This is a genomic window from Pseudonocardia yunnanensis, from assembly GCF_039534065.1.
In the GTDB taxonomy this organism is placed as follows: Bacteria; Actinomycetota; Actinomycetes; order Mycobacteriales; family Pseudonocardiaceae; genus Pseudonocardia; species Pseudonocardia yunnanensis.
In genome coordinates, this window is sequence record NZ_BAAAUS010000002.1 from 115344 (window position 1) to 230424 (window position 115081).

Annotated in this window: 108 protein-coding genes (1 of these 108 running past the window's edge); 59 read left to right on the forward strand and 49 right to left on the reverse strand. The window is 70.7% G+C overall.

The window, feature by feature from the left end:
* Window positions 1-54 precede the first annotated feature (54 nt).
* From ABD743_RS04095 to ABD743_RS04110, 4 genes are all read right to left on the reverse strand, one after another.
* Window positions 55-639: a hypothetical protein gene (locus tag ABD743_RS04095; protein WP_344718997.1), complete on the reverse strand. Its 585-nt coding sequence runs from the start codon at window positions 637-639 to the stop codon at window positions 55-57.
* Entirely contained in the window at window positions 632-1900 is a 1269-nt protein-coding gene (locus tag ABD743_RS04100) for a DapH/DapD/GlmU-related protein (RefSeq protein WP_344719000.1), read from the reverse strand. The genes ABD743_RS04095 and ABD743_RS04100 overlap by 8 nt, the downstream gene beginning before the upstream one ends.
* A gap of 383 nt (window positions 1901-2283) precedes the next feature.
* Window positions 2284-3228: an AraC family transcriptional regulator gene (locus tag ABD743_RS04105; RefSeq protein ID WP_344719002.1), complete on the reverse strand. Its 945-nt coding sequence runs from the start codon at window positions 3226-3228 to the stop codon at window positions 2284-2286.
* A 442-nt stretch (window positions 3229-3670) separates the two neighbouring features.
* Window positions 3671-4030, reverse strand: a complete 360-nt coding sequence (locus ABD743_RS04110; protein ID WP_344719003.1) for an ArsR/SmtB family transcription factor — start codon at window positions 4028-4030, stop codon at window positions 3671-3673.
* A gap of 176 nt (window positions 4031-4206) precedes the next feature.
* Here ABD743_RS04110 and ABD743_RS04115 point away from each other — a divergent pair, with 176 nt between their 5' ends.
* Complete coding sequence (locus tag ABD743_RS04115) at window positions 4207-5526, forward strand: sodium:proton exchanger (protein WP_344719004.1); 1320 nt, start codon at window positions 4207-4209, stop codon at window positions 5524-5526.
* An 18-nt stretch (window positions 5527-5544) separates the two neighbouring features.
* On the opposite strand, the gene ABD743_RS04120 is transcribed toward ABD743_RS04115, so the two are convergent.
* Window positions 5545-5946: a GlcG/HbpS family heme-binding protein gene (locus ABD743_RS04120; protein ID WP_344719005.1), complete on the reverse strand. Its 402-nt coding sequence runs from the start codon at window positions 5944-5946 to the stop codon at window positions 5545-5547.
* Between the two features lie 330 nt (window positions 5947-6276).
* Between ABD743_RS04120 and ABD743_RS04125 the strand changes: the two genes are divergently transcribed.
* The 6 genes from ABD743_RS04125 to ABD743_RS04150 all read left to right on the forward strand — a co-directional run bounded on the left by ABD743_RS04125 (window position 6277) and on the right by ABD743_RS04150 (window position 12028).
* Window positions 6277-6708, forward strand: coding sequence for a diol dehydratase small subunit (locus ABD743_RS04125; protein WP_343962121.1), 432 nt, complete (start codon window positions 6277-6279; stop codon window positions 6706-6708).
* Between the two features lie 2 nt (window positions 6709-6710).
* Window positions 6711-8420 (forward strand): propanediol/glycerol family dehydratase large subunit, encoded by a 1710-nt coding sequence (locus tag ABD743_RS04130; RefSeq protein WP_344719007.1) that lies wholly within the window; start codon window positions 6711-6713, stop codon window positions 8418-8420.
* The gene (locus tag ABD743_RS04135; protein WP_241034488.1) at window positions 8417-9001 is read left to right on the forward strand and encodes a propanediol/glycerol family dehydratase medium subunit; all 585 of its coding nucleotides are present in this window, start codon (window positions 8417-8419) and stop codon (window positions 8999-9001) included. Before ABD743_RS04130 ends, ABD743_RS04135 begins: the two co-directional genes overlap by 4 nt.
* Before the next feature lie 29 nt (window positions 9002-9030).
* A complete protein-coding gene (locus ABD743_RS04140; protein ID WP_344719009.1) occupies window positions 9031-10896 on the forward strand; it encodes a diol dehydratase reactivase subunit alpha in 1866 nt (621 codons plus the stop codon).
* Window positions 10893-11282, forward strand: coding sequence for a glycerol dehydratase reactivase beta/small subunit family protein (locus tag ABD743_RS04145; protein WP_344719011.1), 390 nt, complete (start codon window positions 10893-10895; stop codon window positions 11280-11282). Before ABD743_RS04140 ends, ABD743_RS04145 begins: the two co-directional genes overlap by 4 nt.
* A gap of 221 nt (window positions 11283-11503) precedes the next feature.
* On the forward strand, window positions 11504-12028 hold the full coding sequence (locus ABD743_RS04150) for a sigma-70 family RNA polymerase sigma factor (RefSeq protein WP_344719014.1): 525 nt from the start codon (window positions 11504-11506) through the stop codon (window positions 12026-12028).
* Between the two features lie 31 nt (window positions 12029-12059).
* Here the strand turns inward: ABD743_RS04150 and ABD743_RS04155 are convergent, their stop codons facing one another.
* The 7 genes from ABD743_RS04155 to ABD743_RS04185 all read right to left on the reverse strand — a co-directional run bounded on the left by ABD743_RS04155 (window position 12060) and on the right by ABD743_RS04185 (window position 16567).
* The gene (locus ABD743_RS04155; RefSeq protein WP_344719015.1) at window positions 12060-12230 is read right to left on the reverse strand and encodes a hypothetical protein; all 171 of its coding nucleotides are present in this window, start codon (window positions 12228-12230) and stop codon (window positions 12060-12062) included.
* A 21-nt stretch (window positions 12231-12251) separates the two neighbouring features.
* Window positions 12252-13019, reverse strand: coding sequence for a GAF domain-containing protein (locus ABD743_RS04160; protein ID WP_344719017.1), 768 nt, complete (start codon window positions 13017-13019; stop codon window positions 12252-12254).
* A gap of 84 nt (window positions 13020-13103) precedes the next feature.
* Window positions 13104-14048: an LLM class flavin-dependent oxidoreductase gene (locus tag ABD743_RS04165; protein WP_344719020.1), complete on the reverse strand. Its 945-nt coding sequence runs from the start codon at window positions 14046-14048 to the stop codon at window positions 13104-13106.
* Window positions 14049-14147: 99 nt separating this feature from the next.
* Entirely contained in the window at window positions 14148-14381 is a 234-nt protein-coding gene (locus ABD743_RS04170) for a ferredoxin (protein ID WP_344719022.1), read from the reverse strand.
* Window positions 14378-15685, reverse strand: a complete 1308-nt coding sequence (locus ABD743_RS04175) for an NADH-ubiquinone oxidoreductase-F iron-sulfur binding region domain-containing protein (protein WP_344719024.1) — start codon at window positions 15683-15685, stop codon at window positions 14378-14380. The genes ABD743_RS04170 and ABD743_RS04175 overlap by 4 nt, the downstream gene beginning before the upstream one ends.
* Window positions 15682-16317 (reverse strand): ferric reductase-like transmembrane domain-containing protein, encoded by a 636-nt coding sequence (locus tag ABD743_RS04180; protein WP_344719026.1) that lies wholly within the window; start codon window positions 16315-16317, stop codon window positions 15682-15684. Before ABD743_RS04180 ends, ABD743_RS04175 begins: the two co-directional genes overlap by 4 nt.
* 16 nt (window positions 16318-16333) lie before the next feature.
* On the reverse strand, window positions 16334-16567 hold the full coding sequence (locus ABD743_RS04185; RefSeq protein WP_344719028.1) for a hypothetical protein: 234 nt from the start codon (window positions 16565-16567) through the stop codon (window positions 16334-16336).
* A 318-nt stretch (window positions 16568-16885) separates the two neighbouring features.
* Between ABD743_RS04185 and ABD743_RS04190 the strand changes: the two genes are divergently transcribed.
* Window positions 16886-17098, forward strand: a complete 213-nt coding sequence (locus ABD743_RS04190; RefSeq protein WP_344719030.1) for a hypothetical protein — start codon at window positions 16886-16888, stop codon at window positions 17096-17098.
* On the opposite strand, the gene ABD743_RS04195 is transcribed toward ABD743_RS04190, so the two are convergent.
* Window positions 17047-19164, reverse strand: a complete 2118-nt coding sequence (locus ABD743_RS04195) for a glycoside hydrolase family 172 protein (RefSeq protein ID WP_344719032.1) — start codon at window positions 19162-19164, stop codon at window positions 17047-17049. The two genes, ABD743_RS04190 and ABD743_RS04195, sit on opposite strands and share 52 nt — an antisense overlap.
* A 526-nt stretch (window positions 19165-19690) precedes the next feature.
* Between ABD743_RS04195 and ABD743_RS04200 the strand changes: the two genes are divergently transcribed.
* Window positions 19691-20389, forward strand: a complete 699-nt coding sequence (locus ABD743_RS04200) for a DUF998 domain-containing protein (RefSeq protein WP_344719034.1) — start codon at window positions 19691-19693, stop codon at window positions 20387-20389.
* 12 nt (window positions 20390-20401) lie between these two features.
* Here the strand turns inward: ABD743_RS04200 and ABD743_RS04205 are convergent, their stop codons facing one another.
* A complete protein-coding gene (locus ABD743_RS04205; protein ID WP_344719036.1) occupies window positions 20402-21430 on the reverse strand; it encodes a Rieske 2Fe-2S domain-containing protein in 1029 nt (342 codons plus the stop codon).
* 284 nt (window positions 21431-21714) lie between these two features.
* On the opposite strand from ABD743_RS04205, the gene ABD743_RS04210 reads away from it, so the two are divergent.
* Both ABD743_RS04210 and ABD743_RS04215 read left to right on the forward strand, forming a co-directional pair.
* A complete protein-coding gene (locus ABD743_RS04210) occupies window positions 21715-22626 on the forward strand; it encodes a universal stress protein (RefSeq protein WP_344719038.1) in 912 nt (303 codons plus the stop codon).
* Window positions 22627-22682: 56 nt separating this feature from the next.
* A complete protein-coding gene (locus ABD743_RS04215) occupies window positions 22683-23252 on the forward strand; it encodes an Rv1733c family protein (RefSeq protein WP_344719040.1) in 570 nt (189 codons plus the stop codon).
* A 44-nt stretch (window positions 23253-23296) separates the two neighbouring features.
* On the opposite strand, the gene ABD743_RS04220 is transcribed toward ABD743_RS04215, so the two are convergent.
* The 7 genes from ABD743_RS04220 to ABD743_RS04250 form a co-directional block, all read right to left on the reverse strand.
* Window positions 23297-23557, reverse strand: coding sequence for a DUF1876 domain-containing protein (locus tag ABD743_RS04220; protein ID WP_344719042.1), 261 nt, complete (start codon window positions 23555-23557; stop codon window positions 23297-23299).
* Between the two features lie 41 nt (window positions 23558-23598).
* Window positions 23599-24072 carry an Hsp20/alpha crystallin family protein gene (locus ABD743_RS04225; protein ID WP_344719043.1) on the reverse strand — a complete coding sequence of 158 codons (474 nt, stop codon included), beginning with the start codon at window positions 24070-24072 and terminating at the stop codon, window positions 23599-23601.
* Window positions 24073-24200: 128 nt separating this feature from the next.
* Window positions 24201-25184, reverse strand: a complete 984-nt coding sequence (locus ABD743_RS04230) for an Acg family FMN-binding oxidoreductase (RefSeq protein ID WP_344719045.1) — start codon at window positions 25182-25184, stop codon at window positions 24201-24203.
* 117 nt (window positions 25185-25301) lie between these two features.
* A complete protein-coding gene (locus ABD743_RS04235; protein WP_344719047.1) occupies window positions 25302-25952 on the reverse strand; it encodes a response regulator in 651 nt (216 codons plus the stop codon).
* Window positions 25953-26067: 115 nt separating this feature from the next.
* Window positions 26068-26787 carry a type 1 glutamine amidotransferase gene (locus tag ABD743_RS04240; RefSeq protein ID WP_344719048.1) on the reverse strand — a complete coding sequence of 240 codons (720 nt, stop codon included), beginning with the start codon at window positions 26785-26787 and terminating at the stop codon, window positions 26068-26070.
* A gap of 134 nt (window positions 26788-26921) precedes the next feature.
* Window positions 26922-28493: an acetyl-CoA acetyltransferase gene (locus ABD743_RS04245; RefSeq protein ID WP_344719050.1), complete on the reverse strand. Its 1572-nt coding sequence runs from the start codon at window positions 28491-28493 to the stop codon at window positions 26922-26924.
* A 98-nt stretch (window positions 28494-28591) separates the two neighbouring features.
* Window positions 28592-29197 (reverse strand): TetR/AcrR family transcriptional regulator, encoded by a 606-nt coding sequence (locus ABD743_RS04250; protein ID WP_344719052.1) that lies wholly within the window; start codon window positions 29195-29197, stop codon window positions 28592-28594.
* Between the two features lie 194 nt (window positions 29198-29391).
* Between ABD743_RS04250 and ABD743_RS04255 the strand changes: the two genes are divergently transcribed.
* The 4 genes from ABD743_RS04255 (at window position 29392) to ABD743_RS04270 (ending at window position 33045) form a co-directional block, all read left to right on the forward strand.
* On the forward strand, window positions 29392-30120 hold the full coding sequence (locus ABD743_RS04255) for an enoyl-CoA hydratase (RefSeq protein WP_344719054.1): 729 nt from the start codon (window positions 29392-29394) through the stop codon (window positions 30118-30120).
* Window positions 30121-30128: 8 nt separating this feature from the next.
* Window positions 30129-30947, forward strand: coding sequence for an FAD binding domain-containing protein (locus ABD743_RS04260; protein ID WP_344719055.1), 819 nt, complete (start codon window positions 30129-30131; stop codon window positions 30945-30947).
* A gap of 354 nt (window positions 30948-31301) precedes the next feature.
* Window positions 31302-31829, forward strand: a complete 528-nt coding sequence (locus ABD743_RS04265; protein WP_344719057.1) for a DUF308 domain-containing protein — start codon at window positions 31302-31304, stop codon at window positions 31827-31829.
* A 139-nt stretch (window positions 31830-31968) separates the two neighbouring features.
* Window positions 31969-33045: a class I SAM-dependent methyltransferase gene (locus tag ABD743_RS04270; RefSeq protein ID WP_344719059.1), complete on the forward strand. Its 1077-nt coding sequence runs from the start codon at window positions 31969-31971 to the stop codon at window positions 33043-33045.
* Here the strand turns inward: ABD743_RS04270 and ABD743_RS04275 are convergent.
* Complete coding sequence (locus ABD743_RS04275; RefSeq protein WP_344719061.1) at window positions 33021-33617, reverse strand: TetR/AcrR family transcriptional regulator; 597 nt, start codon at window positions 33615-33617, stop codon at window positions 33021-33023. The two genes, ABD743_RS04270 and ABD743_RS04275, sit on opposite strands and share 25 nt — an antisense overlap.
* Window positions 33618-33676: 59 nt before the next feature.
* On the opposite strand from ABD743_RS04275, the gene ABD743_RS04280 reads away from it, so the two are divergent.
* A complete protein-coding gene (locus tag ABD743_RS04280; RefSeq protein ID WP_379658965.1) occupies window positions 33677-35200 on the forward strand; it encodes an MFS transporter in 1524 nt (507 codons plus the stop codon).
* Window positions 35201-35297: 97 nt separating this feature from the next.
* Here ABD743_RS04280 and ABD743_RS04285 read toward each other — a convergent pair whose 3' ends face one another.
* From ABD743_RS04285 to ABD743_RS04295, 3 genes are all read right to left on the reverse strand, one after another.
* Complete coding sequence (locus ABD743_RS04285) at window positions 35298-36113, reverse strand: acetate uptake transporter (RefSeq protein ID WP_344719065.1); 816 nt, start codon at window positions 36111-36113, stop codon at window positions 35298-35300.
* A gap of 243 nt (window positions 36114-36356) precedes the next feature.
* Window positions 36357-37541, reverse strand: a complete 1185-nt coding sequence (locus tag ABD743_RS04290; RefSeq protein ID WP_344719067.1) for a cytochrome d ubiquinol oxidase subunit II — start codon at window positions 37539-37541, stop codon at window positions 36357-36359.
* Entirely contained in the window at window positions 37538-38932 is a 1395-nt protein-coding gene (locus tag ABD743_RS04295; protein WP_344719069.1) for a cytochrome ubiquinol oxidase subunit I, read from the reverse strand. The genes ABD743_RS04290 and ABD743_RS04295 overlap by 4 nt, the downstream gene beginning before the upstream one ends.
* Before the next feature lie 81 nt (window positions 38933-39013).
* On the opposite strand from ABD743_RS04295, the gene ABD743_RS04300 reads away from it, so the two are divergent.
* Together ABD743_RS04300 and ABD743_RS04305 are read left to right on the forward strand one after the other, a co-directional pair.
* Window positions 39014-39196, forward strand: a complete 183-nt coding sequence (locus ABD743_RS04300; protein ID WP_344719071.1) for a hypothetical protein — start codon at window positions 39014-39016, stop codon at window positions 39194-39196.
* A 332-nt stretch (window positions 39197-39528) separates the two neighbouring features.
* Window positions 39529-40587, forward strand: a complete 1059-nt coding sequence (locus tag ABD743_RS04305) for a glycoside hydrolase family 172 protein (RefSeq protein ID WP_344719072.1) — start codon at window positions 39529-39531, stop codon at window positions 40585-40587.
* A 19-nt stretch (window positions 40588-40606) separates the two neighbouring features.
* Here ABD743_RS04305 and ABD743_RS04310 read toward each other — a convergent pair whose 3' ends face one another.
* Entirely contained in the window at window positions 40607-41191 is a 585-nt protein-coding gene (locus tag ABD743_RS04310) for a TetR/AcrR family transcriptional regulator (protein ID WP_344719073.1), read from the reverse strand.
* A gap of 296 nt (window positions 41192-41487) precedes the next feature.
* Between ABD743_RS04310 and ABD743_RS04315 the strand changes: the two genes are divergently transcribed.
* A complete protein-coding gene (locus ABD743_RS04315) occupies window positions 41488-41949 on the forward strand; it encodes a sigma-70 family RNA polymerase sigma factor (RefSeq protein WP_379658967.1) in 462 nt (153 codons plus the stop codon).
* A 23-nt stretch (window positions 41950-41972) separates the two neighbouring features.
* On the opposite strand, the gene ABD743_RS04320 is transcribed toward ABD743_RS04315, so the two are convergent.
* Window positions 41973-42518, reverse strand: a complete 546-nt coding sequence (locus tag ABD743_RS04320) for a TetR/AcrR family transcriptional regulator (RefSeq protein ID WP_344719074.1) — start codon at window positions 42516-42518, stop codon at window positions 41973-41975.
* A gap of 134 nt (window positions 42519-42652) precedes the next feature.
* Here ABD743_RS04320 and ABD743_RS04325 point away from each other — a divergent pair, with 134 nt between their 5' ends.
* From ABD743_RS04325 to ABD743_RS04350, 6 genes are all read left to right on the forward strand, one after another.
* Window positions 42653-43492: an oxidoreductase gene (locus tag ABD743_RS04325; RefSeq protein WP_344719075.1), complete on the forward strand. Its 840-nt coding sequence runs from the start codon at window positions 42653-42655 to the stop codon at window positions 43490-43492.
* A 339-nt stretch (window positions 43493-43831) separates the two neighbouring features.
* Complete coding sequence (locus ABD743_RS04330) at window positions 43832-45349, forward strand: amidase (protein WP_344719076.1); 1518 nt, start codon at window positions 43832-43834, stop codon at window positions 45347-45349.
* 94 nt (window positions 45350-45443) lie between these two features.
* The gene (locus ABD743_RS04335; protein WP_344719078.1) at window positions 45444-46781 is read left to right on the forward strand and encodes a cytosine permease; all 1338 of its coding nucleotides are present in this window, start codon (window positions 45444-45446) and stop codon (window positions 46779-46781) included.
* Between the two features lie 39 nt (window positions 46782-46820).
* Window positions 46821-47846: a formamidase gene (locus tag ABD743_RS04340; RefSeq protein WP_344719079.1), complete on the forward strand. Its 1026-nt coding sequence runs from the start codon at window positions 46821-46823 to the stop codon at window positions 47844-47846.
* Window positions 47847-48165: 319 nt separating this feature from the next.
* Entirely contained in the window at window positions 48166-49788 is a 1623-nt protein-coding gene (locus ABD743_RS04345) for an ABC transporter substrate-binding protein (RefSeq protein WP_344719081.1), read from the forward strand.
* Window positions 49789-49804: 16 nt separating this feature from the next.
* Window positions 49805-50728: an SMP-30/gluconolactonase/LRE family protein gene (locus ABD743_RS04350; RefSeq protein WP_344719083.1), complete on the forward strand. Its 924-nt coding sequence runs from the start codon at window positions 49805-49807 to the stop codon at window positions 50726-50728.
* 33 nt (window positions 50729-50761) lie between these two features.
* Here ABD743_RS04350 and ABD743_RS04355 read toward each other — a convergent pair whose 3' ends face one another.
* From ABD743_RS04355 to ABD743_RS04365, 3 genes are all read right to left on the reverse strand, one after another.
* Window positions 50762-53194: a DUF4132 domain-containing protein gene (locus tag ABD743_RS04355; protein ID WP_344719085.1), complete on the reverse strand. Its 2433-nt coding sequence runs from the start codon at window positions 53192-53194 to the stop codon at window positions 50762-50764.
* Window position 53195: 1 nt separating this feature from the next.
* A complete protein-coding gene (locus tag ABD743_RS04360; protein WP_344719087.1) occupies window positions 53196-53588 on the reverse strand; it encodes a hypothetical protein in 393 nt (130 codons plus the stop codon).
* A gap of 100 nt (window positions 53589-53688) precedes the next feature.
* The gene (locus ABD743_RS04365) at window positions 53689-54798 is read right to left on the reverse strand and encodes a cobalamin-independent methionine synthase II family protein (RefSeq protein ID WP_344719089.1); all 1110 of its coding nucleotides are present in this window, start codon (window positions 54796-54798) and stop codon (window positions 53689-53691) included.
* 187 nt (window positions 54799-54985) lie between these two features.
* Between ABD743_RS04365 and ABD743_RS04370 the strand changes: the two genes are divergently transcribed.
* A complete protein-coding gene (locus ABD743_RS04370; protein ID WP_344719091.1) occupies window positions 54986-55591 on the forward strand; it encodes a hypothetical protein in 606 nt (201 codons plus the stop codon).
* Here the strand turns inward: ABD743_RS04370 and ABD743_RS04375 are convergent.
* The 3 genes from ABD743_RS04375 to ABD743_RS04385 all read right to left on the reverse strand — a co-directional run bounded on the left by ABD743_RS04375 (window position 55555) and on the right by ABD743_RS04385 (window position 59193).
* Window positions 55555-57174 (reverse strand): ABC transporter substrate-binding protein, encoded by a 1620-nt coding sequence (locus tag ABD743_RS04375; protein ID WP_344719094.1) that lies wholly within the window; start codon window positions 57172-57174, stop codon window positions 55555-55557. The two genes, ABD743_RS04370 and ABD743_RS04375, sit on opposite strands and share 37 nt — an antisense overlap.
* Before the next feature lie 122 nt (window positions 57175-57296).
* Window positions 57297-57821: a VOC family protein gene (locus ABD743_RS04380; protein ID WP_344719096.1), complete on the reverse strand. Its 525-nt coding sequence runs from the start codon at window positions 57819-57821 to the stop codon at window positions 57297-57299.
* A 4-nt stretch (window positions 57822-57825) separates the two neighbouring features.
* A complete protein-coding gene (locus ABD743_RS04385; RefSeq protein ID WP_344719098.1) occupies window positions 57826-59193 on the reverse strand; it encodes a Rieske 2Fe-2S domain-containing protein in 1368 nt (455 codons plus the stop codon).
* A gap of 228 nt (window positions 59194-59421) precedes the next feature.
* Here ABD743_RS04385 and ABD743_RS04390 point away from each other — a divergent pair, with 228 nt between their 5' ends.
* The 7 genes from ABD743_RS04390 (at window position 59422) to ABD743_RS04420 (ending at window position 66639) form a co-directional block, all read left to right on the forward strand.
* Window positions 59422-60468 carry a LysR family transcriptional regulator gene (locus ABD743_RS04390; protein ID WP_344719100.1) on the forward strand — a complete coding sequence of 349 codons (1047 nt, stop codon included), beginning with the start codon at window positions 59422-59424 and terminating at the stop codon, window positions 60466-60468.
* Between the two features lie 61 nt (window positions 60469-60529).
* Window positions 60530-61027, forward strand: a complete 498-nt coding sequence (locus tag ABD743_RS04395; protein ID WP_344719102.1) for a Rieske (2Fe-2S) protein — start codon at window positions 60530-60532, stop codon at window positions 61025-61027.
* On the forward strand, window positions 61024-62139 hold the full coding sequence (locus ABD743_RS04400; protein ID WP_344719104.1) for an amidohydrolase family protein: 1116 nt from the start codon (window positions 61024-61026) through the stop codon (window positions 62137-62139). Before ABD743_RS04395 ends, ABD743_RS04400 begins: the two co-directional genes overlap by 4 nt.
* Window positions 62136-63209 (forward strand): amidohydrolase family protein, encoded by a 1074-nt coding sequence (locus tag ABD743_RS04405; RefSeq protein WP_344719106.1) that lies wholly within the window; start codon window positions 62136-62138, stop codon window positions 63207-63209. Before ABD743_RS04400 ends, ABD743_RS04405 begins: the two co-directional genes overlap by 4 nt.
* A complete protein-coding gene (locus ABD743_RS04410; RefSeq protein WP_379659397.1) occupies window positions 63209-64081 on the forward strand; it encodes an alpha/beta fold hydrolase in 873 nt (290 codons plus the stop codon). The genes ABD743_RS04405 and ABD743_RS04410 overlap by 1 nt, the downstream gene beginning before the upstream one ends.
* A 69-nt stretch (window positions 64082-64150) precedes the next feature.
* Window positions 64151-65176 carry a LysR family transcriptional regulator gene (locus ABD743_RS04415; RefSeq protein WP_344719110.1) on the forward strand — a complete coding sequence of 342 codons (1026 nt, stop codon included), beginning with the start codon at window positions 64151-64153 and terminating at the stop codon, window positions 65174-65176.
* The gene (locus tag ABD743_RS04420) at window positions 65173-66639 is read left to right on the forward strand and encodes an aldehyde dehydrogenase family protein (RefSeq protein WP_344719112.1); all 1467 of its coding nucleotides are present in this window, start codon (window positions 65173-65175) and stop codon (window positions 66637-66639) included. The genes ABD743_RS04415 and ABD743_RS04420 overlap by 4 nt, the downstream gene beginning before the upstream one ends.
* 47 nt (window positions 66640-66686) lie before the next feature.
* On the opposite strand, the gene ABD743_RS04425 is transcribed toward ABD743_RS04420, so the two are convergent.
* Window positions 66687-67991, reverse strand: a complete 1305-nt coding sequence (locus tag ABD743_RS04425) for an MFS transporter (protein ID WP_344719114.1) — start codon at window positions 67989-67991, stop codon at window positions 66687-66689.
* Between the two features lie 331 nt (window positions 67992-68322).
* Here ABD743_RS04425 and ABD743_RS04430 point away from each other — a divergent pair, with 331 nt between their 5' ends.
* The 8 genes from ABD743_RS04430 to ABD743_RS04465 are packed head-to-tail and all read left to right on the forward strand — an operon-like array spanning window position 68323 to window position 76598.
* On the forward strand, window positions 68323-69432 hold the full coding sequence (locus ABD743_RS04430) for an NDMA-dependent alcohol dehydrogenase (RefSeq protein ID WP_344719116.1): 1110 nt from the start codon (window positions 68323-68325) through the stop codon (window positions 69430-69432).
* A gap of 5 nt (window positions 69433-69437) precedes the next feature.
* Window positions 69438-70427: an LLM class F420-dependent oxidoreductase gene (locus ABD743_RS04435; RefSeq protein ID WP_344719118.1), complete on the forward strand. Its 990-nt coding sequence runs from the start codon at window positions 69438-69440 to the stop codon at window positions 70425-70427.
* A complete protein-coding gene (locus ABD743_RS04440) occupies window positions 70424-71560 on the forward strand; it encodes an NDMA-dependent alcohol dehydrogenase (RefSeq protein WP_344719120.1) in 1137 nt (378 codons plus the stop codon). The genes ABD743_RS04435 and ABD743_RS04440 overlap by 4 nt, the downstream gene beginning before the upstream one ends.
* A gap of 8 nt (window positions 71561-71568) precedes the next feature.
* Window positions 71569-72858, forward strand: coding sequence for a phenylacetate--CoA ligase family protein (locus ABD743_RS04445; RefSeq protein ID WP_344719122.1), 1290 nt, complete (start codon window positions 71569-71571; stop codon window positions 72856-72858).
* Between the two features lie 14 nt (window positions 72859-72872).
* Complete coding sequence (locus ABD743_RS04450; RefSeq protein WP_344719124.1) at window positions 72873-73424, forward strand: UGSC family (seleno)protein; 552 nt, start codon at window positions 72873-72875, stop codon at window positions 73422-73424.
* Window positions 73421-74482 carry a hypothetical protein gene (locus tag ABD743_RS04455; protein WP_344719126.1) on the forward strand — a complete coding sequence of 354 codons (1062 nt, stop codon included), beginning with the start codon at window positions 73421-73423 and terminating at the stop codon, window positions 74480-74482. Before ABD743_RS04450 ends, ABD743_RS04455 begins: the two co-directional genes overlap by 4 nt.
* Window positions 74482-75588, forward strand: coding sequence for a zinc-dependent alcohol dehydrogenase (locus ABD743_RS04460; RefSeq protein WP_344719128.1), 1107 nt, complete (start codon window positions 74482-74484; stop codon window positions 75586-75588). Before ABD743_RS04455 ends, ABD743_RS04460 begins: the two co-directional genes overlap by 1 nt.
* A gap of 8 nt (window positions 75589-75596) precedes the next feature.
* Window positions 75597-76598 carry an amidohydrolase family protein gene (locus ABD743_RS04465; RefSeq protein ID WP_344719130.1) on the forward strand — a complete coding sequence of 334 codons (1002 nt, stop codon included), beginning with the start codon at window positions 75597-75599 and terminating at the stop codon, window positions 76596-76598.
* Window positions 76599-76605: 7 nt separating this feature from the next.
* On the opposite strand, the gene ABD743_RS04470 is transcribed toward ABD743_RS04465, so the two are convergent.
* Genes ABD743_RS04470 through ABD743_RS04480 form a run of 3 tightly spaced genes read right to left on the reverse strand, consistent with a single transcriptional unit; the run spans window position 76606 to window position 79407 of the window.
* Window positions 76606-77394 (reverse strand): IclR family transcriptional regulator, encoded by a 789-nt coding sequence (locus tag ABD743_RS04470; protein ID WP_344719132.1) that lies wholly within the window; start codon window positions 77392-77394, stop codon window positions 76606-76608.
* A 52-nt stretch (window positions 77395-77446) separates the two neighbouring features.
* Window positions 77447-78124: a response regulator gene (locus tag ABD743_RS04475; RefSeq protein WP_344719135.1), complete on the reverse strand. Its 678-nt coding sequence runs from the start codon at window positions 78122-78124 to the stop codon at window positions 77447-77449.
* On the reverse strand, window positions 78124-79407 hold the full coding sequence (locus tag ABD743_RS04480; protein WP_344719227.1) for a GAF domain-containing sensor histidine kinase: 1284 nt from the start codon (window positions 79405-79407) through the stop codon (window positions 78124-78126). Before ABD743_RS04480 ends, ABD743_RS04475 begins: the two co-directional genes overlap by 1 nt.
* Before the next feature lie 464 nt (window positions 79408-79871).
* Here ABD743_RS04480 and ABD743_RS04485 point away from each other — a divergent pair, with 464 nt between their 5' ends.
* From ABD743_RS04485 to ABD743_RS04530, 10 genes are all read left to right on the forward strand, one after another.
* A complete protein-coding gene (locus tag ABD743_RS04485; protein ID WP_344719138.1) occupies window positions 79872-81482 on the forward strand; it encodes an ABC transporter substrate-binding protein in 1611 nt (536 codons plus the stop codon).
* Entirely contained in the window at window positions 81479-82492 is a 1014-nt protein-coding gene (locus tag ABD743_RS04490) for an ABC transporter permease (RefSeq protein WP_344719140.1), read from the forward strand. The genes ABD743_RS04485 and ABD743_RS04490 overlap by 4 nt, the downstream gene beginning before the upstream one ends.
* The gene (locus tag ABD743_RS04495) at window positions 82479-83354 is read left to right on the forward strand and encodes an ABC transporter permease (protein ID WP_344719141.1); all 876 of its coding nucleotides are present in this window, start codon (window positions 82479-82481) and stop codon (window positions 83352-83354) included. Before ABD743_RS04490 ends, ABD743_RS04495 begins: the two co-directional genes overlap by 14 nt.
* Complete coding sequence (locus ABD743_RS04500; RefSeq protein ID WP_344719143.1) at window positions 83351-84415, forward strand: ABC transporter ATP-binding protein; 1065 nt, start codon at window positions 83351-83353, stop codon at window positions 84413-84415. The genes ABD743_RS04495 and ABD743_RS04500 overlap by 4 nt, the downstream gene beginning before the upstream one ends.
* Complete coding sequence (locus ABD743_RS04505; RefSeq protein ID WP_344719145.1) at window positions 84412-85434, forward strand: ABC transporter ATP-binding protein; 1023 nt, start codon at window positions 84412-84414, stop codon at window positions 85432-85434. Before ABD743_RS04500 ends, ABD743_RS04505 begins: the two co-directional genes overlap by 4 nt.
* Before the next feature lie 15 nt (window positions 85435-85449).
* Window positions 85450-86688: an acyl-CoA dehydrogenase family protein gene (locus tag ABD743_RS04510; protein ID WP_344719147.1), complete on the forward strand. Its 1239-nt coding sequence runs from the start codon at window positions 85450-85452 to the stop codon at window positions 86686-86688.
* 102 nt (window positions 86689-86790) lie between these two features.
* On the forward strand, window positions 86791-87813 hold the full coding sequence (locus tag ABD743_RS04515) for an alpha/beta hydrolase (protein WP_344719149.1): 1023 nt from the start codon (window positions 86791-86793) through the stop codon (window positions 87811-87813).
* Between the two features lie 213 nt (window positions 87814-88026).
* Window positions 88027-88302, forward strand: coding sequence for a muconolactone Delta-isomerase family protein (locus ABD743_RS04520; protein WP_344719151.1), 276 nt, complete (start codon window positions 88027-88029; stop codon window positions 88300-88302).
* 78 nt (window positions 88303-88380) lie between these two features.
* Complete coding sequence (locus tag ABD743_RS04525) at window positions 88381-90015, forward strand: ABC transporter substrate-binding protein (protein ID WP_344719153.1); 1635 nt, start codon at window positions 88381-88383, stop codon at window positions 90013-90015.
* A gap of 170 nt (window positions 90016-90185) precedes the next feature.
* Complete coding sequence (locus ABD743_RS04530; RefSeq protein WP_344719155.1) at window positions 90186-91829, forward strand: GMC family oxidoreductase; 1644 nt, start codon at window positions 90186-90188, stop codon at window positions 91827-91829.
* 6 nt (window positions 91830-91835) lie between these two features.
* Here the strand turns inward: ABD743_RS04530 and ABD743_RS04535 are convergent, their stop codons facing one another.
* Entirely contained in the window at window positions 91836-95525 is a 3690-nt protein-coding gene (locus tag ABD743_RS04535; RefSeq protein ID WP_344719157.1) for a SpoIIE family protein phosphatase, read from the reverse strand.
* A gap of 181 nt (window positions 95526-95706) precedes the next feature.
* Here ABD743_RS04535 and ABD743_RS04540 point away from each other — a divergent pair, with 181 nt between their 5' ends.
* Window positions 95707-96276: a hypothetical protein gene (locus ABD743_RS04540; RefSeq protein ID WP_344719159.1), complete on the forward strand. Its 570-nt coding sequence runs from the start codon at window positions 95707-95709 to the stop codon at window positions 96274-96276.
* A 151-nt stretch (window positions 96277-96427) separates the two neighbouring features.
* Complete coding sequence (locus tag ABD743_RS04545) at window positions 96428-98314, forward strand: chloride channel protein (protein ID WP_344719161.1); 1887 nt, start codon at window positions 96428-96430, stop codon at window positions 98312-98314.
* Between the two features lie 10 nt (window positions 98315-98324).
* On the opposite strand, the gene ABD743_RS04550 is transcribed toward ABD743_RS04545, so the two are convergent.
* From ABD743_RS04550 to ABD743_RS04565, 4 genes are all read right to left on the reverse strand, one after another.
* Window positions 98325-98828 (reverse strand): MarR family winged helix-turn-helix transcriptional regulator, encoded by a 504-nt coding sequence (locus tag ABD743_RS04550; protein WP_344719163.1) that lies wholly within the window; start codon window positions 98826-98828, stop codon window positions 98325-98327.
* 37 nt (window positions 98829-98865) lie between these two features.
* Window positions 98866-100341, reverse strand: a complete 1476-nt coding sequence (locus tag ABD743_RS04555) for a xylulokinase (protein ID WP_344719165.1) — start codon at window positions 100339-100341, stop codon at window positions 98866-98868.
* Between the two features lie 58 nt (window positions 100342-100399).
* On the reverse strand, window positions 100400-101185 hold the full coding sequence (trpC, locus tag ABD743_RS04560; protein WP_344719167.1) for an indole-3-glycerol phosphate synthase TrpC: 786 nt from the start codon (window positions 101183-101185) through the stop codon (window positions 100400-100402).
* 129 nt (window positions 101186-101314) lie between these two features.
* On the reverse strand, window positions 101315-101914 hold the full coding sequence (locus tag ABD743_RS04565) for a TetR/AcrR family transcriptional regulator (protein ID WP_344719169.1): 600 nt from the start codon (window positions 101912-101914) through the stop codon (window positions 101315-101317).
* Between the two features lie 48 nt (window positions 101915-101962).
* Between ABD743_RS04565 and ABD743_RS04570 the strand changes: the two genes are divergently transcribed.
* Window positions 101963-102763 carry an SDR family NAD(P)-dependent oxidoreductase gene (locus tag ABD743_RS04570; protein WP_344719171.1) on the forward strand — a complete coding sequence of 267 codons (801 nt, stop codon included), beginning with the start codon at window positions 101963-101965 and terminating at the stop codon, window positions 102761-102763.
* Between the two features lie 34 nt (window positions 102764-102797).
* On the opposite strand, the gene ABD743_RS04575 is transcribed toward ABD743_RS04570, so the two are convergent.
* The 5 genes from ABD743_RS04575 to ABD743_RS04595 form a co-directional block, all read right to left on the reverse strand.
* The gene (locus ABD743_RS04575) at window positions 102798-103640 is read right to left on the reverse strand and encodes an oxidoreductase (RefSeq protein ID WP_344719173.1); all 843 of its coding nucleotides are present in this window, start codon (window positions 103638-103640) and stop codon (window positions 102798-102800) included.
* A gap of 157 nt (window positions 103641-103797) precedes the next feature.
* Window positions 103798-105345 carry a long-chain-fatty-acid--CoA ligase gene (locus ABD743_RS04580; RefSeq protein ID WP_344719175.1) on the reverse strand — a complete coding sequence of 516 codons (1548 nt, stop codon included), beginning with the start codon at window positions 105343-105345 and terminating at the stop codon, window positions 103798-103800.
* A gap of 175 nt (window positions 105346-105520) precedes the next feature.
* A complete protein-coding gene (locus tag ABD743_RS04585) occupies window positions 105521-106723 on the reverse strand; it encodes an FAD-dependent monooxygenase (RefSeq protein ID WP_344719177.1) in 1203 nt (400 codons plus the stop codon).
* Between the two features lie 99 nt (window positions 106724-106822).
* The gene (locus ABD743_RS04590) at window positions 106823-107275 is read right to left on the reverse strand and encodes an SRPBCC family protein (protein ID WP_344719179.1); all 453 of its coding nucleotides are present in this window, start codon (window positions 107273-107275) and stop codon (window positions 106823-106825) included.
* Entirely contained in the window at window positions 107235-107657 is a 423-nt protein-coding gene (locus tag ABD743_RS04595) for an ArsR/SmtB family transcription factor (protein WP_344719181.1), read from the reverse strand. The genes ABD743_RS04590 and ABD743_RS04595 overlap by 41 nt, the downstream gene beginning before the upstream one ends.
* 64 nt (window positions 107658-107721) lie before the next feature.
* Here ABD743_RS04595 and ABD743_RS04600 point away from each other — a divergent pair, with 64 nt between their 5' ends.
* The 5 genes from ABD743_RS04600 (at window position 107722) to ABD743_RS04620 (ending at window position 113620) form a co-directional block, all read left to right on the forward strand.
* Window positions 107722-108657, forward strand: coding sequence for a LysR substrate-binding domain-containing protein (locus ABD743_RS04600; protein ID WP_344719183.1), 936 nt, complete (start codon window positions 107722-107724; stop codon window positions 108655-108657).
* 91 nt (window positions 108658-108748) lie between these two features.
* A complete protein-coding gene (locus ABD743_RS04605; RefSeq protein WP_344719185.1) occupies window positions 108749-110146 on the forward strand; it encodes an MmgE/PrpD family protein in 1398 nt (465 codons plus the stop codon).
* The gene (locus tag ABD743_RS04610; protein ID WP_344719186.1) at window positions 110143-110853 is read left to right on the forward strand and encodes an MmgE/PrpD family protein; all 711 of its coding nucleotides are present in this window, start codon (window positions 110143-110145) and stop codon (window positions 110851-110853) included. Before ABD743_RS04605 ends, ABD743_RS04610 begins: the two co-directional genes overlap by 4 nt.
* A 47-nt stretch (window positions 110854-110900) precedes the next feature.
* Entirely contained in the window at window positions 110901-112250 is a 1350-nt protein-coding gene (locus ABD743_RS04615) for a serine hydrolase domain-containing protein (protein ID WP_344719188.1), read from the forward strand.
* Entirely contained in the window at window positions 112247-113620 is a 1374-nt protein-coding gene (locus ABD743_RS04620) for an MFS transporter (RefSeq protein WP_344719190.1), read from the forward strand. Before ABD743_RS04615 ends, ABD743_RS04620 begins: the two co-directional genes overlap by 4 nt.
* A 16-nt stretch (window positions 113621-113636) precedes the next feature.
* Here the strand turns inward: ABD743_RS04620 and ABD743_RS04625 are convergent, their stop codons facing one another.
* Window positions 113637-113993: a hypothetical protein gene (locus tag ABD743_RS04625; protein ID WP_344719192.1), complete on the reverse strand. Its 357-nt coding sequence runs from the start codon at window positions 113991-113993 to the stop codon at window positions 113637-113639.
* A gap of 131 nt (window positions 113994-114124) precedes the next feature.
* A protein-coding gene (locus ABD743_RS04630) for an LLM class flavin-dependent oxidoreductase (protein ID WP_344719194.1) crosses the window boundary here: on the reverse strand, window positions 114125-115081 show its 3' portion. Its footprint extends 57 nt past the window's final position; 957 of the gene's 1014 nt are visible here — the last part of the coding sequence; the start codon falls outside the window, past its right edge; its stop codon occupies window positions 114125-114127.

A 115081-nucleotide genomic window follows, 5' to 3' on the forward strand; every position in this document is an offset into this window, starting at 1 on the left:
CACCGACGAGAGGTCCGCGCGCCCGATGGCCAGTCCTGTGCAGGTGTAGGCGAACTAGAGGAGCACGGGGTAGAACCCGGTGAGGAACAGATCGATGACCAGCCCGGACGGGCCGGTGACCAGCATCGGGAAGCTGGGGCTTCCGTCGAGATGGGGGTGGGTGTGGTCCGCGGTCCAGGTCACGATGGTCGGCGCGACGATCAGCACCCAAGCCGTGATGCGTGCAAGAAGCCATGGTCGCCGACCGAGAAAAGGGATGGTGAGCAGGCAGAGCACGCCATAGTAGGAGAGGACGACGGGCACGTCGTGGCAGAAGCCGAGGGCGAAGCCGATCATCGTCATCAGCACGGCCTGCACGGCGAGGTCTGCGCGGACAGAAGCACGGTGCTGCCCCTTCAGGGGCTGACTTCCTCCGGTGGCGAGTGCGAGGCTCATCCCCGCGACCAGTGCGAACGTCACTGCGGGGCAGTCGCCTGCACTCATCGGGCCCAGTGCCGACGGACCGTTACCGGGGGCGGCATGGAATACGTCCGCCGCCATCAAACCGAGCAGGGCGAGCGCTCTGGCCAGGTCCAGACCTGCTGCGCGGGCGGCGTGCGCCGGTGCGACGCCCGCCGCTTCGGGCGTGGGCTCAGGCACTGGCCGCTCGCTCGGTCGGCTGTCGAACCGGACGGACGAGGCCGTGGTCGTTCCGAACCTCGACGGCGGGATTGCCGCTCCAGCAGGCGCCCGGAGGGATCTCCTCTCCCTTCATGACATAGGAATGTGGCTCGATGACGACGTCGTCGCCGATCTTCGCGCCGTAGTTGACCCACGCGCCGGCACCGAGGGTGACGCGGGATCCGATGGTGATGTAGTCGGACTTGAAGGCCCCATCCTCCTGAGAATGGCCCTGGATCCCGGTCAGTTGATTGGCCGTGCAGTCGTCACCGATGCTGACGAGCGAGCGCTCCGTCATCTCGAGGCCGTCGTCGAACAAGCGGCGTCCGATGCGTACGCCGAGCATGCGCCACAGCAGATTCTTGAGCGGGGTCCCGTTGAGGAGTACGTAGTAATCCTGCCAGTTGGCCTTCCAGTACCGTTCGTGTTGTCGGAAGTATCGGTCGTAGATCGAGCAGTATTGTGGTCGCAATCTTCGGAACCGAGGAGTGACGAGGCGTTCGGTGAGCGTCCAGACCACAATTGTCCACAGCGGGTAGAACAGTCCGGACAACACGAGCGCCGCCGACGGGCTCCACTCTGTGTAGCCCTCTGAGACGGCTCCGGTGATCACCAGCGTGGAGAGGAGGAAGAACCATCGTAGGAACAGGAAGAGCACCATCGTGACGATGTTGTGTCTGTTCTTGGCGCGGAGGCGACGGCGCTGTATGCCCCGTCCGAGGCGCTGTGCCTTGTCTCGCTCCACGGTCCGCGGGATGGGGAAGGTCGGAGAGCCCAGGAGCCCGGTTCTCTCCCGCAACGGGCCCTCGATGGGGACCATGGCCTTCGACGCCAGAAGGCAGTTGTCGCCCACCCGGCTCTGAGCGGGATAGTAGATGCTGTTCCCCAGAAAGCTGTGCGCCCCGATCCTGGTCGCCGAGAGGCGGAAAGAGGTGTGGGAGAAGTCGGCGTTGAGGATCGCCAGCCCGTCAGCCACCATCGTTCCGCTCCCGATCGTGACCAGAAACGGGTTCTCGTGTTTGGTCTTCTGGCCGAAGTTGGAGCCGGTCTGCACCACGGAGGAGAGATCGTAGCCTATCCAGCGCAGATAGTGGACGATGTAGGAGCTGTCACCGAAGAGGTCCCCCATGAAGCGGTTGTTGCTCAGCCGTGCGATTGTTCTGTGTATGCTGTAGTGGAATCCATACAAAGGGTAATCGGCGTCCGGCCTGATCATGCCGTTGAGCAGTCGGGGAATCACGCCGGCGGTCAGTAGGCTCAGAACAACAGCTGCCCAGACGTCGCGTTCTACACCCGGACCCTGCCCGTCTGGGGTACTGTCGTCATCCCATCGCTCCTGTTCTCGAGATTGGCGGCCGCGTTTGCGGCGGGAGATGCAGCCTGACCCACAGCGGTCGTCGTAGCTCGAGGTAGCGACATTGCGTCCACGACCGGCTCCACGCCACGCACGGCCCGTTCCCGCTCACTCACGGGCTGGAACTCATGCGTCGACGTGCTCGGGATCCCTCAGCCTGGTTCGCGTCTGCCCGACCCCTCGTCGGCTGTGCGGACCAGTCGACCAGCACAGGGGTCTCACGGTGTAGGGAGATTCCTACTCGGCACCATGCATTATCTGTTTCCCGGTCACTGGAGCGGCCCGGAGTCAAGGTGTTCACGCCGCCAGCCGGCCGGCGTGATCCCGTACTGCCGCCGGAACGCCCGTTCGAACGTACTGAGGTCGAGGAACCCGACGGCAGCCGCGATCCTCGATATCGCGAACCTGGCGTACCTCGGCTCGGACAGCATCGCTCGTGCCGTGAGCAGTCGCTGCTGGCGAAGGTAGGCACCGGGTGTGGTCCCCATCCGTTCGAACAAGGTGTACACACGACTGACTGACACGTGGTGCCGCCGCGCCAGCTCCTCGACCCGCAGGTGCGGGTCGCTCAGGTGGTCGCGAACGTGCATCCGCATCATGTCGAGCAGCACACTCGCGGAGGCCTCCCCACCTGGCACAGAGGGTGCGACATTCCGCAGCGTCATCGCGAGCAGATCGATCGCGGCCCGCCCGGCGTCCAGCCGCTGCGACGCCGTGAGATCCTCGGCAACCTCCCACAGCCGCCCGAGATAGCCGGACAGCAGCTGCATGGCCGGCGTCGTCGGATCCACGCGGCGCGCACACGCCTCGGTGATCTCATCGGTGCGAAGCGGGAGCATCTCGCGGAAGAAGTGCATGGACAAGACCCGGCTACCGGTGGGCGTGACCAGCTCCCACGGGCTCCGTGTCTCACTCATCACTCCCGAGAAAGTCGCGACCTCGGCGAAGCGGTCGTGCTGGTGAACATGAGCGTTGCCGCCGAGGTACAGGCAGAAGAGGATCAGATGGTCCGTCGACGTCTTCGCGATCATTCGATCGGTCCGGGCCGCCTGCATCGGCCCTCCCCAGTGTGCCCTGGTGAGCAGGACGGTTTCATCCAGCTCCTGCAACTCCACCCGACCACGAAAGTCAGGATGCGTCCGCGCGATTACCGGGAAGAAACACTCCCGGACGGACTGCTCATACTCCTCGCCGGAGAACTCGTGGATTTGCACGGTCCGAGGCTAGGGAAATCGGGCCCGCACTCGCTGTTTTTCTGAGTACTTTACCGGTTGGTTACTCGGCTGGGCTGTCCGCGGGAACTCGCGTTTCTTTGGTAGCTCACCCGGGTGGTGATCGTGTTGGCAGGCCGGATTCGGCCAGGCCGACGATGATTCCTTGGCTGCGCAACGCTGTGATCGCGTTGGTCACGGTCAGCGGAGCCACGACGGACATGCGGGGACGGTGGCTGTCTATTCAGCTCGGTTCAGGTCGGGTGGGGCGACAAAGGCGCGCCCCCGATGATACGAGGGAGTGAAACATGTACCTACAGGTACGGCGGATCTCCGCCGCCGCCGGACCCGCCGTCCGTCGAGAGTCTGCGGATCGCGGCGAGGCGGCCGGCCGGGGTCAGAACGGGACCGGCCGGTGGCCCGTGTGGTTCGTCCGGGCCCGGCCTCACGGGTCGGGCGCGAGCGTCCCGTCCGCCGCGATGTGGCTGAAGATCTGCTCGATCATGGCGAGGACGTGAGGGTCGTCCACCGCGTAGTACGTGTGCCTGCCCTCGCGGCGTGCCGAGATGACCCCGGCGAGCCGCAGCTTGCCGAGGTGCTGGCTGGTGGTGGCGATGCTCAGCCCGACCCGGCCTGCCAGGGTGCCCACATCGAACGTCTCGTGCGCCATCAGCCATGCCAGGTGCAGGCGCGCCGGACTGCTGAGCAGGGCGAATGTCGCCGCGGCCGACCGCAGCTGTGGCTGGGTCGGTTCCAGGGCGTGGCTCGAAGGCCCTGGAGCGCTCGCCGCGGGCAGGTTCGCCATGGAGGAATCCTCCCGCCCCGGCGCCGTCGCCGCCAGCCGCCTCCTCATTCGTCAGTTGCGCAATCGACGAAACGTATGTAAGGGTATGCGCACTGAAGGGGAGTAGTCCGGCAGACCTGATCGTCGACATGCTGAGGACCCCGTGGTCCTCCGGCGACAGGGCCCGCGAGTAGCGGGTGGACGAGACCTTCGGCCAGTCGAGTCGTCTGGCCGGAGTGTCCCCCGAGGCCCTCCGGCACGGCGACGCGCCGTCCTGGAAGGTCGTCATGGTCTACAAGTTGGTGCGCCCCTTCGCGCTCTGCCTGCTGCTCACGCTCCCCGCCCTGGTGGTGCGCCTCGGTGGTATGGAGCTACCACCGGCGCTCGGGTTGGCGGTGTTCGGCGCCGCCGTGGTGGCGGCATCGTTCCTCCTGGCCTGGGGCGCCGAAGCCGCGCGTATGGACATCTCGGGTGCCCTGGCGATCGCGGTGCTGGCCGTGATCGCCGTGCTGCCGGAGTACGCAGTGGATCTCTACTTCGCCTATACCGCCGGCAGCGACCCGAGCTACGTGGCATACGCGGCCGCGAACATGACCGGATCGAACCGCCTGTTGCTCGGGTTGGGCTGGTCGGTCGTGGTGGTCATCGCTCTGTTCGTGGCCTCGCGCCGCTCGGGTCGTAAGGTCCGCGAGCTCGTCCTGGCGCCCGGGCACCGCGTCGAGCTGGGCTTTCTCGCCATCGCGTCGGTCGTGGCGTTCATCGTCCCGCTCTCCGGGCAGATCCACCTCGTCATGGGCTTCGCGCTGCTCGGGCTGTTCGCGTTCTACCTCTGGAAGGTCTCCCGGGCGGAGGCCGAGGAGCCGGAGCTCGTCGGGCCGGCCGCCAGGGTCGGGGCGCTGCCGACGCGGGTGCGGCGGCCGCTGGTGCTCGGGTTGTTCCTCTTCGCCGCCACGGTCATCCTCGCCTCGGCCGAACCGTTCGCGCACTCACTGATCGGGACCGGCGCCGAGTTCGGTGTCGATGAGTTCCTGCTGGTGCAGTGGCTGGCCCCGCTGGCGTCCGAGGCGCCGGAGTTCATCGTGGCGATCCTCTTCGCGGTGCACGGCCGAGGCACCGACGCGATCGGCACGCTGATCTCGAGCAAGATCAACCAGTGGACGCTCCTCGTCGGGAGCCTGCCCATCGCCTACCTGCTCGGCGGCGGTCCCACCGCACTCGTACTGGACAGCCGCCAGATCGAGGAGTTCCTGCTCACCGCGACGCAGACGCTGCTCGGCGTCGCCGCGTTGCTGGCGCTGCGGTTCCCCCGCTGGCTGGCCTTCACGCTGCTCGGCCTGTTCGCGTTGCAGTTCGTCTTTCCGGGTCAGCAGGCGCGCTACGTCCTCTGCGCCGTCTACGCGGTGCTGGCGGCGGCCGCACTCGTCCGCAACCGGCGCCACATCCTGTCCACGCTCGCCGCGCCCTTCCGGAGAGGCGAAACGACAGCGGCGCGCGACGTCGAGCAGCTCACGCGGTGACCTGACGGTGGAGGCGGGTCAGCTGAAGGCGCCGGCCGCCGCGGACGCCACCGTCACGTCCTCGTCCACGGTGCCGGCGCTCACGCCCACTGCGCCGACGAGCTCGCCACCGCGGTACAGGGGGATGCCGCCGCCGAACGTCACCATGCCGCCCGCTGTCTGCTCCAGCCCGTAGAGCTCGGCCCCCGGTTGCACCAAGGGGGTCAGCTCATCGGTCGGGCGGTTCATCAGAATGGCGGTGAGCGCCTTGCGCTGTGAGATGTCGATGCTCGCACGGATGGCGCCGTCCTGGCGTCCGAATGCCAGCAGGTGGCCGCCTCCATCCACCACCGCGACATTCATCGGTTGTCCGATTTCGTCGGCCTTCTTGAGTCCGGCTTCGAGGACTTTCTGGGCGTCGGCGAACGTCAGCACACTCATGATCGGTTCGTCCTTTCATGGTCGTTCCCGGTATCGAACCCGGCTGGGTGCGGGAGCCTGGGATTCGAACCCAACCTCAATCGCGTCCGAAGCGATAGGCCCGCGATCAGCGAGCCCTGTCCCGTCCTCACCCAGAGGTGAGGTGCAGCCGGGTGTTTCGCGGTCATCCGTTCTTGCTCGGCACGCCGCCGACCGCATGCTTGCAGGTCGTCGTCGGCGGGTTGTAAGCCTGCCGCACTTGACCTGCGAGACAACGAAGGCGCAACGTGTTTCCCGGTGACGGTCGGGGCATCGGGGCCGCCGCTCCGGCCAGTGATGAGAGGTGATCGCGTGGAAATCCCCGCGAAACTCCAGAAAAGCGACTATCCGCTGTCGATGAACCGCCCGGAGCTGATCCGGACGCCGACCGGCAAGCCGCTTGCCGAGGTGACGATGGCGGCGGTCGTCGCGGGCGATCTCACCAATGAGGATCTCCGGATCAGCGCGGAGACGCTACAGCTCCAAGGTGAGATCTCCGACGCCGCCGGCCGGCCGCAGCTGGCGAACAACATGCGCCGGGCCGCCGAGATGACGGCGATTCCGGACGCCGAGGTTCTGGAGATCTACAACGCGCTGCGTCCGCGCGCATCGAGCCGGGAGCGGCTCGATGCGATCGCCGACCGGCTCGAGTCGCACTATTCGGCGCCCGTCAACGCGGCGCTGGTCCGCGAGGCGGCGCAGGTCTACGCGGCGCGCAACCTGCTCGCCCGTGAGGAGGACTGACGATGACGGCCACCGCTCCGAAGCCCACGGCCACGAAGGTCTCCAAGCGGACCGAGATGCTGGAGAGCCGTCCGGTCAACCTGGACGGGTTCGTCGAGGAATGGCCCGAGAAGGGCCTCGTGGCGATGGAGAGCGAGTTCGACCCGGAGCCGAGCATCCGGGTCGAGGACGGCGTCATCGTCGAGCTCGACGGCAAGGCCCGCGCCGACTTCGACTTCATGGACACCTTCATCGCGAACCACTCGATCGACGTGGCCTCGGCGGTCGAGGCCAACGCCATCCCGTCCGACGAGATCGCCCGGATGCTGCTCGACCCCAGGGTGAGCCGGGCGGCCGTGCTCGAGGTGACGCGTGGCCTGACCCCGGCGAAGCTGCTCGAGGTCGTCAAGCTGATGAACGTCGTCGAGATCATGATGGCGATGCAGAAGATGCGCTCCCGGCGCACGCCCGCGAACCAGGCGCACTCCACCAGCGCGCGGGACAACCCGATCCAGGTCGCCGCGGATGCCGCCGAGGCCGCGCTGCGCGGCTTCGCCGAGCTGGAGACCACCCTCGGCGTGGTGCGCTACGCGCCGCTGGTCGCGATCGCGCTGCAGATCGGGGCCCAGACCGGGCGCGGTGGCGTGATCACCCAGTGCGCGCTGGAGGAGGCCACCGAGCTGGAGCTGGGGATGCGCGGCATCACCGGCTACGCCGAGACGATCTCCGTGTACGGCACCGAGTCGGTGTTCGTCGACGGTGACGACACGCCGTGGTCGAAGGCGTTCCTCGCCTCGGCGTACGCCTCGCGCGGGATCAAGATGCGCTTCACCTCGGGCACCGGCTCCGAGGTGCAGATGGGCAACGCCGAGGGCAAGTCCATGCTGTACCTGGAGATCCGCTGCATCCTGATGGCCAAGGGCGCGGGCGTGCAGGGCCTGCAGAACGGCTCGATCAGCTGCATCGGAGTGCCGGGCGCGGTGCCCGGCGGCATCCGTGCGGTGGCGGCCGAGAATCTGATCGCCTGCATGGTCGACCTGGAGTGCGCGGCAGGCAACGACCAGTCGTTCTCGCACTCGGCGATGCGCCGTACCAGCCGGCTGATGCCACAGATGATGGCCGGCCAGGATCTGATCTGCTCGGGCTTCTCCGGGGTGCCGAACTCGGACAACATGTTCGCCGGGTCGAACCTCGACGTCGAGGACTACGACGACTGGAACACCATCCAGCGCGACCTGCAGATCGACGGCGGCCTCCGCCACGTCCGCGAGGACGAGATCCTGCAGGTCCGCAACAAGGCGGCCAGGGCCCTTCAGGCCGTGTTCGCCGAGCTCGACCTGCCCCGGATCACCGACGACGAGGTGGAGGCCGGGACCTACGCGAACTCCAGCGCCGACTACCCGTTCCGGGACGTCCTGGAGGACCTCAAGGGCGCCCAGTCGGTGATGGACCGCGGGATCACGGGTCTGGACCTGGTGCGGATCCTCGAACGCACCGGTTTCGCGGACGTGGCCGACAGCTACCTGCAGGTGCTGCGCCAGCGCGTCTCGGGGGATCTGCTGCAGACCGCCGCGATCCTGACCCCGGACTTCGTGCCGCTCTCGGCGATCAATGACGCGAACGACTATGCCGGCCCGGGCACGGGATACCGGCTCGGCGGGCAACGGTGGGAAGAGTTGAAGAGGTTGCGCCACGTCACCAGCGCGAGCAACCCGGAGACGGAGGTCTCGTGAGTACCCCCTCGGCCACTCGTACCTTGTCCCTTCGTGAGATCGGGCAGGCCCAGCGTGGCACCCGGGAGGACGAGGTCGTGATCGCGGTGTCACCGGCCTTCGCCTCGACGTTCACCAAGACCATCGTCGACGTCCCGCACGCGGAAGTGCTGCGCCAGCTGCTGGCTGGCGTCGAGGAGCAGGGCATGCACGCCCGGGTCATCCGGGTGTGGGACACCGCGGACCTCGCCGCGATCTCGCACCTCGGAGCGCGGTTGTCCGGTTCTGGTATCGCGGTGGGCATCCTGTCCCGCGGCACGACCATGATCCATCAGAAGGATCTGGCGCGCCTGTCCAACCTCGAGCTGTTCCCGCAGTCCCCGCTGCTCGACGCCGAGGTGTTCCGGCGGATCGGCAGCAATGCGGCGCAGTACGCCAAGGGTGAGTCGCCGGAGCCGGTGCCGACGCGCAACGACCAGATGGCCCGCCCCCGGTGGCAGGCCAAGGCGGCTTTGCTGCACCTGAAGGAGTTCGACTGCATCGTGCCCGACCGCAAACCGGTCGAGGTCGAGCCGGCGTTCGAGCTGAGCAACACAGGTTGAGCCGCGCTGACCAGGAAGGGAGTGGGGCGGTGCGGCTCGTCGTCGGCGTGGACATCGGCAACTCCACCACCGAGGCGTGCGTCGCGGACGTCGACGAGGCCGGTGACGTGACGTACCTCGGCACCGCTCTGACCCACACCACCGGGGTCAAGGGCACGCCGGACAACACCGACGGAGCCGTGTCTGCGGTACGCCGGGCCCTGGAGCGGGCGCGCCGCGACCCCGCGGACCTCGACACCGTGCTGCTCAACGAGGCCACTCCCGTGATCAGCGGACTCGCCACGGAGACGATCACCGAAACGATCATCACCGAGTCCACGATGATCGGGCACAACCCGACGACCCCGGGCGGGGAGGGTCTCGGGGTCGGGACCACGGTTGCGATCAGCGAGCTGAGCGGTGCCGCCCACGACGGGCCACTGGTCGTCGTGGTGCCGTTCGGGTGGGACTTCGACGACATCGCCGCCACGCTCAACACCGCGATCAGCTCCGGTGCCGAGATCGTGGCAGCGGTCCTCGGCCACGACGACGCGGTGCTCGTGGCCAACCGGCTGGAACGACGGATCCCGATCGTCGACGAGGTGGCCGCGGTGGACCGGGTCCCGCTCGGGATGCTCGCCGCAGTCGAGGTGGCCGCGCCCGGCCAGACCATCCGCACGCTGTCGAACTCCTACGGGCTCGCCACCGTCTTCGAGCTCGACCCGGACCAGACGCGCAAGGTCGCGCCGGTGGCACGCGCGTTGACCGGCAACCGGTCGGCCGTGGTGGTGCGCACACCCAGCGGTGACGTCACCGACCGGCGGATCCCGGTCGGGCTGCTCGAGCTGACCGGAGCGGGCAAGACCCTGCGGGTGGACCTCGACGCCGGTGCCGAGCAGATCATGGCCGAGTTGGCGCGCGTGCAGCCGCTCGAGGATGCGACGGGCGAGCCCGGCACGCATGTCGGCGGGATGCTCGCGCAGGTCCGCGACACGATGACCGACGTGACCGGGCAGCCGGCGTCCGAGGTCCGGATCGGGGACGTCCTCGCCGTCGACACCTTCGTGCCCGCCGAGGTGCGGGGCGGGCTGGCCGGTGAGATCGCGCTGGAGAACGCCGTCGCCCTTGCGGCGATGGTGAGCACCAGCGGTAGCCGCATGCAGGTGGTCGCCGACGACGTGGCTGCCGCGCTGGGCTGCGCGGCCCGCATCGGAGGAGTCGAGGGCGAGATGGCGGTGCGCGGTGCCCTCACCACGCCCGGGGTCGACAAGCCTGTCGTGGTGCTCGACATGGGCGGCGGCTCCACGGACGCGGCCCTGCTCACGCGCGATGGAACGGTCGGCGCGGTCCACGTCGCAGGGGCGGGGGAGCTGGTCACCAGGCTGATCGACTCCGAGCTGGCATTGGACAACCGGGAGGTCGCGGAGTCGGTCAAGTGGTTCCCGCTCGGGAAGGTGGAGAGCTTCTTCCACATCCGCCACGAGGACGGCACGGTGCAGTTCTTCACCACGCCGCTGCCCCCGACGGTGTTCGCCCGGGTCGTGGCGATGACGCCCGAAGGCCCCGTGCCGATCGCCACCCGGCACTCGGTGGATCACGTGCGGCGGGTGCGGCGCGAGGCCAAACGGCGTGTGTTCGTGGTGAACGCGTTGCGGGCGCTGCGGCAGATCGCCCCGCAGGGGAACCTGCGGATGCTCGAGTTCGTGGTGCTGCTCGGCGGCTCGGCGCTGGACTTCGAGATCCCGGACATGATCGCCGACGCGCTCGCCGGGCACGGGATCGTCTGCGGCACGGGCAACGTGCACGGGACGGAAGGCCCCCGCAACGCCGTGGCGTCGGGGCTCGTCGACGCGTTCGCGACCGAGGTCACCGGTGCCTCCTCGGCGGGCGCGGTGAGGGAGAGCAGGGCGTCATGAAGTGCAGCGGGCCCCCGTCAGGCGTCACGGAGAACGTGGAGATCCCTGCGGTCATCGTGCTCCGGCCGACCGAGGCCGGGGCGCAGGTGCTGCGCGAGGTGTGTGCGGGCATCGAGGAGGAAGGCGTGCCGACGCGGGTGGTCGTGCCCTCCGGCGACAGCGACACCGACAGCGAGACCGTGGTGCTGGCGCACGAGGCCGCTCAGGCGTCGCGGCTGGATGTCGGCGTCGCGCTCGGCGTGGAGGCTGTGGTGGTGCACCACGCGAAGCTGCCGGAGCGCTCACCGGCACAGGTGGTGCCTGCCGAGGCCGGCACCACGGGCTGGCGCGGCGCGGGACGCTCGGCGGCGAGAATTGTGAAGGGTCTGCCCTACGGCGAGGCCTGAACGTCGGAACCGTGAATCGGGCGCCGGGACGGCGTCGCCGATCCGCTCTTGTATATCCCTGGTGTACATCCCCAGGGATACGGCCAGGGACCGTACACGGACGCGATCGGAGCGCTGCCCCACAACGATGGGTACGTGCTCTCGAGACGGAGGATGCCCCGTGGCTGTGGGGCGGACCTCGGGCGATGCTCCGTTGCCGCACCTGGCGACGAGCGCTGGTGGTGACCACTCTGCCCGACTGTCAGGAATCGACAGAGGCGTTCGTCCGGGGCCTCTACGACGACGCGTTCCGCCCACTCCTCCGCTTCGTGTTGCTGTTGACCGGTAACCGCGAGCGGGCCGAAGAGGTCGTTCAGGAGACAATCGTACGGGCCTGGCGACAACACGCCACGGGGTTCGAAACCGATAGACCGCACGGCTGGCTGTACACCGTCGCCCGCAACCTCGTGACCGACCTGCGCCGCCACGACGCAGTACGCCCCGTGATCGTGCACGACGAGGTCGCTCTGAAAAGGGCACCCGAATCCGACCATTTCGACAAGGCGGTGCACCGCCGGGTCGTCGCCGACGCCCTCAACCAGCTGAGGCCCAAACATCGTGACGTCCTGATCGCGATCTACTACCAGGACTGCTCCCTGGCCGAAGCCGCCGACCGGCTCGACATCCCGATCGGGACCGTGAAATCACGCAGCTACCACGCTCTGCGGGAGTTGCGGGTGATACTCGAGAAATCAGGAGCGCTGTGACTCGGGTGGCTCCGACGTATAGCCCTCTGGGCTAGACGCGGCGGGCTCGGAGTCGGGCGGCGAGGAAGCGCCTGGCATGTGCGTGGGCTTCCCTGCGGGCATCCGCGTAGTACGCCGTGGGGTCGCGCAGGATGCGGGCGAGCCGCCGCCGTTGCGTCTCGTCGCCGTTTCCGTTGCCGTTGCAGCTGATCCCCTCGTCCACGTACCCAGGATAGCCCTGCAATCAGGCGGCGAGGGCGATCGCGAGCAGCCGGGCGAAGACCCGGACCGCGGCGACGTCGGCCTCGGTGAGATCGCCGACGTGGAGTCCGTCGATCGTGAGGACACCGAACTCGCGTTCCTCCGTGGCGACAGGCACCGCGATGAACGTGCGGTAGTCGTGGCCCCCGGGTTGCCAGCCCGAGGGCGGACGCGCCCTGGCGTCCTGGCAGAACAGGTCCTCGCGCTGCCTGAGCAGCTGGAATGCCTGGTCGCCGAGCGGAGTGCCCGCGACGAACGTGGTGCGCGGAGCCGAGGCGCGGCCGTGGAACCCGGCCGGAACGAGCCGGGGCGGGTGGTCCTCGACGAGGGCGAAGTAGCAGGCACGCAGGCGGTCACTGCCGAGCACCTCGGCGGCCGCCGCGAGGACGACCGCCTTCGCCTGGCCCTGCAGCTCGAGCAACTCGCGGCCGCGGGTCCAGCGTGGGCGGTCGGTGATCCTGCCGATGAGGTAGGTGAGGGGGTCGAGGGCATCGTCCAGGACCAGCTGCATCCGCGCGGCGGCGTCCTCGGCGATCTGTACGGCTGTGGCGGCGCGGACGCGGGCCCGCCGCTCCGCCCACAGCGGCAGGCCGACGGCCAGCGCGGTGAGGGCGGCCCCAGCTCCGGCGGTGACTCCGAACGACCAGCCGGAGAGGCCGTTGAGCACGGCACCGATCACCCACGCTGCCGTCGCCGCGCTGACGGCCAGGGGCCGGGCCACCTTGCCGACCCGTTCGGAGATCACGCCCATCGTGATCGCAGCGTATCCAGCAGGACCGACCGTGAGCGGAGAACCGTGGCCGAGCGCACCGCCCGGCTTACCGTGATCGGTCGATCAGGCTTGCTCGGTCGTCGGGGTGGTCGACAGCTCGGGCATCACCTCGGCGGCCAGGCGTTCCATCTGCTCCGCGTCGTCGAAGAGCGGGTTCAGGTGGATCAGCTCGGCGCCGGCCTCGGCCACCTCGCGCAGACCCCGGACGCAGTCGGCCGGTGGCCCCCACACGGCCGTGGAGACGAGGTCGTTGCGTCCGGCGTGGGAATAGAGCTGGCCCAGCGCATCGGAGAGACGTGCCTGGGCGCGGGCCGCGTCGTCGTCGACCGCGATGTACACGCGTTTGGCGATCGGGAAACCGGCGCTGTCGCGACCCATGTCGGTCAACGCCCCGCGTACGACCTTCACCTGGTCGGCGAACTGTGCCGTAGTGGACGAGCCGGCGCCGAAGAAGCCGTCACCGAGCCGGACCGCCCGGCGCAGCGCGTCCGGATGCGCGGCTCCGAACCAGATCGGCGGATGCGGCTTCTGGAGCGGTTTGGGCTCCATCGTGGCGCCATCCGCCTGGTAGAAGCGCCCGGAGAAGCTGACGCGGGGCTCGGTCCACAGCTCCTTCATCAGGCGCAGGCCCTCGGTGAACCGGGTGACCAGCCCCTCCGGATCCACGCCGAACGTGGCGAAGCTCCGGTGGCGCCCACCGGTGCCGACGCCCACCTCGATGCGCCCGCCGCTGAGCTGGTCGAGCGAACTCAGGCTCTTGGCCAGCTGAACCGGGTTGTGCAGCGGCGTGACGAACACCGCGCACCCCAGCCGGAGCCGCTGCGTGCACGCGGCCGCGTAGGTCATCGTCTCGATGGCGCTCAGGCGGGGCGCGGACCCCAGGACCTGCTCCTGCGTCCAGGCGCTGTCGAACCCGAGCTCCTCCACCCGCGCGAGGTGGGCCTGCAGCGCACCCGTGTCGTATTTTCCGCCGTGAACGGTCTGTGGGATGGATATCGCGAATCGCACCTCTGCAGCGTAGTTACCGGACGAGCCACGGTTCGGAATCGGGCGAATGCCCTGAGGGAGGAAATGGACTCGCGTGACATATGGCTGCCTCTGCCCGGCTCAGGAGCTGCGGTTCTCTCCTTCGAGGCGACGTAGCCGGAGCGCGAGCGTGGGGCACGCGCTCGCCGCGGCCCGCGCCTGCGCCCGGAGCGTTGGAGGCACCTCGCGCGATGCGAGATGCGGGTAGCCCCATTCGTCGAGCAGGACCTGCTCGGGGAGGAGCTCGGCGCAGAGTCCGTGGCCGCGGCACATGATGGGATCCACCTCGAGGCCGAGCCGCGTGTCGTCCCTCATCGCTCTCCCTCGGAACGACCGGCCGGATCGGGCACGGGCATCCACGGTGCGGCGTCCACCCACGGGCACGTGCGGCCGGCGACGTGGTCGGCGATGTCGTCGGCGAAAACGCGCAGAGCCGCGGCGGCGAACCGGGTGGTGGCGTCAGGATGCGCGCACGCGCCGCGGCCCTCGATCATCCCCAGCCGGTTGTGCAGGCGGTCGAGCGCGGCCCCCGACGGATCGGCACCTCGAACGAGGTCGTCCATGTCGTCGGCGATCGCCGGCAGTCCGAACATGCACGGCCCGCACTGCCCGGCCGACTCCACCGCGAGGTAACGCAGGGTGCGGGCGGTCTCGGCGATGCCACAGGCGTGTTGCGGCAGAGCGACGAGCGCCGCTGTGCCCATCACCGTTCCTGCTGCCCGGCAGTCCTCGTGCGCGAGCGGCAGCGCTCGTGCCTGCCGGATCGACACCCAGCTGCCGCCCAGGCCGCCGATCTGCACCGCCTGCAACGGCTCGGACTCACCTCCGGCCTCTGCCAGCACCGCGCCGACGGGCGTGCCGAGCTCGACCTCGTACACACCGGGTCTGCGCACGGCGCCTCCCAGCGTGACGAGGGTGGTGCCCGGAGACTGCGCCGTACCCGCCGCCCGGAACCAGCGCGCGCCGAAGCGGGTGATCAGTGCCAGGTGAGCCAGTGTCTCGACGTTGTCGACCAGCGTCGGACGACCACCGACCCCGCGCTCCGCCGGACGGGGCGGGGTGACGGTGGGCCGGGCGTCGCCGCTGTTCAGGAAGTTGACCAGGGCGGACTCCTCGCCGGCCACGTAGCGGCGCGGCACCTCCACCGCGCGGATCGTGACGTTCTCGTCGCGCCGTGCGTCGAGGGCCGCGTGCATCGAGCGGGCGTGTGCGTGTCCTTCGCCCACACAGATGGCCGCCTCATCCGCGCCGACGGCGTGGCAGGCGAGCAGGACACCGTCGATGACCAGGTGGGGGGCGAACTCGAGCAGCTTCGCGTCCTTTGCGGTGGCAGGGTCGCCGTCGCAGCCGTTCGCGACCACGATCGGCCTGCCCCGGCCGGCCGCGACCGTCCTCAGCTTGCGGCTCATCGGGAAGCCCGCCCCGCCTCGGCCGCGCAGCCCGGATCGGTCGACCGCATCGATCAGCTCCGCCGGCCCATCGGTGCGGACCGGGAGCGGGCCGTAGCGGGCGAGATGGTCGGCCAACGCGGCAGGGGAGCCGCTCCCGGCCGAGCCGGCCAGCAGCCGCACGCTCCCGCTCGGCGGATCCGGGAGGGGCACGGACGTAGGTGCGGTCACCGCTGACCTGCCTTTGCGGCCCGCCGCGCGTCACGGTCGGCATCGACGGTCAGGCATCGCCGCGTGATCGCCGCCGCGACCGCCACCGCACACCCGAGGTAGACGGCCATCACCCAGCCGAGCCTCCTGTCGGTCGCGCCGAGACCCAGCCCGTGCGCGAGCGCGAGCGGCCAGCTCGCGTACGCCACCACGTGCACGGCGCGCCACGAGCGGAAGCCGATCCTGAGCCGCAGCATGCTGGTGACGATCGCGGCGAGCAGCAGTTCGAGTGCCACGGTTCCCATCCCGAGCCAGATCGGATGGGGGGCGGTGGAGTAGGGCACCACGGCGACGGGCCAGGAGAGCCCGGAGCGGGGTTTGCCGATGGCGACGACGATGTGCACGACGAGGAAGGCGACCGCCAGCAGCGACACGTTGCGGTGCACGGCGTGCACCGCGAACCGGGGCCAGTTCGCACTCGACACTCGTCCGGAATGCAGGGTGCCGAGCACCACCGTGGCCGTCAGCAGGAGCATCGCGACGAGCCCCATGGCGTGACCGGCGGCCGTGAACCCGTCCTCGACGGCGTCCGCGACCGTCGGGCGTGTGCCGGTGGCGCCGGACCAGGGGGGAGCCGAGATGTCCACGTTCATCGGGGAGAAGTCCTCGTCATGATCGAGCCGCTGCGCCCGGGCCCACTGCCGCGGACGAGGGGTCGTCGATCTGCACCTCGCCCCGCCGGGGCACGGGTGTCGGCATACCGGACGCGTGCGTCTGCGTGAGCACGACCCAGAACAGGGTGGCCAGCACTGCGCCGGCGACCACGCTCGCGGCTGTGACGATGGCGATCAACGTCCGGGCCCGCGCGCGACGGAGGGTGCGACCGCGCAGGGACGGATCCACAGGTGGTGGGCCCTCGTGGCGGCGGCTTGCTCTCGATTTCGGGGAGCTCAGTTCGGTGCCGTCATATATGAGACCGGCCGGACGGGAGTTGGCACCACTCGATCTGGATCCGGGGAGCGTTCGTGCTGCTACGCATATCTCGAAGCTCCTTTCGTGTATTCAGCACAACGCCCGCGAGGTTAGCAACGAGTGGCCGGTGTCGAAAGGCTCTGGTGGACTTGATCATTCAAGTCGACAATGTTTGCAGATTCGGAGGTAAAGTATCCATGATTTGGGGCGGAAGCGGACTTCGCGGCAGCGCGGGCCGATTCGCCCGAAGTGGGCGTCGCAGTCGAATCGATCAGCCGGTTCTCGCTCAACATGCTCTCCGCGGTCAGCCCCCAGGGCGCGCTGCGGTTCAGCGTGCAGGAGGGCACCGTCAACGCCACCGTGTTCATCGGGTTCTGTCAGCGCCTGCTGTACGACGCCGACAGTCCCGTCTACCTGGCGGTGGCCTGGGTCCGGCCGTACCAGTACGCGGTGCTGGAGTAGTCGGCCGACACGTCGTCCACCGGTCCGTGCTCGATGCCGAAGGTGATGGTGTTGTGGAACGGCACCGCCTCGGCCAGCCACAGCCGGAAAGCCGAGGTGCAGTCGGTGCTCGCGGCGCAGCCGGTGGACGGCGTGAGGTGCGCGGTGTTGCCGTGCAACGGGGTGTTGTACGTGCCGCGGTTGAAGAACCAGCCGCTTTCGTAGTAGTCCTCGGTGCCGGTGCCGTGGATCTGCGGCGACTGCGAGCCGTCGGTGTAGACCCGCTCGTCACCTTCGAGGTGGTCGCGGGCAACCGGACCCTGCATGTCCACGGTGTCCCCGACGAACTTGCCGGTTCCGGTAGCCGTCAGATACGGCCAGTCCCGCTTCGGCGTGGTGGAACCGGCGTGAGAGCTGGTCCGGAAGTAACCGATGCGGCCGGCGGCCAGCTCCGCGGCCAGCCGGGCATCGGGTGCCTGGCTCACCTGCGCTTGCGCCCCGGACACCGCGATCGAGGATCCGTTGTAGAGCGTGACGGTGGCGCCGCGCAGGTAGGGCATCGGCCACCAGGCCGAATACCAGCCGCCCGGTCGGACGTCCATGCCGAACATCAACGAGGCCACCGGCTGCACCCCGAAACCGCTGCCGAAGAACTCGCCGACCGGCGAGTCGACCAGGGTCTGCCCGTCGACGCGGATCCGCAGCCGCACGCCCTGCAACAGCTGCTGCGCGGTGTGCAGGTCGGCCAGTTGCGCGGCGCTAAGCGGCTCCTGGTAGGTGCGTACGCCCGACCAGGTCTGGCCGGCGATCAGGTAGGCGTGCGCGGTCTCGTCGGCCGCGTTGCCGACGTCGACCTCGTCGGTGGGCCGCGATGTCCCGTTGACCACGCTGTCCACCCAGTAGTGAAACTCTGTGAAGCCCCGGTCGGAGGGCGCGAATGTGTTCTTGATGGTGATCTGCGACCTGCCGGCGGTCACGGTCGCCGGTAAGCTGACCGACTGCTCGACCCAGTCGCCGGTGACCCGAGCGGCCGGGGCGCCCGCATAAGGCCAGTGCGTCGCGCCGGCGCGCCGTGCCAGCTCGGCCGCGGAAACCCCGTTGGCTGCCCAACTGGCCACCACGGTCGAGTCCACCGACACGGTGGCCGCCTGGTTGGCGATGCCCGGGTCGAGTCGCCTGGTGAGCACGACCCCGTTGTTGTTCGGGTCGATCTTGATGGTGAACGTGCTGGAACCGCCCTTGCCGAAGGTGCGGCCGGCATCAGTCACCGCCCTCGGCACGACGTAATGTGCCTGCGGCAGTCGCAGCCGGACCGCGGTCAGCTCGCCCGGACCGCGTGCGGTGCCGATGGTCTGGGTGGCGCCGGGCGCCAGCCCGACCGCGGTCGTGCTGGTGGTCGCGGCGGGCAGCGGTGGTTTCGGGTCGCGGGTACCGGCCGCGCGCAGCAGCGCCAGCACGTCGGTCGCCCGGTCGCTCGGGTCGAATGTGGACACTGCGCTCGCGTCCGCGAACGTCCGGTAGGTGACGTGGTAGTAGAACGACGAGCTGTCCGTTGTGATCAACATGTGAGACGTGAACGGCATCGGCACCGCGATGTAGACCCCACCCGAGCTCTGGTCGGCGTTGGCCACCAGCGGGTACACGAACGGCGCGCCCAGCTTGCCGTTCACCACATCCTGCAGCGGTGCGTGCATGATCTGCCGGCCGTCCAGGGTGATCGTGATGTTGCCGACGCCGGCCACGTTGCCGCCGGCCCAGGTGAACCAGATCGCATCCACCTCCCCCGGGCCGGAGTGCTCCGCGACGACGCATTGGGTAGCCCGGGTGCGCAGCCTGGGCGACGCGGTGCTGTCGAATCGCGCCGGCTCGGCGCCGGTGCCGTTCAGCCGCAGGCACTGGTTGGGGTTGGACCACCAGTCGGTGTTGCCGCCGGTGCGGTCGGAACTGGAGAACTGGCTGGTGCGCACGCCGGTGGTCAGTTCCGGTAGCCGGTCCAATCGCCGGTAGGTGTCCCAGCCGACCGGACCCTTGTCCGGCGCCGCCGTCGGGTGCGACGACGGCTGGGCGGCGACAGGCTGGGCCGCCATGGTTCCGGTGACGATCGCGATGACTAGCGCTAACAGTACGATCAGGTCCCGGTGGACGCGAAGCATGAGCCGCTCCATGCGGTGGGGATAGCCATGGCGAGTTTCCCACCGATGGCCATGGGACGCCAGTAATGGCGAGCTGTCGCGCCGTCGTGGTCGACGCCCAGCAACCCGCAGATCCACGTGCCTTTACATGCGAGTAGGACCATTCTCCCAACCAGTAACCGGGGAACTATAGCCATTGCCTCGTATAAACGCGGCAACATGACCTGTGCCTGCCACGCTCGAAACCTGGTCGCCGGACCGCTGCCGCGTCGGCAGCTGATTCCCTGACGGAAAGCCGGGCCGATCCGGAGATTCCCATGATCTGCACGGCCGGACTCCCGGGTCCATGGGCGGCCGGCTGTTGTCGGTCCGCATTCGGAACGGGGTGTCCGGTCGGCGGGGGACGGGTACCGGAGGCACGGCGCCGGCGGAATGATGTTGCCGGACCGGTGTCCCGGCGAGCCCCCAAGAGGAGCGTGACATGGACCCGTCGTGGTTCACACCCAACCGGAACGCCGTGCTGTCGTACACGAGCCTGCGCAGGAGCGTGGGCGCGATCGGTGTGGCCCTGCCACCCGTCCTGGCCATCGGTGCGGCGGTCCTGTTCGACGTGGGCCTGCTGTCGTCGGTGAGCGCCTACTACTACACGGGGATGCGCGGCGTGCTCGTCGGGAGCCTTTGCGCGATCGGGGTCTTCCTGCTGTCCTACCGCTTCGGCAAGGCGGACGACCTGCTCGGCGATGGCGCCGGCATCGCGGCCATCGGTCTCGCCCTGTTCCCGACCGCGCCGGAGGGGGGCGGGACGGGCTGGGTGCGGGTCGTCGGCGTGGTGCACCTCGTGTTCGCCGCGGTGTTCTTCATCGCGCTGGCGATCTTCTCGCTGTTCCTGTTCACGAGGACCGACGGCGACATGACCCCGCGGAAGCTCGTGCGCAACGTCGTCTACCGCGTCTGCGGGTGGGTGATCGTCGCCTGCCTGGTGCTCGCGGTGTTCACCGACCTCGTCGTCGGTGACGCCGTGAAGGCCGAGTACCGGCCGCTGTTCTGGCTGGAGACGGTGGCCGTCCTCGCGTTCGGGGTGTCCTGGCTGGTCAAGGGGGAGGCGCTGCTCGGTGACCGGCCACCGGAGGACGGCCGGGGTCGGCGGGAAGTCGCCCAGGTGCACGAGGGCCCGGCCTGAGCGGCCTGCCCGTTACGCGCGGACGTCCACGGGCTCCGCCGACCTGGCCTTGCGGATCTCCTGGACGACGTGCTTGGTGGCGCTGCGGTAGTTCAGCGTGTAGACGTCCGCGGTGCATGAGACCTCCTGCACCTGGTTCGCCAGCGGCACCTCCTTGGGGTCGAGCCCCTCCAGGATCGGTGTGTCCTCGTCGAAGACCTTCGTCTCGATCGCGAGGACCTCCTCCACCGTGCCGCCGGTGAAGTCCTTGTCGGTGGCGACGGCCCAGAAGATCACGCACTCGTCGTGGCTGACGGGCGAGGGGAAGTCGACGAGGTAGCGCTTGCCGATGCCGGGACCGAAGTCGTAGAGGATCGTGGCGATGCCGGGGGCGTAGGTGTGGTAGTGCATCCACGCGTCGCCGGTGTCGGAGAACTCCGATCCGGCGACCTGCTCGTAGAAGAACGAGGCGCGCACCTCCCTGCCGTCGCGCTGCACGTCGAGATCGGGGACCACCGGGTTCACCTCGCCCATCGACTCCGCGTGCACGAACGGGAAATGCGCCATGTCCCGGAAGTTCTCCACGGCTGCCATGAAGCCGCACTTGGCGGGGATCGGGGTCGCCGCGCGCCAGTCGAGGGTGAGATCGGCGATCTCCGGAGGGTCCGGCAGGTCGAAGACCGGATTGCCCAGGCACGTCCACACATGTCCGAAGCGCTCGATGACGGGGTACCTGCCCACCCTGGCCTTCGGCGGGATGCGTGCGCCGTCCCGGAGTGCGGGAATGTGTGAGCAGACGCCGGTGGCGCCGTCGAACTCCCAGCCGTGGTAGGGGCATTGCAGGCCGTCGCGGCGGACCGTGCCCGCCGCCAGGTCGGCGCCGCGGTGGATACAGCGGCGATCGAGAACCCGGGCCTGGCCGTCTGAATCGCGGAAGACGACGAGCCGCCTGCCGAGCAGTTGGGCCGGCTGGGGGACGTCGATGTCCTGCGAGCGGGCGACCACGAACCAGAGGTGCTGGTAGGCCTCGTGCAGGGCTTCCGGGGAGTAAGAGTCGTTCATGTGATCTCCGGTCGATGGCAGTCGTCGACCGCTGATCCAACCAGGATGTTGATCATCGTGCGTGGTTCGGGCGAAATGAGCAGGTCGGACCCGAGGGTCTGGCGACCCCGCCCCGCACCTGATCGCTGGGCCGTCCGGGGTCGGAGGGTCGGGTGGGGATTTTGGCGGTATGGCCGGTTTGTACGTTCTCCTGAGGTCCGAAGACCCTCCGGTCAGGGCCGGGAGCCACTGCCCGAAGCCCGTCGGCCGGGACACGCTCGGGGACGACCGATCGAGGAGGGGACATGGCGGATGGGCGGCACCATGGCCGGACGGTGGTCGTCGGGGTCGACGGGTCGGAGAACGCGCTGGAGGCGGTGCGGTGGGGCGCTGCCGAGGCGGCCCGTCGGAACGTGACGTTGCGGCTGGTCACGGCGATGGCCTGGAACCAGGACCATGTGATCGGGCGGATCGGGCTCGGGGGCGACTACCGCGACATCATGCTCGGGGCGGCACGACGCCAGTTGGCCGAGGCTGCGGCGGTGGCGGAGGAGGTCGCCGCGGGGAGGCCGGTGGAGCAGCAGCTCGTCGTGGGGTTCCCGGTTCCGGTGTTGCGGGAGGAGTCGCGGCGGGCCCAGATGCTCGTTCTCGGCGACCGTGGCCACGGGGGCGTGAGTTGTCTGCTGGTCGGTTCGGTCGCCGTCGCCATGGCCGCGCAGGCGGAGTGTCCGGTGATCCTGGCGCGCCGGGAGGAGGAGCCCCCGGCGGCGGAGGACGGGCCGCGACCGGTCGTCGTCGGCGTGGACGGGTCGCAGATCAGCGAGGCGGCGCTGGCCTTCGCATTCGGGGCGGCGAGCGCGCGGGGTGTCCCGCTGGTGGCGGTGCATGCGTGGTGGGACCTGGTGATGGACCCGGGGATTTCGGCGCTGCTGTACGACTGGGAAGCCGTCGAGACCGATGAGCACGAGGTGCTGGCGGAGCGACTGGCCGGGTGGAGCGAGAAATACCCGGACGTGCGGGTGTATCGGGTGGTCACGCACGACCGCCCGGCACACGCTCTGATCGAGGAGTCGCAGCAGGCGCAACTGGTCGTGGTCGGTTCCCGTGGCCGGGGTGCCGCGGCGGGTCTGCTGCTCGGCTCGGTCAGCCACGCCGTGTTGCACCGGGCGCCCTGCTCCGTTGCAGTGGTTCGGCCCCTCGACGAGGACGAGAGCTGATCAGCGCGGTCGTGACGCCAAGGAGCTGAGACGGAGAAGGGGGCGAGGTGGTCGCGGTGCCCGGTGAGCAGGAAGACCACCGCGCGGCGGTCGGGAGGCTGCCACGCCGGGCGACCGACCTCGTCGAGGACGTGGTGGTGTGGGTGCTGCTCTCCGCGTCGCTGCTGCTCGTCGCGGTCGCCTTGATCGCCGGCGTCGGCGCGCACGGCCGGGTGAACGAGCGCATACGCACCCAGTCGATGGACCGGACCATGGTGCCCGCCACCGTGCTCGCGCAGGCGCCGCTGGTGCCCCTCGACCCGGGGAGCCGGATCGCTGTCGAGGTGGAGTGGGTAGGTCTCGACGGTGTCCGGCGGACCGGCCTCGTGCCCGTGACGGCCGCGACGCCCGCCGGCTCCGAGGTGGCGGTGTGGTTGGACCGCAGCGGCGCGGCCGTGGATCCGCCCCCGGCGGGTGTGGACGCGGTGGCGGCAGGAGTATTCACCGGCATCGCCGTGCTGGCCGTCGGGGCGTCCGTGCTCGGTGTGGTGTGGTTGCTGGTGCGGCGCGGGATCGACGCGGTCAACTCCCGGCGATGGGCGCGCGAGTGGGCCGACATCGGACCGGAGTGGACAGGTCACCGGTAGCAGGCCACGTGCGCGTGCAGGCGGCCTGAGATCGCGATGAGGGGTCAGACCCGCAGGTCGCGCCCCATGTTCCTGCTGATGTCGAGGGTGGCGTCCCTGAGCAGACGGTCGCTGAGGTCGGCGAGCGCGCGTGCGACGGCGAGCTCGTCGCCGATCTCGGGCACGTCGTGGTCGGTCGGGTTTAGCCGAGCCAGCCCGGTGCCGACCAGCCGATCGCTCTCCGGGGTGTGCAGCCGGGCCGTCGCGCGGGTGTTCCCGTCCTGCTCGTCGATCGTGATGTCGATGTTCCAGCGCTTCTCGATCATGTCGTGTCCTGGGTGTGTGCCCGGCGAGACGTGCCCGATCGTCAGCTCTTGCTGATCTCGATCTTCTTGCGTTCGCTGGTGGTGGTCTGCGGGATCGGGATGCGGATCTCGAGGATCCCGTCCTTGTAGGTGGCGGTGATGTCGGAATCGGTCACACCTTCGGGAAGTGGCAACGTGCGGGCGAACCGGCCGTAGCGCAGCTCGTGGCGCAGATACCCCGTGTCCTCGGTCTTCTCCTCGACGCGCCGTTCGGCGTTGATCCGCAGCACCCCGCCGCCGACGGTGAGGTCGACGTCCTTCTCCGGGTCGATCCCGGGCAGTTCAGCGCGGATGACCTCGGTGTCGCCCTCACGGAACTGGTCGACGCGGATCGCGTCCTCGCCGAGCCAGTCCACGCCCAGGCCGAAGGGGCGACGGCCCGGCAGTGCACGCATCCACTCGTCCAGGAACCGGTCCATCCGGTTGAGGCGGTTGGCGACATCGCCGCCTCGGTCGCGCCGCATCAAGCTGCTCATCTGCGGCTCCTCTCCGTGCTGACGGTCATGGTCCGGGTGCCGGTCAACCCTGCTCGCCCGCCGAACCCCCGGGCAGAGTCCTTCGGCCCGTTGCCGGGGGACTCGCGAACTTGTCGAGTGCGCGAACCTCAGGCGGGGAGAAGGACCGAGCGGAGCGCGCGGCGTGGCGTCACCGGCAGCTCGTCGGCACCGGCGGCCGGCAGGCCGACCCGGACCACGAGCTGCGGGTACTCGGGCATGCGCAGCACTTCGGTGCGTATCCGGTGCCGGCAGGAGTCGATCTCGAGTGCCTGGCTGAGCGGGGTGCTGGCCAACCCCATCCGGGTCGCCGCGAGCAGCACCGCGCTCGTGGCCTCCCCGGCGCGGAGGTGGTCCAGCACGGTGTCGGACTGGGTGACCACGACCAGGAACTCCGCGGCGTCGTCCGGGGTATGCCCCGGCGACAGCGGCGGCTGGGCGAGGGTGGCGGGTCCGAAGCGCCGCAGCCCGGTCGGTCGCGCGCCGCAGACGGGAGCAGCTACCGCGTCGGCGGGGATGCCGTCGTGGCTGCCGGGAAGTCGGTGGGTCCACAGCCGCAGCTCGGACGCGTAGCCGGGTTCGTGGCGCTGTTGTTCGTTCGCCTCGGTGAGTGTGGCGACCAGTTGCTCTCGGGCGTGCGGCTCGGTCACCGACACGAGCAGGCCACCGGCGTGCCCGGCGTGCTCCTGCAAGGCTTCCATCTGGTCGGGAGACACCGGGTCGTCGCTCATGCGGCGCCGGTCGGTCCGCCGAGTGGCGATGGCGGGGTAGAGCGAGGCGGTGAGTGGGTCGGGCGCCGAAGCGGGGTTCACGGCGATCGTGGCGAGGTGGTCGCAGTCCTCGGGGTCGGGCAGGCGCGTCACGTCGGCCCCGACGGCGCGGGCGGCGAGGGCGACGAGGAGGTGGTGCAGGGCGGCGCCGCAGCTCAGGACGAGGTCGCGCTGCTCGGGATCGGTCACGTAGAGGTGGCGGTCCTCGTCCGCGTACAGCTGCACCGAGTCGTGGAAAATGCGCCACTTCCAGGGCTGGGTGTTCTGAACCGAAGGTGCCCGCAGGGCGTCGGATACCGCCCCGGCCAGGTCGAGTTCGCTCATCACTGCTCGCTCGTCATCGCATTTCCCCGGTGCACGGGGCTTTCCCCGAGCCTGCGCCTCGGTACCCGCTCGGACGAGTGCCACTCGTTCCCAGGATGCGGGCCGTTGGTCCTGTCGTCAGGTTCCGCTGCCCCGGCGGTGTTCCGCGGCATAGACGGCGGCTTCGGTACGGCGTGAGAAGCCGAGCTTGTGCAGCAATGAGGAGACGTAGTTCTTGACCGTCTTCTCGGCGAGGTACATCTCGGCGCCGATCTGGCGGTTGGTGAGGCCGTCGGCGATGTAACCGAGGATTCGTCGCTCCTGGGGGCTGAGTGACTCGTAGCGGGGATCGGGGGGTTCCTCGCCCTTGCGCAGGCGCTCCAGGACGACGGCGGTGGCCTTCGGGTCGAGGAGGGAGCCGCCCGAGGCGATGGTGCGCACGGCGCCGATGAGGTCGATCCCGGTGACCTGTTTCAGCAGGTAGCCGGAGGCTCCGGCCATGATGGCCCCGAAGAGGGCCTCGTCGTCGGAGTACGAGGTGAGCATCAGGCAGGCCGGAGGCGGCGACACGGTGGAGCGGATCTCGCGGCAGACGGTGACGCCCTCGCCGTCGGGGAGCCGGACGTCGAGGATCGCCACGTCGGGTCGCAGGGCGGGAATCCGGGCCATGGCCTGGGCGGCGCTGCCGGCCTCGCCGACGACCTGGATGTCGTCCTCGGATTCGAGCAGTTGAGCGATGCCACGCCGGACGATCTCGTGGTCGTCGAGCAGGAACACGGTGATGCTCACGGCAACCGGCCTCTCGTCGGCCTCTCTCCTCGCGGATTCGCACCGAACGTACCGGCGCTCCGCTGGTTCTGCCGCCCGCGAACGACCCCGGACCGCGGGCCCTTCGCCTCTGCCGTCAGGACGTGGATTCGCCGAAGAACGACGCGTACAGGCGGAAGGCGGCGTCGCGGGCTGCGGTGCTGCGCCGTTCGGACTCATCGAGCATGCGGCGGGCGTCCTCGGCGTTCATCGCCGGCCGATCCTGCCGCAACGTCTTGTCCAGCCACACCTTGATGTGCGCGGGTGAGACCTCGGGGTGGAACTGCAGAGCCAGGTGGCGCCCGTGGCGGAACGCGTGCACGCAGTTGCTCGTCGCGGCGAGCACCGTGCTGCCGGGCGGCGGCTGGAACTCGTCGTAGTGCCACGCGAACCACACGCCGGGCACGACGGCGCCGGCCGGATCCGCAGCGGCACCGTTATGGGCGGAATTCGGCAGGGCTGCGACGTCGACCCAGCCGATCTCGGTGACGTCGGCCTTCGTGACCTGACCGCCCAGCACGTCGGCGATCAGTTGCCCGCCGAAGCAGAGCCCGAGAACCGGTGTGCCGAGCGCCATGGCCTGCGCCACGAAGGCCTTCTCGGCGGGGAGCCAGGCCACCGTGGGGTCGTACGCGGCCTCCTCGCTGCCCAGCACCACGATCGCCCGGTGCGGCGTGACCGGTGGCAGGGAACCGGCGGAGACCTCGACGAGCTCCCACGGGATTCCCTGCTCGTCGAGCCACGTCACGAGGTTGCCCGGGCCACCGTCGTCCTGGTGCTGGAGGAGGAGGACGGTCTGCGGGTCGGGCTCAGGCATCGTTGCTCCGGGGCGGGCGGCGCGGCGGCGGGTGTCGACGTTCAAGGTCGCGGCCTCGCTGCCGCAGCGCGAGACATATCGACCGTGATGTGCCTCTCTCATCCTCGCGCCACTGCGCTGGGCGCGAGGTCCCGTTACCGCTGTCTCCGGAATGCGTCGCTCGTGCTGAACCGGTTGCCGACGTCGAACGACCGGACGTGGATGGGCGCGCCGACCGGTTCGCCGACGGTCAGTAGCTCGATTGCGGTGTCGTCGCCGTCGGCGTTCCTGGCGAGGAAACGGGCGCCACCGTCGTCGAGCCGTCCGACGACGATGCCCGTGCGGGCGCCCTCGCGGGTGTGGGTGACCGTGCAGGTCTCGATCGTCGCCCGGCCGGCCGCACGCACCACATGTTCGGGCGCGGGCCACGAATCGATCTCGGCCTGGATCTCGGCGCTGCGGTCCGGCCGCCACTCCACCGGAGCCGTGGAGTAGATCCCGGCCGAGTACTTGGTCATCGTGCCGCCGTTGGCGCCGACGAACCCGAAAGCTCCCGGCAGGGCACGCATCCGCTGCACCGTCTCGGCGATCGCGTGCATCGAGTAGTTGTTGCCCGCACCTCCGAAGAAGGGCAGGCCACCGGTGACGGTGAGACCTCGCGGGTCGACGGGGTCGATGCCCAGGCCGTCGCAGATGTTCGACACCGCAACCGGGAAACAGCTGTAGAGGTCGAACGTCGTGATCCGGTCGGGGCCGATCCCGGCGACGTCGAGCGCATGCTGTGCCGCGAGCACCGATGCCGGTGACACGCTCAGGTCGGCGCGGTCGAACAGATCACGTTCGCGCAGGTCGGCGTGGCCGTGCAGGAACACCCACCGCTCCCGGGGCACGCCGAGCCGCCGCGCCGAGGCCACCGACATCAGCAGCACCGCCGCGCCCTGGTTCACCTGGTCACGCGCCACGAGGTAGCGGGTGTAGGGGTCGGCGATCGGCCGGTTGGCGGCGGAGGGCGTGGCGAGCTCCTCGGCGGTACGCACGGTGGGGGCAGCGGCGTGCGGATTCGCCGCGGCGACCGTGGTGAACGGGGCGAAGAGTCGCCCCATCCCGAGTGCGTACTCCTCGCGGGTCTGCCCCAGCCGTGCCCGGCGGGCGGTCTCGACCAGCGCGAATCGACTCGGCATGCCCACCAACCCGTGGTCGGTCTGGTAGCGGGACAGGATGCCCCGGAGGCCGAATCCGCGGTCCTCGAGATCGCCGTCGACGTGCTCGGTGAAGTCCGGCCGGTCCTCGGCGGTGCGCAGGTGGCGGGCGGTCGAGATCGCCTCCGAACCGAACAGGAGCGCCACCTCCGACCGGCCCGCGGCGATCGTTGCCGCCAGCTCGGTGACCAGGTGCTGGGGAGCCTGACCTCCCACGACCTCGAGGATCGCGCGCGCAGGCGAGGCGCCGATCCGGGAGGCGACCGATCGCGGGTAGTTGTCGGACCTGCCCAGGGGAGCGTGGGCACCGGGGATCGAGATCTCGATCTGCCGCACCCCGGCGACCGTGTCGACCGCGGCCGCCACCGCGACAGGATCCGACGTCGTGTCGGTGAGGGCCTCGGTCGCCGCCGCGGCGGCCAGTTCCACGGCGGAACGCCGTCGGTAGCCGGGGTCGTCGAGGCGTTCGGAGGCCTGTCCGACCCCGACCAGGACGGGCGTGCGGGGGTCGAGCTCGAGCGTGGTCATGAGAGGGCGGCTCCGGCCGACGGGACCCTTTCTAGACGCATCGCGTCTGAATTGGCGGTGACCATAGCCGTGCTGCCGGATCGACGGCGACGCGGGTGTCAGGATCCGGCGTCGACGCTGCGCAGGAGGAAGTCCACGAGGCTCTCGGCGTATCGCGGGGCGTCGGAGAGGAGACGGTGGCGCAGGTGCGGCGGTGTGGCGACCACGTGCATCACGACCCCGCCGCACAGGGCGTCGAGCAGCAGGGTGACGGAGGTGTCGTCGCTGACCTCCCCGCGCCGGATGGCACGGCGGACCATGGCGCGAGCGGCGAGGACCTGTGACTCCTGCAGCGTCGCCCAGCGGTTCGCCACGCCGGGGATCTCCGAGGCCTCCACGCTCATCCGCAGCACGGCCTGGCGGCATTCGCCCAGGTAGAGGTCGAGTAGCTGCCGGGCCAGGTGGAGGAGGTCCCCGCGCAGGGTGCCGGTGTCGGCGTCGGTGAGGTCGATGACCTGCGTCTCGAGGGCGTCGGAGAGCAGGCGTTCCTTCGTGGGCCACCGCAGGTAGATCGACGCCTTTCCGGCACCGGCCTGCCGGGCCACGGCCTCCACGCTGAAGCCCGCCCAGCCCGCCCGGCCGAACAGCTCCACCGCGGCGAGCGCGATCCGTCGGTCGAGCGCGGGATCGCGCGGCCTGCCGACCGAGGGGCCCGATGTCGGCATACTGCGGCTCCACTGTGGACGAGGTGGCTGGGGACACCTTCTGGACGGTGGCCGTCACCATAACGCCGCGGACGGGGCGGGGCCCGCCTCACGCGGGTGGGCGGGGCGTGAGGCAGGGTGGGCGGGGGACCGGGTGGGCGGGGGAGTCACCTCGACCCCTCCGATCACCCCGACGCCGTGCGGAAGGCGCTCCATTGATCGTCCGGACAGACCATGGGCGGGTCGCGGTGCTGACCCTCGACCGCCCGCAGAAACGCAACGCGCTGACCGCCGAGCTGTGCGACCTGCTCCGCGACTCGGTCCGCGGCGCCGTCGCCGACGGGGCGAGGGCGCTCGTGCTCACCGGCAGCGGCACGAGCTTCTGCTCGGGTGCCGACCTCGACGACGTCTACACCGCCGACTTCCGCGACGCGCACTACGCGATGCTGCACGCGGTGGTCGACGCGCCGGTCCCGGTGGTCGCCGCCGTGAACGGACCGGCGATCGGCGCGGGCACGCAGCTCGCGATCGCCGCGGACCTGCGGGTCGTCGCGCCGGCAGCGCTCTTCGGTGTCCCGACCGCGAAGATCGGCCTTGCGGTGGACCCGTGGACCATCAGGCGGCTGTCGGTGCTGGCAGGCAACGGCACGGCCCGGGCACTCCTGCTCGGCTGCGCGCAGCTCGACGCCGACGCCGCGCGGGCCTGCGGGCTGGCCGAGCGTGCGGGGTCGGGTGCCGATGCGATCGCCTGGGCGACGGAGATCGCCGAGCTCGCCCCGCTCACCCTCGCGTACTCCAAGCGCGTGCTCAACGACATCGTCGAGCCGGCGAGCGACGCTGCGGAGCTCGAGGCCGCGTTCGCGGCCTGTTGGGAGAGCGAAGACCGCGGCGAGGGTCGCCGGGCCCGGCAGGAGAAGCGCCGTCCCGAGTTCCGCGGAAGATAGGCGCCCGGATGCGGGGCGCCTCGTCCGACTACGTCCGAGTCGGCAGTGTCGAGGAGGCTGTGCAGACCCTCGACCAGGCGAACGGGGCAGGCAAGATCCTTGCGGGCGGGCAGAGCCTCGCCTCGGTGCTCGCGCTGCGGAAGGCGCGGCCCGCGGTGCTCGTCGACGTCAACCGGATCCCGGGTCTCGCGATGATCCGGCCCGGCGCCGACGCGTCCGGCTCCGTCGAGGTCGGGGCTCTCGTCCGGCACAGCATGCTCGTCGGGCAGACCGACCACCCGCTGCTAGCGGAAGCGGCCCGCTGGATCGGGCACGCGGCGATCCGCTCCCGGGGAACCACCGGCGGCAGCATCGCGCATGCCGACCCGACCGCCGAACTACCCGTCGTCGCGCTGGCGACCGGGGCGACCGTGCACGTCGCCGGTCCCCGCGGGGTCCGCACGGTCGCGGCGTCGAAGCTCTTCGTCGACGCTCTGACCACCTCGCTCGCGGATGACGAGATGGTCACCGCCGTCCGGTTTCCGCTGCCCTCGCGCTGGGGTTTCGCCGAGTTCGCTCGCCGGCACGGCGACTTCGCACTGGTCACGGCCGTGGTGGCGGAGGTGGGCGGTGCTGTGCGCGTCGCGCTCGGTGGCGTCGCCGGGGTGCCCGTACGTGCCGCGGCGGCGGAACGGGTGATCGCGCGCGGTCGCACGGCGCGCGAGGCGTCGCAGGCGGCGGCCGAGGAGATCGAGCCCAGGACCGACCTGCACGGCTCCGCTCCGTTCCGGCGGGCGATCAGCGCCGAGCTGGTCCGGCGTGCCCTCGTGCAAGCCGGGATCGCCTGATCCGCCACGGTGACGTACGCCGTCGGCGTCACCCGACGGTCGCCGAGACGGTCAGCGGGTACATACGGTCACTGCTGTGCCGGCCGGAGCAACGAGGCACGGACCAGACACCGTGCACCAGCGAGCCGCCTTCATCTCCCCAGGGGCGGACACGCTGACTGGCTCACGACGACCCGCGCACCGGGCTCGCACTGACAGTTCTGGCAAAACCCGGGCGGAGAGATGCCGGGCCGGCTCCGCAGACGCAGACCGTCGACGCCGGTGCGCGGCACATTCTCACTCTCCATGGAAGGCATCGTGGTGAATTCGCATCTCCGCACCTCCTCGTCCGCGACGGCTCGCGGGAGGGGTGGTGTGTCCTCCTTGCTCCGGCTGTACGTGATCCGCGGCCTGATCGCCATCTTGTGGGCCGTCGGGTTCGCGGCCGTCCTCGACTCTCTCGCAGTCGGCACGATCATCCTGCTGGTCGTCTATCCGCTTATCGATGCGGTCGCCTTGTTTATTGATTTTCGCGATCGGTCCGGCATGCCCGGACGAGGTCTGCAGCTGTTCAACATCGCAGTCAGCACTCTCGCTGCGATCGCTCTGGCGATAGCCGCGAACATCGACGTGGCCCCCGTGCTGCTGGTGTTCGGCGGCTGGGCCATCGTCTCCGGTGTGGCGCAGCTGGTCGCGGCGCTGCACCGGCACCGCCCCGAGATGGGCAGGCAGTGGTCGCTGCTGCTCGCCGGAGCGCTGTCCGTCATCGCAGGTGGCGGCTTCGGCGTCACCGCGCTCGGCGACGATCCGCGGCTGGACGCCATCGTGATGTACGCAGTAGCCGGCGGAGCGTTCTTCGTCATCCAGGCCGGTCTGTTGTACTGGCGCCTTCGTAAGCGGTGAGTACCGAGAACCGCGAGCAATGGTGCATTCCACGTGGTGGAGGGGAATGTCCTCGCCCGTGCTGAACGGCCTGATCAGGATCGCTGATGTGGTGCAGGTAACCCAATGGTCACGATTTCCGGAGTGTAGAAAATCAAGTATGACCAAGAGTCTCGACCTGGACCGTGAACGGCAGACCGAGTTCGCTCAGCACCTCTTCGGCGTATACACCAACGGGTTGCTCACCTACATGATCGACCTCGGGTACCGCACCGGCCTGTTCGAGGCCGCGGCGCAGGGCCCGGCGACGACGCAGCAGCTGGCCGATCGGGCAGGCCTGCAGGAGCGCTATGTGCGTGAATGGCTCGGATCGATCGTGGCAAACGGAATCATGACCTACGACGCGGCGACGCGCGAATACACCATTTCGGCCGAACACGCAGCGTGCCTCACCGGCAAGGGCTCCGCGAACATGGCGCCACTCGCGGGAATGGTCACGAGCCTGGGCAAGCACCTCGGCGAGCTCGAGCACGTGTTCCGGGTGGGCGGCGGCGTCCCGTACTCGGTGTTCCGCCCGGAGTTCACCGACAAGATGGACCAGCTCAGCCGTAGGCCGGTCGACGAGATGCTGCTCGACAGGTGGCTGCCGGCGGCGCCCGGGTTGAGGGAGCGGCTCGCCGCGGGCGTCCGGGTCGCCGACATCGGCACCGGCACCGGGCATGCGCTGGTGGTGCTGGGGAAGGCGTTCCCCGCCTCGACGTTCGTCGGCTACGACATCGCCGAGGACGCCCTCGACCGGGGCCGGGCCGAAGCCGCGGAGGCGAAGCTCTCCAACGTCACGTTCGAGGTGGCCGACGTCGCCGAGCTGAAACCGGCGCAGCCGTTCGACGTGATCTTCGCCTTCGACTCCGTGCACGATCAGGCCGCTCCGGCGGCGGTGCTGCGCGGCGCCCACGACGCGCTCGTCCCCGGCGGCACCTTCTTCATGCTGGACCTGGCCCTGTCGAGCAATCTGGAGGACAACGTCGGCAATCCGCACGCGCGGTGGATCTACTCGACCAGCACCCTGCACTGCATGACCGTCTCGCTCGCGGTGGGTGGGGCAGGGCTCGGTGGTGCATGGGGTGAGCAGACGGCCCGACAGATGCTCGGCGAGGCCGGGTTCGGCGAGGTCGTCACCCACCCGGCGCCGGGTAACGAGCGGAACATGATCTACGTGACGCACCGGCCTGCCTGAGGCTCATCAGGTTGGGCGAGGGCGCGGAGGGCGGCGGCGAGGTCGCGGCCCGACGGTGCGCGTTCCGGGTCGAGCAGTGTCTGCAGCACCAGCCCGTTGACCAGGGCGAGAGCGAGGGAGCCGAGCTGTAGCGCCGTCTGTTCCTCGACCTCGTCCTCGGCGACGTCGAGGATCAGTGCGGCGACAGAGCGGCGGCCGCGTTCGTAGGCACCGGCGATCTGGTCGCGTAGCTCCGGTGTGTGTTCCGCGCGCGCGTAGGCCTGCACGCTCGCGACCGCCGTGGCCCGGTCCCTGGTCAGCGCGCTCACCACCCCGTCGAGGAATCCCTCCAGGCGGTCGACGGGGCAGCTGCGCGTGCCGGATCGGAGGGCGTGCGCGATCTCGTCGTCCCAGTCGTCGAACGAGTCGATGATCGCCGCGTTGAGCAGGGCGTCCTTCGACCCGAAGTGGTAGCCGATCGACGCCAGGTTGGTGCCGGACGCGGCGACGATGTCGCGTGCCGTGGTAGCGGCGAAGCCCTTCTCGGCGAGGCAGCGCTTCGCACCGGCGAGCAGGTCCTCGCGGTGTCCCATGGCGCGATCCTAAGGTCCTGGACGGACGTGCGTTCTATACAAATGTATTAGACGTACGTATGATCGGCCCCGTGAACGACGCCCGCCGGGCCTGGCTCGGGCTCGCCGTCCTGGTGCTGCCCGCCCTGCTCGCCTCGATGGACCTGTCCGTGCTGTTCATGGCGGCGCCCTGGCTCAGTGCCGACCTCGCCCCGAGCGGCACCCAACTGCTGTGGATCATGGATGTCTACGGGTTCCTCATCGCCGGGCTCCTGATCACGATGGGCTCGCTGGGCGATCGGATCGGGCGCCGCCGGCTGTTGCTGCTCGGCGCGGGGGCGTTCGGCGGTGCGTCCGTCCTCGCCGCGTACGCGTCCACGCCCGAGATGCTGATTGCGGCACGTGCGCTGCTGGGTGTCGGTGGCGCGGTGCTCGCCCCGTCGACTCTGGCGCTGATCCGCTCGATGTTCCCCGATGACCGGAGCCGTCGTACCGCGATCGGCATCTGGACCGGAGCGTTCACCGGTGGCGTCGCCATCGGCCCGATCGTGGGCGGGCTGCTGCTCGAACAGTTCTGGTGGGGCTCGGTGTTCCTGATCAACGTGCCCGTCATGCTGCTGCTTCTCGTGGTGGGGCCGATGCTGTTGCCGGAGTCGCGTGACCCGCGTCCGGGCCGGTTCGACGTGCTCTCCGCACTGCTCTCGCTGGCAGCCGTGCTCCCGGTGGTCTACGGGGTGAAGGAGGTGGCGGCGCACGCGCTCGGGGTGGTCCCGGCGCTGGCCGTGCTCGGCGGCTGCGTGTTCGCTGTGCTGTTCGTCCGCAGGCAGCTCCGGCTGGCCGATCCGATGATCGACATCCGGCTCCTGCGCAGCCGCGGATTCGGTGCCGCTCTCGGTGCCCAGACGGTGATCGTCCTCGCCAGCGCCGGGATGGGTTACCTCGCCGTGCAGTTCCTGCAGCTCGTGCTGGGGCTTCGTCCGTTCGTCGCCGCGCTGTGGATGCTGCCGACGATCGCCGGCACCGTGATCGGCATCGGGCTGGCCACCGCCCTCGTGCGCACGGTGCGTCCCGCGCTCGTCGTCGGCGCGGGAACCGCGGTGGCGGCCGCCGGGTTCGCGCTGGTCGGCATGGTCGGCACCGAGTCGTCGGTGCTCGCGGTGATGTCCGCGTACACGGTGCTCACCTTCGGCACCGGGATGGTCGCGCCACTGGCCATCGACCTGATCGTGACGACCGCACCGCCCGAGCGGGCCGGTGCGGCAGCCGCCGTCGGCGAGACGGGAGCGGAGTTCGGCGGAGCGGTGGGCATCGCCGTGCTCGGCACGGTCGCCACTGCCGTCTACCGCGACGAGATCACGGGCGCTCTCCCTGCTGCGCTCCCGCCGGACGTGGCGGAGGCGGCGACCGGAACCCTCGGCGGCGCGGTGGCTGCGGCGAGGCAGTTGCCGGACCCCGCGCCTGTGCTGACGATCGCGGGCGACGCGTTCGTCTCCGGTTTCACCACCGCGGCGATGCTGGCCGCAACGCTGCTGACCGTCGCGGCCGTCGTGGTCACCGCCCGGCTCTGGGGTGTTCGTCAGGGCGAGACGCCGGCGCCCGTCTGACGGGCTCCATCCGGTCGGCCGGTCCAGGATCGTTCCCGTTCCGGCGGCCTCGTCCGATCATCGAGGCCGCCGGACCGGGCCGTGCGTGCAGGGCTTCTTACTGTCCGACCTTGGCTCCGGGCATCCCTGCGGGATAGCCGATCGGATCCATCGTCCTGCTGCCCACCGGTGCCTGGGGCGCGGTGCGCTTGCCCACCGGCAGGATGCTGCGGCCGTTGAACGCCCCGGTCAGCATCATCGCCCCCGCCGTGTAGAACGCTGCCACCGCCGAGAACACCAGCACCCAGCCGCCGGCCGTCACCAGCGCGGCGAACGGTGCGACGAAGCCGATCGCCAGCAGGATCGACCCGACCGTCAGCAGTCCCAGCACCGCGACCAGCGCCAGGTTGTCCGCCAGGGCGGCCAGGGTGCCGAACAGCGTCACGACCGCCAGCACGATGAACCAGAAGCCCAATGCCCGCGACGCGAGGACGGACGCCGGGAGCACACCGCCCGCGGTGAGCAGCACCAGCAGCCCCCAGGCCATCCAGTACGCCCCCCACGTGCCGTGCATCGCGGTGCCGATACCGTCGCGCGCCCGGTAGGACCACATGCCGGCGAGGAACTGTGCGAGCCCGCCGAAGAACAGCGCGAACGGCGCGATCACCGGGGCAGCGGTCTCCGGTGAGCCCCACCATCCGGCGAGCAGGGAAGCGACCATGAACGTCGCCCCGGCGAAACCGAACAAGCCCAGGATCGAGGGCGCCGCCACGGGCGTCAGCACGATCCGGCTCCGCTCGGTCCACGCTTCCCGGCTGTCCTGGCCCGGTTCGCGTCCGGGCGGCCGCTGGTACATGTCGTGATCTCCCTTGCGTGGGGCCGGTATCGCGCTCGCCGCGAGATTGTCGTGAATGGCCTGATCCTCATGTCTCATAAGGTGCCTCCTGTGTTTTCCACCTCTTTCCAGGAAACTCCGAAAGGAAGGTCAAAAACACCCCGTCGGCCGACGAATTTGTGGCGCCGGTCTCAGCTGATATCCCTTCGCCATGGTGCGTTTCCGAGCAGTCGGACAAAAAATTGCCGGTAATGGAATTATCAGCCGGAGAGCAACGATCGGACAATTGCGGACAACGGAACATGGCCCCGGTCGGCCGAGCCGGCGAGGCTGCCGCGCACCTCACCCACGGCGCCTGCGCTGCAGTAGCTGCCGGACGAACTCCGTGGCCACGGTCGCGATGAGCACCGTTGCCACGACCTTGTTGTGCTCACGGTGCACGGGGGCGGGGCTGGCCGGCACCGCCGGCGGCTCGCCGCCATCGGCGGTGGCCAGGCGGAGGGTTTCGGACGTCTCGCTGTGCCGGAGATGTCCGTGCTGCTGGAGCCAGTAGAGCCAGGCGAAGGCGGGGAACACGAGCAGCACGGCCAGGCCGGTGACCGCGAGCTCTGCCCACAGGCTCGCGGACGGTGCGGCGCCCTGCTGCAGGGTCATCGACTCGGGGAGCAGCCAGGGGTACTGCGCCCATCCCCACCCGGCCACGACCGCGGCGACCGCCAAGCTGGCGGTGATGCGCAGGATGTGGGGGCTGCGCCGCAGGGCCACCAGCACGAGCGCGGCGATTCCTGCCACCACCGACACGACGAGAAGTGGGAGCGCCGGTCCGACGAGCCGGCTGTAGACGTAGGGCGCGCTGGTCTGCATGAGCAGCAGGTTGACCGCCGCGAGCACGCCGGTGACCACGCCGGCCGCGAGCGCCCGGTGGGAGAAGTAGCGCGCCATCGCGGGATCGCCGCGACGCTCGGAGTCCACGACGAGGTAGATCGCCCCGATGTAGGCGCACGTGGTGACGAAGAGGCCGCCGGTCACCAGAGCCGTGGTGCTGGTCCAGGCACCGAGGATCTCCCCGGTCGGGGCGGCGGGCACCGCAGCCGTCGCGACCGCGCCGATGACGGTGCCGAGGAAGAACGGTGCCATCAGCGAGGAGATCGCGAACAAGGCACCGTTGAGCCGCTGCATGTGCAGCCGCTGCGCCTCCTGGCGGAAGGCGAAGCCGATGCCGCGGCAGAAGATCCCGAGCAGGGCCAGGGCGATCGGGACGAACAGCGCCGTCATGATCGCGGCAAACGCCGGTGGGAAGGCCGTCCACAGGATCACGAGCACGAAGATGCTCCAGACGTGGTTGCCCTCCCAGACCGGCGTCACGGAGATCTCGATGGCCTCCCGCGGGGCCGCTCCGCGTTTGTCGCCGCCGGCCAGCAGGTCCCAGATGCCACCACCGAAGTCGGCCCCTCCGAACAGGGCGTAGGCGGCGATCCCCACGAAGAGCAGGACCGCGACGGCGAACAGTTCCGGTGACGGAGTCACGACCGGACCTCCTCCTCGTGCTCGGCGGGTGGTCCGTAGGGCGTGGCCTGGTCCTCCACGAGCCGCGGGTCCCCGGCGCCGCGCCAGCGGCGGCCCATCTCCCACGGCACCACGATGCACACCGCGGTGAGCACCAGATAGATCACGATCGTGACGGCGAGAGTGATCGGCACGCCACTCGCCGGGGTCACGGCGTCACGCGTCAGCAGCACGCCGTAGACGGTCCAGGGTTGGCGGCCGACCTCGGTGACGATCCACCCCAACTCCATCGCGAGCACCGCCCCGATCCCCGCCAGGGCGGCGGGGACGAGGAACCAGCGGGTGCGGGGAACGCGGCGGTGGAACCACCAGACCCAGCCCTGCCATGCCCCCAACACCACGAGCAGCGTCCCGATCGCGACCATGCCGGTGAAGGACAGATGGATCAGGTTGGGCAACGGCGCGCGTAGCTCGGGGGGAAAGTCCTCCCAGCCGATCACCCGCGTGTTCGGGGAGAAGCCGACGAGGATCGAGTCCAGCGACGGGATCCCCACGCCGAAGTAGACCTGCCCGTTCCAGTAGATCCCGCCCAGCCACTCGGTGACGTGGGTGCCGGTTCGGTCCACCAGTTCCATCGCCGCGAACTTCGCCGGCTGATGCTGGGCCACCATCCGGGCCGCGATGTCCCCGACGACCACCTGGATGGGCGCGGCGATCGCGCCCACGGAGAAGGGGATCAGGAACCCGAGCCGGTGGTAGCGGTCCCACCGCCCGCGCAACATCCCCACCGCGTACACCCCGGCCACGAGGAAGCCCGTGACCATGTAGGCGGCAAGGATCATGTGCGGCACCTCGTACGGGGTGGCGCGGTTGAAGATGACCGCCCACGGGTCGACCGAGGTGATCCGCCCGTCCGTCAGGACGAAGCCGCTGGGCTGGTTCATCCAGGAGTTCGCGGCCACCACCGACAACGCCCCGAAGAGGCCCGCCACCACCATCGGCATCCCGCTCCACCAGTGCACCCACGGGGACAGGCCGCGCCAGCCGTAGAGGTAGATCGCGGTGAAGATGGCCTCGACGAAGAAGAAGATGCCCTCGATGCTGAACGGGATCCCGAACGCGGCACCGAATCGCCCCATGAGCCCCGGCCACAGCAGCCCCAGCTCGTAGGACAGCACGGTGCCCGACACCGCACCGACCGCGAAGATCACGGCCATCACCTTCGACCACCGTCGTGCCAGCACCAGGGCCACCGCGTCACCCCGCCGCAGCCCGAGCCAGTGGGCGATCAGGACGACAGCCGGGAAGGCGACCCCGAAGCAGGCGAAGATGATGTGGAAACCCAGCGACGCCCCCATCTGGCTGCGCGCCGGAATGTCACCGTCGGCCAGCACGAGGGCGTAGGAGGTCACGACGGCCCTCCTGTCAGGGGCGTTTCGGCGCGCATACTGCGAGAGGGGGAGGGCAACGCAGGAACCGGAGGTGCGGACCTGATGGTCGCAGCGGGGTTGGTCTTCTTGTTCGGTGTCGGCATCGGGGCCCTCGGTCTCGTCGAAGACGACCTGTACGTGATCGGTCTCGTGATCATGCTGATCGGCGCGATCGGCGTGCTGGTGCGCATCACCGACTGGCTCAGCAGCGGTGCCTCCGGCCTCGGCAGACGCGCTCCGAGATAGGACGTCGAACGCGTACCGCCGCGGCGGCGATCAGCCGGCAAGGCGGGACGGGAGGTCGCCTGCGCGCTGCGCCGCCACGCTGCCGCCGCAGCCACTGATCGCCGTCCGGTCCTCGTTCGCACCGTTGCTCCGGTCCCGAGTCATCGCATTCACCCTCCTGTCCCGTCCGTCGTGCCGGCGCCCGTGCCGGCCCGCCTCCAGCTTTAGCCACTGTGAGGCGGTATGGCTCCCTCTCGCGGCGGGACGTTCGGCAGATTCGGAACAATTCGAACAAATCGCCGCACCCCGCACGGTGATGGCGTGCCCGATAGCCGATCGGGGAGTGTGTCCTCATGCCTGATCACGACGTCGCCCGACTCCGTGCGGTCTCCACCCGCTCGATCAGCCCGGAGAACCCCACGGGAGCACCCGGACAGGGTGGTCGAGCCACAGAGGGCACCGGAGCGGTGCCGGCCCGCGAGCTCGGTCAGGGCTGGAAGATCTCGCCGAGCATCGAGATCGCAGCCCACTCCACGATCGACCTCGCCGCCATCGAGGGGCCCGGCCGCATCACCCACATCTGGATGACGACCCACCCGGACAACTGGAGGAGCCTGCTCCTGCGCGCCTACTGGGACGGTGCCGCGAGGCCGGCCGTCGAGGTGCCGGTGGGTGACTTCTTCGGCCAGGGCTGGGGACGGTTCGCGCAGCTCAGCTCGTCGATGATCGCGGTGAACCCGCACGGCGGCCTCAACAGCTACTGGCCCATGCCCTTCCGCTCGGCGGCCCGGCTGACCATCGAGAACCTGGCCGCCGCACCCGCCGTCGTCTACTACCAGGTCACCTTCGACGCCGGGACCGACGAGGACCACAGCGGATACCTGCACGCACAGTGGCGCCGTTCCAACCCGCTGTCGTCAGGTTCGGTCCACCCGCTGCTGAGCGGTGTGCGCGGCTCCGGTCAGTACGTCGGCACCTATCTCGCCTGGGGTGTCAACTCGCGGGGATGGTGGGGGGAGGGCGAGATCAAGTACTACCTCGACGACGACCGTGACTTCCCGACCATCTGCGGTACCGGAACCGAGGACTACTTCGGCGGCGCGTGGAACTTCGACGTCCCCGGCCAGGGGTACACGAGCTACACCACCCCGTACCTGGGCCTGCACCAGATCATCCGGCCCGACGGGCTGTACGAGAGCCAGCAGCGCTTCGGGATGTACCGCTGGCACGTGGCCGACCCGATCCGCTTCGCGTCGGCGATACGGGTAGACATCCAGGCGCTGGGATGGCGAGCCGGCCACCGTTACCTGCCTCTGCACGACGACATCGCGTCGACGGCTCTGTTCTACCTCGACGCGCCGGGCGGAACGCGGCGGCCGACCCCTACGCTCGACGATCTCGAGACGCTCTGACCGGACGGTCCTCTCGGAGTCATCCGGTGCTGGGAGCGGGCGAGGCGCCCAGGATCCGCAGACTGAACGCCGTGTATCGGTCGATGATCTGGTCGAGGGACAGTGGGCCGCTTCGCCGGAACCATTCGCGCACACCGTTGAGCATGTCGAGCAGAGCCATTGTGGTGAGTGGGATATCGACGATGTCGAATTCCTTGGCCGCGTTTCCCTGGCTGATCACGTCTCGAACGGCGTCGTGGTATTCGGTCTGCAGTCTGATCGCGTCGCGCCGCTGCGCCTGATCGAGGCCGTAGCGGATGGGATTGCCGACGACCAGCTCGGGTCGCCGGTCGTCGCTGATCGTGAGGTGTAGCCGCACCGTCTCGCGGATTCGCTCGGTCGGTGTGCGGGATGTGTCCCGGAGCACCACTGTGGTCTCGGCCACGAAGTCCCTCATGAAGTTCACAGCTATCGCGTGCAGCACTTCTTGTTTGTTGGTGAAGTGGTGGTAGAGCGTTGAGGAAGAGATACCGACCGCGTCGGCGATGTCACGGATCGAGGTCGCGGCGAAGCCACGTTCGTAGAAAAGCACGCCTGCCCGCTCCATGATCTTGCCGCGCAGCACCGGACCCTCGTCGAGGCTGCGCTTCCTGGCCATGTCCAACTCCTCTGGGTCGTGATCTCTGCGTGGTACGCCCGATTTGCCTTGGTTGACGCTTCAACGAGGCAGGGCCTAGCGTACGTGTCGATCGGCCGATCGACACAGAGAGGCCGGGCAGGGGGAAACGGGGGTGGCCCCCTGCGGATCGAGGCCCCAGTGTCGGGCTCCCTCGGTTGATCTCACTGACGTGGAGAAATCTCGGGAAGGTTGTGGCTATGGCTGGCCGGGGGGCTCGTCGCCGCGCAGACGTTGCGGGCGAGGTGTTGGTCCGCAGGCTCTACGAGGAGCACGGGAAGTCGATATTGGCCTATGCCATACGACTCACCGGCGACCGTTCTGTCGCCGAAGATGTCGTGCAGGAAACACTGATCCGCGCATGGCGTCACGGTGCCGACACAAGTGGGCAGAGTGTCGGTCGCGCCTGGTTGTTCATGGTCGTGCGGGATGTGGTGGCCGAACGGACCCGGGAAACCGTGCAGGTCCACGCCGGCCACTCGATGGATTCGATGCAGGTGTTGCAGGCGATGGACTCGCTGTCGCCGGAACGGCGTGCGGTTCTCGCGGATGTGTACATCCACGGCAGCAGCGTCGGAGAAGCGGCGGAGAAGCTCGGCATCCCGCCGGACACGGTGAAGTCGCGCACGTACAACGCGCTGAAGTCCTTGCGGAAGCTGCTCGGAGAGCGCGAACGCGCGGACGGCCTCGTGGTCCACACGACCTGACGTCCGGGCTGAACGTCGCCGGTTCAGGGCCGGCCGACCCCGTCGAGGAACGTGGCGACGACGAGGTCGGCGGCCTGCGGCGGATCGAGCCGGGGGAGATCGTGGGCGACCGAGTCGACGAGCTGATCCAGCACCCTGCGGGTCCAGCCCTCCGCTAGGTCGGCGCGGAGCAGCCCCTCGGTGGTCGCCCGCTCCAGGAACGCGTCGAGCCGCCGGCTCTGGGTCTCCCGGCGCTCGTTCGCGACGGGGTCCGCGCGCATCATCCGCCGCACATCGAGCGGCCATTCCCGGCTGACCGGCACGATTCCCTCCACGTAGCGGTGCAGCGCCACCGCCACCGGCGCCTCCTCGAGCCGGGCCGCGTCGAGCACCTGCTCCGCGGAGTCGAGCTTCGCCTGGAAGACGGCGGCGAGCAGGGCCTCCCGCGTGGCGAACCGCCGGTAGACCGTGCGCCGGTCCACCCCTGCCGTCGTGGCGATCGTGGCCATGCTCACCGTCGGATCCTCGGCGAGCAGCCGTGCTCCCGTGCGCAGCACGGCGTTCAGGTTGCGTGTGGCGTCCGCTCTCATGGTCAGCCCACCGTACTTCTGTGTGGCACCTCACCCCTCACGTTCGGTGCCGTGGCGACACATAACGAGCATAGTGCTACGTGCATGTGGCACTTATGGGTGCGTTTCATCCGACGTGAGGTAGAGGAGCGGACATGACCAGGACCTGGCTGATCACCGGCAGCTCGCGCGGCTTCGGCCGTGAGCTGGCGACGGCGGCGCTGGAGCACGGGGACCAGGTGGTCGCCACCGCCCGCAGGCCCGAGCAGGTCGCCGACCTCGCACAGAGCTACGGCGACCGCGTGCGCACGTACGCGCTGGACGTCACGGACGCGGAAGCGGCACGGGCGGCCGTCCGGTTCGCCCTCGACGAGTTCGGCTCTCTGAACGTCGTCGCGAACAACGCGGGCTACGCGAACTCCTCGCCGATCGAGGAGACCTCGGACGAGGACTTCCGCGCGCAGGTCGAGGCCAACTTCTTCGGCGTCGTGAACGTCACGAAGGCCGCTCTCCCGGTGCTGCGCGCGCAGCGCTCCGGCCACTTCGTGCAGTTCTCCTCGGTGGGTGGCCGCGTGGGCGGGTCGCCGGGCGCGGCCGCGTACCAGGCGGCGAAGTTCGCCGTCGAGGGCTTCTCGGAGGTGCTGAACAACGAGGTCGGGCCACTCGGCATCAAGGTCACCATCGTCGAGCCCGGAGCGTTTCGCACCGACTGGGCCGGTTCGTCCATGCGGGTCGCGCAGGTGGGCCCCGACTACGAGCAGACCGTCGGTGCGATGAACCGCCGCCGCGCAGGCTTCGACCGGACCGCTCCGGGGGACCCGGCCCGCGCAGCGCGGATCATCCTGGATGTCGTGGACCTGGAGGAGCCGCCGTTGCGCCTGCTGCTCGGTGCCGGAGCGGTGGAGGCGGCCGAGAGGTCCTCGCGCGCCCGTGCCGCGGAGGCGGAGCAGTGGGCGGAGGTGAGCCGCTCGGCCGACTTCCCGCCCGGCGAGTAGCTGCCGGGTTTGCGCACGTAGAGGTGGTACGGCTCGTGGTGAGCAGGTATGTGCCCTCCGCGTCGTCCGGTCATCGAGCCGAAACCGAGCGGTACAGGACGGACATCTGCGCTCCGTAGCGTCGTTTCTCGGAGACCCCCGCCGCACCGAGTGCGGAAACTCCGTGCGCTCGACCTCGCACCGGCCGACCCGGGCCGACAGGGGCGACGCTCGCCCGGCACCGGCGCCCGGCATCCACCCCAACCACCCCTGCGCGGTCGACGGCCGCCTGCGGTCGGGCACCCGGAGGCTCGGCCTTCCCGGTGTGCCCGGCGCCTGCCTGACGAGAGGGAGCCGACCTTGTCCTACGAGGAACTCACCACCACCGCCTTCCACGAGCAGGTGCTCGCCGGAACGACGACGAGCGCCGACCTCGTGAGCTGGTACCTGCAGCGGATCGCCGACATCGACTCCGCAGGGCCGCGCATCGGCTCCGTCGTCACGGTCAACCCGCAGGCGCTCGCGGAGGCCGAAGCGCTCGACGCGGCGTTCGCGGCCACGGGGGAGTTGCAGGGGCCGCTGCACGGCGTTCCCGTGCTCATCAAGGACCAGGCGGAGACGGCCGGGATACCGACGTCGTTCGGGTCGGCGCTGTTCGCCGACTACGTCCCGGAGCGCGACGCCACGGTCGTGACCAGGCTGCGCGAGGCCGGGGCGATCGTGCTCGCCAAGACGACCATGTGCGACTTCGCCGCAGGCTGGTTCTCGTTCTCCTCGCGCAGCGACCACACGAAGAACCCGTACGCCCTCGACCGCGAGGCGGGCGGGTCGAGCGCCGGCACGGGCGCGGCGCTGACCGCGAACCTGGGGCTCGTCGGCGTCGGGGAGGACACGGGCGGTTCCGTCCGTGTCCCCGGCTCCTTCACCAACCTCTTCGGGCTGCGCCCGACCACCGGGCTCGTGAGCCGCACCGGGTTCTCGCCGCTCGTGCACTTCCAGGACACGCCCGGACCGATGGGCCGGACGGTGGGCGACGTCGCCGTTCTCCTCGACGCCATGGTCGGGTGCGACCCGGCCGACCCCTTCACCGCGGTAGCGGCCCGGATTCCCGGCCGGCAGGGCAGCTACGTCGATTCTCTGGAGGGGGCCACGCTCGCCGGAGCACGCGTCGGCGTACTGACGGACGCGTTCGGCTCCTTGCCGGAGGCGGAGCCGGTCTCCGCGCTCGTGCTCGCCGCGACCGACGAGCTGCGCGCCGCCGGGGCGGACGTGCACAGCCTGGAACTGCCCGGGCTCCAGGACTGGATCGCGCAGACGGCGTTCTACGCGACGCAGTCCAAGGAGGACATCACCTCGTTCCTCGCGGCCCGTCCCGCGGCTCCGGTGCGCAGCCTCGACGAGATCGTCGCCAGCGGGGTGTTCCACCCGCTGACCGATCTGTTCGCCACTGCCGCCGGAGGTCCGCGGGTGGCGGCGGACGCCCCGGACTACCACCGGATGCGCGTGCGTCAGGAGGAGTTCCGGCGCGCCCTGCTCCACGCGATGGCCACGGCCGACGTCGACGTCCTCGTCTTCCCGACGGTGCAGGTGCCACCCCCGACGCGGCAGGAGCTCGCGGACCTTCGCTGGACCGCGGAGACGTTCCCCACGAACACCGTGATCGCCTCCCAGAGCGGTCTGCCGGCGATGACGGTGCCGGTGGGAATGACCGACGACGGCCTGCCGGTGGGCATGGACGTGGTCGGGCGCCCGCTCGCCGAGTGCCAGCTGCTGAGGTTCGCCCTGGCCTGGGAGCAGCACGCCCGGCCGCGGCGGCCACCGGTGCTGTCCGACGCCGGTTTCGAAACCCCGACCGCGGCGACGGTCGGCGCCCGCTGAGTCCCGGCGTCCGTTTCCCCGGGTCGTCCGCGACCCCGCACCCGTCCCGACAGTCCACGGCCGAACCGGCCGCACCGATCGGAAGGACCGCTCCGTGAGTACCACCAGTCAGAGGGGCCAGGAGGTCCCCGAGCACCACGCGCTCGAGTCCGAGTTCGAGCACGAGCCCGTGCCGCTGTCACAAAGGCGGTCGCTCGGTTCCGTCTCGGCCGTCTGGTTCGGCTTCCCGATGATCATCACCAACGCGGTGTTCGGTGGCGCGACGGTCTACGGCCTCGGTTTCTGGCGCGGGATCGGCGCGATCATCGTCGGCAACATCATCCTGATGCTCTACGTCGGCACGTTGAGCTACGTGGCGGGCCGGACCGGCAAGAACTTCGCACTGACCGCCGCCCAGACGTTCGGCCGCCACGGTGCGACCATCGCGGCGGGCTTCCTGTCCACCGTGGTGATCGGCTGGTTCGCGTTCCAGACCGGGCTCACCGGGTCCACCCTGCACACGTCTCTCGGCTGGAACGAGACGTGGATGATCCTGATCGCCGGGGTGCTCTACATCGCCATCACCTTCATCGGCATCCGGGCGCTGACCGTCATCGGCCTCATCGCCGCGCCGATGTTCGTGGTGCTCGCCGTGGTCGCCCTCGTGCTCGCCGCCCGGGAGGGTGGCCTGTCGGGGATCACCAGCTATCAGGGCGCGGGCCCGGGTGCCACGGTGTTCAGCTTCGGCGCCGCGGTCACGATCACCATCGCGGGCTTCGCCGACTCCGGGACGATGACCGCGGACTTCACCCGCTGGTCGCGCAACGGGCGCGAGGCGGTGATGGCGGCCTTCACCGCCTTCCCGGTGGCCAACTTCATCTCCCTGCTCGTCGGCGGGATCGTCGTCGCCGCGGGCAAGGCCGTGGATCCGGCCGCCAACGGCGGTGACTTCCTGCCGGTCCTGACCAGCCACGGCCCTGTGCTCTCCGCCATCGCGGTGGTGTTCGTCTTCGCGAACCTGGGCTCGGTCTGCTGCCACTGCCTCTACAACGGTGCGGTCGGCTGGAGCCAGCTCGTCGGCGGCCGGATGCGGGTGCTCACGATCGTCCTCGGCATCGTGGGGCTCGTGGCTGCACTCGCCGGCGTGTGGAGCTACTTCTCCGACTGGCTGAACCTGCTCGGCATCTTCGTCCCGCCGATCGGCGCGATCCTCATCGTCGACCAGGTGCTGCGGCGGGGTTCCAGCCTGCGTGCCGCGCGGCTGTGGCGCCCTGCCCCGTTCGCGGCCTGGGCGATCGCGTCGATCGGCGCGTACGCGGTGCACGTCATGGCCCCGCAGCTCAGCGAGGCCGTCGCCGGCATCGTGCTCGGTGGGGTGGCCTACACGCTGATCGACGCCCTCAGTCCCACACCGGCCCAGGAGCCGGAGCCCGCGTCCGTCCCGGCCGGCTGACGGACGCAACGCAGGTGTGTGAGCGGCGGGAGTGATGTCGTGAGTGGACTCGGTGGGTTGAACCGGTCGTCGGGCGGGATGGTGCTCGGCCTCGTGCAGGCCGCCGTGCCGATCGTCGCGGAGCCGGCGGACGTGGCCGCGGCGGTGGACCGGATCGCCGGCACCGTCATCGGCGCCCGCCGCGCACTTCCCGTCCCCGATCTGCTGGTCTTCCCCGAGTACAGCCTGCACGGGCTGGACCCTGCGACCTGGCTCGACGACCGCCTGCTCTGCGACGTCGAGGGGCCGGAGGTCGCGAAGCTGCGCGGGGCGTGCGCGGAGGCGAGGATCTGGGGCTGCTTCTCGATCATGGAGCGCAACCCGGGCCGCGCCCCGTTCAACACCGGCATCATCGTGGACGACACCGGCGAGCTGCGGCTGCACTACCGCAAGCTGCACCCGTGGGTACCGGCCGAACCCTGGCATCCCGGCGACCTCGGGGTCCCGGTGTGCGACGGACCCGCAGGCTCCCGGCTCGGGCTGATCATCTGCCACGACGGGATGCTGCCGGAGGCCGCGCGCGAGGCCGCCTACCGCGGTGCGAACGTCATCCTGCGCACCGCCGGCTACACCTACCCGATTCAGCAGGCGTGGCGATTCACCAACCAGGCCAATGCCTTCTGCAACCTCGCCTACACGGCGTCGGTCTGCCTCGCGGGCCCGGACGGCGCGGGGATCCACTCGCAGGGCGAGGCCATGGTCTGCGACGTCGACGGAACAGTGCTCGAGCGCGGCGACGGAACTCCCGGACGGATCGTCACCGCCGAGGTGGTGCCCTCCCGCGCGGACGAGGCCCGGCGTGGCTGGGGCGTGGAGAACAACATCTACCAGCTGGGACACCGGGGCTACAGCGCCGTCGAGGGCGGGGCAACCGACTGTCCGTACACCTACATGCGAGATCTCGTGGCCGGGGCCTACCGCCTGCCATGGGAGGACGAGGTGCGCCACACCGACGGCGCCGGTGCGGGTCTCGGGACCCCCGCCGACGTGCGCGCCGCTGCGCGTCCGGTGGCCGGTGACGGCTGACCGCTCGCGGGCGCCGCTTGTGCACGGCCCGTAGGCGCCCCGAGCCGGCCGTGCACACCTCGTGGCCACCGTGCACATGCCCCGACGTGTGCACGGTGGCCAACTCCTGTGCGCGGTGGGCGGCGGGGCGGCGCCCAGTCGCACGGATCGGCACGTCATCGTGCGCGGAGACGGTGGTTCCGGCCGTCGGCCGGTCGGAGCATGTGTGATGCGGGCTACACCGCATGTCCTCGGGTCGGCGGCGTACGCCCCGGCGCCGGCCCGAGGACCCCCCGGTCGCTCGTCGGCCTGTCGCCGCCGACTCAACGAGGAGTGAACGATGCGGTTGCCCCTTCGCCGTGCACGCTCGAGCGTCATCGTCACCGCAGTGCTGCTGTGCACCGCGCTGCTGGCCGCCTGTGGTCAGGCGCCGGGCACAGGTCCTGGCGCGCCTCTGACGGTCCGGACGCTCGACCCGTACGGCGGGGACCGGGACACGGAGGGCTCGCCGCAGACCGGTGGCACTCTCGTCATCGGCAACGACCGCGAGATCATCAGCTTCGACCCGACGCGGCAGAACTCCAACCTCGCCGCCACGATGGTCTACGACTCGCTGTTCAAGCTGATGCCCGACGGCACGGCTCAGCCCTACCTCGCCGCGTCGATGACCAGCCCCGACGGCGGCGTGACGTGGCGGATGGGCCTGCGGGACGGGGTGCGGTTCTCCGACGGCACACCGCTCGACGCGAACGCGGTGATCGTCAACACCCAGCGCCACATCGACAAGGCGGCCTCGCCCGCGCACGCGTTCGCCCTGCGGATCACGGCCATGCGCGCGGTCGACCCGCTCACGGTGGAGTTCGTCCTCGACGGCCCGATGGGTGACTTTCCCGTGGTGTTCGCCCAGCCGATGTCGCAGGGCACCCTCGGCATGGTCGTCTCGCCCGCCGCACTGGCGCAGTACGGCGACGACATCGCGAGCCACCCCGTCGGCGCCGGCCCGTTCATGCTGTCCAACTGGGTGCGCGACAACAAGATGGAGCTCGTCCGTAACCCGGACTACTGGCAGAAGGGCATGCCCTACCTGGACGGCGTCGAGATCCGGCCCTTGCCCGACACCGAGAGCCGCTACGCCACCATGGCCAACGGCGACGTCGACGCGATCAACGGCGGCTTCAACACCGAGCTCGTGCGGGCGTTCGCCAACTCGAGCCTGCGTGTCTACTTCGGACCGGGCAACGGCGGCGTCCTCAACTACTTCAACTTCACCCGAGCGCCCTTCGACGACAAGCGGATGCGCGAGGCCGCCGTGGCCGCGATGGATCCCAACGCGCTCGGTGCCGCGTTCTTCAGCAACCAGCTGATCCGGGCCGAGAGCCTGTTCGACGAGACCAGCCCGTACCACACGCAGCAGGCCACCGATGCCTGGCCGAAGTACGACGTCGCACGCGCGAAGCAGCTGGTCGACGAGTACCGGGCGTCGGGCGGAAACCCCGACTTCGTCTACACCACCGACCGCAGCTCGGTGCCGCTCGGAGAGTTCGTGCAGGCGTCGATGGCTGCGGTGGGCGTCAAGGTCGAGGTGCGCTACTTCGACCTCGCGGAGTACGCGGGCCGCGTCCTGCAGGGCGGCGACTTCGACATGGCGAGCCAGATCGCGGCGTTCGACTACCCCTTCCCTGGCATCAGCCGCGTCTACACCACAGGTGGCTCGTCGAACTTCGGGAAGTACCAGAACCCGCAGGTGGACCAGCTGGTGCTGGACGCGAGCGCCACTCAGGACGCGGCGCAGCGCACGAAGGACTACCAGCAGATCGAGCTGCTGCTCAACCAGGACGTCGCCGTGCAGTGGCTGAGCCGCAGCTACCTCTCGACGATCACGAAGCCGCAGGTGAAGGGGATCGACCGGTACATCACCCGTGACCTCTTCGTTGCCGGCACGTGGATCGACCGTACGCAGTGACAGGCAGGAGACAGGAATGACGCTCACCACGGTCGCCGAGGGACTGGAGTTCCCGGAAGGGCCGATCGCGCTCGACGACGGTTCGGTGCTGCTCGTCGAGATCAAGCGCGGCACGCTCACGCGGGTGGCACCGGACGGCAAGACCTCGGTGGTGGCCGAGACCGGCGGCGGGCCGAACGGCGCCGCGATCGGTCCCGACGGGGCGGTCTACGTGGCCAACAACGGGGGGTTCTCCTGGACCACCCGGCGCGGGTTGACGGCGCCGGGGCCGCAGCCCGCGGAGTACATCGGCGGCCGTATCCAGCGCGTCACCCTGGACGGGGAGGTCAGCGACCTCTACACGCACGTCGACGGCCACGGCCTGCGCGGGCCCAACGACCTCGTGTTCGACGCCCACGGTGGCTTCTGGTTCACCGACATGGGCAAGACCCGCCCGCGGGAGACCGACCTGGGCGGGCTCTACTACGCCACCGCCGACGGGTCACGGATCGTCGAGGTGGTGCACCCGCTCAACGCGCCCAACGGCGTGGGCCTGTCCCCGGACGGGTCGCGGGTCTACGTCGCCGAGACGATCACCGGCCGGCTCTGGTGGTGGGACGTCGCCGAGCCCGGGCAGGTGCGGCCGAACCCGGACTCCTGGGCGCCGCACGGCGGCACGCTGCTGCACGGGTTCCCGGGCCTGCAGTGGCTGGACTCGCTGGCGGTGGACGCCGAGGGCAACGTCTGCGTCGCCACCCTCTACTCCGGCCGCGTCAGCGTGGTCTCGCCGGAGGGCGATCTGCTGGAGACCGTGCCCGTGCCGGACGACGACATCTTCGTTACCAACATCTGCTTCGGCGCCCCGGACCTGCGCACGGCCTACATCACGTCATCGGGCCACGGAATCCTCTACTCGACCCCGTGGCCGCGACCCGGCCTGCGCCTGAACCACACGGCGTGACCGTCCGGGTGGCCTCGCGGGAGCTCGGGTGGATCAGGCGGGCACGAGCTGGCAGATGATCGTCGGATCGGTGATGGCCGTGTCGTCGGCCAGCAGGAACGCCTTCGACAGGATGAGTGACAGCGTGCCGCCCTCCTCCTCGAAGGGCAGGAACACCTGCTCGGCCGAGCGGTCGGGCCCGGGCACGATGCAGAGGTAGGCGTCGTTCGGCTCCATGAGGATGTTGCCCGACCCCAGATGGATCTTGTACGTCCGCAGCTCGCCGCGCACCCGCAGGAACCGGTCGGACAGCTCGACCCGGTCGGCGATCGTGAGCCGGGGCAGCAGCCGGACCAGGACCTCGCGTCGCGTGCGCGCGGTCTCGGTGAGCTCACCGAACCCGTACGCGTGCCAGTAGTCCTCGTGCCCGCTGAGCGCCACCTCGTCGAGCCCGACCGATGCGACGCCCACGGCGAGGTCGGCGTCGCGAAGCACCTCCGACAGAACCAGCGGCGGCACCTGGGTGAGCGGCACCCCCGCACCGGTTGCCCGCCGTCGGGCGTCGGTCGCGTCCGCCGGGTGGAACCGGATGTCCTCGGTGGCGCAGAAGGAGGCCGTGCCCAACTCGTCGGCGTCGGGGCCGGTGATGTGCATGCCCCAGCGGGCCCACCAGCCGGACAGCTCTTTCAGCGCCTCCCCCTGGTGGTTGGCGCCTTCGGCGTCCCAGTGGCCGATGGACAGGTCGGTCCAGCCGCGCTGGTTGAGCAGCGCCTTCGCCTGGCCGTAGCGCAGTGTGTGGCCGGCGAAGCGATCCGAGTGCGTACGCGTGCGCTCCTCGGCCGGCGTCAGCAGGTAGATCTCGCGGAAAGCCTGCTTGTACGGCTGACGCACCCCCCGCTCCAGCAGGAAGCCGCGCCAGCCCCGCACGTCGTCGGCCGTCTCGCTGATCGGGTGCCACAGGTGCACGGCCATGTCGGGATCGGGCTGGATGCGACTGCCGAGCGGGTCGGTGAGCTCCCAGCCGGTCTCGTTCCTGACCGGCAGCCCGGCGGGGCCCTTCAGAATCTGCCAGATGAGGTTGCGCGCGTAGAGGCCGGTGAGGGGGTGGTCGAGGAAGAGCTCGACGACGTCGCGCCACCGCCACCGGCGTTCCTCGACGAGGGCCCGCTCCAGCCGGAAGCGCTCGGCGGGCAGCGCCTGACGCACCGCCTTCAGCGTGGCCTTCAGCTCGGCCAGCACCGGCTCCTGCCGGATCGCCCGGGGTGCCGACGTGAGCGTGCGACCGGCCGGGTTGACGAACGTCAGCGCGGGGCCGTCGGCGTGCAGGCGCAGCACGTGGTCGCCGACCCGCTCCTCGCGCACCCCGTCGGGCCCGAGCCCGAACGTGGGCACCGTGCGGTCGAGCAGCTCTGCGCGGCGAAGGCCCGTCGCCTCGGCCACCGCGTCGAGCGTGCGCGCCACGTTGTTCAGCACCGACTTCTTGCGCACCTTGGCCTGGATGCGGGCCAGGGCGGGCACCGCGTCGAGGCCTCCGCGCCGGGCGAAGACGTGGACGGCGGCGTTCGCCAGTATTTCGCTGCGGCAGTTGGCGCCCGTGCCGCCGATGCCGACGCCGCAGGTCACCGCCAGGTCGCCGAGCAGTCCGGCCACCCATGGGTCGTCGATGACCGCGCACGTCCACACCATGCCGCGCAGGGCGATCGAGGTGCGTTCGGTCAGGAAGATCGTCTCCGTCCACTCGTAGCCCTCGTCGGTGACCTGGTCGACCCGGGTCTCCCGGTGGGCCGCCACCAGGGCGAGCAGATCCCTGATCAGCGCGACGGCCTCGCCGGTGAGCAGCGTGCGGGCGGTTCCGAGCCACGTGTCGCTCGGCTTGCCGGAGCGGGCGGTCGTCCAGTGGCGCAGCAGCGGCAGCACCTCGGGCGCGACCAGCCGCGGGGCGTGGACGTCGGCCAGCGCGCGGGCGAGGGGGTCGCCGTCCCAGATCAGGTTGCGGACGATCCCGGCCGGCCCGTGCTCGGGCGGCTCGGTCAGCACCTGGTCGAGCTGCTCGTGCAGGGAGTCCCAGGCCGGACGGTGGGACGACTTCAGCTCCTGCGCGGTGGTGCCGAGAATGCTGCGGCGCTCGGAGTGGTCGAGGTGCCGGGCCGCCGCCAGGGGGATGCGGTAGAGCTCCTGGTAGTTGGTGTGGGACCGGGTCGTGAGGGCTTCGGCGACGTACCACAGGAAGCGGACGTCGCGAGGCGTCCAGGGGATGTCGCTCTCGGCGATCTCGCGCACGGTCGCGAGGAACGCGTCGTCGTAGTCGTGCCCTCCGTCGTCGCCCAGGCCCAGCCGCAGCTGCACCCAGGAGCCGAACGCCGGCCACTCCGCGGCGTCGGACGGCCGGTGGCCTTCGTCGAAACGGTCGAACAGCTCACGGGTCGGCGGATCCACGGAGTTCAGGAAGTAGTCGCAGTCCGTCGGGAGGGCGTCGACGAGGCGCATTTCAGCCTCCGACGAGCGCCACGAGCTTGACGAAGGACACCACCGGGTCGACGGTGAGGTCGATCGTCTCGGACAGGTCCTCGATCTGCCGGTCGCCCACCAGCAGCAGAAAACCGTTACGCAGGAACGCCGCCTCGGCGATGTCGGCCTGACGCTTCCAGTCGACGCGCCGCGCGGCCCCCACTCGGTAGCCGTTCAACCCGGTCTCGGCGTCCACCGGCCGGACGAGGCCGCGGAACCGGGTCGCCGGTGCGGCGTTGTGGCGGGCGACCTCCTCGCGCACCCGCAGGCGTACGAGCTCGCGCGCCGAGATGCTCCCGGGCAGGCCGGGCAGCGAGAACTCCTCCAGCGGTGTGCCGGTGGCGGTTTCGTCTCTGATCGTGACGGTGGCCATCGCGAAGAGGGGCTCCCTCTCGGTGCGGATCAGTCCGTGCGGATCACGTCCCGGGCCATGAATACCAGCCCCTGCCCGGGCTCCGCCGCACCGTGATGCGTCAGTCCTTCCACACCTGGTCGGCCGCACGCACCACGAGATCCAGCTTCGCGGCCTGGACATCCTCGGTGAGCTCCGGGTGTGCCTCGACCATCGAGGCGAACCCGCACTGGGTGGACACGGCGAGCTGCTCGAGGGGGACGTAGGCGGCTGCCTCCTGGATCCGCTCGACGATCTCGCCCACCGGCTCCACCACTGCCGTCTTCGTGGAGACGAGGCCGAGCACCACGGTCTTGCCTGCGGGCGTGGCCGCGAGCGGTTCGAACGTGCCCGACCGCTCGTCGTCGTACTCGAGCAGGAACCGGTCGAAGCCTGAGCAGCGGTGGAACAGCGCTTCGGCGACGGCGTCGTAGCCGCCTGCCGCCATCCAGCGGCCGTTGCGGTTGCCCCGGCACAGGTGGACGCCGAACGTGACCCCGGGGGCGCCGGTGGTGACGGAGTTGATCAGCTCCAGACCCTCGGTCAGGATGCGCTCCACCGAGATGCCCTGCCGCTCGTACCACTCCCTGGTCTCCTGCTGCACCAGCGTGGCGATCTCCGGGGCGTCGATCTGCACGTAGGTGCACCCCAGCCGGACGAGCTCCTGCACCTCGGTGCGGATGATGTCGGCGGCGTCGGCCGCCATCGCGAACACGTCGGTGTACGCCGCCGTGGAGTGACGTCCCGACCAGCGCAGGAGCATCATCAACGGGCTGGGGAGCGTCACCTTCACGCGGCCCCGCGCGCGGGCACGGGCATAGCTGAACTCCTCGGTGACCGAGGAGCGGCGCAGGCGCAGCGCACCGGTGACGACGAGCGGGAGGTCCTCCTCGATCGGGCCGTCGGCGGTGTACCAGACGCGCTTGACGCCGGGGACGTGCTCGAGGCCCTCGACGGACTCCGTGAGCGGGCCGGTGAAGATGCCGCGCCGCATCTCGCCGTCGGTCAGGACTCCCAGCCCGATTCCCTCCTGCAGCGCGATGGCCTGGTCGACCGCGCGGTCCTCGATCTCCTTGAAGGCCGAGGCACTGATCGTTCCCTGCTGCACAGCGCGCCGGGCACCGACGAGATGCCGGGGGCGAAGCAGGGACCCGACGATCTCGGCACGGATGGAATCGGATCCGTTCGGCACGACATCACTCCTCGCTCTACCCGGTCGGGGCCCCGGCGGGTGCACCCGGAGCGACGTTAGCCAAGGATCGTGAGCCGGGGTCGACGATCGAAGTGGCCCATGTCACTGCGACGGACGGTCCAGCCATCCGAGGTGCAGCATCGACGGCCCGAGATCACAAACCGGCCGAGAACTTCGTCCTCTCCGCATGCGCATCGAGAAGCTGCTCCGGCCGGCCGGTCTGATCGTGGTGGCGGCCGGCCTGATCTTCCAGATCGTCGAGCCGCATCGTCCGAGGGCGGTCCCCCTGGTCGTCGCGGCCGCGGCCGTCGTGCTCGGCCTGGTGTCGCTCGCACCGCGACGCGGGCGCTGCCTGGTGATCGTCAGGTGGGTGATGGCGGTACTGCTTGCGCTCGACTTCGCCGGGGCGGTCGCCGACCGCTTCGGCGTGCTCGGTGAGCCGGGGGCCGCCGGGGTGACCTGGGGCGATTGGGACCACTTCGTGGACTACACGGAACAGCTGCTGCCCTGGGCGCCGCACCCGCTGGCCGTCGCCGCCGCGCTGGGCGCCACCGCGGTGGAGTCCGTCCTCTCCGTCTGGCTGCTCTCCGGGTGGCGGCGGCGCGCGGCCGGCGTGGTTGCCGCCGGGCTGCTCTCCGTCTTTCTCGCGTCGATGCTGCCTACCGTGGGGGCGGTGAAGGTGGCGATGAACGCGGTGCCGCTGCTGGTCGGCGGGGCTCTGCTGCTGGCCGCGCAGCCGGTCGACAGTGATCCGGGTTATTGCGCAGGCCGGTCCAGCCACACCGTGGCGTAGAACATGTCCCTCGACGTGTAGCGGTCGATGCCCTTCACCTGCGGCTTCGCGATCGTCGCCAGATAGCTGCGGCTCAGCCAGCAGGCCACGAGATCGCGGTTCACCTGCAGCTCCACCTGCTGGTAGGCCTTGGTCCGCTCCGCCTCGTCGCTGGTGCTCGCTGCGGTGGCGAGCAGCTTGTCGACCTCGGGGTTGGAGTACTTCCCGTAGTTGGTGTTGCCGCCGGTCTGCACCAGCCGGGAGGCGCCGGGGAAGGGCGCGTCGAACGCGCTCACCGTGGTGGTGAGGTCGAAGTCCCCGCTCTGCACCACCTGCGACGAGTACTGCGCCAGGTCGTAGAACTGCAGCTTCACGGTGATGCCGACGGCCGCCATCTGCGCCTGCAGGAACTCGCCGAACTGGGTGCGCGCGGTCGTCGTCTTGAGCGTGAAGTCGGGGTTCCCGCCGCTCGCGCGGTACTCCGCGATGAGCTGCTTCGCGCGTTCCGGGTCGTAGGTCGGCCACTCCTGCGACGCCGCCTCCGTGTGGTCCGGGCTGTCGGTGTCGAACAGGCTGGTGGCCGTCACGAGCTGGTTGTTGTAGAGGCTCGCGCTCAGCGCCTTCATGTCGAGCGCGCGGACCACCGCCTCACGCATGCGCCGGTCGTCGAACGGCGCGCGGGCGAAGTTGAAGTAGAGGTACTCGCCGGCGTTCCCCGGTCCGTAGTAGACGGAGAGGGCGGGATCCTCGAAGGCGCGCACCAGCTCCTGGTTGTAGGCCGCGAAGATCAGGTCGACGTCACCGTTCTGGATCGACGCGTAGCGCGACTCCGTGTCGGGGAGCGGTCGGAACTCGAGCTGGTCGAGATAGGGCTGGTCGGGCTGCCAGTAGTTCGGGTTGCGCTCCAGTACGAGGCGCGAGTCCGGGATCCACTCGACGAAGCGGAACGGCCCCGCACCGACGGGGTGGCGGCCGATGTCGTCGCCGTACTGCTGCAGCGCGGCAGGCGAGATGATCACGCCGAGCGTGCCGTAGGTGATCGACTGGGCGAACACCACCGGGAACGAGCCGAGCGGGCTCTTCAGCGTGAACTCGACCGTCAGCGGGTCGACCGCGCGCATCGAGGCGATCTGCTCCGCATACGGGTGGGCGGGGGAGGCGGTCTTGTCGATGTGGCGCTGCACGTTGACCAGCACGGCGTCGGCGTCGAGCGGTGTGCCGTCACTGAACTTCACATCGGGACGCAGCCCCAGCCGCCAGGTCAGCCCGCCGTCCGGGCTGTCCATCGACTTCGCGAGGTAGGGCTTCGCCGAGCCGTCCGGCGTCAGCTTCATGAGCGAGTCGTAGACGGCGAACGTGGCCATGTTCGCGTTCTGGACCGTCGGGTCGAAGCTGACGATCTCCCGGTCCATGCCGAGCCGCAGGGTGCCCCCGTGCTTGGGGGCACCCTCGCCGGCTATGTCACCACCCCAGGCGTTGATCGACCGGATGTCGGCACGCGTGGCCGCCGGATCGGCGGCCCCGCAGCCGGACGCGACCATGACGATCCCGAGGATCGCCACGATCGCACCCACCAGACGTACGCGACGGCGTTGCCACCGCATGATGTCCCACTCCTCGTCGAGTCGGTGTCGCTCATGGCCCGCGACCGGCGGGTACGGCAGGCGGGTGGCGGCCTGTGGTGAGGGCAGCGCTGATCAGGCAGGGCTGATCAGGGCAGCGCTGATCAGGGCAGGGCGGCAGCGGGCGAGGAGACGCCGACACCCCCTCGCGTGTCGGCCCCGTACCTCGCCTTCTCCTTCTGCAGGTCGAGCGGCACGCCGCGGCGGGTGCGCTGCTCGTACGCTGCGTCGTCGAGCAGGTCGGCAGGCACCAGCCACGCGACCTCGAACTCCAGCCCGTCAGGGTCGCGGGCGTAGATGCTCTTGGTGGTGCCGTGGTCGGTGGCACCGACATAGGCGCCGATGCCCATCAGACGCTGGGCGAGCTCCCCGAGCTCGGCCAACGTGCTGATCTCCCACCCGAGGTGGTACAGGCCCACGGTGCCGCGTCCCGCCGGGTTGTCGGCCGCCTCCCCGATGGCGAACAGACCGATGTCGTGGTCGTTCGTCGAGTCCGGCGCCTGCATGAAGGCGGCCTGCCCCGGCCGTTCCATCTGCACGCTGAAGCCGAGCACGTCCCGATAGAACGCGACGCTGCGGTTGACGTCGCGGACGAACACGACGGCGTGGTTGAGCCTGTTGATCGCCATACGGTCAGTCTCCGGCTGCCGGCTGCGGGCTGCGGTCCTCGCTTGCGCGCAGCGCCTCCTCGGCCTCCTGCACCACGGGGTCCTCGTCGGTGCCGAGGTAGCGCCAGTCCTCACCCTCCTCGAGGATCTTGTCGGCGGCCCGGATCTTCCGGAAGTCGGCGTCCGGGCCGGCGAGGGCGAGCAGCGGCGCGTCGCTGTTCTCTTCGAGGGCCTTCGCGGAGCGGATGAGCTGGTTGCGCATCCGGATGATCGCCTTGTCGATCGTGCCCAGACGCTCCTGCGAGCGGTCGTAGATCGGGCCCATCGACTCGGTGACCATGAGGTCCTGGCTCACGAAGTCCTTCACACCGCTGAAGGTGGTGGTGCGCTGCACCTCGCGGTCGATGTTGTAGTCGGCCTCGGCGAGGTAGTTGCGGGGCGTGATACCGCCGACCCGCCGGGTGAACGGCGTCTCGAAGGGGCCGTAGCTGAACAGCGGCGCGCCGCCGTGCCCCTGCGGGTTGGACGGAACCGTGGCCTCGAAGTTGTAGCGCCAGCAGTTGTGGTCGTCGATCGGCACGACCATCAGGTGGCGGGTGCTGTAGGGGACCGCCGCGATGATCGTGCTGTAGGGGAAGATGTACTCGGTGATCCGGACGTTGGTGTTGCCGTTCGGCGTCTCGCGCACGCCGGCGTAGCGGAAGCCGTACCAGGTGTCCTCGATCTCGAGCTGCGGTGCCCGGTCGTGCATCCAGAACTTCCACGTCATCTTGTTCGACGGGTAGCCCGGCTTGTCGCTGCCGTCGTCCTCGATGTCGGCGGCGCCGTCCCACGAGTGCAGCCACGAGATGTGGGCGGTGTCGACGTTGCCCTCCATCGTCTGGATCCAGTTGCAGTACGACTGCAGCTTCGTGGCCAGGTGGTTCTTCTGGGGCAGGCTCTCCGTGCCGAAGTCGCGGAAGGGCGTCATGCTCTCCGCCGGGCCCATGTAGGTCCAGGCGATCCCGCCCGACTCGTGCACCGGGTAGGCCCGGGCCCGCACGCGCTCCTTGAAGCTGCTGCTGGGCGGCTCGCTCGGCATGTCGACGCACGCGCCGTCGGCGTCGAACTTCCACCCGTGGTACGGGCAGCGCAGCCCGCACTCCTCGTTGCGTCCGAAGTAGAGGGACGCGCCGCGGTGCGGGCAGTTCTCCTGGATCAGGCCGACCTTGCCGTTGGTGTCGCGGAACGCGACGAGGTTCTCGCCGAGCAGCCGCACTCGCACCGGGTCGCAGTCGGGCCCGGGCAGCTCGCTCGACAACAGCGCCGGTGTCCAGTAGCGCCGCAGCACCTCGCCCATCGGGCTGCCCGGGCCGACCCGGGTGAGGATCTCGTTGTCCTGCTGGGACAGCATTGTCCGACCTCCCTGTCCGCGCCGCCGGCCTGCTCCGATTCGCAGTGCCGAGGTGTGCGGGTGCCTTGTTCCGGACCGACTTGTCACGTGGGCCGACGCGAGTGCGCTGCTCGTGGGAGCGCGCGCACCGAGCGGCCCATCACCGTGGATCGCGTCGCAGCGAGATTAACCGCGGTGCTCGACGGGGCGGAAACAATGATTGTTTCTGTCCTCGCATCACCACTGCTGATGGTTGACTCGCCGCGGGGGCTGGTGATCGGCGGGCGCGTGCCCTTCGATGGGGTGGTGAAGTCCGCGACGTCGCGTCTGGCCGGTCTGGACCTCAATCTCCTCATCGTCCTGCGCGAGCTGCTGCGGGAGCGCAACGTCACGCGGGCGGCCGAGCGGGTGGGGGTGACCCAGCCGGCGGCCAGTGCCGCCCTCGCCCGGCTGCGCCGGTACTTCGACGATGACCTGCTGGTCCGCCGCAACGGCCGCTACGAGCTCTCGGCGCTCGCCGTCCAGCTCGACGCGCAGGTCGAGTCGGTGTACGAGGGCGTCGAGCGGCTGCTCGCCACGGGTTCGCGCTTCGATGCCACCACCTCGCGGCGCGAGTTCACGATCGTCATCTCGGACTATGCGGTGGCGGTGCTCGGCAGGCCGCTCACGGCGGCGATGAGCGCGGAGTCGGAGCACGCCCGGCTGAACGTCGTGCTCGTCCGGGAGTCCCTCGCGGCGAACATCGGGCACACCATCCGCGCTGTTGATTGTGTCGTCTCGCAGCCGACCAGCCGGTTCCGGATCCCCGAGATGCGCTCGGCGCCGCTGTTCACCGACCGCTGGGTGTGCGTCGTGGCCGCGGACAACGGGCGGTTCGGGACGGAGATCGCCGACCTCGCCGAGCTGAGGGACGCGACATGGGTCGTGCCCTACCACCACGACTCCGACTTCCCGTCGGTCGTGCCGGTGAGCAGGCAGCTCGCGAGGCTCGGGGTGCGGCCGCAGGTCGCCGTGCGGGTGGACAGCTTCCAGGCGGTGCCCCACCTGGTGGCATCGACCGACCACGTCGCCCTCGTACAGGAGCGGCTCGCCCGGGACTGCGCGCGGTACCTGCCGCTGCGGATCCTGGCGTGCCCGAAGTCGCTCGAGCCGCTGGAGGTGCGCCTGTGGTGGCACGAGCGGTACGACGAGGACCTCGGGCACCGCTGGTTCCGGCGCCTCGTCATCGAGGCGGCCCGGGGCGGTAACCCGTCCCCGGCGACGCCGACGGCCGACCCAGGGCATCAACACGATTGATGGCCTGCATGCCGTTTTTCTGTTTCCGCCCGGACCGTGTCGATGCCTAGCGTCAGGAGCCGTGAGGATCGTGGTGTCGCGCGTTGACGAGTTCCCGCCGGGCGAACGCCGGATCGTGCAGGCGGGCCGGCGCTCGATCGGCGTGTTCCGGGTCGGCGACAGCTTCTATGCGATCAACAACTACTGCCCCCACCAGGGCGGCCCGCTGTGTCTGGGCCGCACGAAGCCGTGGGTCAGCTCGACCGGTCCCGGCGACTACGCGATGGCCGAGCAGGAGGCACTGGTCGCCTGCCCGTGGCACGGCTGGGAGTACGACCTCGCCACCGGCCAGTCCTTCCTCGGACCGGGCGAACCCCCCGCCCGGACGTACGAGGTGTCGGTCGAGGCGAGCGGGACCGACGCTGCACCCGTAGCCAGCGGGACCGGGCCGCCGACCGGGGGGCGGCAGCCCGGTCCCTTCGTCGCCGAGACGTTCCCGGTGCACGTCGAGGACGCCTATGTCGTGGTCGACACGAGCCCGCGCGCGCAGGCGGCGGGCACCCCCGGAGGTGAGCGATGACCAGCACGGCACTGCCCGCCCAGGTCGGCCGCACGGCGACCAGGGCCGGGCACACGATCGTCGACAGCGACATCCACCCGCACGCGCCTGCCCCGCAGATCCGCGCGCGGCTCGCGCAGCGGCACCAGGCGCGGTGGGACATGTTCGCCAGCCGCGTGCCCGGGCCGCCCGAGATCTATCCGCGCGTCCGCAACTCCGGCTTCCGGCTCGACTCGTGGCCCGACGGCGGCTTCCCGGGCAGCGACCTGCAGATGGTGCGCGACCAACTGCTCGACGAGTACGAGGTGGACCACGGGATCCTGATCCCGCTCCAGGGACACAGCTGGGGCGTGGAGGAGCCCGAGTACGCGGCGGCGCTGTGCCACGCGCTCAACGACTGGCAGGCCGACGAGTGGCTCTCTCCCGAGCCGCGCCTGCGCAGCTCGATCGCGATCTCGCACGAGGCACCCGACCTCGCCGCGGAGGAGATCCGGCTGCGCGCGGGCGACCCGCGGTTCGTCCAGGTTCTGGTGTCGACCGGCGGTGAGCACGGGTTCGGGCGCAGGCACTACTGGCCGATCTACGAAGCGGCCGCCGAGGCCGGGCTGCCGATCGCGGCGCACACCGGCGGCCTGGAGCAGCACCGTGGCGCGGGCTGGCCCTCGTTCTACCTCGAGGAACACGTGTGGAACGGCAACACGATGGCCTCGTTGATCATGAGCATGCTCTGTGAAGGAGTGTTCGACCGGTTCCCGTCCCTGCAGGTGGCCTGCATCGAAGGCGGGATCGCCTGGGCCGGGCCGCTGATGTGGTCTCTCGACGACGCCTGGACGCAGCTGCGCGCCGACGTGCCGCACCTGCGCAAGCCGCCGTCGGAGTACATCCGCGAGCACTTCTGGTTCACCACCCAGCCCATCGAGGAACCGGACGACCCCACGCACCTGGAGATCGCGCTGGCGCACATCGGGATGGACGACCGGATCATGTTCGCGTCCGACTACCCGCACTGGGACTTCGACTCGCCGCGCCACGCCCCGCGGTTGTTCCCGGCGGCGTTGCGCCGTTCGATCATGGGGTCCAACGCCTGCCGGCTCTACGGTCTGCCCGAGCGGGAGCAGGAGCAGTCGCGATGACCGCCGCACCTGTCGCGACGAGCACCGTCGACACCGATGTGCACTGCGCACCTGCCACGCTCGGCGATCTCCTGCCCTACCTGGAGCCGTACTGGCGCACGTACATCCAGGACGGCGGGGTGTTCCTCTCGCCCACGCAGGGTGGTGCGTACCCGCCGAAGGCGCCCACCAGCGCCACGCCTGCCGCCCGCGCAGCCGGTACCTTCCCGGCCACCACGGTGGACGAGCTGCGCACCGGACTGCTCGACCCCGCCGGCCTGAACACCGCGCTGTTGAACTGCACCACCTCGTTCCACTGCAACCGCAACCCGTACTACGAGGCCGCGCTCACACGGGCGATCAACGACTGGCTGGTAGCGGAGTGGCTCGACCGGGACGACCGGCTGCGGGCGAGCATGGTCGTGCCGACGCTCGACACCGAGGCCGCGGTGGCGGAGATCGAGCGGATCGGCAGCCATCCCGGGTTCGTGCAGGTCCTGCTGCCCGTCCGCACGGACGTCCCGTGGGGCAACAAGCGCAACCACCCGCTGCTGCAGGCGGCCGCGGCCCACGACCTGGTGGTCGGCCTGCACGCGTGGGGCCGGATCGGCAACGCGCCGACCTCGACCGGGATCACGCACACCTACCTCGAGGACTACCTCGGCAACTCCCAGATCATCGTGCAGGCGCAGGTGACGAGCCTGGTCACCGAGGGCGTCTTCGCGCGGGTGCCGCAGCTGCGCGTGGTGCTGGCCGAGTGCGGGTTCTCCTGGCTGCCGACGCTGCTGTGGCGCTTCGACAAGGACTGGAAGGGCGTCTGGCGCGAGGTGCCGTGGCTCGACGAGCGGCCCTCGGAGGTGGTGCGCCGGCACATGCGGCTGACCACGTCCCCCGCGCATCTGCCGCGCGACCCCGGCCAGGTCCGTCAGGCCCTGGACCTGCTCGATGCGGGCACGATGCTCGTGTACGCCAGTGACCACCCGCACGACCACGGCGACGGCGGTGAGCGACTGCTCGCCGCGCTGACCGACGACGAGCGGGAGCGCGTGCTCGGGGGCAACGCGAGCGACTGGTACCGGCTCGACCGGTGATCTTCGACGGCTGGGCGACCACCGACGTCACCACCCCGGCGGGGGCACGCATCCGGGTGCGTACGGCCGGAAGCGGACCGCCGGTGCTGCTGCTGCACGGCTACCCGCAGACCTCGGCCATGTGGCACCGCGTCGCGCCCGGCCTCGCCGAGGCCCACACGGTGGTCGCCGCCGACCTGCGCGGTTACGGCGACAGCACTGCGCCGTCCGGCTCGGCCGAGGACCCCGCGGCATTCGGCAAGCGCGCCATGGCCGCCGATCAGCTCGCGGTGATGGCCGCCTTGGGGTTCGCGCGGTTCGCCGTGGTGGGGCACGACCGGGGTGCGCGCTGCGCCTACCGCCTCGCTCTCGACCACCCGGAGGCGGTGACGGCGCTCGCCGTCCTCGACATCCTGCCGACCGCCGACGTGTTCGCGAGCGTCGATGCGGCGTTCGCCCGCTCGGCGTGGCACTGGTTCTTCCTCGCGCAGCCCGGGGACCTGCCCGAGCGCCTCATCGCGGCCGATCCGGACGCGTTCTTCCTCCGCGGCACCGACGGCGTCTTCACCGATGAGGCACGTGCCGCCTACCGCGCGGCATATCGGCGGCCCGAGGTCGTCCATGCGATGTGCCAGGACTACCGCGCGGGCGCGACCGTCGACGTCGCGGACGACGAGGCCGATCGGGGCCGGCGGCAGATCGCGTGTCCGACCCTCGTGCTCTGGGGGCGCCGTGGCCCGCTCGGCCGCGTACCCGACGTGCTCGACGTGTGGCGGCGCTGGGCCCCGCAGGCGGCGGGGGAGCAGCTGGAGTGCGGGCACTACCTCGCCGAGGAGTGCCCGGCCGAGACGCTCGCCGCGCTGCGCGACCTCCTGCGGTCGTCCTGTTCTTAGGTCATCCGTCTCGTTGACCTGGCGCGGTTCGGCGCCGTTAATGGTGGACGTGGGCAGAGGAGCCGGGCGATGACGCGTGCACCGGTGTCCCTGGCCAACCTCGACCTGAACCTGCTGGTGTTCCTGCGCGAGCTGCTGCGCGAGCGGAACGTGACGCGGGCGGCCCAGCGGATCGGGGTCACCCAGTCCGCGGCGAGCGCCGCGCTCTCCCGGCTGCGCCGCCACTTCGGTGACGAACTGCTCGTGCGCAACCGTGGCGGCTACCTGCTCTCCCCGCTCGCGGTGCAGCTGGCCGACCAGGTCGAGCCGGTGTGCACGAGCATGGAACGGCTGTTCTCCACGAGCCCGGAGTTCCGCCCCGAGGAGTCCGACCGGGAGTTCACGCTGCTCGTGCCCGACTACGTGCTCGCGGCGTTCGGGGAACGGCTCTCGCGCGAGCTGTACGCGGCGGCTCCGCGGGCCCGGCTGCACGTACAGGTCGTGAAGCAGGCTCTGCCTGCCGACATCGTGGACACGCTGCGCGTGCTGGACGGGATCGTCTCGGCCCCCGGCATCGCACTGCGCGCGCCCGGCATCCGCAGCATGGAGCTCTTCCGGGACCGCTGGGTGTGTGTCGTCGCGGCCGACAACCCGGTGGCCGACGGGCCCGGCGGGAGCCTCGCGCTGGCCGACCTCCAGCGGCTCCCGTGGGTCGTCCCCCACCACCCCGACGGCGGTTACCCGGCGACCTTCCCGCTCGCCCCGCTGATCGCCCGGCTGCACGAGCCTCCGCGCGTGGCCGTCCGGGTGGACAGCTACCAGGCCACCCCGTACTTCGTCGCGGGCACCGACCGCGTGGCCGTCATGCAACGACGGCTCGCCGCGCTGTTCGCCGACCGGCCCGACCTGCGCGTGCTGGAGTGCCCGGGCGAACCGCCACCGATCGTCGAGACGCTGTGGTGGCACGAGAAGCACGACGAGGACGACGCGCACCGCTGGTTCCGTGAGGTCACGGCGCGTGCGGCGCGGGAACCTGAGCCCGTCGTCCGCACAGCCCGGCCCGACCACTTCACCCTCGAGTCGCCCAGCGCGGCGCCGGAACGGAGGAGCTCGTGACCCAGGTGATCGAACCGACCGCCCACGTGCAGACGGACCTGTACGTGGACGGCGCGACGGTGCCCGCCGAGCAGACTTTGCGCGTGGCCGACCCGGCCCAGCCGTCGGCGACGGTCGGGTACGCCGCGGCCGCCACCCGCGGGCAGGCCCTCGACGCCGTGGCCGCCGCGGACCGGGCCTTCCCGGCGTGGGTGGCGCTCGGCGCGGGGGAGCGTGCGGAGCTGATCCGCGGCGCGATCGGTGGGCTCGCCGAGCACCGCGGCGCCGACGCGGAGATCCTGACCAGGGAGAACGGGAAGATCCTGCAGGAGTCCACGATCGACCTGATCGTGTTCGACCACCGCGTCGAGCTGGCCGTCGCGGCCGTCGACGAGGTGGGCACGACCTCCCGGCTGTCCGGGCCGCCGTACGACACGGAGGTCGGGTACGTCCCGCTCGGTGTCGTCACGATCATCGTGCCGTTCAACTGGCCGCTGGCGATCCTCGCCGCGTCGCTGCCACAGGCCCTGCTGGCCGGCAACACGGTCGTCGTCAAGCCGCCGCCGTCCGCTCCGCTCGCGACCACGCGGGTCGTGCAGCGGGTCGCCGCGGCACTGCCGCCCGGCGTGCTCAACGTGGTGACGGGCGACGACGCGGAGATCGGGGCGGCGCTCGTGAGCGACGAACGCGTCGCCAAGGTCTGCTTCACGGGCAGCCCGGCCGGTGGCAGGCGGATCATGGCGATGGCCGCGGAGACGCTCACGCGGGTCGCGTTGGAGCTGGGCGGCAACGATCCGGCACTGGTGCTCGACGACGCCGTGCTGGACGACGCAGCGCTCGACCGGCTCGTCTCCGGCACGTTCGACTCGACCGGCCAGATCTGCATGGCGATCAAACGGCTGTACGTGCACAGGTCGCGCTACGCCGAGGTCGTCGACGGCATGTCGGCCCGGCTCGCGAACCAGGTGCTCGGCCACGGCCTCGATCCCGCCACCACGATGGGGCCGCTGCACACGGCGCGACAGCGCGACTTCGTGGCCGAACTGGTGGCGCAGGCCCGCGTGGCGGGTGCCGAGGTGCGCGAGTTCGGCAGCGCCCCGGATGACCGCTTCTCGTACGGGCACTTCCTGCGCCCGAGCCTGGTGCTCGACCCACCGTCGGACGCCCGGGTGGTGACGGAGGAACAGTTCGGTCCGACCCTGCCGATCATCCCGTTCGACTCCGACGACGAGGCGATCGCCGCCGCCAACGACACGTGGGCGGGGCTCTGCTCGTCGGTGTGGACGTCCGACCGGGATCGCGCCGCCCGGGTGGCCGCCCGCCTGCGCAGCGGCTACACGTTCGTCGACGCGCACGGGGCTCCGTGGCTCGACGAGCGGGCGCCGTTCGGCGGGCTCAAGGGCAGCGGCATGGGACGGGAGATGGGTGTGGAAGGCCTGCGCGAGTTCATGGACACCCACTCGGTGGCGTTCCCCAGCAAGTGAGGGATCCGTGGGGGCCGGACGCGACCGGTCCCCACGGATCCTTCACCTCAGTCCTGAACCACGCCCGCAGCCGGCTCCGCATCGGCTGCGGCCTGCACCGGAACCCGGATGACCAGCGCCGCCACCAGGCTCGCCGCGCACAGCAGCGCGAGGTAGAGCGCGATCGGCACCCAGGACCCGGTGGCCGCGAGGAGGCCGACGGCCGCGAGCGGGGTGACCGCGCCACCGACCATGCCGCCGAGTTGGTAGGCGATCGACGCCCCGCTGTAGCGCACGCGGGCGTCGAAGAGCTCGGTGAACAGGCCGCCCTGTGCTCCCGCCATGATCGCCTGCACCACGCCCGCCACCATGAACGCCAGGAGCGCCGCGGCCGCGCTGCCCGTGTTGACCAGCAGGAAGAGTGGGAACGCCCACAGGACGGCAGTGGCGGCACCGATCACGTACACCCGCTTGGCGCCCCACCGGTCGGCGCAGAGCGCCGCGACGTAGATCCCCGCGATCCACAGCACGGTGGAGAGCAGGATCAGCGTGAGCAGGGTGGTGCGGTCGAAGCCGACCACGCTCGTGCCGTAGTTCAGCATGTAGACCATCACCGTGTAGCCGACCGCGGGCGGCGCGATGGCCGCCACGCTGGCCAGCAGCACCGTGCCCGGGCGCTCCCGGAACAGCGTGGCCACGGGCATCCTGGTGACCTGCTGCTTCTCCTGCACGTTCCGGAACTCCGGGCTCTCGGAGAGCCTGCGGCGCACCACCATCCCGACGATCAGCAGCGCGATGCTGAGCAGGAACGGGATCCGCCATCCCCACGCGGCGAAGTCCTCGTCGGGGAGGCCGGCGATGGCGAGGAATGCCAGGTTCGACGTGAGCAGGCCGATGGGGACGCCGAACTGGGCGAAGCTGCCGAACAGCGCGCGCTGCCGCGGCGAGGCGTGCTCGGTGGCGACGAGGACTGCGCCGCCCCACTCACCGCCCACGCCGAATCCCTGCACCAGCCGCAGGAGGATCAGCAGGAGCGGGGCCGCCACACCGATCGCCGCGTACGTCGGGAGCACGCCGATCAGGAACGTGGAGAGTCCGGTCATCATCAGGGTGAGCACCAGCATGGCCTTGCGCCCGATGCGGTCACCGAAGTGGCCGATCACGGCACCGCCGAGCGGGCGGGCGATGAACCCGACGGCGAACGTGCCGAACGCCGCGAGCGTGCCGGCCAGGGGCGAGAACGACGGGTAGAAGAGCGCTCCGAACACGAGCGCCGAGGCCGTCCCGAAGATGTAGTAGTCGTACCACTCGATCGAGGTACCGACACAGCTGGCGAGCAGCAGTGATCTCCTGCTGGGGGTCGGGTTGGCCACGGATGCACCTTCCGCGCGGGGGTCGAGGATGTCGGTGAGGAGTAAATAGCTCACTGGCGCAGTCGTCGTCGGACCGTTGCCTCCGTACGAATGGGACGGATGTCGCACATCCGTACTGAAGCGGGCAACAGCGGTTTCGTGAGCCGGAAGGGCAGATTACGGACACGAGATCCCTTCCGGGACGCGAAAGCCGTATGGCCGCTGTCACATCGCGCGGCGCATCGTGAGTGTTCGCAGCGGACGCGCGGTCGCGGTCCCTGCGATCACGACGTCCACAGCGGACACCCGGCTTGCCGCCTCGTGCGGCCCCGCGCAGACCCCTGGAGCCGAAATGAGCATGACGACGCGCGCCGCGATCTGCCGCGAGGCGGGCAGCCCGTGGGAGATCGCCGAGCTGGAGCTGGACGAGCCACGCGCGAACGAGGTGCGGATCCGCATCGAGGTCGCCGGGCTGTGCCACTCCGACGACCACGTCCAGAAGGGCGCTGCGCGGATGCGCTTCCCGGTGGTCGGCGGCCACGAGGGGGCCGGCGTCGTCGAAGCCGTGGGGGAGGGCGTCACGCGGGTGGCCGTCGGGGACCACGTGGTGTGCGCCTTCATCCCGGCCTGCGGCACCTGCCGCTACTGCTCCACCGGTCGCCAGAACCTCTGCGACGCCGGGAAGAACGCGTCCACGGGCGAGTTCGCCGACGGGACCTTCCGGTTCCACCTCGACGGCGAGGACGTCGGTGGGATGTGCGTGCTCGGCACGTTCTCCCAGCACCTGGTCGTCTCCGAGTACTCCTGCATCCCGATCCCGGACGACATCCCGTTCGACGTCGCCGCCCTGGTGGGCTGCGGCGTGCCGACCGGATGGGGATCGGCGGTGCACGCGGCAGGCGTGCGGCCCGGGCAGACCGTGGTGATCTACGGCGCGGGCGGCGTCGGCAGCAATGCGGTGCAGGGCGCCCGGTACGCCGGCGCGAAGAACGTGGTGGTCGTCGACCCGGTGCCGTTCAAGCGGGACATGGCCAAGGTGTTCGGGGCGACCCACACCTTCGCCGACGCCGCCGCGGCTCGCGAGTTCGTGGTCGAGACCACGTGGGGCGAGCTCGCCGACCACGCGATCATCACGGTCGGCGTGCTGCACGACGAGGTCATCGACCAGGCGATCCAGGTGGTCGGCAAGAGCGGCCAGGTGACGATCACCGCGGTCGGCAACGGATCGATCGACCACAACCCCGGCCCGTTCATCGGCTTCCAACGGCGGGTGCAGGGCGCGATCTTCGGCGGCTGCAACCCGCTGTTCGACGTCCCCCGGCTGCTGGGGCTCTACCGGTCCGGTGACCTCAAGCTCGACGAGCTGATCACCCGCCGGTACCGGCTCGAGGAGATCAACGAGGGCTACCAGGACATGCTGGACGGCAAGAACGTCCGCGGTGTGATCCTCCTCGAGCACTGAGCGTCATGGCCGGCCACGAGGGAGTGCGGCTGCGCGTGCTGATGGAGCCGCGTCACGGCTCGCGCTACGAGGAGATCCTGGCGCTGGCCCTGGCGACCGAGCACGCCGGGTTCGACGCGTTCTTCCGCTCCGACCACCTGCTCGGTGTCGACCCGAACGACCCCACCTACCGCCCGACCGACTGCTGGACCACGCTCGGCGGCCTGGCCCGCGAGACGTCACGGGTGCGGCTCGGGGCGCTGGTCGGCGCGGCGACGTTCCGCGCGCCCGGCCTGCTCGCCACGATCGTCGCCTCGGTCGACGAGATGAGCGGCGGCCGGGTGGAGCTGGGCCTGGGCACCGGGTGGTTCGCCCGGGAGCACGCGGCCTTCGGCATCCCGTTCCCGCCGACCGGCGAGCGGTTCGACCGGCTGGAGGAGCAGCTGGCGATCATCACGGGCCTGTGGCGCACACCGACCGGCGACGACGCCGGGTTCTCGTTCGAGGGCTCCCACTACCGCGTCGAGGCCAACCGCACCCCGCCGCGCCCGGCCCAGGGCCCGCACCCGCCGGTCATCATCGGCGGCAGCGGACCGCGGCGCACGCCGGCCATCGCCGCGCGCTACGCCGACGAGTTCAACGGGGCACTGACGATCGGGGACGCCTCCGGTGAGCAACTGCGGGAGCGCTTCGCGGTGTTCGCGCGGGCGTGCGAGGCGATCGGCCGCGATCCGGACGAGGCACGCCGCTCCGCGGTGCTCCCCGTCGCCTGCGGCGTGACGCCGGCGCAGGCGCAGCGGCGGGCTGCCGTGATGGGTTCGGAGCTGATGCGCTCGACCGCTGCCATCGGTTCGCCCGCCGAGGTCACCGAGCGGATCGCCGCGCTGGCCGACGCCGGAGCGGACACCGTCTACCTGCACATCTATGACATCCACGACCTGGACCACATCGCACTGATCGGCGCTGAGGTCCTCCCGCACGTCACGAGCACACCGGAGAGGACGGGCGCCCGATGACACCGAGCAACCAGGGCAGCATCACCACCCGCGCCGCGATCGCGCGGCAGCCGCACACCGGCTGGGAGCTGACCGAGCTGACGCTCGACGCCCCGAAGTCCCACGAGGTCCGCGTCCGCTTCCATGCCGCGGGCCTCTGCCACTCCGACGACCACATCACGCAGGGCGACGCGCCGGTGCGGTTCCCGATCGTCGGCGGCCACGAGGGCGCAGGCGTGGTCGAGTCGGTGGGCCCGGACGTGCGCCGGGTCAAGCCCGGCGACCGGATCGTCTGCTCCTACATCCCGGCGTGCGGCGCGTGCCGGCCGTGCTCGACGGGCCACCAGAACATGTGCGTCAAGGGCCTGAACGCCGGCACCGGCATGTTCCTCGACGGCACCTTCCGGTTCCACCGCGGTGAGGAGGACCTGGGCGGGTTCTGCACGGTCGGCTCGTTCTCGCAGTACGCGGTGGTGTCGGAGTGGGCCTGCATCCCGCTGCCGGACGACATCCCGTTCGAGATCGGTGCGCTGGTGGGCTGCGGAGTGCCGACGGGCTGGGGCTCCGCGGTGTACGCGGCGGGCGTGCGGGCCGGGGAGACAGTCGTGATCTACGGCGCAGGCGGCGTCGGGAGCAACGCGGTGCAGGGCGCCCGCTATGCCGGGGCGAAGAACGTGGTGGTCGTGGACCCGGTCGCGTTCAAGCGGGACATGGCGAAGGTCTTCGGTGCCACCCACACGTTCGCCGACGCCCGCGAGGCGCACGACTTCGTGGTGGACACGACGTGGGGGCAGCTCGCCGACCACGCGATCTGCACGCCGGGCGTGCTCACGGCCGAGATCGTGGACGCCGCGATGCAGGTGGTCGGCAAGGCCGGGAAGGTGACGATCACCGCGGCGGGCAAGCTCGGCGAGCGCGCGGTCAAGGTGCACGCCGGCCTCATGATCATGTACCAGCGGCAGGTGCGCGGAGCCCTGTTCGGTGACTGCAACCCGCTCTACGACGTGCCGAGGCTGCTGCGGCTCTACCGGTCCGGTGACCTCAAGCTCGACGAGCTGATCACCCGCCGGTACACGCTCGAGGAGCTGAACGCGGGCTACCAGGACATGAACGACGGCAAGAACATCCGCGGCGTCCTCGTCCACGAGCGCTGAGGAGCACCGTGGTGCCACCGAGCTTCACCGCACCCGAGGACCGCGAGGCCGTCACCGAGGTGCTGCGCGCGCAGTTGGAAGGGCTGGCTGCGCGGTCGCCGTTCTACGCGGACCTGTTCGCGGAGCACGGCGTCACGGCTGCCGCGTTCGCGTCCCTCGACGACCTGCGCAAGCTGCCGTTCAGTACCAAGCAGATGCTGCGCGACTCCCAGGCCGCGGCGCCACCTCTGGGCCGCCACGCGGGCGTGGACATGACCGAGGTCATCCGCGTGCACGCCTCCACCGGCACCACCGGACGGCCCAGCTGGGTCGGGGTGACCCGGCGGGACGCGGCCGCGTGGACGGACATGGTGGCCCGCGCCTTCCGCACGATGGGCGCAGCCCGTGAGGACGTGGTGCTGCACGCGGCCGGTCTCACGCTCTTCGTCGGCGGCCTCCCGATCCGCGACGCGCTGGAGCGGATCGGGGCCACACTGATCCCGATCGGTACGGGCGCCTCGGAGAAGGCGGTGCTCGCGCTGGAGACCCTCGGGGTCACGGCGCTGCACTCCACGCCGTCCTATGCGCGCTACCTCGCCGACCACCTGCGAGCGCAGGGCCGCGACCCGAAGGAGTTCGGCCTGCGCAAGATCTTCGTCGGCGGCGAGCCGGGTGGGGGAGAGCCCGCGTTCCGGGCGCACGTCGAGCAGGAGTGGGGCGCACCGGTCACGGAGGGCCTGGGCAACGCCGACATGGCGCCGGTGCTCTTCGGTGAGGCACCGGGCAGCGGGGGAATGCGGTTCACCGGCGGCCGGCACGTGGTCGTCGAGCTGGTCGATCCCGAGACCGGCGAACCCGTCGACCCGGAACCGGGTGCGACCGGCGAGCTCGTCTACACGTCCGTCGACCGTGAGTGCTGTCCGCTGGTGCGCTTCCGCACCCGTGACCGGGTGATCGTCACCGGGCTCTCCGCCGACGGGGAGCCGTTGATCCGCTGCGTCGGGCGCACCGACGACATGCTCATCGTGCTCGGAGTGAACGTGTTCCCCTCCGCCGTGCGCGACCTCGTGCAGACACTGCACCCGCGCACCACCGGGGCGGTGCAGATCGTGCTCCCGCAGCAGGGCCCGCGGGTCGAGCCCCCGCTGCAGGTGGAGGCCGAGTGGGGCGAACCCGGTTCCGACCACGAGCAGCTCGGCCGGGAGATCGAGTCGCTGATCCGGTCCCGGCTCTCGGTGCGGGCCGCGGTGACGCTCGTCCCGCCCGGGTCGATCGAGCGCTCCCAGATGAAGTCCCGCCTGACCCGCCTGGCGAACTGACGACGGAGGCGCACGTGCCGAACGCGATCCTCGACCCCACCGGGCGCGCACCCGCACCCGCGGCCACCTCCGCGGCAGAGCCGCGCGCGGCCCGTCGTCCCGACCTCGCGGGGGCGCGGGTGGGCCTGCTCGAGAACACCAAGCAGAACGCCGCGCTGTTGCTCCAGGAGGTCGCGAACCTGCTCGTGGCCGAGCACGGGGCGGCAGGTGTGGTGCTGATGCGCACCAAACAGGCGTTCGCCTTGCCCGCGCCCGACGAGCTCGTGGCCGAGTACGCGGCGGCCTGCGACGTGGTGGTCACCGGGGTCGGTGACTGCGGCTCGTGCAGCGCGTCCGCGGTGGCCGACGGGGTGCTCTTCGAGGCCGCGGGCCTACCCGCGGCCGTGATCTGCAGCGATGCGTTCGTCGCCACCGCGGACGCGATGGCAGCGCTGCGCGGTGCGCCCGGCTACCGGTACGTCACCACCGAGCACCCGGTGGCCGTGCTGACACCGCAGCAGGTGCAGGAGCGCGCGAAGCACGTCGTGTCCGGGGTGGTCGCGCTCCTGACGGAGGCGCGCTCGTGAGCGAGCTGGATCCCGACGCCGCGCAGGCGGCGATCGAGCACTGCTACGAGCAGGGTTGGTCCGACGGGCTGCCCCTGGTCCCGGCGACGCGCCCGCTGGTGGACCGCTTCCTCGCCACCGCCCCGCGGCCGGCGGACGAGGTGATCGGCGTGCTCCCGCAGCTCGACCGCGCGGTCACCGTGGAGCTGGCGGCGATCAACGCCGCGATGGCGGGCTGCCGCCCGGAGTACTTCCCCGTGGTGCTCGCCGCGTGGGACGCCCTGGTGCGCGAACGCTCCACGGGCGGCGGGGGCTGGCAGTCCACGAGCGGTCCCGCCCCGTTGATCGTCGTGAACGGTCCGGTGCGCGACGAGCTCGGCTTCAACCGCACGGGCGGGGTGTTCGGCCCCGGGTTCCGGGCGAACGCGACGGTCGCGCGGGCGATCGGGCTGATCGTCCGCAACGTCTACGGGATCCATCCGCACGTCCTGGAGCAGGCAACCCAGGGGCTGCCGGGGCGGTGGTCGATCTGCGTGGCCGAGAACGAGGAGGAGAGCCCCTGGGAGCCGCTGTCGGCCGAGGGCGGGATCCCCGCAGGCACCTCGGCCGTGTCGGCCACCCTGCTGCGCACCTGCGAGTTCGTCGACAACCGGCACACGGGCAGCGCGGAGCAACTGCTCACCGACTTCGCCGACACGATCTCCCGCACCGGTGCGTGGATCTTCCGGCACGCTTCGGCCGGCATCGTCTTCTGCCCGGAACATGCGCAGCTGCTCGCCGGCGCAGGCTTCGACCGCGCGCAGGTGCGGGCATGGCTCGCCGAGCACTGCGGGCGCACCGTGGACGACCTCGCCCGCGTCGGCAAGGACGGTCTCGGCGACAACGGCGTGCGGCACGCGAGCGGGGAACGCCCCGAGGGGTTCGACCGCCTGCTGCCTTCGGCCGATCGCGAACACCTGCTCATCGCGGTGGCCGGCGCCCGCAACGCCGGGATCTCCATGGTCGTGCGGCTCTTCTCGGGCTGGTCAGGGGCTGCGGTGCCGGTGACGGCGCGCACCCTCGTAGGAAGGAGCAGTTGATGGCTGACACCGTCCGCGCCGCCGTGCAGGTCGGCCCCCGCAACATCGAGATCCGCGAGTTCCCGCGCCCGGTGATCGGCCCCGACGACGGGCTCCTACGCGTGGAGGCCAACGGCATCTGCGGCAGCGACGTCGAGGCCTACCGGGGCCACCTGAGGATGGGCCGCGGTGGCGCGGTGGTGCCGGGGCACGAGCCGCTCGGGATCATCGAGGAGATCGGCGAGCGCGCCGCGGAGCGCTGGGGTGTGCAGCCCGGCGACCGGGTGGCGCTCGAGGTGATCGTGCCGTGCCGGTCCTGCCACGACTGCCTCACCGGGCGCTACCAGGCCTGCCGCAACCGCCGCTACGGCCACGGGGTCACCGGCGTGGACGTGGCGCCGAGCCTGTGGGGCGGGCTTGCCGAGCACCTCTACCTCACGCCGGGTGCGGTTCTGCACAAGGTCGACAAGACGCTGCCCGCCGAGCTCGCGGTGATGTTCAACCCGCTCGGCGCCGGCGTGCGCTGGGCGCTGCACCTCGGCGGTGTCGGCATCGGCGACACCGTGCTCGTGCTCGGCGCGGGCCAGCGGGGGATCGCCGCGGTGGTCGCCGCGCGTGCCGCGGGTGCCGGCACCGTCATCGTCACCGGTCTGGAGGCCGACGCCCACAAGCTCGCACTCGCCCGCGAGTTCGGGGCCGACCACACGGTCGTCGTCGACGGCGACGGGGCGCAGGACGTCGTCGAGCGCGTCCGGGAGATCACCGACGGTGCGATGGCCGACGTCGTGCTGGAGCTGACCCCGATGGCCACCGAGCCGGTGACGCACGCGCTGCAGGCGGTCAAGCACGCCGGACGGGTCGTGCTCGCCGGGCTCAAGGGCGGGCGCGAGGTCCCGCTGCGGACCGACCTGATCATCAACAAGGCGATCAACGTGGTCGGGGCCTACGGCGTCGACGCCCGCGGCTACGCAGAGGCGATCGCGATCATCGAGTCCCGCCGCTTCCCGCTGGAGAAGCTGCACACCCACACCTTCGGGCTCGACGACACCGCGCTGGCCATGGAGACCCTCGCAGGCGAGGTGCCGGGCGAGGCGGCGGTGCACGTCTCGGTCCACCCCAACGGTTAGGAACGAGCATGCTGGTCGACGCCCACGCCCACCTGCTGCCTCGCGACTACCCGGCCGACGCCCCGGAATGCTTCCCGCGGATGGAGCCGATCGACGGCGACACCGCACGCACTCTGCTGTTCGGGGCGGTGCGCTTCCGGGCCCGTGACGTGTTCTTCGACGCCGAGCGACGCATCGCTGCACAGGACGTGTCGGGCGTCGACGTCGAGGTGGTCACGCCGATGCCGCCGCTGCTGCGCTACGACCTTCCCGCCGCCGAGGGACTCTCGCTCGCCCGGTACGTCAACGAGTTCGCGGCCACGTTGTGCAGCGCCGACCGCACGCGGCTCGTCGGGTTCGGCATGGTGCCGATGCAGGACCCGGACGCCGCCACGGCGGAGCTGGCGGCGATCCGGGAGCAGGGCCTGCACGGCGTGGAGATCGCCTCGAACGTGCTCGGTGTCTCCATCGGTGACGAGCGGTTCCTCCCGTTCTTCGCCGAGGCGGAGCGCCTCGACCTGCCCGTGTTCGTGCACGCCATGCCCGCCATGACCGACCGGCTGCCGGCGTCGGCGATGGGGACCTACGTCGTGGGCCTCGAAGGCGCGCTGGCCGCCGCGTCGATGATCGCCGGGGGAACCGCAGGCAAGTGCCCGGACCTGCGGATCTCGTTCAGCCACGCGGCAGGCGGGTTCCCGCTGATGCTGCCGAGGGCGCAGTACTTCTGGGGCGGGGCGTGGAACGAGGAGCCCGTCGTGCCCGAACGCGCCATCGCGCACGACGACGGCCCCTCGCCGATCGAGTACGCCCGCCGGTTCTACTACGACTCCCTCGTCTTCGACCGCCGCGCGATCCGGTACCTGATCGACCTGCTCGGCCACGACCGGCTGCTGGTCGGCTCCGACTTCCCGGCCATGCCACGCGAGGACCCCACCGGCCGGACGCTGCGCGGGATGGACCTGCCGGCAGAGGTCCTGGACGCGATCACCGCCGAGAACGCCCTGCGCTGGCTGGGCCTGCCCCCACCATGAACACGGGTCAGGCCGTCAAGGACGCCGAGATCGAGCGGGAGGCCTCCGTCAGGACGGCCGCCAGCTCCCTCGGGCGGGCGTCGTCGGCCTCGACCACCACGGAGATGGCGGCGGCGACCTCCCCGCGAGGGCCCAGCACCGGCACCGCGACCACGATGTCGGGAACGGTGATCTGGCCCCTGGCCACCGCCACCCCGGTCTTGCGCACCAGCGCGAGGCGGCGGCGGAGCTCGTCGGGGTCGACGACGGTCAGCGGACTGAACCGGGTGAGCGGCGAGCTCAGCACCTGCTCCTGCAGCTCGCGGTCGGCGTGGGCGAGCAGCACGAGTCCGGTGCCGGTGGCGTGCATCGGCCAGCGGTCACCGACGTGACTGTCGACGGGTTTGCGCACGCGCGCCCGGATCGCCTCGATGTAGACGACCTCCAGGCCGTCGCGCACGCCGAGGTGGACGTTGCCGAGGGTGGTCTGGTGCAGGTCCTCGAGGTAGGGGAAGGCGGCATCGCGCAGCCCGAGCCCGCGTGGCGCGAGCGCGGAGAGCTCGAGCAGCCGCAGCCCCACGGAGTAGCGCCCGGCGTCGTCGCGCTCCAGCGCGCCCCAGGCGAGCAGCTCGCGGACCAGCCGGTGCGTGGTCGGCAGCGTCAACCCGGCGCGGCGAGAGATCTCGCTGAGTGTGAGTGTTCGATGGGCGGGCCCGAACGCGTCCAGGACGGCGAGCACGCGTCCCGCGGCCGTCCTCCGCGCTCCACCGTCCTCGACGGGGGAACGGGTGGGCCGATGTTCCCCGGTCACGGTCATGTCGCACCTTCCCCCAGCACACCACTGTGGACAGACGGGTCGCGAGCACGCGCTACGGACTCGGCGGCGGGATGAGCCCCTCCCGGATCGCCACCAACGCCGCCTGCGTGCGCGACGAGAGCTGCAGCTTCGTGAGCACGTGACTCACGTGCGTGCGTGCCGTGCGGTCGCTGATGTAGAGCTCGGCGGCGATCTGACGGTTGGACAGACCACGCGCGACGAGGGCCAGAACCGTGCGTTCGCGGGCGGTGAGGGAGGCCAGCCCCGTGGGCGGGGACACCAGCTGGCGGGTCAGCCGGCCCGCCACGGCAGGGTCGAGATGCACCTCGCCGCGGGCGGCCGCGCGGATCGCGGCGGCCACCTCGTCGGGGTCGGCGTCCTTGAGCAGGTAGCCCGCCGCGCCCGCCTGCAGCGCCGCGTACACCCGCTCGACCTCGCCGAAGCTCGTCAGCATCACGACCCGGACGTCCGGATAGGACGCGAGGATCTCCCCGATCGCACTGATCCCGTCCATCTCCGGCATCAGCACGTCCATGAGCACGACCTTCGGCAGCCGATTCTCCGTCGCCAGCCGCCGGAGCTGGACGAGCGCATCCCGGCCGTTGACCGCCTCCGCCACGGCCTCGATCCCGTCGGCGCTCTCCAGGTAGGCCGCGAGCCCGCGGCGCACGACGGCGTGGTCGTCGACGACGAGCACGCCGATCACCTCCTGGCCGGCCACGGACGGCATCACGAGGCACCGTCCGGCAGCGCCACGGGAATCATGACCTCGACCCGGCAGCCCGGTGCGGTGTCGCGGATCTCCATGCGTCCTCCCCATCCGCGGGCCCTCGTCTGCATGGAGACGAGCCCGATCGCCCCCGCCCGCGGTGCCGTGCCGTCCAGTCCGATGCCGTCGTCGGCGACGTCCACGAGGAGCCGGTCGCTCCCGCGGTCGCCGGTGGTGCGCACCCTGATCCGAACCCGTGTCGCTCGCGCGTGCTTCACCACGTTGTGCAGTGCCTCCTGAACGATCCGGTACAGGTCTTCCTGCAGCTCGACCGGCAGCATCTCGAGCTTCTCCGCCGTCTCGACGTCGATCTGGAGCCCCGAGAGCGACTGCACCGACGCGGCGTGGTCCCGGACGGCCCCGGCGAGGCCACGCTCGACCAGCTCCACCGGATGCAGCTGGCTGACGAGGCTCCGCAGGTCGGCGAGTGCGTTCTGGGCGAGTCCGAGCAGCTCGTCGGCGACCGACTGCAGGCGCTCGGGGCTGCTCACCCGGCCGGACGTGACATGGGATCGCAGGGCCTTGGCATGCATCCGCATCGAGAAGACCTGCTGCACCACCGAGTCGTGCAGCTCGCGCGCGAGGCGGGCGCGTTCGGCGAGCTGGGCGTCGTGACGGGAGCGGGCGAGCAGCTCGGCGGAGTCGACGGCCATGGCCGCCTGGTCCGCCATCGCGTCGAGGAACTCCAGGTCGGCGCAGCCGGGAACCTCCCCGGGCTCGTAGTACGCGTTGAGCACACCGAGGGCCCGCCCGCGCACGACGAGCGGGACGGCGACGAAGCAGTCCCACCGCGGAGCGCCCATGATCGCGTGCAGGGGAGCCCAGGCGGGATCCGTGAGCACAGCCACCTTGCGGCGGGGGATCATGATGCGCCGGCGTGTCCGGAACGCCTCGACGAACATCATCCGGGCGCCGAGCCTGCGGCATTCCTCCAGCCGGTCGGCGAAGTCCTCGGCGTCGGTGAACCCTGCTTTGCCCACCACCCGCATGGTGCCGCCCTCCACCTGGAGGATCTGCACGGCGGCGATGTGCTCGGCCTGCACGACCTCGCGGGCCACGACGTCGAGGGTGACGCGCAGCGATGCGGTGTCGGCCACGCTCGACGCGGCACGGGCGATCGCCGCCAGCCGCCGTTGCCCCCGGCGGTCGTCCTCCGACGGCCGGTCCTGTAGAGGGTCGCCACAGACGGGACAGCCCGCGGGCCGGACCTCGCGGCCTGCCAGGCACGCGACTGCCTGCTGCATCACGCCGACTCCTTCGTCGAGGCGCTCATCACCCATTCGGAACCAGTCTCACCAGCGGAGTGAAACGTCACAAGACTCCCGCTCCGGTTCGCCGACGTCGGCCGGGATCGGCAATGTGGACCGAGACAAATGACGTAGCCCGCCTCACCAGCGGTGGCGCGCCCTGTCGGCCCGCGAGCCCGAGGGCGTCGACCGGCCGAACTTTGTCTTTCGCCGAGTGAAAGCCGCCTGCACGAGATCCGGGTCCTCACCGGACGCTGTGTCGGATCTAGTGAGCCCGATCACCCCGACGTCGACGCCCCCACCCCCGCCGTACCCACTCCGACGCATCCACCTCGATCCAGCCGGCCCCGACCAGCCATCCCCGCAGCGATGCCGACGCATCCCGGCGGTGGCCTCCGACCCCGTGCCTCGCCGAGCGGCATCGGGCGGCGCCGACGCACGCAACGAAGCGGGAGGTCCCTGTGAGACCGAAGTTGCAGCGCTTGTCCCTCCTCCTCGCCGCACTCCTCGTCATGGCTGGATGCGGGGGTGGAGGCGGGACGGCGGGCGACACCGCGGCGCCGGCCGGCCCACCGCAGCGCGGCGGCGAGCTCACCGTGCTCGAGAGCTCGTCCTTCGCAGGCGGCTGGCCATCCGGGCTCGACCCCGCGACGAACACGACGGGCGGCGCGAACGTCTCGCAGATGAGCGCCATCTACGGCGGTCTGTTCCTCCTCACGGCGAACGAGGACGGATCCGATCCGCGCGTCGTGCCGAACCAGGCCGAGGGCTACGAGCTGCTCGACGAGGGGCGCACGGTCCGGATCACGCTCCGCGAAGGCCTCCGCTTCAGCGACGGCACCCCGTTCGACGCCCAGGCCGTGGTCTTCAACCTCCAGCGGGCCATGGCCTCGCCGTGCTCCTGCAAACCGACCTGGCCGCTCGCCGACGGCGGGATCACCGCGGAGGACGCACGCACCGTCGTGCTGAAGTTCACCCGCCCCTACGCCGCCGTGATCAACTCGTTCCCGGTGGCGAACACCAACTGGATCGCCTCTCCCACCGCGCTGCAGCAGATGGGCGAGGAGCAGTTCCGGATCACACCGGTGGGCGCGGGCCCGTTCACGGTGGTGTCGAACCAGCTCAGCTCGCTGCTGGTGCTGCAGCGCAACCCCACCTACTTCAAGCCCGACCGGCCCTACCTGGACAAGCTGACCTTCCAGTCCATCGGCGGCGACCAGCCCGCGTACCAGGCGCTGCTGGCCGGCCAGGCGCAGGCCTACGAGGGCCTCGGGACCACCCCGCTGCTCGAGCAGGCGCAGTCCGGCGGGCGGCTGAGCGTCACGGTCCAGCCCCCGACCTCGCCCTACGTGATCCAGCTCAACACGAAGACCGCCCCGTTCAACGATCAGCGGGCCCGCGAGGCCATCTACCGCGCCACGGACTTCGCGGCCATAGCCAAGGGCCTCTTCCAGGGGCTCTACCCCGTGAGCCAGTCGTTCACCGGGCCCGGCGGCCTCTTCCACACCGAGACCGTGGACGGCTACCCGGCATACGATCCCGAGCAGGCCAAGCAACTCGTGAGCCAGCTCGGCGGCCTGACCGTAGAACTCGGGACGCTGAACGGCTACGTGGCCCAGCAGGTGATGACGGCGCTGCAGACCCAGTGGCAGGCCGCGGGTATCACCGTCAACACCAAGACCTACGAGCTGTCCACTCTGGTCCAGCAGTTCAACTCGGGTCAGTGGCAGTCGATGCTGCAGACCGCGGGGGCGTGGGACCCGGCGTCCGGCGTCGGCGTGGGCTTCCGGTTCGCCTCGACCTCACCCTTCAGCGGCGTGGCCGACCCACAGCTCGACCAGTTGCTCGACGGGGCCGCGGCCACGGTCGACCCCGCCGAGCGGCAGCGGCTCTACAGCGAGGCCGGGAAGTACATCAGCGACAACGCCTACGCCCCGTTCGGGCTCGCGTTCGCGGCCGCGAACCTCGCCGTTCCCGGCGTGTACGGGCCCGGACTGACCACGAAGATCCCGCCGATCGTCGTCAATGCCGGAATTCTCTGGGACGAGGTCTGGCGGGTGCAGCAGCAATGACGGCATCCGTGATCGCAGGCCGGCACCGCGCAGGCGCAGGCTTCCTCACCTCGCCCGGGATGCGGCTGGTGGGCAAACGGCTGCTGCTGGCCGTGCCGATCGTGCTCGGGGTCAGCATCCTGACCTTCTGGGTGCTCAACCTGATCCCGGGCAGCGCGGCGCAGCAGCTCCTGGGTCCGGAGGCCACCCCGGAGCAGGTGCGGGCCCTGGAGATGGAGCTGGGCCTGGACCGGCCCGCGGTGCTGCGGTACCTGGACTGGCTCGGCGGGGCGGTCACCGGGGATCTCGGGCAGTCCCTGGTGAGCCGGCAGCCGGTGACCGGCCTGCTGGGCGAGCGGCTGGCCGTCAGCGGCGAGCTCGCGGCGCTCGCGTTCCTCATCTCGCTGGGGCTCGCGGTGCCCACCGCCCTGCTGGCCGCGTACCGCCCCAACCGGCTGTTCGACCGGCTCAGCATGGTCGTCAGCATCACGGGGCTCTCGGTGGCGAACTACGTGCTGGCGCTGCTGCTCGTGCTGATCTTCGCGGTGCAGATGGCGGTGTTCCCGGCGATCGGGTTCGTCCCGCTGTCGCAGGGCCTCGGGGAGAACCTGCAGTCCATGGCGCTGCCGGCGGTGGCCATCGCGTTCCCGCTGTACTGCTTCTACACGCGGTTCCTGCGCGGTGACCTCGTCGACCAGCTGCAGGGCGAGGACTACGTCACGACGGCACGGGCGAAGGGCATCGGGCCGTGGCAGGTGCTCGTGCGCCATGCGTTCCGCAACTCGGCGTTCGGGCTGATCACGGTGGTCGGCCTGAACCTCGGGACCCTCATCGGCGGGACGGTGATCGTCGAGCAGATCTTCGCCCTGCCGGGGATGGGGCAGCTGATGCTGCAGGCGATCAACACCCGCGACTTCGTCGTCGTACAGGCGTGCGTGGTGGTGTTCGCGGTGGCGGCCGTGCTGGCCAACCTGCTGGCCGACCTGCTCTACGCCGTACTCGACCCGAGGATCCGCTATGGCAGTCGTTGACGCCGGGCCCGCGCTCGTCGAACACGCGGAGACCCCAGCCGCCCGGACCCGGGGCTGGGTGGGCTCGCTCGGGTTGGTGCTGCCGGCCGCGGTCGTCGCGCTGATCGCGCTGGCCTGCTTCGTGGGCCCGCTCGTGCTGCCGGTGCCGCCGCCGATCGGGGGCAGCGTGCTGGAGTCCTACCTCCCGGCGTTCTCGCCGGGGCACCTGCTCGGCACCGACCCGAACGGCAACGACATCCTCTCCCGGATCCTGTCCGGGGGCCGCTCGTCGCTGATCGTGGCGGTGTCGGTGAACCTGCTCGGGCTGCTGGTCGGCGGCACGCTCGGCGCCCTGTCCGGATTCGTGGGCGGCGTGGTGGACACGGTGATCATGCGCGTGCTGGACGTGCTGATCGCGTTCCCGTCCCTGGTGCTCACCCTTGCGGTGGCGCAGAGCCTGGGTCCGAGCCAGACCAACACGATCCTGGCGCTGGCGTTCTTCAGCATCCCGGCGTTCGCGCGGATCTCCCGGGCAGCGACGCTGAGGCTGCGGGAGCTGCCGTTCATGGCGTCCGCCGTGCTCTGCGGCACGCCGGGATGGCGGATCCTGCTGCGGCACGTGGCCCCGAACATCGCCCCGCAGCTGATCACGTTCGGGATGCTCGGGATGGGAATCGTGATCGTGATCGAGGGGGCGCTGAGCTTCCTCGGGCTGGGCATTCCACCGCCCGCACCGAGCTGGGGGAACATGATCTCGCAGGGTCAGCAGAGCATCTCCGCGACGCCGATGCTGGTCGTCTGGCCCTCGGCGGTCCTGTTCGTCACTGTGCTGGCGTTCAACCTGCTCGGTGAGAACCTCCGCGCGCGATGGAGCGGCCGATGAGCCTCACGGATGACGACGTCCTCGCGGCGGGGCCCGGAGCGGGGCCGTCCCGTACCGGTCCCGCACCCGACGGTGAGCCGCTGCTGGAGGTGCAGGACCTGCGGGTGCGCTTCTCCCGCGCCGGGCGCCACGTGCACGCCGTCAACGGCCTGTCCTACCGGCTCGCTCCCGGCCGGATGCTCGCGATCATCGGGGAGTCCGGGTCCGGGAAGAGCGTCAGCTCGCGTGCGCTCATGGGCCTGCTGCCCTCGACCGCGGCCGTCACCGGCTCCGCGCGGTTCGCCGGCACCGAGCTCGTCGGGATGCCGGAGGCGCAGATGCGACGGCGGCGGGGCGCCGACATCGCCATGGTGTTCCAGGACCCCGCCCGCTCACTCAACCCCACGATGCGGATCGGCACGCAGGTCGTCGAGGCGGTGCGGGCGCATTCCGACATGGACCGCCACGCCGCCCGGCGGCGGGCCGTCGAGCTGCTGTCACTGGTGCGGCTGCCCGTGCCGGAACAACGGTTCGCCGAGTACCCGCACCAGCTCTCGGGCGGCATGCGGCAGCGGGTGATGATCGCGATCGCACTCGCGGGCGAACCCCGGCTGCTCATCGCCGACGAGGCGACCACGGCGCTCGACGTGACCACGCAGGCGCAGATCATGGAGCTGCTCGTCGAGCTGCAGCACCGGCTCGGCATGGCAGTGATCATGATCAGCCACGACCTCGGGCTGGCCGCGAGCTACGCCCAGGACGTCCTCGTGATGTACGCGGGTCGGGGCGTCGAGCACGCCTCGGCGGAGACGCTCTTCTCCCACGTCCGGATGCCCTACACCCGCGCGCTGCTGGGGGCGATCCCACTGCTGGAGCGGGAGTCGCACGCACTGCTGCCGGTGGTGCCCGGCCAGCCGCCCGACCTGTCGGCGCTCCCGGCCGGCTGTCCGTTCGCACCGCGCTGCGAGTTCGCCGACGAGGAGTGCGGCGAGGACCCACCGTTCACCGAGCACGACCCGGGACACCGGTGGGCGTGCTGGCACCCGGTACCCGACCCTGCGCCGAGAGGAGACCGGTCATGACCGCACTCGACGAGCGTCCGGCCCAAGGAGAGCCGCTGCTGAGCGCCCGGGGGATCGTGCAGCAGTTCCCGGTACGCGGCGCGGGAGGCGTCAAGGGCGGCGTCGTGCACGCCGTGTCGGACGTGTCGTTCGAGGTGCGGGCGGGCGAGACGCTCGGCGTGGTGGGGGAGACCGGCTCCGGCAAGTCAACGCTCGCCCGGTCGGTCATCCAGGCGCCCCGCCCCCAGTCCGGGGAGGTGCATTTCCGCGGGACCGATCTGATGCGGCTGCGCCGGCGTGACCTGGTGCAGGCCCGCCGGCACATGCAGATGGTCTTCCAGGACCCGTTCGGTTCGCTGAACCCGCGGTGGCGGGTGACGGATCTGGTCGAGGAGCCCCTCGTCGGCTACGGCGTGCGGGGGTCCGCGCAGCGGGAGGCCCGGGTCCGGGAGCTGCTCGACATGGTCGGGCTCGACCCGTCGGTGTACGGGAAGCGACGGCCGCACGAGCTGTCGGGCGGGCAGTGCCAGCGCGTGGCGATCGCCCGGGCCATCGCATTGCACCCGGCACTGGTGATCTGCGACGAAGCGGTGTCCTCGCTCGACGTGCTGATCCAGGCACAGGTGCTCAACCTGTTCGAGCGGCTGCGCACCGAGCTGGGACTGTCCTACCTGTTCATCTCCCACGACCTGGCGCTGGTCAAGCAGGTGAGCGACCGGGTGGCGGTGATGCACCTCGGGCAGCTCGCCGAGGTCGGGCCCGCGGACGAGCTGTACCGGCGACCGCTGCACCCCTACACGGCGGCGCTCCTCGACTCGATCCCCGGCCTCGACCCCGAGACCGGACGTGCCCGCCGTCCCCGTCCGCTGGAGGGGGAGGCGCCCTCTCCGCTCAACCCGCCCAGCGGCTGCCGGTTCCGCACGCGCTGCCCGCTGGCCCAGGCGCGGTGCGCCGAGGAGGAGCCGGTGTTGCGCGAGCACACCCCCGACCACCAGGTCGCCTGCCACTTCCCGCTCGACGCCGCCACGCGGGCCTCCTGATCGCAGAGGAGCACCATGTCCAGCACGACCGCTCTCACCCCGCCCACCGGTGTCGACCCGACGCCGGCATCGCTGATCCAGCGCGTCGTCGAACTGCGTCCCGCCCTGGTCGCCGCACAGGCCGAGGTCGAGGAACGCACGTACTACTCGCAGGAGATGCACGAGGTCTTCCGGGAGGCGGGCCTCTACCGCGTGATGCAGCCACGGCGCTACGGCGGCCTGGAATGCGACTACATCACCTTCACCCGGCTGCAGATCGAGATGGCCCGCGGATGCGTCTCCACGGCGTGGTGCTGGGCGCTGGCCTCCAGCCACGCCGTGCAGATCGCCTCGTACTTCCCGGAGGCGGCGCAGGAGGCCGTCTTCGGTGACGGCGACTTCCGGTGCGCGTCGGTGGCGGCGCCCGATGCCACGGCCGTGCGGCTGGAGTCGGGGTGGCGGTTGGACGGAACCGTCCGCTACTGCTCGGGGATCCCGTACTCCACGCACTTCATGGGCCAGGCACTCATCGCGGGACTGCCGCCTGCCGAGGCGGCCGAGCGGATGCTGCTCTATGTCGCGCCGCGCAGCGAGTGGACCATGCTCGACGACTGGGGCTCCAGCACGGGGCTACGCGGCAGCGGGTCACACAGCATCCGGCTGGACGACGCCCGGATCCCGGCGGAGTTCGTGCTCGAGAACACGAACATGATCAGCGTCGACGTCTCCGGCGGGACCTCAGGCCTCGCCCTGCACGGCAACCCGATGTACACCGGGCGGGCGCTCGCGCCGTTCACGATGTCGGTGGCCGCGCAGATGATCGGCGCAGGCTACAACGCGCTCGACGAGTTCGAGCACCAGATGCGCACCCGCAAGACCAGCATGCCCCCGATGGTTCCCCGCCTGACCGACCCGGACCACCAGCGCTGGTACGGCGGCGCGCTGGGGAAGCTCGCGACGGCCGAGGCGGCGGTGCTGCGCTGCGCGGAGGAGCACATGGAGCTGTGCGAGCGCACCGCGGCGGGCGGCAAGCCCTACGGCGAGGAGGAGGAGCAGCGGCTCGGGGTCATCGCGCGCGAGGCGATCGTGCAGGTGTGGGAGGCGGTCGACCAGCAGCTGTTCCGCAACGTCGGATCGAGCGCGATGAACGCCGGCCAGCGCTTCGAGCGGCTCTACCGCGACATGGCGATGATCGCGAGCCACCGCAACACCGGCTTCCGCGACCTGATGTTCCGCCGGCTCGCCCAGCTGCACCTCGGGGTCGAGGCCACCTGAGACGGAGCGAGCGGTGAGCGAGCTTGCGAGCGAAGCAATGTCACAGCGCCTGCGCACGGTGACGTCGTCTGATGGGCCGGCCGAGCCCAGCGAGGCCGAGCGATGACCACCACGCCAGCGGGCTCGGGCCGGGTGGCGGCGGCACCGGACGGCGAGCTCGTGACGTCCCGGCGCGGGTTCTTCTGGGTGGGGACGGAGCGGGTGCAACACCCGGCGGGCCTCGTGCCGCGTGGGCCGATGTTCGTCGCCTGGGAGGCGCCGGAGCACGTGACAAGGCCGTACCCGCTGGTGCTGGTGCACGGCGGTGGCGGCCAGGGCACCGACTGGATGGGCACCCCCGACGGGCGCAGCGGCTGGTCGACCATGCTGGTTCGCAGCGGCCATGTGGTGTACCTCGTGGACCGTCCGGGCCACGGCCGCTCGCCCTACCACCCCGACGTGCTCGGGGCGATGGGCCCGCCGTTCTCCTACGAGCGGGCGAAGGAGATCTTCGCCCCGGACTCCCACAAGAACCTGCACACGCAGTGGCCGGGCAGCCGGGACGTCGACGACCCGCTGTTCGACCAGGTCCTCGCCCCGACCGGGCCGATGCCGGCCGACATGGCGGCCGCCCATCGGCTCGACGCCGATCGTCTCGTGCAGCTGCTCGAACGCGTCGGGCCCGCGGTGCTCGTCACGCACTCCGCGGGCGCGCCCGGCGGGTGGCTGGCCGCCGACGCGCGTCCCGACCTGGTGGTCGCGCTGCTCGCGCTGGAACCGATCGGGCCGCCGTTCCTGAGGCTCCCGGACGGCGGGTCGTTGCTGCCCTGGGGCCTCACCGCCGCGCCGCCGGCCTTCGACCCACCCGCCGCCGACCCGTCCGAACTCGCCGCGGGGTCCCACCGGCTCCCCGGACTCGCCCACGTCCCCATCGGCGTGTTCTCGGCCGGCGCCTCGCCGTTCGACGCCTTCGCAGGCGACGTCGCGGAGTTCCTCCGCACCACTGGCTGCCGAGCGGAGTGGGTGCGCCTCGCCGACCACGGCGTCCACGGAAACGGGCACGCCGTGATGTTCGAGCGCAACTCCGCGGAGGCGCTCGCGGTGCTCGTGCGGTGGCTGGACGAGGTGATCACGCAGCAGCGATGATCGTCCCCGTCGCGCCCGGACCGGGACATCCGACGTACGGCGTCCGGCACCGCCGGCCGGACGGATGAGGTCATCGGCACGGTTCGGCGCGGCTGCCACCGCCCTAGCGTGAGTTCCGGCCCCTGCGGCCGCCGTTCCCCGAGGAGTTCCAGTGAGGCACGTACAGATCGGCCGGTACCCGGCAGCGTGGTCGGCTCCTGTAGGAGGAGCGTGATGGAGTTCCTCGTACACGCCCGCAACCAGTTGCCGCGGGACTTCCCCGCCGAACGCCGCGCCGAGATGCGCACGCTCGAACGTGCCGTCGCGGGCAGGTGGCGCACCGAGGGGATGTTGCAGCGGCTGTGGCGGGTGCCCGGACGGACCGACTGGGTCGGGCTCTTCACCGCCGACGACGCCACCGTCCTGCACGACGCGCTCACGACACTCCCGATGTGGCCGTGGCTCGAGATCACCGTGCAACCGCTGGCGACCCACCCACAGGAACGGTGATCACCCGCCCGAGCCTGACGCGGCGACGGTCTCGGGCACCGACATCGATCCGGCCGACGAGCTCGACGAGGAGATCGTGTGACCACCACCGAGACCCGCCGACCCCGCACCCGTCTGCTGGCGGCGCTCGCGGCGGCGCTGTCCGCACTGGTACTCGCCGCGTGCGGCGCCGCGCCGGGCGTCGACACAGCGGCCGCCACCGGCGGGATCCGCACCGTCAACCCGTACGGGGGTGACCCCGCCACGGAGGGGACCCCGAAGCGTGGCGGGGTGCTGATCATGGGCACCGACCGCGAGGTCGTCGGGTTCGACCCGACCGTGCAGAACACCAACCAGGCTGCGCTCGCGGTCTACGACTCGCTGATGAAGCTCAAGCCCGACGGCTCGGCCGAGCCGTACATGGCGAAGTCGATGGACAGCACGGACGGCGGGCAGACCTGGCGGATGGGCCTGCGGGAGGGCGTGACCTTCTCCGACGGCACGCCGCTGGACGCGCAGGCCGTGATCGTCAACGTGCAGCGGCACATCGACAAGGCGTCCTCCCCGGGACACCGGTTCACGGAGCCGATCGAGTCGATGACCGCCGTCGACCCGCTCACCGTGGAGTTCCGGCTGAAGTCGCCGTTCGGGCTGTTCCCGACGGCCTTCGCGGGCAGCTTCACCACCGGCAGCCTCGGCCAGATCATCTCGCCTGCCGCGCTGCAGAAGTACGGCGACCAGATCGCGAACAACCCCGTCGGCGCGGGCCCGTTCGTGCTCGGCAACTGGACGCGCGACTCCCGGATGGAGCTGACGCGCAACCCGAACTACTGGCAGGAGGGCATGCCCTACCTGGACGGGCTGCAGTTCCGGCCGCTGCCCGACACCGAGAGCCGGTACGCGTCACTGGAGAACGGGGACGTCGACCTGATCTTCGGCGGCTACCACACCGAGCTGCTGCGCGGGTCGGAGAACCCGAACCTGACCGTCTACTACGGATCCGGGCACGGCGCGGAGTGGCTCTACTTCAACCACGAGAAGCCGCCGTTCAACGACCACCGGATGCGCGAGGCCCTGGTGCGTGGGATCGACACCCAGGCGCTCGCGGCCACCCAGTACCGCGGGCGGATGGAACCGGCGCACGGATACTTCGGCGACAACAGCGAATATCAGACGCCGGAGGCGGCCGCCGCGTACCCGTCCTACGACCCCGAGCGTGCGAAGCAGCTCGTGGCCGAGTACGTGGCCGAGGGCGGGAGCACGACGGTGGTCTACAAGACGACCAACGCCCCGAACCGCATGGCGTTCGCCGAGTTCCTGCAGGCGCAGATGGCCGCCATCGGGATCACCGTGCAGCCGCAGTTCTTCGACCTGGCCCAGTACTCCTCGAGCGTCGTGCAGAGCCGCGACTTCCAGCTGGCCGGCACTGTCGGCGGGCCGGTGGACTCGCCGTACCCGGCGGCGCAGAACGTCCTGCGGACCGGTGGCAACCAGAACTACGGCGGCTACACCAACCCCGAGGTGGACGCACTGCTCGACAGGGCCGCCGCCACCACCGACGACGCCGAGCGCACGCGCCTCTACCAGCAGGTGCAGCTGGTGACCAACCAGGACATCTCGATGGCCTACACCAGCCGCGGCTATCTCTCGACGATCGCGAAGCCCGAGGTGAAGGGCGTCGTGCGGTACCTGACCCGTGACATGTTCTTCGGCACCACCTGGCTGGACCGCTGACGGGGAGAGCCGCCCGAAGGGCGCAATTTCCGCAGAAGTCCGGCAGGTATCCCGAATAGCGCGAATCGGAGCGCAAGAACAGCGAAAATCGAGACAGTCCTCGACCGAGAGTCGTGCGTTATTCTGCTGCCCCGGGCTTAGGCTCGGGGCGGCGCTCTCGTGCGAAGGACATGATGCCCAGGACGGTTCGGACAAGCCTCCGCGATACACGCGATTTTATTCCCCGGCTGAATACAGGACCGATGACCCGGCGCAATCTGCTCAAGCTGTTCGGTGTCTCGGCAGGGGCGTTCGGCGTCGGTTCTCACATTCGCGGTGGCGCGAGCCGCCCGCTCGCGTACGACTACGTCATCGTCGGCGCGGGCTCGGCGGGCTGCACCCTGGCCGCGCGGCTTCTCGCGGACTCGCGGGCCAGCGTCCTGCTGATCGAGGCGGGCGGCTCCAACAACCGGCCGGACGTGCGGGACTTCACGAGGTCGGAGAGCCTGACGGCGCCGGGCGCCACCACCGACTGGCCGTTCGAGTCGGAGCCGCAGCCTGCGCTGCTGGGCAGGCGGCAGTCGTTCGCATGCGGCAGGCTGGAGGGCGGCAGCAGTTCGGTCAACGGGATGGTCTGGGTACGCGGCAACCCCGCCGACTACGACGGCTGGGCCGCGGGCGGCTGCCCGGGCTGGGAGTACCACAGCGTGCTCCCGTCGCTCGCGGCACTGACGGGCCCGATCCGCCCGTCGAGTGAGCTGCCGAGGCGCAACGCCCTGTCCCATGTCGCCGTGGAAGCGGCCGTCGATGCCGGTTATCCGTTCAACGCGGACTACAACGGCAAGAGCCAGTTCGGGGTCGCCTACACGCAGCTCAACGTGGTGGACGGGATTCGGCAGGACGCGTTCTCCACGTTCGTGGCGCCGTACCTGACCGATCCGCGTCTGACGGTGATGACGGACGCACTCGTCACGCGCCTCGAGTTCGACCGCGGGAAGACGATCGAGCGTGTCGTCATCGACGCGGGCGGCCACGAGATCGCCGTCACCGCGAACCGGGAGGTGATCGTCAGCGCCGGGTCGATCAACACGGCCCACCTGCTGCAGCTCTCCGGCATCGGCGCGGCGGCCGATCTGGAGCCGCTCGGCATCGCGGTCGTCGAGGATCTGCCGGGTGTCGGCCAGAACCTGCACGATCACCTGATCTCTGTGGTCTCGAAGAGGCTCCGCACCCCCGAGCCGCCCAGCCACGTCACGGCGATGGACGTCAACGTGTTCACCGGCAAAGGCAGAGTGCCGGGCGCACCCCGGTTCCAGTTCCAGGTCTACTACACGCGCTCGGCACGGGTCCCGTATCCGCCCGAGTCACTGCCGATCGGCGTGATGAACCTGCATCCCACGAGCCGCGGCTACGTCCGGTTGCGGTCGGCGGATCCACGGATGCCGCCGATCATCCAACCCAACTTCCTGCAGACGTCCGAGGATTTCGACACGGCGCTGGAGGGCTACGAGCTGGCGCGCGAGCTGATGAACGCGAAGGCACTGCGCGACCGGGTGGTCGACGACGGTGCAGTGCCCCCAGCGGACCTCAGGACGAAGCAGCAGGTGGTGGCGGCCATGCGGACGTACTCCGAGTCCAACTACCACGCGGTCGGCACCTGCCGCATGGGCACGGACGCCCTCGCGGTGGTCGATCCGCAGCTGCGCGTGCGTGGTGTGACGGGCCTGCGCCTGGCGAGCGCCGCGATCATGCCGGCCATCACGTCGGGCAACACGAACGCTCCGTCGATGATGATCGGCGACCGCTGCGGCCGTCTGATCCTGGGCCACGGCTGACGCGGCTCACGACGCGGGCGGCGCCGCCGTGACCACGGGCAGTGCGTCGGCGAGCCCGGTGAGCTCCAGCACCCGGGCGGGCGCCGACCCGGGAGCCACGACGATCGAGAGCGCCTTACCGGCGATCGCGGTGGCCTCGGCGAGCAGTGCGACGCCCGCGCTGCTGAGGTATCCGACGCCTGTGAGGTCGACGATGAGCGGGCCCGCGAGCCCAGCGGCCACGGACAGGGCCTCCCCGACCGTCTTCCGGCCGGCCAGGTCGACATCTCCGAGAACGGCGAGCACCCGCTCCCCGTCCGGGCCGTGCCGCTCCTCGACGCTCGCCGGCTCAGGAGCCCGGGTGGTGGAGAGCGCCGGGCGCCGGAGGGGGCCAGGTGCGGCCGACGGCGGCGGCGCGGGCAACCGGAAGCTCACGTGGGTGCCGCTGTTCCCCCGGTCGATCACGAACTCCTCGACGAGCCCGTCGATGACCCGCAGGCCGTGCCCGCGATGGCCGTTGTCGGCGGGGACCGGTCGCCAGCGGCCCTGGTCGTGCACGTGCACCTCGACAGCGCCGTCGTCGGCGCGGGCCACGGTGTACTCGAAGTGGCCGCCGCCTTCCGGATAGGCGTGCTCGGCGGCGTTGGCGCCCGCCTCGCCGATCGCGAGCTCGAGGTCCTCGGTGGTCTCCTCGGCGAGACCGGCCGTGCAGGCCCACTCGCTCACCGAGCGGCGGAGCGGGCTCATGCTGGTGGCCGAGGCCGTCAGCCGCCTGTGCAGCGGCGCCGGGATGGCCCGCACCACGAGCAGCGCGACGTCGTCGGCCGGGCCCTCCTCACCCAGCACGGCGTCGACCAGCCCCCGTGCCAGCTCGTCCGGGCCGTGGTCCGCGAGGCGTTCGGCGGCCTGCTGCAGCCGATCGAGCCCGGCGTCGACCACCTCGTCGCGGCGTTCGACGAGCCCGTCGGTGTAGAGGATGACCGAGGCGCCGGGCGCCACCATGGCGCTCCGCTCGCGGTACGGCGAGCGCCCGCGGACACCGAGCACCGCGCTGGCGCCGGTGTCGAGGAAGCGCGCGCCTGCGTTGTCGACGAGCAGCACGGGTGGATGCCCGGCCAATGCCCAGCGCAGCTCTCCAGTGGCCCAGTCGAACGTGAGGCAGGCGCAGGTGCTGCCGGCCGATCCCGGGACCCGCTCGGCGAACCGGTCCAGCCGCTCGAGGGCGGCGGCGGGGGAGTGCCCGTCGAGAAGCTGCGTGGCGAGCGCGCTGCGCAGCTGACCCATGACGGCCGCCGCGGCCGGCCCGTGGCCCACGACGTCGCCGACGACCAGCGCGACACGGGTGCCGTCGAGGGGAAGCATGTCGTACCAGTCGCCACCGGAGAGGGAGTGCTCGGCGGCGGGCATGTACTGCGCCGCGGCCGCCAGCCGGGCGAGCGCGGGCAGCTCGCGGGGGAGCAGGCTGCGCTGCAGCACGTCGGCGACCTCGTGCTCCGCCTGGTGCAGGCGGGCCCGGTCGAGCGCTTGTGCGCACTGCCCGGCGACGGTGAGCACGGCCCCGCGCTGCTCGCGAGGCATCTCGGGCACGGCGCCGTCCTTCGGGGCGAACCACAGCCCGACGGCGCCGATCGTCCGGTCCGACAACACCAAGGGGACGGCGATCGGGCTGCCGCTCCACTCCGCTACGCCCGTGCGGACGACCGTGGCGAGCGGGTCAGGGGCGTCCAGCGCCACCGCGGACGATCCGATCGCCTCGGGCCCGCGCCCGGCGATCGGTACCAGGTGTGCCCCCTCGTGCAGCAGAAGGACCGCCGACTCGGCTCCGAGCCCGATCGCGTGGTCGAGCACCACGTCGGCGACCTCGGCGGGCCTGGTGGCCCCCGACAGCGCGGCAACGATCGAGCTCAGCTCCTCGGCGGCCCGCCTGGCCACCCGTTCGGCGTGCAGCAGGCCCGCGCGGTACAGGGCCTGGGCACATTGTTCGGCGAGGGACTCGGCGGTGGCCCGTTCGATGGCGCCGAGCACGCGTCCGGGTGGGATGGCGAGGGTCACGACACCGAGACAGTGTCCGGCTGTGGACAGGGGCAGACAGGCCAGCGCGTCGAAGCCGAACCGTCGCAGCTCCTCCCGCATGCCGGGGTCGTGGCCGGCCCATGCGGCATCCCCGTCCAGCCAGAGCGACCGGCCGCTGGTGGCGGCGCCGATCACCGGGCCGGCGGCGTCGGTGCCCGGCTCGCTCCACCTCTGGACGAGCTCCGGCGGCCAGTCCGCCACGGCGAGCGCCTCGAGGTCGCGGGCTCCGCGCACCTTCCACGCGGCCACCGAACGCCCGCCCACCAGCTGACTGAGCTGCTCGACGACGGCCGCCCCGACCTGCGCCGGAGTGGCCGCGGCGGAGAGGGCTGCGGTGGCCCGCTGCAGCAACTGCAACTGGCGGTTGGTCTCCTGCTCGCGCCGCAGCAGACGCTCGCGCTCCGCCTCGGCGCTGCGTCGCTCGGTGATGTCCCGCCCGATCGCCTGCAGCCGCCCGTCCGTCGCCGAGCGCATGCTCAGCTCCACGGGCACCGTGCCGCCGTCCTTGCGACGCATCTCCCACACCTCGGTGACCGAGGCGCCCGCATGCAGCTTGGCGACGAGCTCGTCGAGCCGCGGGACGTCCTCGGGACGGACGACGTCCGCCGCGCGGAGGGTGAGCAGCTCCTCACGGGAGTGGCCGAGCAGTGCGCAGGCGGCTTCGTTGACGTCGATGAAGTGCAGGGTGTTGTCGGCGAGCCAGATCGCGTCGCCTGCCCGCTCGACGATCAGCCGGAAGTGCTCCTCGCTCTCGCGCACCGCGCCGAGGGCGTGCGCGCGCTGCAGCGACTCCCAGCACCGGCCGACGACCGTGGTGAGCAGGGCGATCTCGGAGTCCGACCACAACCGCGGGGTCCGATGCTGCACGGCCACCGCGGCGACGAAGCGGCCCGCTTTCTGCAACGGCACCCAGATCACCGCGGTGAAGCCGGCGCGGTAGTAGGTCTGGCGCTGTTCTGGCAGCACCCGCGGATCGGTCTCCGCGTCGGCCAGCACGTACGGGACGCCCGCCCGCATGCACCGCAGTGCGTCCGCGCTGAAGTCCGACATGGCCATCCGGCCCGTCAGCTCGGGCAGCCCCCTGGCGTAGCTACCGGTGATCGTGAAGTGGTTCTCGTCGGGCTCGGTCTCGGCGTAGACGCTGCGGTCGACCTCCATGTGCTCGCCGAGGAGCCGCGCGACCGTCGCCATGATCTCGTCCGGATCCTCCAGCGGCTGCAGCGCGCGCTCGAGGCAGGCGAGGAAACGGTCGCGGGACCCGTCGCCGCGCGGTACCGCGGACTCGACGACGGGATCGATCGCGACGACCGAGCCGATGATCATCCCGTCCTCGACGAGGGGCTCGATCCGGCAGCGGACGTCGACGGTGGTGCCGTCCGGGCGGATGATCTGCTCGTCCGCCGAGTCTAGTGCGGTGCTGGCAGGCCGGAAAGGACAGCTTCGAACCTCGTGGCCCCCGGTCTCCTCGTGCATGACGGCGTGTAGGTCGGCACCGAGAAGTTCGGGCACGGACCTGCCGAGCAGCGCCGCCGCCGCCGGGTTGACCTCGCGGACGAGCCCCGACTCGTCCAGCGCGACGACCCCGATCGGCACGGCGTGCAGCACTGGGTCCGTGTGATGGCGCCGCCCGCTCAGCTGATCCACCGGGCGGATGGTACCGGCCGGGCAACGTCGTTCCGGCTCGTGAGGCGCCGGGCGGCAGGTGTCGGGACGCGATTCGCCCGTCCGTGCACGGCTCGCACCACGCCGCCGGACCTCATCCGCCGCGGGCGATGCGGCGCCGCGCGACGACGGGTCACGGTGGGCCGCGGGCGAGGGAGGGTTGATGGGCGAGGCAACGGGAGGTCGTGACGACCTGCGGGCCCGCTCGCCGATCGCGGCCTGGATCGTGCGGGCCGCCGCGCTGCACCGGAACCGGTGGTCCGACGAGCACGAGCTCGCCTACGCCATCCACGGCACCGTCGTCGGTGCGGCCGTGATGATGGCGGCGAGCCTGCACGGCACGCTCGGCGACATCCTGGTGGCGGTCCTGGTCACCCTGTTCGTCTACTGGGTGGCCGAGCGGTACGCCCACCTGCTCGCCGCCGGTGTGCGCGGGCAGCAGAAGGGGTGGCGGGCCACCCGCGCCGCCATCGCGCGTGAGCTGCGTGCGGGCTGGCCGATGGTCGAAGCTGCCTACCTGCCCCTGGTGGTCCTGATCGTGGTCGAACTGTTCACCGACCGGCTCGACGTCGCGGTGTACGCCTCACTCACGACGTCGACGGTGCTGCTCGTCGCACTCGGGCATCTCGCGGCCCGGCGGGCAGGAGCGAGCAGCTTCGGTGCGCTCGGGTGGGCCGCGGCCAGCGGCGTTCTCGGCCTCGTCACCGTGTGCTTGAAGCTGCTGCTGCACTGAAATCCGGCGTGGATTCATCGCCCTTTTCGTCCATTTCCTTCCGACAATCACGGAATGTGGCGATGTCCCGCCCATCCGGGGCGGCCTGGACGTAGTGATTGGCCTAACGCAATCGTTGCGGTGCTGCGACGAAATCGCAGACCATGGCCGGATGGAGCACGAGGCCAGAGCCCGGCGTGACCTACCGGCGGTCGTCCGGGGGAGAGCGACCCATCTCGGTGACTTCACGCTGAACCGCCGGGTGCTGGTGACCGCCGCGCTGGCCCTGCCCATCGGCGCGATCGGCGCGGTGGCGGCGTGGGTGCTCCAGATGCTGATCGGGCTGATCACGAACGTCGTCTTCTACCAGCGGGTGGAGACCACTCTGGTGGCTCCGGGGGCCGCGGCGCACCCGGCGATCCTGATCCTCGCCGCGCCCGTCGTCGGCGGTCTCGTGGTCGGTCTCATGGCGCGCTACGGCTCCGAGAAGATCCGCGGGCACGGCATGCCGGAGGCGATCGAGGCCATCGTCATGCGCCGCAGCCGGGTGGAGCCGCGGGTCGCGGTGCTCAAGCCCGTGTCGGCCGCGGTGAGCATCGGCACCGGCGGCCCGTTCGGCGCCGAGGGTCCGATCATCATGACCGGAGGGGCGCTCGGCTCGATCCTCGCCCAGCACCTGCACCTCACCGCCGACGAGCGCAAGGCGTTGATGGTCGGGGGCGCGGCCGCCGGGATGGCCGCCACGTTCAACGCCCCGATGGCCTCGGTCCTCCTGGCGGTGGAACTGCTGCTGTTCGAATGGCGGCCCCGCAGCTTCGTGCCTGTCGTGGCGGCCGTGGCCGTCGCGACGGTCGTGCGGGCGGCTTTGCTCGGAGGCGGTCCGATCTTCCCGGTCGACGCGCTGACGACGGCGCCGACGCCGCTGACCGACCTGCTCTGCGTCGCCGCCGGGGTGATCGGCGGTCTGCTGGCCGTGGCGCTGACCGCGCTGGTGTACCTGTCGGAGGACGCGTTCATGCGGCTGCCGATCCACTGGATGTGGTGGCCCGCGATCGGTGGCCTCGTGATCGGGATCGGCGGGCTGATCGAGCCACGGGCGCTCGGCGTCGGCTACGACGTGATCGACGAGTTGTTGACGGGCCGGGCGACGCTGTCGCTCATCGTCGGGATCCTCATCGTGAAGGCCCTGATCTGGGGCCTGTCGCTGGGCTCGGGGACGTCCGGCGGGGTGCTGGCGCCGATCTTCATGATCGGCGGGGCGATCGGCGCCCTGGAGGGTCAGCTCTTCCCGGACGTGGGGCCGGGGTTCTGGTCGGTGGTCGGGCTGGCCGCGGTCGTCGGCGGGGTGATGCGCTGCCCGCTGACCGGAGTGGTGTTCGCCCTCGAACTCACCCGGGACTGGCCCGCACTGTTGCCGTTGCTGATCGCCTCGGTGTCGGCCTATGCGGTGTCGGCGCTGATCCTGCGCCGCTCGGTGCTGACGGAGCGGATCGCCCGCCGTGGCTTCCACCTGTCCCGCGAGTACGACGTGGATCCGCTGGCGGTGCTGTTCATCGACGAGGTGATGCACGCGTCCCCGGCGACGTTGCGCTGCGAGGACCCGCTGCCGCTCGCCCCACCCGGGCTCGCCGCCGTGGTGCCCCGCCGCGCGTCGTGCGACCAGCCGGTGGGAGCGCGCGCTCCGCTGCAGCGGTTGTTCCCGGTGCTCGACGACGCGGGGCGGCTCGTGGGGGTGGCACCGCGGCAGTCACTCGTCACCTCGGCCCCCGGCGCGCACACGACGGGCGACGTGATGATCGGCACCCCGGTGGTCGTGCACGCCGACGACACGTTGCGCGAGGTCGCCTCACTGTTCGCGCAGACGGCCGTCAGCGCGGCACCCGTGGTCGCCCGGGACGACCCCGGTCGCCTCCTCGGCCTGGTCACCGTCGAACAGCTCCTGGACGGCCGGCTGCGCGACTTCGCCGAGGAACACCACAGGGAACGCTCACTGGGCCCGCGGAGCCGCCGTTCCCGTGAGGTGGTTGCAGGTGGCGCCGGTCGAGACGCCTCGCGCTAGGTCACGACAGCTAGGCCGTGGAGGTCGTCCATCCGAGCGCCCAGACGTCGGTCGCCGGCACCTCGCCGCCTGCCGCGGCGAACGACTCCAGCACGGGGGCGAGTGTCCGGCGCTGTTCATCCGGCATACGGGCGAGGATCTCGGCGATCGCGGCCCGGCGGTCGTCCATGACCCGCCGCACGAGGGCGCGGCCGGCAGCGGTGAGATCGAGCGTGAGGTTGCGCCGGTCGCCCGGGTCGTCGCGTCGATCCAGCAGCCCGGCGCCGACCAGCCGGTCGCAGGCGCGCGTCGCGTTCGAGGGATGCACGCCGAGCGCACGAGCCACGGCGCCGAGGTTCACCGGCCCGGTGCTGGCAACCATCACGAGCACCCGGAACTGGGGGAGTGTGATCTGCCCGTCGAGGCCTGCGACCGAACGTGCGCTGAGCGCGACCAGGACGCGAGTGGCCGCCATCACTGCATCGACCTCGCCGGGATGGACGTCCTCCTGCTCCTCTGCCACCCCTTGCGCCATGTGTTCCAGTGTGCCTCAACGTGCGGTTGGGGCTCCGTCAGCCGACCGCCGTGCGCCAGCCGTCGAGCGCGGAGTGGATCTCGGCGAGCGCGCTGTGCGAGGCCGTGTAGACGCCGTACAGCGAGTCGAGGCGCCGGGCGTTCGCGGGGATCGGCGTGAAGACCCGATCGGCGTGCACCGCCTTGTCCGCCGCCGTCTCGACGTCGGGGTGGATACCGGCGCCGACGGCGCCGAGGAGTGCGGCGCCCAGCACCGCGCTGTCGTGCACGCGCAGCCGCTGGACGGGACGGCCGAGCACGTCCGCGTGGATCTGGGCCCACAGGTCGCTGCGTGCCCCGCCGCCCGAGAGCACGACCCGGGACAGGGGCAGGGCACACGCCTCCTCGACGCCGCTGAACACGTGGCGGGCCGACATCGCGACGCCTTCGAGGACGGCACGTGACATCTCGTCCCTCGTGGTGGCCGAGCTGAGCCCGAGGAAGCTCCCGCGGACGTCGGCGTCCCACAGCGGTGCCCGCTCACCCATCAGATGCGGAGTGAAAACCACTCCCGCGGAGCCGGCGGATGCGCCCGCCGCCCGGTCGAGCACCGTGTCGATGTCCAGGCCGCAGGCCTGGCTCCACCAGCGCAGTGAGTCGCCCGCCGCCTGGGTGGGTCCCGCGTGCACGTACAGCCCGGCGCGTGGCGGGAACGTGGCGATGCCGCGCGTGGGGACGGCCCGTGTCGAGGCACCTGCGGCCACCAGCGAGGTACCGATCGTGATCATGGCCCGGCCGGCCTGCGTGGTCGCGGTGCCGACGATGTCGCCGAAGGTGTCCATCGTCCCGACCACGACGGCCGCAGTCCCGACCCTCAGCTGCGGATCCGTCACCGGCCCGACCGGTGCGGTCGATTCAGCGATCGGCGGCAGCCGCTCGGCCAGTCCGTCGACGAGGTCGACCGCCTGCGGCAGATAACGCGTGCCGGTGCGGTCGGCCAGGCGGACGGCCGCCCGGCCGTCGGTCCGGATCTCACCGGTGAGCTTCGCCGCGACGAAGTCCTTCGGGCTCAGGATCCAGCGCGTACGGGCCCATTCCCGCGGTGCGTTGCGGGCGTACCAGAGCGCCCGCGACGGTGTGAAGGAGGCGTCGAGGGTGATCGGCGCGCCCCAGAGCCGGACCTTCACCTGCGGCGCGAACCGCGCGTCGATCTCCGCGGCGATCTCACTGCCGCGCTGGTCCTGCCAGATGATGGCGGGGGAGAGCGGCTGCAGGTGCTCGTCGACGAAGACGTGGGTGTTGACCTGGCCGACCATTCCGATCGACCGCACCGTCGACCCGGCCGGGAGTGCGGACACCACCGCGCCGATGCCGTCGACGCAGCCGCGCCACCAGTCGAGCGGATCCTGCTCGGCCCACCCCGGCCGGGGCCGGGCGATGACGCAGCCGGTCCGGTGCTGCCGCAGCAGCGTGCCGTCCGGGCTGAACGCGGCGACCTTGACCGAGGTGGTGCCGATGTCGATGCCGAGGATCACGTCCTCGGCCGCGTTCGACGACCCCGCGCTCGATGACCCCGCGCTCGATGACGGGGAGTCAGTCGGCGGCACTGATGAATTCGCCGACAGCGGAACGCGGGTCACCGGAGCGCACCAGCGCCTCCCCGACCAGCACGACATCGGCGCCCCAGCGGCGGTACTCCGCGACGTCGGCCGCCTCCGCGACGCCCGACTCGGCCACGCGGACGGCCCCCTCCGGCACCTGGGGCGCCAGCTTGGCGAACACACCGCGGTCCACCGACAGCGTGGTGAGGTCGCGGGCGTTGATCCCGATGAGGTCCGCGCCGACCTCCGCCGCCCGCTCCAGCTCCTCTTCGGTGTGCACCTCGACCAGCGGCGTCAGCCGAAGCTCGCGCGCAAGGCCCAGCAGGTCCTCCAGGAGGCCGCCCGGCAACGAGACGACCATGAGCAGGGCCAGGTCGGCGCCCCAGGCCCGAGCCTCCCAGAGCTGGTACGGGGTGACGATGAAGTCCTTGCGCAGCACCGGGACGTCCACGGCGGCGCGCACCGCCGCCAGGTCCTCGAGCGAGCCACCGAACCGGCGGCGTTCGGTCAGCACGCTGATCGCCGACGCACCCCCCGCCGCGTACTCACCCGCCAGCGACGCCGGGTCCGGGATGTCGGCGAGCGCACCCTTGCTCGGGCTGCTGCGCTTCACCTCGGCGATGATGGAGACCTTCGAGGAACGGAAAGCGGGCATCGGGTCCAGCGTGTTCGGCGCGCTGTCCAGTACGCGAGCCTTCAGCTCGTCGAAAGACACCTCCTGCTGCCGCCCGGCAAGGTCCTCCCGAACGCCGTCCAAAATGCCGTCAAGGACGCTCAAAACTACCCCTCTCGCGTTACGCGATGTCAGTTCATTCGAGAGTAGCCAGCTGATGAGCAGGGAGTGAGCGCGATTTCGTCACAGGCGAAGATTCTTTTGAATCGGTCGATCATCGCCTTACCGCGCGATTCATCGGTTCGGCCGGATCTCGCTCGTCAGGAGCCGGAACAGCTCCTCGACCTGCGCGGTCAGGGCGCCGGGTTCGGCCGCGGCGAGGGCGGGGGTACCGATGACCTTGCGCATCAGCCAGATGCCCGCGATCACCGAGAGGAGCAGTTCGGAGCGCTCGCCGGCTGCGGCGCCGGTGAGTTGCGCGGCCACGTGGCTGCCGATGTGCCGTCCGATGCCGTCGCGGAGGATCTCCGCCGCCCGCGGGTTGGACGCCGACCGCAGCATCAGGAGGAACGGGTCGAGGTGCTCGGCCTCGCGAGCGGTCCTGGCGACGAGCGCCGCGGCGGCTGCATGTGCCATGCCGGCCCCGTCCTCGACGAGGATCGTCCGCGGCGCCAACGCGTGATCGACCACCTCGGCGAAGAGTTGCTCCTTGGAGCCGAAGTAGCGCTTGACCATCATCGCCGTCACGCCGGCGGCCCCCGCGATCTCCCGCAGGCCTGCCCCGTCGTAACCGGAGCGCGTGAAGGCGCTCACTGCGGACCGCAGGATGGCCTCCCGGGTGGCGGCGGCGTTGCGCGGTCGGTCATGGTCATCGGCGATGAGGTCGAGATTCACATATACGACTGTAGACTTTGCTGGTAGGCGCGGTCTACAGTTGTAAACATGGATCTGCAACTCAACGGCAGACGCGCTCTGGTGACAGGGTCGAGCGCGGGCCTGGGCGAGGCGATCGCCACAACTCTCGCGGCCGAGGGTGCCGCCGTCGTGGTGCACGGCCGCGACGAGGGCCGCGCCGCGGCCGTTGCCTCGGCGATCCGGGCGGCGGGCGGGCGCGCCGACATCGCGATCGGGGACCTCGCCACCGACGCGGGAGCCGACGCGGTGGCCGCCGCCGCGCTGTCCGGAGGGCCGATCGACATCCTGGTCAACAACGCCGGGGGCTACGACCACCTGTCCTGGGCCGACGCGACGCCCGAGGTGTGGGCCAGGACCTATGAGGTGAACGTGATCGCCGGCGTACGGATGATCCAGCGGCTGGTGCCGGAGATGCGCAGGCGGGGCTGGGGCCGGGTGATCCAGATCGGTGGAGGGCTGGGGATCCAGCCGATGTCCGCCCATCCGCAGTACAACGCCACGCTCGCGGCCCGGCACAACCTCGCGGTGTCACTCGCGCGGGAGCTCGTGGGGTCGGGCGTCACGTCGAACGTCGTGTCGCCGGGAGCCATCATGGTCGACGCGGTGCGTGCCCTCCTTGCGGACATCGGTCCCGGCCGCGGCTGGGGGGAGTCCCCGGAGGAGATCGAGGCGGCGGCGGCCGCGGAGTGGGTTCCGAACGACGTCGGCCGTTTCGGCCGCCCGGAGGAGATCGCGGGCGCCGTGGCCTATCTGGCCGGTCCGCACGCCGCGTACGTGAGCGGGGCGATGTTGCGTGTCGACGGTGGCACGATCCGGTCGGTCCACTAGCGGCGTCGCCCGTACGGTCCGCGGCCCCGCACCGTCAGGCGCGTGCCTCGTCGAAGGCGGTGGAGACCGCGACGTCGCGCCAGGCGTTGAGCTCCGCGTGGATGTCGGCGAGCCGCTCCTCGACGCGCGCGACGCAGTCGGCGCCGAGCTGCAGGCGCATGGGCTGCTCTGCCGCCTCAGCGACGTCGACGATCACCTTTGCAGCCTTGACGGGGTCGCCCATCTGCTGGTGGTTGGTGGTGGTCGCCCAGTTGCGGACCGATCCGACGGTCGGGACGTAGTCGTCCAGTACGGCCTTCGCGGCGTGGAGGCTGCTGCCGTCGAGGAAGTCGGTGCGGAACACCCCGGGCTCGACGATCGTGACCTGCACGCCGAGCGGGGCCAGCTCGCGGCGCATCGCTTCGGAGAGGCCCTCGACGGCGTACTTGGTGCCTCCGTAGATGCCCCAGCCCTCGCCGACGGCGATGCCGCCGACGGAGCTGAAGTTGAAGATCCGTCCGGATCGCTGCCGCCGCATGGTCGGCAGGACGGCCCGGGTGACGGCGAGCAGCCCGAACACGTTGGTCTCGAAGATCGCCCTGACCTCGGCGTCGTCGGCCTCCTCGACAGCGCCGAGGAGGCCGCGGCCTGCGTTGTTCACGAGCACGTCGATGCGTCCGAACCGCTCTACGGCCGCATCGACGGCCGTCCGGGCCTGCGCCTGGTCGGCCACGTCCAGTGGTGCGACCAGCAGCGCATCGCCGGCGTTCGGGAAGGCGTCGTGCACGGCCTGTGGGTTGCGGGCTGTCGCGACGGCCTGCTCCCCGCGGCTGAGCGCCTCGCGGACGATCTGGGCCCCGAAGCCTTTCGAGGCTCCGGTCACGAACCACACGCTCATCTGGGTCTCCTCCTCGGCGGCATCAATAGTGAACTGTACGATCAGTTTAGTCAGACGCTGGGATCATGAGAAGGGCCGCGACGCATGTTCGCGTCGCGACCCGGGATGTGTGGGGCTCGCGGAGCCGACGGGGACCGTTACGGGTGATGTGCGGCCCTCATGAGACGTGTCGCTCCTGGTGGTTCCAGTGCCGGTCCCGCAGCTCACGCTTGAGGATCTTGCCGGCGCCCGACAGTGGCATGGACTCGACGAACTCGAAACTGCGCGGAACCTTGTAGCCGGCGATGCGCTCCCGCACGTGCCTGCGCAACTCCTCCTCGGTGGCGCGGACGCCGCCTGCGGGCAGCACCACGGCGTGCACGCGTTCCCCCCACCGTTGGTCCGGGACGCCGATGACCGCGCACATCCCGACGCCGGAGTGGGTGGCCAGCGCGTTCTCCACCTCGGTCGAGTACACGTTCTCGCCACCGGAGATGATCATGTCCTTGACCCGGTCGACCACGAAGAGGTAGCCGTCGTCGTCGAGATATCCCGCATCGCCGGTGTGCATCCAGCCGTTCGCCAGCGCCTCGGCGGTCTCCTTCGGCCGATTCCAGTAGCCGAGCATCCGGCCGCCACCGCGGGCGACGATCTGGCCGGTGGCGCCGGGCGGCAGATCGTTGTCGTCCTCGTCGACGATCCGCATCTCGACGTGCGGCGCTGCTCGTCCTCCGGAGCGCCGCAGGAGTGGATCGTGATGCTCCTCCGGCCCGAGCAGCGTGATGACCGGCGACATCTCGGTCATCGCGTACGCCTGCGTGAGACGGGTGCCGGGCAACCGGGCGGTGGTCCGTTCGATCAGCGCCTCCGAGATCGGAGAGCCCCCGTAGAGCAGGCGCTGCAGGCTCGACATGTCGGCGTGGGCGGCCTCGGGTGAGTCGACCAGCATCTGGATCATCGTGGGCACGAGGATCGCGTCGGTGATGCGGTGCTCTTCGATCATCCGCGCCACGGCCCCGGCGTCGAAGCGGGGTGCGAACACGTGGGTGCCGCCGACGAGGTTCACAGCGACCCATCCGGAGATGTCCGCGGCGTGGAACATCGGAGCGGTGTGGAGGTAGGTGGCTCCGGGCTGGATCCAGTGGCCGGAGGCCATCGATCCGAGCGCCGAGACGATCAGGTTGTCATGGCTGAGCATCACGCCCTTGGGCACGCCGGTGGTGCCGCCCGTGTAGAAGATGGCGGCCAGGGCGTCATCACCGTGACGGACATCCGCCACGGGCTCGCTGCCGGCGATGAGCTCCTCCACCGAGGGTGCGCCGTCCGGGCCTGAGTCGTCGCCGTCGACCAGGACATGATTCAGAACCGGGGCCTGCTTGCGGAGATCGGGAACCGCCGAGGCGAAGTTCTCGTCGACGAGCAACACCGCGGTGCCGGCGTCCTCCAGCGAGAACGCGATCTCCGCAACGGACCACCGGGTGTTCACGGGAACGAATGCCGCGCCGATCCAGCACGCCGCGAACATGAACTCGTGGTAGATGTCCGAATTGGCCGAGAGGATCGCCGCGCGGTCGCCGGGCCGCACGCCGAGCCCGCGCAGGGCGCCGGCCAGCCGGGCGATCCGTTCGGCGGACTCGGCCCAGGTCCGTGTCCGTCCCATGAAGACGGTGGCCGGTGCATCGGGGCCCTGTTGCACTGCGCGCAGCAGCCCCTGGGTGATTTCCATGGGATCCCCTGTTCGACCGCGAATTGCCTGTGATCCTGCGCGACATCCGGTGCGCCAACCGTACCAGGACGGTAGGAAGGCTAAACGTTCGACAAATCACTACCGGAGAATTACTGCACTACCCGAAGAAAGCGTTCAGGTCGGTCGATCGGGCCTTTCCGGCCGTGCGGGGATCTCAGGTGCGATACAGCCAGTCCACGTGCCGGTAGTCGGTGGGGTCGCGGTCGCTCAAGTAGGCGTTGCGCACGGATCGGAAGAGTCCGTCGCAGTGCCACAGCTCGCCCCAGGTGCGAGCGATCCGCTGGACCTGGGCCGTGCGGTCGGTGCGCAGGTCTGTGTAGTCGGTGAGCGCGGCGTCCCAGTCGCAGGCGTTCCGGCCGGAAGTGTCGGCGCCGGCGTGCTTGGTGATCTGCCCGGCGAGGCAGTCGGCGTCCTCGAGGGCCTGGCAGGCGCCCTGGGCGAGGTACTGCAGCATCGGGTGGGCGGCGTCGCCGGTGAGGGCGAAGCGGCGGTCGACCCAGCCGGAGATCGGCTCGCGGTCGTACATCCGCCACCAGCGATCGCGCCACAGGTCGGGCAGGGCGGCGCGGATGGCCTCGCAGGAGCCGGCGAAAGCCGCGTCCAGCTCGTCGGGGGTGCCCCAGTCGGGCTCGCCGGCCATTGCGCGTGGTGAGCGGAACACCGCCACCTGGTTGAGGATCTCGCCACGACGCAGTGGGTACTGCACGAAGTGGCGTGTCGGTCCGATGTAGACGACGACGTCGTCGAGGGTGTGGGCGCTCGTGTCGGGCAGGGCGTCCACCGGCAGCGTTCCCCGGTAGGCGACGTAGGCGGAGCTCACCGGCTCGTCGTCGCTGAGCAGCCGGCGCAGCCGGGAGTTCAACCCGTCGGCGGCGAGCACGAGCCGACCGGTGTCCCGCCGCCCGCCCGACACGGCCGTGGCCTGCTCGTCGTCGATCTCGATGCCGGTGACCGCCGCCTCGGTCACCAGGTCGACCCCCGCGCCGCGGCACGCCTCCAACAGGATCGTGTGCAGGTCGCTGCGGTGGATCACCACGTACGGGGCCCCGTAGCGGCGCTCCAGGTCGGCCACGTCCAGGTGGGTCAGCTCCCGCCCGTCGAGGGCATCGCGCAGGACGAGCCGCCGGGGGAGCACGCCGTGGGCGACGACCTGGTCGAGCAGCTCCCACGAGCGCAGGATCCTGGTGGCGTTGGGTGCCATCTGCAGCCCCGCGCCGACCTCCCCGAACTCGGACGCCTGCTCCAGCACCCGCACCTGCAGCCCGGCGCGGGCGAGCGCGAGGGCACTGCCCAACCCGCCGATCCCGCCGCCGACGACGACCACGTCGACGTCCGTGCCACCCCAGGACACCGCCATCCGCCCACCTCCGCGTCGAGCATGCCGCTAGCCGCCGTGCGATCGGCACCCCGGTGTCCACGATCTGGACCGAGGTGCCGATCGCACGGTTGAGGCGTTTCAGCGGAGCGAGACGGCCACCTGCTCCAAGTGGTCCAGCGCCTCCTGCATCCCGTCCTCCATGCCGGAGTTGATGTGACCGTCGCGGTACTCGTGGTTCTGGTGTTGCACGAGGACCGTGAGCGTGGAGCGCCCGTCCTTCTCGGTGAGGGTGAGCGTGTTCACGGCCTCTGCCTCGGGCATGCCCTCGTAGACCTCGGTGGCGACGATGCGCTCGTCGGGGACGATCTCGCGGTACTCGCCGTGGAAGCCGACCTCGGCTCCGTGCGCTCCCAGGACGAAGCGCCAGGCGCCGCCGACCCGGAGGTCGACCTCGGCGATCGTGACCTCACCGCGGTCCCCGCCCCACCAGCGCTTGATCAGCTCAGGCGTGGTGTACGCCCGGAACACCAGATGCCGGGGTGCATCGAATTCACGCGTGATCAGGATCTGCGTGTCCGTCGGAAGTGTCACCACGGCGCTGCGACTGCTCGTTCCGCTGTTCGTCGTCGCCATTGTCCTCGTTCTCCAGTCTCTTGAGATCTTCGAGTACGACATCGAGCCGATCGAAACGCTGCGACCACCACTGCTCGTAGTTCTGCACCCAGTCGTGAATGGTTTTGAGGGGGCGGCCGTCGAGCCGGTACATCCGCTGCCGTCCTTCGTCCCGGACGCTGACGAGTCCCACCTCGCGCAGTACGCGCAGGTGTTTGGACACCAGTGGCTGTGCCAGGCCGAGCAGTGCGACGAGTTCGTTCACGGACCGCTCCCCGCCGGCGAGGACGTCGAGGATCTGTCGCCTGCGGGGCTCGGCCACCGCGTTGAACGCGTCCGACGTCGTCGGTGCTCGGGCCATGAAGCAATCATATACCCATATGGGAATACGTCAAGCCGCTGCGGCGGGCCGGATACTTCGCTTCATGGAGGAGTCGGCCGCCAGCGAGATCACCTTCTCGGATCTCGAATTGTTCGTGAGCTTCGCCGAGCGCGAGCACTTCGGGCGCACCGCGGCTGACCTGGGCGTCAGTGTGGCGACCGTCCAACGTGGAGTTCGTGCCCTCGAGCGCAAGCTCGGCATCGCGCTCGTCGAGCAGGCGGGCCGCCAGGTCAGGATGTTGAACGCGGGGCGCGTGCTCGTGCGCGAGGCCCAGGCCGTGCTACGGGCCCGCCTGGACGCCGTGGACACCACCCGTGCCGAGGCCGGGCGCCCGCAGCGACTCCTCCGGATCGCGCACACCTACTCACTGGGGCTCGGCTTCGTGCCCGGTGTACTCGCCGAACTGCTGCAACAGCACGCCGGCCTGCGGTTCCACTGTCGGCAGAGCTCGGCCAACGAGGTGGTGTCCACGTTGCTCCGGGGCGAGTGCGACGTCGCGTTCACCTCGGTCTCGCCGACCGAGGCCGACCTCGTGGTGGAGCCACTCTTCACCGAGTTCGTGCTCCTCGCGGTTCCGGTCGACGACCCATTGGCGGAGCGCGACGAGGTGTCGTTGCGCGAGGTGGCGGATCGGCCGTTCATCTCGATGGAGCTCGGAGCCAGCAGCCGGACCCACATGATCAACGCGTGCGCGCGCGCCGGGTTCGTGCCCCGGTTCGCGATCGAGGTCAGCGACCTGTTCGTCGTGGAGGCGATGGTGGGCGCCGGCATCGGTGTGTCGGTGGTACCGGAGGGGATGAACGACCACCGGCATCCGCGGGTCGCCCGGATCCGGATCCACGATCCGGACTGGGCCGGGCGCACGATCTTCCTCGCCTACCAGCGCGCGATCGGGCAGCACCCCACCGTCCAGGCCCTCGCCCGCATCGCGCGGACACGGGGCCGGGAGCGCGGCTCGGCTCGTAGCCCGGCAGAGTGAGCATCGGCTGAGTTGATCATTGCGCCGAGTGCAACGGTTCCGGCCCGGGATGGCGTTGTTCTGCCGCCCTGCCGTTTCTAGCGTCGCTCCCATGCCTCCCGCTGCGACAGTCGGTACCTCGACGTCCGAGTTCTGCAGGCGGCTGGTGACCGCAAGTGCGACGCCGCTGCCGCCCCGGGTCGCCCGGGCCGCGCGGCGCAGCCTGTTCAACGTCCTCGGCACCGCCATCGGCGCGGCCAGGACGGCCGCCGTGGACGTGCTGCTGGCGACGGCGCGGGAGCAGGGCGGCACAGGGGACGTCGATCCCGAGAACAACGTCACCGTCGCCGGGCGCGACGAGACCGTGGACGCGTATTGGGGTGCTCTCCTCGCGGGCACCGCCGCTCATCTCGACGACTTCGACGACACCCACCTCGCCACGGTGATCCACCCCGGTGCTGCGGTACTCGGGACCCTGCTCGCACTGGTCCCCGAGCTCGACGTGGACGGGGAGCGCTACCTCACCGCGTTCGCTCTGGGCTGCGAGTCGCAGTTGCGCATCGGCAATGCCGTGTCCCCGAGCCACTACGACCGGGGCTGGCACATCACCGGTACCTGCGGGGTGTTCGGCGCTGCCGTGTCTGCATCGGTGTTGCTGGGACTCTCGGCCGCGCAGCTGGAACAGGCGCTCGCCATCGCCTCGACGATGGTGCTCGGCCACCGCGAGGGATTCGGCTCGATGACCAAGCCGTTCCACCCCGGCAAGGCTGCAACCAACGGCGTGCTGGCCGCCAAGCTGGCCGGCGTCGGGATGACTGGCATCGCCGACCCGCTGGGTGACGGGGGAGTGCTCCCGGTGTTCGCCGACGCCGTCGAGCACTGCGAGCTCGCGGGCAGCTGGGAACGGGACTGGGAGATCGAGTACAACGCCTTCAAGCCCTACCCGTGCGGGATCGTGGCGCACCCGGCGATCGATGCCGCCTGCGCCGCATCCGCCGAGCTCGACGACCCCGCCGCGATCACCTCGGTGGAGCTGACGTGCCACCCCCTGGTGCCGGAGCTGATGGGCCGAAGACAGCCACAGGACGGGTTGCAGGCGCGCTTCAGCGCCTACCACGCCGCCGCGGTCGGGCTGCTGGACGGGCACGTCGGCCTGGCGCAGTTCGGCGACGACCGTGCGGTGGAGACCGACGTGGAACGGCTGCGCGAGCTGATCACGCTGAGACCCACGGCCGGCTGCGCGCGTGACGAGGCGACGATCCGGGTCGACCGCGCCGACCGCGACCCCATCTGCGTCCACGTTCCGCACGCCCGCGGGAGCCTCGACCGGCCACTGACCGACGAGGAGCTCTTCGACAAGGTCGACCGGCTGGTAGAGCCGGTTCTCGGTACGGGAGCAGCGCGACGTCTCGCCGCTGCCGTCGATGCCCTCGCCGGTGCGGCGGGGCTCGACGCGGTGATCGCCGCGATCCGCCCGTCCGGCATCAGCGAGGGGGAGAACAAGGAATGATCACCACCATCGAAGTCGTGGACTTCGTCCGGGAGACCACGCCGCCGCCTGCGGCTCTCGACCGGGCCGTCGCGGAGCTCGGCCGCTTCCGCCAGGCCGCCCGGCGCGGTTCGGACACGGCTCCCGTGCGCACACTGAAGCAGGTCGCGGTGCGCCCGAGCAGTCTGCTCTGGACCGCGTGGATCGACGGTGCGGCCGCGGCGGCCGTCCGCGACAGACCGGCCTGGGTCGCGGTGTGCGCCGCCGCGAACGCGCTCGCCTCCGACGATGGCGCCGCCGCCGAGGCGATCGCCATCGGTGAGGTGGTCGCCGACCGCATTCGTGCCGATCTCGGTGACGCACACAGCGAGTCGGGGTGGAGTGTGCAGGCCACGGCCGGGGGCATCGGCGCGGCCGCGGCGGCGGGCCGGGCGCTCGACCTGAAGGTCGGCCACCTGCACCACCTGATCGGCATCTGCGCGACCCAGGCGGCGGGCCTCGCCGCCGCGGCCGACACGGACACCGGACCCGTGCAGATCGGGAAGGCCGCGGCCAACGCGGTGGAGGCCGCGCTGCTGAGCCGGAACGGGTTCACCTCGGCCGCTCTGCCGCTCGAAGGACGACGCGGCCTGTTCGCGCTGATGTCCTCCTTGTCCGGAGCCGAGGTGCAGGCGGAGGAGAAGGCGCAGCCGGCGCGCCTGGGCGAGGCCTGGCTCGCCATGGGCTGAGTCCTGCCCGGACGACGAGGTCCGCTACCTGATGAAGGGACGACGGCGTGAGCCGCAGCGTCGGTGAGGTCGCGGAGCGGCGCCGTAACGCGCTCGGACTCTGTACGAAGGAGCTGTGCTCGGCTCTGTTCGTGTCCGGACGTCGGGGACCCGACGTCGTCGACCACGACCTTCGAATGCTGTGCGCCCGGTTCGCCGACGGCGTCCTCGATCCCGATGAGATCGCGTTCGCCGTCGGCCCGGGCACCGTGGTCGGTGGGTTGTCCGACGGGAGCAGGCGGCGTGCGGTCGCATCCGGCGACAAGGGTGCGGCGTTGGTCATGTCCGGCAGGCCCGATGTCCCCGGACGCCCGCTGCGGGCCCGCGAGCTCGACGCGAGGGAGTGGCCCCGGGGGGACGGCTTCCGAGCCGTTGCGGGGTACGCACCGCTGCACGATGCGGTGCGTACCCACCTCGCGACCTCCGGCGGGCGAGGTGTCGCCGTGGTCCACCGCGGAGAGCTCGTCGCGCAGGACTTCGCGCCGGGGTTCGGCCCCGGCGTCCCCACGCGGGGCTGGTCGACGGCCAAGACCCTCACCGCCGTGATCGTCGGCCGGTTGATGCAGCTGGGGCTGGTCGACCCCGAGGCGCCCGTCCCGATCCCCGCCTGGCAGGGCGACGGCGACCTGCGGGCCGACATCCGCCTGCTCGACCTCCTGGGGCTGCAGAGCGGCCTGGCGGCCGTGCGCCCCGAGGACGGCTCGGACGACATCTTCACCGACGCCGACGAGTACTTCGCCCCGTACTTCCGGCCGGTCTCGGTCGCCCAGATGGTGGGGGCGGCGCGCAGCGCGACGTCCCCGGGCAAGACGTTCTCCTACAAGAGCATCGACCATCTCGCGGCGTCGCTCACGTTGCGCGAGATCCTCGGCCCGGACGTCCACGGCTTCCTCAGCGGCACGGTTCTTCCCGCGCTGGGGCTGCGGCACTCGGTGTTGGAGACCGACGCCGAGGGGGTGCCGCTGCTCTGCGGTGCCTGGTACACCACGCCGGGCGACCTGGCCCGGATGGGCGCGCTACTGCTGGGACGCGGTCGGCTGGCCGGGGAGCAGGTGCTGCCCGGAGCCTGGGTCGACACGATGCTCACCGAGTCGGAGGCCTCCGGCGCCGGCCGCACGGAGGGGCCCGCGGCCATGGGCCATCCCTACGGCGCCTCGGTGTGGCTCAACCGCGACGGGCACCTCGCCGCCGCGCCACGCCGCACGTTCTACGCGCTCGGCAGTCTCGGCCAGGCGGTCTTCGTCCTGCCCGAACAGGACCTGGTGATCGCCCGGACCGGCCTCGACCTCACACCGGACCACAACCGACTGATCGGCGCGGTGCTGACCGCGCTGCCCCTCTGCGAGGTGTCACGATGACCGTCACAGCGAGGCTCGACCGCATTCCCTGGTCCTCTTATCAGCGCCGGGTGGCCGGCGTCCTGGCCCTGTGCTTCGCCTTCGAGCTAGCCGACATCAACACGTTCGCCTACGCCGCTCCCGCACTGCGCACCTCCCTCGGCATCAGCGTCCGAGAAGTCTCGGTGATCACCTCGGCCGGGTTCTTCGGGATGTTCCTCGGTGCCGCCGTCGGGGGCCGGGTGGCCGAGCGGTTCGGCCGCCGGCGCTCGCTCCAGGCCTCGGTGGCGTGGTTCTCCGTCTTCTCGCTGCTGAACGCCGGGGCGTTCGATGCCGCCACCCTGTTCGTGGCGAGGATCGCGACCGGCATCGGGCTGGGCGCGATGACGATCACCGCCGTCACCTACCTGGCCGAGCTGGCACCGGCCACCCAGCGCGGACGACTGCAGTCGATCACGCTGGCCATGGGCCTGCTGGGCATCCCCGCGATGTCGTTCTTCGCGCGCGGAGTGATCGGGATCAGCCCGGACGCGTGGCGACTGGTGTTCATCTTCGGAGGGCTCGGGCTGCTGCCGCTCCTGCTGATCCGCCGGCTTCCGGAGTCGCCGCTGTGGTTGCTCGCGCGCGGCCGCAGCGGCGATGCCGAGCGGGTGGTCGACGGCATCGAGCTCGAGGTGGCGGGCAAGCACACGCTGCCCCCGGTCATCGTGGAGCCTGCGCCGCCCGAGGCGACCGGCCGGACGAGCGTGCGGACCCTGTTCCAGGGTGCGCTGGCTCGGCGGACGATCATGCTGATGCTGGTGTGGACGTTCCTCACCACCAGCTATTACGGGTTCGCGTCCTTCGCCCCGACCCTGCTGCACGAGCACGGATTCACCGTCACCGCCAGCGTCGGCTACTCGGCCCTCACCACGCTCGGAGCGGTGCCCGGCGCACTTCTGGCCTGGCCGGTCGCCGACCGGTTCGGCCTGCGTGGGCCGGTTGCCGTGTTCGGCCTGGCGTTCGCCGCCTGCGGGCTCGCCTACGGGCTGACGTTCGAGCCCGTGGCGATCGTCGTCTTCGGCCTGCTCGTCTCGGCGCTGAACCAGACGCTGGTCGCGCTCATGTACTCCTACACCCCGCGGTTGTTCCCGAGCGGCGTCCGCGCCACCGGTACCGGCTTCTGCTACGGCGTCGGCCGCCTGCTGAACGCGCTGGGTCCCCTGGTGGTGGGGCAGATCTACCTGTCGCTCGGGTACGTGCCGGTCTTCGTGTTCATCGGAGCCTGTGGCGCGATGATCACTGTCTGCGTCGTGCTGTTGGCCCCCGCCCGGCAGCGCATCGACATCGACAGCGACATGGACACCGGTACACGCATACAGGCAGGCCCCGCTCGGCCCGCAACGGCGTGAGCGGGACGCGCGCTCCCTACTCGGCGAACTCGGGGAGTTTCAGCTCGTGAGCGCGCGACCAGGTGAACCCGCAGCTCGGGCACCGGTAGTGGGCGTCGAGCCTGCCGCCCGAAACCACGGCCGCGTACGGCGCGGGAATCGGAACGGGGCCCGAGCACTCGACGCACGCGTCGGCGAAGGGGAGCGCGGCGCTCATCTCGCAGACGACCTCGAGCCACCGCGACTGCTCGAGGTCGTCGCCCGCGCGGCGGGACGCCTGGTTCAGCGCGTCGAGCGCCTTGCTCGCCTCCGCGTACTCCGGGAGATGGACGACGGCCGTGTGGTCGAACGTGTCGATTCCCGTGGGGTTCTCGGTGGTGACGCGCGGGGTCATGAGGGGTGGCCTCCAGGCGGGGAGCGTTGGGGGTGCACCTGATCTTTCCGACGCCGGTGCCGGATCGTTACGCGATGTGGGTTACCCGATCGAGGGATATTGCGATCGAACGGGAGTCCGGTAGTAGCGCATCACGCCCCGGTCGCCACCCGCCCCGCCGCCGCGAGACGCGGGCCGATGATCTTCCCGAAGGCCGTGACGTCGGCCGCCGGCAGGTCGTAGCCGCTCTCCGCGGTGTGGGACGGGAAGAAGAACACCCGGTTCACCCCGGACTCCTCGTGGGCGCGCAGCAGGCGATCGGCGCAGTACTCCGGCGGCCCGAACAGCCCGAAGGCGTCGCACACCCGCGCTGCGAGCTCCGGGGAGAGGTCCTCGGGCCGGTGGTCGGCGGGGATGTCGATCCCCGCGGCGTGCAGCCACCTCAGGTTGGCGACGCTCGGGTAGTTGAGGAAGGGCTGGCCGGGGCGGAACCAGCGCCGCGGCCACTCCCGCGCCGTCTCGAAATCCTCGACCGCCGTGGGAACGATGAAGATCTCCTCCACCTCACCGGCCGAGCGACCGGCGCGCGCCGCCCCCGTGCGGACGTGCTGCCGAGCCGCCTCGATCCCGTCCGGGTGCAGACCGACCAGCATCACGACGCCGTCGGCCACCTCGCCCGCGAGCTCCAGCATCTTCGGTCCAGCGGCCAGGATGAAGATCTTCGGGGCGGGTGCCGCCACGTTGTTCATCCGCAGCTCCTGGCCCTCCACCACCGCCGGGTGCCCCGAGAGCAGCAGCCGCAGAGCGGTCACCACCTCGCCCAGCTGCTCGCGCCGGGCCTGCGGTTTGCCCGCCTTCTCGACCGACAGGAAGCCGGGCGCAAGGGTGAGCATGATCCGTCCGGGCGCGATCTCCACCAGCGAGTTGGCGATCGCGGCGAGCACGAGCGGGTGCCGCGTGACCGTGTTGGTGGTGGCCGGGTAGAGCGTGAGGCGCTCGGTGGTCGCGGCGGCCAGGGTGAGCGCGGCGTACACATCACGGCCCGAATGGTGGTGGTCGTGGATGCCGACACCATGGAAGCCCGCGTCCTCGCAGGAGCGGATGAAGTC

Coding starts and splice junctions, on each gene's coding strand:
- ABD743_RS04170 (WP_344719022.1), bottom strand. CDS start 14,381: ATGAGGGACGACACGCGGCTCGGCCTCGAGGTGGATCCCATCATGTGC.
- ABD743_RS04415 (WP_344719110.1), top strand. CDS start 64,151: ATGACGCGTGCACCGGTGTCCCTGGCCAACCTCGACCTGAACCTGCTG.
- ABD743_RS04120 (WP_344719005.1), bottom strand. CDS start 5,946: ATGAGTGTGCTGACGTTCGCCGACGCCCAGAAAGTCCTCGAAGCCGGA.
- ABD743_RS04430 (WP_344719116.1), top strand. CDS start 68,323: ATGAGCATGACGACGCGCGCCGCGATCTGCCGCGAGGCGGGCAGCCCG.
- ABD743_RS04490 (WP_344719140.1), top strand. CDS start 81,479: ATGACGGCATCCGTGATCGCAGGCCGGCACCGCGCAGGCGCAGGCTTC.
- ABD743_RS04160 (WP_344719017.1), bottom strand. CDS start 13,019: ATGGGCGTGATCTCCGAACGGGTCGGCAAGGTGGCCCGGCCCCTGGCC.
- ABD743_RS04505 (WP_344719145.1), top strand. CDS start 84,412: ATGACCGCACTCGACGAGCGTCCGGCCCAAGGAGAGCCGCTGCTGAGC.
- ABD743_RS04600 (WP_344719183.1), top strand. CDS start 107,722: ATGGAGGAGTCGGCCGCCAGCGAGATCACCTTCTCGGATCTCGAATTG.
- ABD743_RS04495 (WP_344719141.1), top strand. CDS start 82,479: ATGGCAGTCGTTGACGCCGGGCCCGCGCTCGTCGAACACGCGGAGACC.
- ABD743_RS04225 (WP_344719043.1), bottom strand. CDS start 24,072: ATGAGCAGCTTGATGCGGCGCGACCGAGGCGGCGATGTCGCCAACCGC.
- ABD743_RS04240 (WP_344719048.1), bottom strand. CDS start 26,787: ATGCCTGAGCCCGACCCGCAGACCGTCCTCCTCCTCCAGCACCAGGAC.
- ABD743_RS04500 (WP_344719143.1), top strand. CDS start 83,351: ATGAGCCTCACGGATGACGACGTCCTCGCGGCGGGGCCCGGAGCGGGG.
- ABD743_RS04530 (WP_344719155.1), top strand. CDS start 90,186: ATGATGCCCAGGACGGTTCGGACAAGCCTCCGCGATACACGCGATTTT.
- ABD743_RS04515 (WP_344719149.1), top strand. CDS start 86,791: ATGACCACCACGCCAGCGGGCTCGGGCCGGGTGGCGGCGGCACCGGAC.
- ABD743_RS04545 (WP_344719161.1), top strand. CDS start 96,428: ATGGAGCACGAGGCCAGAGCCCGGCGTGACCTACCGGCGGTCGTCCGG.
- ABD743_RS04270 (WP_344719059.1), top strand. CDS start 31,969: ATGACCAAGAGTCTCGACCTGGACCGTGAACGGCAGACCGAGTTCGCT.
- ABD743_RS04275 (WP_344719061.1), bottom strand. CDS start 33,617: ATGGGACACCGCGAGGACCTGCTCGCCGGTGCGAAGCGCTGCCTCGCC.
- ABD743_RS04605 (WP_344719185.1), top strand. CDS start 108,749: ATGCCTCCCGCTGCGACAGTCGGTACCTCGACGTCCGAGTTCTGCAGG.
- ABD743_RS04360 (WP_344719087.1), bottom strand. CDS start 53,588: ATGGCCACCGTCACGATCAGAGACGAAACCGCCACCGGCACACCGCTG.
- ABD743_RS04355 (WP_344719085.1), bottom strand. CDS start 53,194: ATGCGCCTCGTCGACGCCCTCCCGACGGACTGCGACTACTTCCTGAAC.
- ABD743_RS04435 (WP_344719118.1), top strand. CDS start 69,438: ATGGCCGGCCACGAGGGAGTGCGGCTGCGCGTGCTGATGGAGCCGCGT.
- ABD743_RS04620 (WP_344719190.1), top strand. CDS start 112,247: ATGACCGTCACAGCGAGGCTCGACCGCATTCCCTGGTCCTCTTATCAG.
- ABD743_RS04145 (WP_344719011.1), top strand. CDS start 10,893: ATGAAGTGCAGCGGGCCCCCGTCAGGCGTCACGGAGAACGTGGAGATC.
- ABD743_RS04285 (WP_344719065.1), bottom strand. CDS start 36,113: ATGAGACATGAGGATCAGGCCATTCACGACAATCTCGCGGCGAGCGCG.
- ABD743_RS04475 (WP_344719135.1), bottom strand. CDS start 78,124: ATGCCGTCCGTGGCCGGCCAGGAGGTGATCGGCGTGCTCGTCGTCGAC.
- ABD743_RS04465 (WP_344719130.1), top strand. CDS start 75,597: ATGCTGGTCGACGCCCACGCCCACCTGCTGCCTCGCGACTACCCGGCC.
- ABD743_RS04280 (WP_379658965.1), top strand. CDS start 33,677: ATGATCGGCCCCGTGAACGACGCCCGCCGGGCCTGGCTCGGGCTCGCC.
- ABD743_RS04370 (WP_344719091.1), top strand. CDS start 54,986: ATGCGCATCGAGAAGCTGCTCCGGCCGGCCGGTCTGATCGTGGTGGCG.
- ABD743_RS04180 (WP_344719026.1), bottom strand. CDS start 16,317: ATGAACGTGGACATCTCGGCTCCCCCCTGGTCCGGCGCCACCGGCACA.
- ABD743_RS04400 (WP_344719104.1), top strand. CDS start 61,024: ATGACCAGCACGGCACTGCCCGCCCAGGTCGGCCGCACGGCGACCAGG.
- ABD743_RS04470 (WP_344719132.1), bottom strand. CDS start 77,394: ATGACCGTGACCGGGGAACATCGGCCCACCCGTTCCCCCGTCGAGGAC.
- ABD743_RS04585 (WP_344719177.1), bottom strand. CDS start 106,723: ATGGCGGTGTCCTGGGGTGGCACGGACGTCGACGTGGTCGTCGTCGGC.
- ABD743_RS04625 (WP_344719192.1), bottom strand. CDS start 113,993: ATGACCCCGCGCGTCACCACCGAGAACCCCACGGGAATCGACACGTTC.
- ABD743_RS04520 (WP_344719151.1), top strand. CDS start 88,027: ATGGAGTTCCTCGTACACGCCCGCAACCAGTTGCCGCGGGACTTCCCC.
- ABD743_RS04550 (WP_344719163.1), bottom strand. CDS start 98,828: ATGGCGCAAGGGGTGGCAGAGGAGCAGGAGGACGTCCATCCCGGCGAG.
- ABD743_RS04220 (WP_344719042.1), bottom strand. CDS start 23,557: ATGATCGAGAAGCGCTGGAACATCGACATCACGATCGACGAGCAGGAC.
- ABD743_RS04345 (WP_344719081.1), top strand. CDS start 48,166: ATGCGGTTGCCCCTTCGCCGTGCACGCTCGAGCGTCATCGTCACCGCA.
- ABD743_RS04385 (WP_344719098.1), bottom strand. CDS start 59,193: ATGCTGTCCCAGCAGGACAACGAGATCCTCACCCGGGTCGGCCCGGGC.
- ABD743_RS04110 (WP_344719003.1), bottom strand. CDS start 4,030: ATGGCGAACCTGCCCGCGGCGAGCGCTCCAGGGCCTTCGAGCCACGCC.
- ABD743_RS04300 (WP_344719071.1), top strand. CDS start 39,014: ATGGTCGCAGCGGGGTTGGTCTTCTTGTTCGGTGTCGGCATCGGGGCC.
- ABD743_RS04540 (WP_344719159.1), top strand. CDS start 95,707: ATGGGCGAGGCAACGGGAGGTCGTGACGACCTGCGGGCCCGCTCGCCG.
- ABD743_RS04570 (WP_344719171.1), top strand. CDS start 101,963: ATGGATCTGCAACTCAACGGCAGACGCGCTCTGGTGACAGGGTCGAGC.
- ABD743_RS04595 (WP_344719181.1), bottom strand. CDS start 107,657: ATGGCCCGAGCACCGACGACGTCGGACGCGTTCAACGCGGTGGCCGAG.
- ABD743_RS04195 (WP_344719032.1), bottom strand. CDS start 19,164: ATGGCGGCCCAGCCTGTCGCCGCCCAGCCGTCGTCGCACCCGACGGCG.
- ABD743_RS04580 (WP_344719175.1), bottom strand. CDS start 105,345: ATGGAAATCACCCAGGGGCTGCTGCGCGCAGTGCAACAGGGCCCCGAT.
- ABD743_RS04325 (WP_344719075.1), top strand. CDS start 42,653: ATGACCAGGACCTGGCTGATCACCGGCAGCTCGCGCGGCTTCGGCCGT.
- ABD743_RS04305 (WP_344719072.1), top strand. CDS start 39,529: ATGCCTGATCACGACGTCGCCCGACTCCGTGCGGTCTCCACCCGCTCG.
- ABD743_RS04380 (WP_344719096.1), bottom strand. CDS start 57,821: ATGGCGATCAACAGGCTCAACCACGCCGTCGTGTTCGTCCGCGACGTC.
- ABD743_RS04230 (WP_344719045.1), bottom strand. CDS start 25,184: ATGAGCGAACTCGACCTGGCCGGGGCGGTATCCGACGCCCTGCGGGCA.
- ABD743_RS04250 (WP_344719052.1), bottom strand. CDS start 29,197: ATGCCGACATCGGGCCCCTCGGTCGGCAGGCCGCGCGATCCCGCGCTC.
- ABD743_RS04205 (WP_344719036.1), bottom strand. CDS start 21,430: ATGAACGACTCTTACTCCCCGGAAGCCCTGCACGAGGCCTACCAGCAC.
- ABD743_RS04200 (WP_344719034.1), top strand. CDS start 19,691: ATGGACCCGTCGTGGTTCACACCCAACCGGAACGCCGTGCTGTCGTAC.
- ABD743_RS04575 (WP_344719173.1), bottom strand. CDS start 103,640: ATGAGCGTGTGGTTCGTGACCGGAGCCTCGAAAGGCTTCGGGGCCCAG.
- ABD743_RS04320 (WP_344719074.1), bottom strand. CDS start 42,518: ATGAGAGCGGACGCCACACGCAACCTGAACGCCGTGCTGCGCACGGGA.
- ABD743_RS04130 (WP_344719007.1), top strand. CDS start 6,711: ATGACGGCCACCGCTCCGAAGCCCACGGCCACGAAGGTCTCCAAGCGG.
- ABD743_RS04210 (WP_344719038.1), top strand. CDS start 21,715: ATGGCGGATGGGCGGCACCATGGCCGGACGGTGGTCGTCGGGGTCGAC.
- ABD743_RS04260 (WP_344719055.1), top strand. CDS start 30,129: ATGCGGGGCGCCTCGTCCGACTACGTCCGAGTCGGCAGTGTCGAGGAG.
- ABD743_RS04610 (WP_344719186.1), top strand. CDS start 110,143: ATGATCACCACCATCGAAGTCGTGGACTTCGTCCGGGAGACCACGCCG.
- ABD743_RS04390 (WP_344719100.1), top strand. CDS start 59,422: ATGGTTGACTCGCCGCGGGGGCTGGTGATCGGCGGGCGCGTGCCCTTC.
- ABD743_RS04350 (WP_344719083.1), top strand. CDS start 49,805: ATGACGCTCACCACGGTCGCCGAGGGACTGGAGTTCCCGGAAGGGCCG.
- ABD743_RS04460 (WP_344719128.1), top strand. CDS start 74,482: ATGGCTGACACCGTCCGCGCCGCCGTGCAGGTCGGCCCCCGCAACATC.
- ABD743_RS04480 (WP_344719227.1), bottom strand. CDS start 79,407: ATGCAGCAGGCAGTCGCGTGCCTGGCAGGCCGCGAGGTCCGGCCCGCG.
- ABD743_RS04510 (WP_344719147.1), top strand. CDS start 85,450: ATGTCCAGCACGACCGCTCTCACCCCGCCCACCGGTGTCGACCCGACG.
- ABD743_RS04375 (WP_344719094.1), bottom strand. CDS start 57,174: ATGCGGTGGCAACGCCGTCGCGTACGTCTGGTGGGTGCGATCGTGGCG.
- ABD743_RS04440 (WP_344719120.1), top strand. CDS start 70,424: ATGACACCGAGCAACCAGGGCAGCATCACCACCCGCGCCGCGATCGCG.
- ABD743_RS04245 (WP_344719050.1), bottom strand. CDS start 28,493: ATGACCACGCTCGAGCTCGACCCCCGCACGCCCGTCCTGGTCGGGGTC.
- ABD743_RS04405 (WP_344719106.1), top strand. CDS start 62,136: ATGACCGCCGCACCTGTCGCGACGAGCACCGTCGACACCGATGTGCAC.